118 protein-coding genes, 2 tRNA genes and 1 riboswitch (2 of these 121 running past the window's edge) are annotated in these 113341 nt (G+C 46.1%); of the genes, 63 read left to right on the top strand and 57 right to left on the bottom strand.

Annotation, left to right across the window (positions count from 1 at the left end):
• The 7 genes from gloB to QUE61_RS06325 all read left to right on the top strand — a co-directional run.
• Positions 1 to 375 carry the 3' end of a hydroxyacylglutathione hydrolase gene (gloB, locus tag QUE61_RS06355; protein WP_286306424.1) on the top strand. It extends 444 nt beyond the left edge of the window, so only the last 375 of its 819 coding nucleotides appear in the window; the start codon falls outside the window, past its left edge; it ends in the stop codon at positions 373 to 375.
• Position 376: 1 nt separating this feature from the next.
• Complete coding sequence (locus tag QUE61_RS06350) at positions 377 to 1771, top strand: transglycosylase SLT domain-containing protein (protein WP_286306423.1); 1395 nt, start codon at positions 377 to 379, stop codon at positions 1769 to 1771.
• A 40-nt stretch (positions 1772 to 1811) separates the two neighbouring features.
• Entirely contained in the window at positions 1812 to 3689 is a 1878-nt protein-coding gene (locus tag QUE61_RS06345) for a propionate--CoA ligase (RefSeq protein ID WP_286306422.1), read from the top strand.
• A 191-nt stretch (positions 3690 to 3880) separates the two neighbouring features.
• A complete protein-coding gene (gene carA / locus QUE61_RS06340) occupies positions 3881 to 5059 on the top strand; it encodes a glutamine-hydrolyzing carbamoyl-phosphate synthase small subunit (protein WP_286308314.1) in 1179 nt (392 codons plus the stop codon).
• Positions 5059 to 8307: a carbamoyl-phosphate synthase large subunit gene (carB, locus tag QUE61_RS06335; protein ID WP_286306421.1), complete on the top strand. Its 3249-nt coding sequence runs from the start codon at positions 5059 to 5061 to the stop codon at positions 8305 to 8307. Before carA ends, carB begins: the two co-directional genes overlap by 1 nt.
• A gap of 38 nt (positions 8308 to 8345) precedes the next feature.
• Positions 8346 to 8828, top strand: coding sequence for a transcription elongation factor GreA (gene greA / locus QUE61_RS06330; protein WP_286306420.1), 483 nt, complete (start codon positions 8346 to 8348; stop codon positions 8826 to 8828).
• Positions 8828 to 9331 (top strand): DUF4149 domain-containing protein, encoded by a 504-nt coding sequence (locus tag QUE61_RS06325; RefSeq protein WP_286306419.1) that lies wholly within the window; start codon positions 8828 to 8830, stop codon positions 9329 to 9331. The genes greA and QUE61_RS06325 overlap by 1 nt, the downstream gene beginning before the upstream one ends.
• Here the strand turns inward: QUE61_RS06325 and QUE61_RS06320 are convergent.
• Positions 9299 to 9754 carry a YhbY family RNA-binding protein gene (locus tag QUE61_RS06320; RefSeq protein WP_286306418.1) on the bottom strand — a complete coding sequence of 152 codons (456 nt, stop codon included), beginning with the start codon at positions 9752 to 9754 and terminating at the stop codon, positions 9299 to 9301. The two genes, QUE61_RS06325 and QUE61_RS06320, sit on opposite strands and share 33 nt — an antisense overlap.
• A gap of 55 nt (positions 9755 to 9809) precedes the next feature.
• On the opposite strand from QUE61_RS06320, the gene QUE61_RS06315 reads away from it, so the two are divergent.
• The 12 genes from QUE61_RS06315 (at position 9810) to phoR (ending at position 22187) form a co-directional block, all read left to right on the top strand.
• The gene (locus QUE61_RS06315) at positions 9810 to 10475 is read left to right on the top strand and encodes an RlmE family RNA methyltransferase (protein WP_286306417.1); all 666 of its coding nucleotides are present in this window, start codon (positions 9810 to 9812) and stop codon (positions 10473 to 10475) included.
• 162 nt (positions 10476 to 10637) lie between these two features.
• Positions 10638 to 12524 carry an ATP-dependent zinc metalloprotease FtsH gene (gene ftsH, locus QUE61_RS06310; RefSeq protein WP_286306416.1) on the top strand — a complete coding sequence of 629 codons (1887 nt, stop codon included), beginning with the start codon at positions 10638 to 10640 and terminating at the stop codon, positions 12522 to 12524.
• Positions 12525 to 12526: 2 nt separating this feature from the next.
• On the top strand, positions 12527 to 13402 hold the full coding sequence (gene folP, locus QUE61_RS06305) for a dihydropteroate synthase (RefSeq protein WP_286306415.1): 876 nt from the start codon (positions 12527 to 12529) through the stop codon (positions 13400 to 13402).
• 6 nt (positions 13403 to 13408) lie between these two features.
• On the top strand, positions 13409 to 14752 hold the full coding sequence (gene glmM, locus QUE61_RS06300) for a phosphoglucosamine mutase (RefSeq protein WP_286306414.1): 1344 nt from the start codon (positions 13409 to 13411) through the stop codon (positions 14750 to 14752).
• A 96-nt stretch (positions 14753 to 14848) separates the two neighbouring features.
• A complete protein-coding gene (locus tag QUE61_RS06295; protein WP_286306413.1) occupies positions 14849 to 15484 on the top strand; it encodes a hypothetical protein in 636 nt (211 codons plus the stop codon).
• 156 nt (positions 15485 to 15640) lie between these two features.
• Positions 15641 to 16678: a phosphate ABC transporter substrate-binding protein PstS gene (pstS, locus tag QUE61_RS06290; protein WP_286306412.1), complete on the top strand. Its 1038-nt coding sequence runs from the start codon at positions 15641 to 15643 to the stop codon at positions 16676 to 16678.
• A gap of 69 nt (positions 16679 to 16747) precedes the next feature.
• Positions 16748 to 17734, top strand: coding sequence for a phosphate ABC transporter permease subunit PstC (pstC, locus tag QUE61_RS06285; RefSeq protein WP_286306411.1), 987 nt, complete (start codon positions 16748 to 16750; stop codon positions 17732 to 17734).
• Positions 17734 to 18591 (top strand): phosphate ABC transporter permease PstA, encoded by an 858-nt coding sequence (pstA, locus tag QUE61_RS06280; protein ID WP_286306410.1) that lies wholly within the window; start codon positions 17734 to 17736, stop codon positions 18589 to 18591. The genes pstC and pstA overlap by 1 nt, the downstream gene beginning before the upstream one ends.
• A 5-nt stretch (positions 18592 to 18596) precedes the next feature.
• A complete protein-coding gene (gene pstB, locus QUE61_RS06275; RefSeq protein ID WP_458574733.1) occupies positions 18597 to 19412 on the top strand; it encodes a phosphate ABC transporter ATP-binding protein PstB in 816 nt (271 codons plus the stop codon).
• Between the two features lie 12 nt (positions 19413 to 19424).
• A complete protein-coding gene (gene phoU, locus QUE61_RS06270; RefSeq protein WP_286306409.1) occupies positions 19425 to 20129 on the top strand; it encodes a phosphate signaling complex protein PhoU in 705 nt (234 codons plus the stop codon).
• Positions 20130 to 20132: 3 nt separating this feature from the next.
• Positions 20133 to 20843, top strand: a complete 711-nt coding sequence (gene phoB, locus QUE61_RS06265) for a phosphate regulon transcriptional regulator PhoB (protein WP_286306408.1) — start codon at positions 20133 to 20135, stop codon at positions 20841 to 20843.
• A gap of 51 nt (positions 20844 to 20894) precedes the next feature.
• Positions 20895 to 22187 carry a phosphate regulon sensor histidine kinase PhoR gene (gene phoR / locus QUE61_RS06260; RefSeq protein ID WP_286306407.1) on the top strand — a complete coding sequence of 431 codons (1293 nt, stop codon included), beginning with the start codon at positions 20895 to 20897 and terminating at the stop codon, positions 22185 to 22187.
• On the opposite strand, the gene ppk1 is transcribed toward phoR, so the two are convergent.
• Positions 22153 to 24246, bottom strand: coding sequence for a polyphosphate kinase 1 (gene ppk1 / locus QUE61_RS06255; protein ID WP_286306406.1), 2094 nt, complete (start codon positions 24244 to 24246; stop codon positions 22153 to 22155). The two genes, phoR and ppk1, sit on opposite strands and share 35 nt — an antisense overlap.
• 77 nt (positions 24247 to 24323) lie before the next feature.
• Here ppk1 and QUE61_RS06250 point away from each other — a divergent pair, with 77 nt between their 5' ends.
• Positions 24324 to 25892: a Ppx/GppA phosphatase family protein gene (locus QUE61_RS06250; protein WP_286306405.1), complete on the top strand. Its 1569-nt coding sequence runs from the start codon at positions 24324 to 24326 to the stop codon at positions 25890 to 25892.
• Here the strand turns inward: QUE61_RS06250 and QUE61_RS06245 are convergent.
• From QUE61_RS06245 to QUE61_RS06230, 4 genes are all read right to left on the bottom strand, one after another.
• Positions 25889 to 26836, bottom strand: coding sequence for a GNAT family N-acetyltransferase (locus QUE61_RS06245; RefSeq protein ID WP_286306404.1), 948 nt, complete (start codon positions 26834 to 26836; stop codon positions 25889 to 25891). The genes QUE61_RS06250 and QUE61_RS06245 overlap by 4 nt on opposite strands.
• Positions 26837 to 26924: 88 nt before the next feature.
• Positions 26925 to 27323, bottom strand: coding sequence for a diacylglycerol kinase (locus QUE61_RS06240; RefSeq protein ID WP_286306403.1), 399 nt, complete (start codon positions 27321 to 27323; stop codon positions 26925 to 26927).
• Positions 27323 to 28351, bottom strand: a complete 1029-nt coding sequence (locus tag QUE61_RS06235) for a glycosyltransferase family 4 protein (RefSeq protein WP_286306402.1) — start codon at positions 28349 to 28351, stop codon at positions 27323 to 27325. Before QUE61_RS06235 ends, QUE61_RS06240 begins: the two co-directional genes overlap by 1 nt.
• A complete protein-coding gene (locus tag QUE61_RS06230) occupies positions 28348 to 29214 on the bottom strand; it encodes a UDP-2,3-diacylglucosamine diphosphatase (RefSeq protein WP_215368957.1) in 867 nt (288 codons plus the stop codon). Before QUE61_RS06230 ends, QUE61_RS06235 begins: the two co-directional genes overlap by 4 nt.
• A gap of 95 nt (positions 29215 to 29309) precedes the next feature.
• On the opposite strand from QUE61_RS06230, the gene QUE61_RS06225 reads away from it, so the two are divergent.
• Entirely contained in the window at positions 29310 to 30059 is a 750-nt protein-coding gene (locus QUE61_RS06225) for a lysophospholipid acyltransferase family protein (protein ID WP_286306401.1), read from the top strand.
• Here the strand turns inward: QUE61_RS06225 and QUE61_RS06220 are convergent.
• Entirely contained in the window at positions 30049 to 32124 is a 2076-nt protein-coding gene (locus QUE61_RS06220; protein ID WP_286306400.1) for a TonB-dependent receptor, read from the bottom strand. The two genes, QUE61_RS06225 and QUE61_RS06220, sit on opposite strands and share 11 nt — an antisense overlap.
• A gap of 88 nt (positions 32125 to 32212) precedes the next feature.
• Positions 32213 to 32617: a hypothetical protein gene (locus QUE61_RS06215; protein ID WP_286306399.1), complete on the bottom strand. Its 405-nt coding sequence runs from the start codon at positions 32615 to 32617 to the stop codon at positions 32213 to 32215.
• Positions 32618 to 32700: 83 nt separating this feature from the next.
• Here QUE61_RS06215 and QUE61_RS06210 point away from each other — a divergent pair.
• Positions 32701 to 32777 (top strand) — tRNA-Pro (locus QUE61_RS06210).
• A gap of 28 nt (positions 32778 to 32805) precedes the next feature.
• Here QUE61_RS06210 and QUE61_RS06205 read toward each other — a convergent pair.
• From QUE61_RS06205 to QUE61_RS06195, 3 genes are read right to left on the bottom strand one after another with little or no spacing between them, the layout of a single operon-like run.
• Positions 32806 to 33660, bottom strand: a complete 855-nt coding sequence (locus QUE61_RS06205; RefSeq protein ID WP_286306398.1) for a hypothetical protein — start codon at positions 33658 to 33660, stop codon at positions 32806 to 32808.
• 51 nt (positions 33661 to 33711) lie between these two features.
• On the bottom strand, positions 33712 to 35067 hold the full coding sequence (locus QUE61_RS06200; RefSeq protein ID WP_286306397.1) for an APC family permease: 1356 nt from the start codon (positions 35065 to 35067) through the stop codon (positions 33712 to 33714).
• Between the two features lie 10 nt (positions 35068 to 35077).
• Positions 35078 to 35920 (bottom strand): methyltransferase domain-containing protein, encoded by an 843-nt coding sequence (locus QUE61_RS06195; protein ID WP_286306396.1) that lies wholly within the window; start codon positions 35918 to 35920, stop codon positions 35078 to 35080.
• A 110-nt stretch (positions 35921 to 36030) separates the two neighbouring features.
• Here QUE61_RS06195 and QUE61_RS06190 point away from each other — a divergent pair.
• From QUE61_RS06190 to QUE61_RS06180, 3 genes are all read left to right on the top strand, one after another.
• Positions 36031 to 36107, top strand: a tRNA-Arg gene (locus QUE61_RS06190).
• Positions 36108 to 36593: 486 nt separating this feature from the next.
• Entirely contained in the window at positions 36594 to 37361 is a 768-nt protein-coding gene (locus QUE61_RS06185; protein ID WP_286306395.1) for a reverse transcriptase domain-containing protein, read from the top strand.
• Positions 37362 to 37398: 37 nt separating this feature from the next.
• On the top strand, positions 37399 to 38256 hold the full coding sequence (locus QUE61_RS06180) for a hypothetical protein (protein ID WP_286306393.1): 858 nt from the start codon (positions 37399 to 37401) through the stop codon (positions 38254 to 38256).
• A gap of 246 nt (positions 38257 to 38502) precedes the next feature.
• On the opposite strand, the gene QUE61_RS06175 is transcribed toward QUE61_RS06180, so the two are convergent.
• Positions 38503 to 39075, bottom strand: a complete 573-nt coding sequence (locus QUE61_RS06175; RefSeq protein WP_286306392.1) for a TMEM165/GDT1 family protein — start codon at positions 39073 to 39075, stop codon at positions 38503 to 38505.
• Positions 39076 to 39088: 13 nt separating this feature from the next.
• A riboswitch (yybP-ykoY riboswitch) is annotated at positions 39089 to 39263 on the bottom strand.
• A gap of 107 nt (positions 39264 to 39370) precedes the next feature.
• Between QUE61_RS06175 and QUE61_RS06170 the strand changes: the two genes are divergently transcribed.
• A complete protein-coding gene (locus QUE61_RS06170) occupies positions 39371 to 39769 on the top strand; it encodes a hypothetical protein (RefSeq protein ID WP_286306391.1) in 399 nt (132 codons plus the stop codon).
• A gap of 154 nt (positions 39770 to 39923) precedes the next feature.
• Positions 39924 to 40763, top strand: a complete 840-nt coding sequence (locus QUE61_RS06165) for a class I SAM-dependent methyltransferase (protein WP_286306390.1) — start codon at positions 39924 to 39926, stop codon at positions 40761 to 40763.
• Positions 40764 to 40896: 133 nt separating this feature from the next.
• Here QUE61_RS06165 and QUE61_RS06160 read toward each other — a convergent pair whose 3' ends face one another.
• Genes QUE61_RS06160 through QUE61_RS06150 form a run of 3 tightly spaced genes read right to left on the bottom strand, consistent with a single transcriptional unit; the run spans position 40897 to position 42346 of the window.
• Positions 40897 to 41406, bottom strand: a complete 510-nt coding sequence (locus tag QUE61_RS06160; RefSeq protein WP_286306389.1) for a cytochrome b/b6 domain-containing protein — start codon at positions 41404 to 41406, stop codon at positions 40897 to 40899.
• 9 nt (positions 41407 to 41415) lie between these two features.
• Positions 41416 to 41934 carry a diheme cytochrome c gene (locus QUE61_RS06155; protein ID WP_286306388.1) on the bottom strand — a complete coding sequence of 173 codons (519 nt, stop codon included), beginning with the start codon at positions 41932 to 41934 and terminating at the stop codon, positions 41416 to 41418.
• 13 nt (positions 41935 to 41947) lie between these two features.
• Positions 41948 to 42346 carry a DUF1924 domain-containing protein gene (locus tag QUE61_RS06150; RefSeq protein WP_286306387.1) on the bottom strand — a complete coding sequence of 133 codons (399 nt, stop codon included), beginning with the start codon at positions 42344 to 42346 and terminating at the stop codon, positions 41948 to 41950.
• 103 nt (positions 42347 to 42449) lie between these two features.
• Between QUE61_RS06150 and QUE61_RS06145 the strand changes: the two genes are divergently transcribed.
• The 4 genes from QUE61_RS06145 to QUE61_RS06130 all read left to right on the top strand — a co-directional run bounded on the left by QUE61_RS06145 (position 42450) and on the right by QUE61_RS06130 (position 46100).
• Entirely contained in the window at positions 42450 to 42755 is a 306-nt protein-coding gene (locus QUE61_RS06145) for a PepSY domain-containing protein (RefSeq protein WP_286306386.1), read from the top strand.
• Positions 42756 to 42766: 11 nt separating this feature from the next.
• Positions 42767 to 43429 carry a response regulator transcription factor gene (locus QUE61_RS06140; RefSeq protein ID WP_286306385.1) on the top strand — a complete coding sequence of 221 codons (663 nt, stop codon included), beginning with the start codon at positions 42767 to 42769 and terminating at the stop codon, positions 43427 to 43429.
• Positions 43430 to 43832: 403 nt separating this feature from the next.
• Entirely contained in the window at positions 43833 to 44777 is a 945-nt protein-coding gene (locus QUE61_RS06135) for an ATP-binding protein (protein ID WP_286306384.1), read from the top strand.
• Positions 44778 to 44876: 99 nt separating this feature from the next.
• Positions 44877 to 46100 carry a tyrosine-type recombinase/integrase gene (locus QUE61_RS06130; protein ID WP_286306383.1) on the top strand — a complete coding sequence of 408 codons (1224 nt, stop codon included), beginning with the start codon at positions 44877 to 44879 and terminating at the stop codon, positions 46098 to 46100.
• Positions 46101 to 46150: 50 nt separating this feature from the next.
• Here the strand turns inward: QUE61_RS06130 and QUE61_RS06125 are convergent, their stop codons facing one another.
• From QUE61_RS06125 to QUE61_RS06105, 5 genes are all read right to left on the bottom strand, one after another.
• Positions 46151 to 46732 carry a hypothetical protein gene (locus QUE61_RS06125; RefSeq protein ID WP_286306382.1) on the bottom strand — a complete coding sequence of 194 codons (582 nt, stop codon included), beginning with the start codon at positions 46730 to 46732 and terminating at the stop codon, positions 46151 to 46153.
• Positions 46713 to 46967 carry a hypothetical protein gene (locus tag QUE61_RS06120; RefSeq protein ID WP_286306381.1) on the bottom strand — a complete coding sequence of 85 codons (255 nt, stop codon included), beginning with the start codon at positions 46965 to 46967 and terminating at the stop codon, positions 46713 to 46715. Before QUE61_RS06120 ends, QUE61_RS06125 begins: the two co-directional genes overlap by 20 nt.
• Before the next feature lie 125 nt (positions 46968 to 47092).
• Entirely contained in the window at positions 47093 to 47539 is a 447-nt protein-coding gene (locus QUE61_RS06115; RefSeq protein WP_286306380.1) for a hypothetical protein, read from the bottom strand.
• Entirely contained in the window at positions 47532 to 48233 is a 702-nt protein-coding gene (locus QUE61_RS06110) for a hypothetical protein (protein ID WP_286306379.1), read from the bottom strand. The genes QUE61_RS06115 and QUE61_RS06110 overlap by 8 nt, the downstream gene beginning before the upstream one ends.
• Before the next feature lie 59 nt (positions 48234 to 48292).
• Positions 48293 to 49090, bottom strand: coding sequence for a hypothetical protein (locus tag QUE61_RS06105; RefSeq protein ID WP_286306378.1), 798 nt, complete (start codon positions 49088 to 49090; stop codon positions 48293 to 48295).
• A gap of 187 nt (positions 49091 to 49277) precedes the next feature.
• On the opposite strand from QUE61_RS06105, the gene QUE61_RS06100 reads away from it, so the two are divergent.
• A complete protein-coding gene (locus tag QUE61_RS06100) occupies positions 49278 to 50291 on the top strand; it encodes a hypothetical protein (protein WP_286306377.1) in 1014 nt (337 codons plus the stop codon).
• On the opposite strand, the gene QUE61_RS06095 is transcribed toward QUE61_RS06100, so the two are convergent.
• Positions 50283 to 50849 (bottom strand): tyrosine-type recombinase/integrase, encoded by a 567-nt coding sequence (locus QUE61_RS06095; RefSeq protein WP_286306376.1) that lies wholly within the window; start codon positions 50847 to 50849, stop codon positions 50283 to 50285. The genes QUE61_RS06100 and QUE61_RS06095 overlap by 9 nt on opposite strands.
• 253 nt (positions 50850 to 51102) lie before the next feature.
• Positions 51103 to 51636, bottom strand: coding sequence for a hypothetical protein (locus tag QUE61_RS06090; RefSeq protein WP_286306375.1), 534 nt, complete (start codon positions 51634 to 51636; stop codon positions 51103 to 51105).
• 349 nt (positions 51637 to 51985) lie between these two features.
• Between QUE61_RS06090 and QUE61_RS06085 the strand changes: the two genes are divergently transcribed.
• The 3 genes from QUE61_RS06085 to QUE61_RS06075 are packed head-to-tail and all read left to right on the top strand — an operon-like array spanning position 51986 to position 52789.
• Positions 51986 to 52426 carry a DUF6641 family protein gene (locus tag QUE61_RS06085; protein ID WP_286306374.1) on the top strand — a complete coding sequence of 147 codons (441 nt, stop codon included), beginning with the start codon at positions 51986 to 51988 and terminating at the stop codon, positions 52424 to 52426.
• Between the two features lie 49 nt (positions 52427 to 52475).
• Positions 52476 to 52625, top strand: a complete 150-nt coding sequence (locus QUE61_RS06080; protein WP_286306373.1) for a hypothetical protein — start codon at positions 52476 to 52478, stop codon at positions 52623 to 52625.
• Positions 52625 to 52789 carry a hypothetical protein gene (locus QUE61_RS06075; RefSeq protein ID WP_286306372.1) on the top strand — a complete coding sequence of 55 codons (165 nt, stop codon included), beginning with the start codon at positions 52625 to 52627 and terminating at the stop codon, positions 52787 to 52789. Before QUE61_RS06080 ends, QUE61_RS06075 begins: the two co-directional genes overlap by 1 nt.
• A gap of 159 nt (positions 52790 to 52948) precedes the next feature.
• Here QUE61_RS06075 and QUE61_RS06070 read toward each other — a convergent pair whose 3' ends face one another.
• Positions 52949 to 53188 carry a hypothetical protein gene (locus QUE61_RS06070; protein WP_286306371.1) on the bottom strand — a complete coding sequence of 80 codons (240 nt, stop codon included), beginning with the start codon at positions 53186 to 53188 and terminating at the stop codon, positions 52949 to 52951.
• Between the two features lie 202 nt (positions 53189 to 53390).
• Between QUE61_RS06070 and QUE61_RS06065 the strand changes: the two genes are divergently transcribed.
• From QUE61_RS06065 to senB, 5 genes are all read left to right on the top strand, one after another.
• The gene (locus QUE61_RS06065; protein WP_286306370.1) at positions 53391 to 54002 is read left to right on the top strand and encodes an alternative oxidase; all 612 of its coding nucleotides are present in this window, start codon (positions 53391 to 53393) and stop codon (positions 54000 to 54002) included.
• 22 nt (positions 54003 to 54024) lie between these two features.
• Positions 54025 to 54594 carry a DUF2076 domain-containing protein gene (locus QUE61_RS06060; protein WP_286306369.1) on the top strand — a complete coding sequence of 190 codons (570 nt, stop codon included), beginning with the start codon at positions 54025 to 54027 and terminating at the stop codon, positions 54592 to 54594.
• Positions 54595 to 54602: 8 nt separating this feature from the next.
• On the top strand, positions 54603 to 55160 hold the full coding sequence (locus QUE61_RS06055; RefSeq protein WP_286306368.1) for a demethoxyubiquinone hydroxylase family protein: 558 nt from the start codon (positions 54603 to 54605) through the stop codon (positions 55158 to 55160).
• 262 nt (positions 55161 to 55422) lie between these two features.
• Positions 55423 to 56817: a 3'-5' exonuclease family protein gene (locus tag QUE61_RS06050; protein WP_286306367.1), complete on the top strand. Its 1395-nt coding sequence runs from the start codon at positions 55423 to 55425 to the stop codon at positions 56815 to 56817.
• 64 nt (positions 56818 to 56881) lie between these two features.
• Entirely contained in the window at positions 56882 to 57850 is a 969-nt protein-coding gene (gene senB, locus QUE61_RS06045; protein ID WP_286306366.1) for a selenoneine biosynthesis selenosugar synthase SenB, read from the top strand.
• Here senB and egtD read toward each other — a convergent pair.
• From egtD to QUE61_RS05980, 13 genes are all read right to left on the bottom strand, one after another.
• Entirely contained in the window at positions 57824 to 58753 is a 930-nt protein-coding gene (gene egtD, locus QUE61_RS06040) for an L-histidine N(alpha)-methyltransferase (protein ID WP_286306365.1), read from the bottom strand. The genes senB and egtD overlap by 27 nt on opposite strands.
• A gap of 1 nt (position 58754) precedes the next feature.
• Positions 58755 to 59897 carry an SUMF1/EgtB/PvdO family nonheme iron enzyme gene (locus tag QUE61_RS06035; protein ID WP_286306364.1) on the bottom strand — a complete coding sequence of 381 codons (1143 nt, stop codon included), beginning with the start codon at positions 59895 to 59897 and terminating at the stop codon, positions 58755 to 58757.
• Positions 59894 to 61180 (bottom strand): ATP-grasp domain-containing protein, encoded by a 1287-nt coding sequence (locus QUE61_RS06030; protein WP_286306363.1) that lies wholly within the window; start codon positions 61178 to 61180, stop codon positions 59894 to 59896. Before QUE61_RS06030 ends, QUE61_RS06035 begins: the two co-directional genes overlap by 4 nt.
• The gene (locus tag QUE61_RS06025) at positions 61177 to 61758 is read right to left on the bottom strand and encodes an SRPBCC family protein (protein WP_286306361.1); all 582 of its coding nucleotides are present in this window, start codon (positions 61756 to 61758) and stop codon (positions 61177 to 61179) included. The genes QUE61_RS06030 and QUE61_RS06025 overlap by 4 nt, the downstream gene beginning before the upstream one ends.
• Before the next feature lie 10 nt (positions 61759 to 61768).
• Positions 61769 to 62497, bottom strand: a complete 729-nt coding sequence (locus QUE61_RS06020) for a cytochrome c biogenesis CcdA family protein (protein WP_286306360.1) — start codon at positions 62495 to 62497, stop codon at positions 61769 to 61771.
• Positions 62497 to 62877: a thioredoxin family protein gene (locus tag QUE61_RS06015; RefSeq protein WP_286306359.1), complete on the bottom strand. Its 381-nt coding sequence runs from the start codon at positions 62875 to 62877 to the stop codon at positions 62497 to 62499. The genes QUE61_RS06020 and QUE61_RS06015 overlap by 1 nt, the downstream gene beginning before the upstream one ends.
• Positions 62878 to 63158: 281 nt before the next feature.
• Positions 63159 to 63995 carry a peptidase gene (locus QUE61_RS06010; RefSeq protein WP_286306358.1) on the bottom strand — a complete coding sequence of 279 codons (837 nt, stop codon included), beginning with the start codon at positions 63993 to 63995 and terminating at the stop codon, positions 63159 to 63161.
• Position 63996: 1 nt separating this feature from the next.
• Positions 63997 to 64842 (bottom strand): transglutaminase family protein, encoded by an 846-nt coding sequence (locus tag QUE61_RS06005; RefSeq protein WP_286306357.1) that lies wholly within the window; start codon positions 64840 to 64842, stop codon positions 63997 to 63999.
• Positions 64811 to 65788 (bottom strand): alpha-E domain-containing protein, encoded by a 978-nt coding sequence (locus QUE61_RS06000; RefSeq protein WP_286306356.1) that lies wholly within the window; start codon positions 65786 to 65788, stop codon positions 64811 to 64813. Before QUE61_RS06000 ends, QUE61_RS06005 begins: the two co-directional genes overlap by 32 nt.
• Positions 65789 to 65800: 12 nt before the next feature.
• A complete protein-coding gene (locus tag QUE61_RS05995; RefSeq protein ID WP_286306355.1) occupies positions 65801 to 67213 on the bottom strand; it encodes a circularly permuted type 2 ATP-grasp protein in 1413 nt (470 codons plus the stop codon).
• A 375-nt stretch (positions 67214 to 67588) separates the two neighbouring features.
• Positions 67589 to 67993, bottom strand: a complete 405-nt coding sequence (locus QUE61_RS05990) for an aconitase X swivel domain-containing protein (RefSeq protein ID WP_286306339.1) — start codon at positions 67991 to 67993, stop codon at positions 67589 to 67591.
• Positions 67990 to 69222 (bottom strand): aconitase X catalytic domain-containing protein, encoded by a 1233-nt coding sequence (locus QUE61_RS05985; protein WP_286306354.1) that lies wholly within the window; start codon positions 69220 to 69222, stop codon positions 67990 to 67992. The genes QUE61_RS05990 and QUE61_RS05985 overlap by 4 nt, the downstream gene beginning before the upstream one ends.
• A gap of 9 nt (positions 69223 to 69231) precedes the next feature.
• Positions 69232 to 70200 (bottom strand): Bug family tripartite tricarboxylate transporter substrate binding protein, encoded by a 969-nt coding sequence (locus QUE61_RS05980; protein ID WP_286306353.1) that lies wholly within the window; start codon positions 70198 to 70200, stop codon positions 69232 to 69234.
• An 88-nt stretch (positions 70201 to 70288) separates the two neighbouring features.
• Here QUE61_RS05980 and QUE61_RS05975 point away from each other — a divergent pair, with 88 nt between their 5' ends.
• Positions 70289 to 71188, top strand: coding sequence for a LysR family transcriptional regulator (locus QUE61_RS05975; protein ID WP_286306352.1), 900 nt, complete (start codon positions 70289 to 70291; stop codon positions 71186 to 71188).
• A gap of 261 nt (positions 71189 to 71449) precedes the next feature.
• Here QUE61_RS05975 and QUE61_RS05970 read toward each other — a convergent pair whose 3' ends face one another.
• The 6 genes from QUE61_RS05970 to QUE61_RS05945 form a co-directional block, all read right to left on the bottom strand.
• Positions 71450 to 72718 carry a putative Na+/H+ antiporter gene (locus QUE61_RS05970; RefSeq protein ID WP_286306351.1) on the bottom strand — a complete coding sequence of 423 codons (1269 nt, stop codon included), beginning with the start codon at positions 72716 to 72718 and terminating at the stop codon, positions 71450 to 71452.
• A gap of 506 nt (positions 72719 to 73224) precedes the next feature.
• Positions 73225 to 74082 (bottom strand): EamA family transporter, encoded by an 858-nt coding sequence (locus tag QUE61_RS05965; protein WP_286306350.1) that lies wholly within the window; start codon positions 74080 to 74082, stop codon positions 73225 to 73227.
• Positions 74079 to 74435: a hypothetical protein gene (locus QUE61_RS05960; protein WP_286306349.1), complete on the bottom strand. Its 357-nt coding sequence runs from the start codon at positions 74433 to 74435 to the stop codon at positions 74079 to 74081. Before QUE61_RS05960 ends, QUE61_RS05965 begins: the two co-directional genes overlap by 4 nt.
• A 3-nt stretch (positions 74436 to 74438) precedes the next feature.
• The gene (locus QUE61_RS05955) at positions 74439 to 74819 is read right to left on the bottom strand and encodes a TSUP family transporter (protein WP_286306348.1); all 381 of its coding nucleotides are present in this window, start codon (positions 74817 to 74819) and stop codon (positions 74439 to 74441) included.
• A gap of 201 nt (positions 74820 to 75020) precedes the next feature.
• Positions 75021 to 75458: a CBS domain-containing protein gene (locus QUE61_RS05950; protein WP_286306347.1), complete on the bottom strand. Its 438-nt coding sequence runs from the start codon at positions 75456 to 75458 to the stop codon at positions 75021 to 75023.
• A 30-nt stretch (positions 75459 to 75488) separates the two neighbouring features.
• Complete coding sequence (locus QUE61_RS05945; protein WP_286306346.1) at positions 75489 to 75797, bottom strand: high-potential iron-sulfur protein; 309 nt, start codon at positions 75795 to 75797, stop codon at positions 75489 to 75491.
• 163 nt (positions 75798 to 75960) lie between these two features.
• Between QUE61_RS05945 and QUE61_RS05940 the strand changes: the two genes are divergently transcribed.
• From QUE61_RS05940 to QUE61_RS05925, 4 genes are all read left to right on the top strand, one after another.
• Positions 75961 to 76305 (top strand): hypothetical protein, encoded by a 345-nt coding sequence (locus tag QUE61_RS05940; RefSeq protein WP_286306345.1) that lies wholly within the window; start codon positions 75961 to 75963, stop codon positions 76303 to 76305.
• 57 nt (positions 76306 to 76362) lie between these two features.
• The gene (locus QUE61_RS05935) at positions 76363 to 76875 is read left to right on the top strand and encodes a hypothetical protein (protein WP_286306344.1); all 513 of its coding nucleotides are present in this window, start codon (positions 76363 to 76365) and stop codon (positions 76873 to 76875) included.
• A 320-nt stretch (positions 76876 to 77195) separates the two neighbouring features.
• A complete protein-coding gene (pal, locus tag QUE61_RS05930) occupies positions 77196 to 77681 on the top strand; it encodes a peptidoglycan-associated lipoprotein Pal (protein ID WP_286308310.1) in 486 nt (161 codons plus the stop codon).
• A gap of 55 nt (positions 77682 to 77736) precedes the next feature.
• The gene (locus QUE61_RS05925; RefSeq protein ID WP_286306343.1) at positions 77737 to 78114 is read left to right on the top strand and encodes a YidH family protein; all 378 of its coding nucleotides are present in this window, start codon (positions 77737 to 77739) and stop codon (positions 78112 to 78114) included.
• A 360-nt stretch (positions 78115 to 78474) separates the two neighbouring features.
• On the opposite strand, the gene QUE61_RS05920 is transcribed toward QUE61_RS05925, so the two are convergent.
• The 6 genes from QUE61_RS05920 to QUE61_RS05895 form a co-directional block, all read right to left on the bottom strand.
• Positions 78475 to 79977, bottom strand: coding sequence for a tripartite tricarboxylate transporter permease (locus QUE61_RS05920; RefSeq protein ID WP_286306342.1), 1503 nt, complete (start codon positions 79975 to 79977; stop codon positions 78475 to 78477).
• 7 nt (positions 79978 to 79984) lie between these two features.
• Positions 79985 to 80446 carry a tripartite tricarboxylate transporter TctB family protein gene (locus QUE61_RS05915; RefSeq protein WP_286306341.1) on the bottom strand — a complete coding sequence of 154 codons (462 nt, stop codon included), beginning with the start codon at positions 80444 to 80446 and terminating at the stop codon, positions 79985 to 79987.
• Positions 80443 to 81417: a Bug family tripartite tricarboxylate transporter substrate binding protein gene (locus tag QUE61_RS05910; protein ID WP_286306340.1), complete on the bottom strand. Its 975-nt coding sequence runs from the start codon at positions 81415 to 81417 to the stop codon at positions 80443 to 80445. Before QUE61_RS05910 ends, QUE61_RS05915 begins: the two co-directional genes overlap by 4 nt.
• 267 nt (positions 81418 to 81684) lie before the next feature.
• Positions 81685 to 82089, bottom strand: coding sequence for an aconitase X swivel domain-containing protein (locus QUE61_RS05905; RefSeq protein WP_286306339.1), 405 nt, complete (start codon positions 82087 to 82089; stop codon positions 81685 to 81687).
• Positions 82086 to 83318 carry an aconitase X catalytic domain-containing protein gene (locus tag QUE61_RS05900; protein ID WP_286306338.1) on the bottom strand — a complete coding sequence of 411 codons (1233 nt, stop codon included), beginning with the start codon at positions 83316 to 83318 and terminating at the stop codon, positions 82086 to 82088. Before QUE61_RS05900 ends, QUE61_RS05905 begins: the two co-directional genes overlap by 4 nt.
• A gap of 9 nt (positions 83319 to 83327) precedes the next feature.
• Positions 83328 to 84296: a Bug family tripartite tricarboxylate transporter substrate binding protein gene (locus QUE61_RS05895; RefSeq protein WP_286306337.1), complete on the bottom strand. Its 969-nt coding sequence runs from the start codon at positions 84294 to 84296 to the stop codon at positions 83328 to 83330.
• 88 nt (positions 84297 to 84384) lie between these two features.
• Here QUE61_RS05895 and QUE61_RS05890 point away from each other — a divergent pair, with 88 nt between their 5' ends.
• A complete protein-coding gene (locus QUE61_RS05890; protein ID WP_286306336.1) occupies positions 84385 to 85284 on the top strand; it encodes a LysR family transcriptional regulator in 900 nt (299 codons plus the stop codon).
• Positions 85285 to 85564: 280 nt separating this feature from the next.
• Here the strand turns inward: QUE61_RS05890 and QUE61_RS05885 are convergent, their stop codons facing one another.
• Genes QUE61_RS05885 through QUE61_RS05870 form a run of 4 tightly spaced genes read right to left on the bottom strand, consistent with a single transcriptional unit; the run spans position 85565 to position 89619 of the window.
• Entirely contained in the window at positions 85565 to 86401 is an 837-nt protein-coding gene (locus tag QUE61_RS05885; RefSeq protein ID WP_286306335.1) for a peptidase, read from the bottom strand.
• A gap of 1 nt (position 86402) precedes the next feature.
• Entirely contained in the window at positions 86403 to 87248 is an 846-nt protein-coding gene (locus QUE61_RS05880) for a transglutaminase family protein (protein WP_286306334.1), read from the bottom strand.
• Entirely contained in the window at positions 87217 to 88194 is a 978-nt protein-coding gene (locus tag QUE61_RS05875) for an alpha-E domain-containing protein (RefSeq protein ID WP_286280154.1), read from the bottom strand. The genes QUE61_RS05880 and QUE61_RS05875 overlap by 32 nt, the downstream gene beginning before the upstream one ends.
• Before the next feature lie 12 nt (positions 88195 to 88206).
• Positions 88207 to 89619 (bottom strand): circularly permuted type 2 ATP-grasp protein, encoded by a 1413-nt coding sequence (locus QUE61_RS05870; RefSeq protein ID WP_286306333.1) that lies wholly within the window; start codon positions 89617 to 89619, stop codon positions 88207 to 88209.
• A gap of 576 nt (positions 89620 to 90195) precedes the next feature.
• Here QUE61_RS05870 and QUE61_RS05865 point away from each other — a divergent pair.
• Together QUE61_RS05865 and QUE61_RS05860 are read left to right on the top strand one after the other, a co-directional pair.
• A complete protein-coding gene (locus QUE61_RS05865; protein ID WP_286306331.1) occupies positions 90196 to 90453 on the top strand; it encodes a type II toxin-antitoxin system Phd/YefM family antitoxin in 258 nt (85 codons plus the stop codon).
• A complete protein-coding gene (locus tag QUE61_RS05860; protein ID WP_286306330.1) occupies positions 90440 to 90751 on the top strand; it encodes a type II toxin-antitoxin system RelE family toxin in 312 nt (103 codons plus the stop codon). The genes QUE61_RS05865 and QUE61_RS05860 overlap by 14 nt, the downstream gene beginning before the upstream one ends.
• 213 nt (positions 90752 to 90964) lie before the next feature.
• Here QUE61_RS05860 and QUE61_RS05855 read toward each other — a convergent pair whose 3' ends face one another.
• Entirely contained in the window at positions 90965 to 92233 is a 1269-nt protein-coding gene (locus QUE61_RS05855) for a putative Na+/H+ antiporter (RefSeq protein ID WP_286306329.1), read from the bottom strand.
• A gap of 334 nt (positions 92234 to 92567) precedes the next feature.
• On the opposite strand from QUE61_RS05855, the gene QUE61_RS05850 reads away from it, so the two are divergent.
• A complete protein-coding gene (locus QUE61_RS05850; protein WP_286306328.1) occupies positions 92568 to 93443 on the top strand; it encodes a fumarylacetoacetate hydrolase family protein in 876 nt (291 codons plus the stop codon).
• Here the strand turns inward: QUE61_RS05850 and QUE61_RS05845 are convergent, their stop codons facing one another.
• Positions 93444 to 94280, bottom strand: coding sequence for a beta-keto acid cleavage family enzyme (locus QUE61_RS05845; RefSeq protein WP_286306327.1), 837 nt, complete (start codon positions 94278 to 94280; stop codon positions 93444 to 93446). It lies immediately after the preceding gene.
• A 219-nt stretch (positions 94281 to 94499) separates the two neighbouring features.
• On the opposite strand from QUE61_RS05845, the gene QUE61_RS05840 reads away from it, so the two are divergent.
• Entirely contained in the window at positions 94500 to 95537 is a 1038-nt protein-coding gene (locus tag QUE61_RS05840; RefSeq protein WP_286306326.1) for a tripartite tricarboxylate transporter substrate binding protein, read from the top strand.
• On the opposite strand, the gene QUE61_RS05835 is transcribed toward QUE61_RS05840, so the two are convergent.
• Positions 95534 to 97201: a thiamine pyrophosphate-binding protein gene (locus QUE61_RS05835; RefSeq protein WP_286306325.1), complete on the bottom strand. Its 1668-nt coding sequence runs from the start codon at positions 97199 to 97201 to the stop codon at positions 95534 to 95536. The genes QUE61_RS05840 and QUE61_RS05835 overlap by 4 nt on opposite strands.
• 199 nt (positions 97202 to 97400) lie before the next feature.
• Between QUE61_RS05835 and QUE61_RS05830 the strand changes: the two genes are divergently transcribed.
• From QUE61_RS05830 to QUE61_RS05815, 4 genes are all read left to right on the top strand, one after another.
• On the top strand, positions 97401 to 98210 hold the full coding sequence (locus QUE61_RS05830; protein ID WP_286306324.1) for a fumarylacetoacetate hydrolase family protein: 810 nt from the start codon (positions 97401 to 97403) through the stop codon (positions 98208 to 98210).
• A 42-nt stretch (positions 98211 to 98252) separates the two neighbouring features.
• Positions 98253 to 99329 (top strand): aldo/keto reductase, encoded by a 1077-nt coding sequence (locus QUE61_RS05825; protein ID WP_286306323.1) that lies wholly within the window; start codon positions 98253 to 98255, stop codon positions 99327 to 99329.
• Positions 99330 to 99652: 323 nt separating this feature from the next.
• The gene (locus QUE61_RS05820; RefSeq protein ID WP_286306322.1) at positions 99653 to 99946 is read left to right on the top strand and encodes a Rap1a/Tai family immunity protein; all 294 of its coding nucleotides are present in this window, start codon (positions 99653 to 99655) and stop codon (positions 99944 to 99946) included.
• Positions 99947 to 99972: 26 nt separating this feature from the next.
• Complete coding sequence (locus QUE61_RS05815) at positions 99973 to 100986, top strand: GNAT family N-acetyltransferase (protein WP_286306321.1); 1014 nt, start codon at positions 99973 to 99975, stop codon at positions 100984 to 100986.
• A gap of 276 nt (positions 100987 to 101262) precedes the next feature.
• Here the strand turns inward: QUE61_RS05815 and QUE61_RS05810 are convergent, their stop codons facing one another.
• Positions 101263 to 102378 (bottom strand): DSD1 family PLP-dependent enzyme, encoded by a 1116-nt coding sequence (locus QUE61_RS05810; protein WP_286306320.1) that lies wholly within the window; start codon positions 102376 to 102378, stop codon positions 101263 to 101265.
• 156 nt (positions 102379 to 102534) lie between these two features.
• Between QUE61_RS05810 and QUE61_RS05805 the strand changes: the two genes are divergently transcribed.
• The 9 genes from QUE61_RS05805 to QUE61_RS05765 all read left to right on the top strand — a co-directional run bounded on the left by QUE61_RS05805 (position 102535) and on the right by QUE61_RS05765 (position 112863).
• Positions 102535 to 103839 (top strand): alpha/beta fold hydrolase, encoded by a 1305-nt coding sequence (locus QUE61_RS05805; protein WP_286306319.1) that lies wholly within the window; start codon positions 102535 to 102537, stop codon positions 103837 to 103839.
• Positions 103840 to 103916: 77 nt separating this feature from the next.
• Complete coding sequence (locus tag QUE61_RS05800; RefSeq protein ID WP_286306318.1) at positions 103917 to 104990, top strand: patatin-like phospholipase family protein; 1074 nt, start codon at positions 103917 to 103919, stop codon at positions 104988 to 104990.
• A gap of 86 nt (positions 104991 to 105076) precedes the next feature.
• Complete coding sequence (locus QUE61_RS05795) at positions 105077 to 106783, top strand: amidohydrolase (protein WP_286306317.1); 1707 nt, start codon at positions 105077 to 105079, stop codon at positions 106781 to 106783.
• A gap of 19 nt (positions 106784 to 106802) precedes the next feature.
• A complete protein-coding gene (locus QUE61_RS05790; RefSeq protein WP_286306316.1) occupies positions 106803 to 107048 on the top strand; it encodes an EF-hand domain-containing protein in 246 nt (81 codons plus the stop codon).
• A 120-nt stretch (positions 107049 to 107168) separates the two neighbouring features.
• Positions 107169 to 108554: an APC family permease gene (locus tag QUE61_RS05785; protein ID WP_286306315.1), complete on the top strand. Its 1386-nt coding sequence runs from the start codon at positions 107169 to 107171 to the stop codon at positions 108552 to 108554.
• A gap of 112 nt (positions 108555 to 108666) precedes the next feature.
• Positions 108667 to 110184 carry a cryptochrome/deoxyribodipyrimidine photo-lyase family protein gene (locus QUE61_RS05780; RefSeq protein ID WP_286306314.1) on the top strand — a complete coding sequence of 506 codons (1518 nt, stop codon included), beginning with the start codon at positions 108667 to 108669 and terminating at the stop codon, positions 110182 to 110184.
• A 100-nt stretch (positions 110185 to 110284) separates the two neighbouring features.
• Complete coding sequence (locus QUE61_RS05775; RefSeq protein WP_286306313.1) at positions 110285 to 110626, top strand: hypothetical protein; 342 nt, start codon at positions 110285 to 110287, stop codon at positions 110624 to 110626.
• Positions 110627 to 110637: 11 nt separating this feature from the next.
• Positions 110638 to 111876, top strand: a complete 1239-nt coding sequence (locus QUE61_RS05770; RefSeq protein ID WP_286306312.1) for a DASH family cryptochrome — start codon at positions 110638 to 110640, stop codon at positions 111874 to 111876.
• On the top strand, positions 111877 to 112863 hold the full coding sequence (locus QUE61_RS05765) for an NAD(P)/FAD-dependent oxidoreductase (protein WP_286306311.1): 987 nt from the start codon (positions 111877 to 111879) through the stop codon (positions 112861 to 112863). It abuts the gene before it with no gap.
• Here the strand turns inward: QUE61_RS05765 and QUE61_RS05760 are convergent, their stop codons facing one another.
• Positions 112864 to 113341: the 3' portion of an SDR family NAD(P)-dependent oxidoreductase gene (locus QUE61_RS05760; RefSeq protein WP_286306310.1), read on the bottom strand. Its footprint extends 218 nt past the window's final position; the window shows 478 of its 696 coding nt (coding positions 219-696); its start codon lies beyond the right edge, outside the window; its stop codon occupies positions 112864 to 112866.

Raw genomic sequence — 113341 nt, 5'->3', positions numbered from 1 at the left:
TTTGCTTCAGGCTGCGGGCGGCTTTTTGAAGGCACCCCCACTCAAATGTCGAGCTCACTAGCAAAGTTCTTAGCTTTACCCCCTGACACTTTGGTGTATTGCACCCACGAGTACACCTTATCCAATATTCGGTTTGCGCTTGCTGTCGAGCCAGACAATTCAGCCTTAATCGAGTGGTCGCAAACGGCCAATGCCTTACGTCAGCGCAATCAACCCACGGTACCCACTACGATTGGTCATGAGAAGCGGGTCAATCCATTCATGCGCTGTGATCAAACCCCAGTCATTGCAGCTGCGCGTGCGCAAATTGGGCAAGACCTTAAAAGTCCTGCCGAGGTTTTAGCAGTTGTGCGGGCATGGAAGGATCGCTTCTAAGATGATGCGCCGCTCGCTCTTACTAATCGCCAGCGCAGTTGTTCTGGTCTTGAGTGGTTGTGCTAGTACTTCGCCCGAGTGGTCTTCAAGCACCGATGCGCGGCGTGATCCGCGGGCAGCCAAAGCGCCGCGTGTGGATCTTAGTAAGCAATCCGTTAGTAGCATCATGGCACCCTCAAACGATCTTTGGATCCAGATTCGTCAGGGCTTTGCGCTTCCTGAACTTGATAGCCCCTTGGTGGAGCAGCAAACGCAATGGCTTATGAAACGCCCGGATTACGTTGATCGCTCGATGGCACGCTCTTCGCGCTATCTTTTCTATATCGTCGAAGAGGTCAACCGTCGCAATATGCCCACCGAGATTGCGCTACTACCATTTGTTGAGAGCGCCTTCAATCCCGAGGCGAAGTCGACATCAAAGGCAATGGGGATCTGGCAGTTCATGCCGAGAACCGGCCAAGACTTTAAGTTAACGCAGAATGTATTTCGGGATGAGCGACGCGATGTCTTGCAATCAACAAACGCCGCTCTCGATTATCTTCAGCGCCTGTATAAACAATTTGGCGATTGGCAACTCGCTCTCGCTGCCTATAACTGGGGCGAGGGGAATGTGGCCCGTGCGATTAAACGCAATCAAGCACAGCGTAAGCCCACAGATTATCAAAGCCTCACGATGCCCCGCGAGACCCGTGAGTATGTACCCAAGTTGATGGCCTATAAAAACATTGTGCAAAATCCCGGGGCGTACAACATCGTCTTACCGGAGCTTGAGAACCACCCCTATTTTGTAGCGATTGATGTGACCCGCGATATTGATGTGGACGTTGCCGCCCAATTGGCCGAGATGTCCCTAGAGGATTTTCGTAATCTCAATCCGGCATTTAATAAACCCGTGATCTTGGCCGCAACCGATCAGCAAATGCTATTACCTTTTGCACGTGCAGAACTGTTTCAGATGAACCTGGCTGGCTACAACAAGCCTTTATCGTCATGGACTGCATTGAAGATTACTAAAAGCGAGACCCCTGAGCAATTAGCAAGCCGATTGGCTTTAAATCCTGAGACCATCCGGGATGTGAATAACATCCCCCGTGGCATGCGGATTCGGGCGGGATCAACCGTTTTAATCCCTAAACCCCCAGGAAAAGAGTCGGATATTTCCGAGTATCTGGCTGAGCATGGGCAATTGAAGCTCGACAAGGCGGCCCCACCCAAACCCAAGACTAGTAAGCCAGCGCGGGCAAGTGCTGCAAACAAATCGGCCCCCAAAAAGGTCGCTAACCCTAAGACCGCAAGCACTCAGCAAAAATCCCCATCGACAAACACCGCAAAATCAGCGAAAACTGGTACTACCTCCGGCTCTGGAGTAAGCGCCAGTGTAAAAACGGCTCCTTAATCCCTAGCCATTGATTATTTTGCTGTGAAGGGAATGCAGGATGAGTACGGGCTACAAATCATTTCATGAGAACTCCATTCGGGATCCAAAATCATTTTGGTCTGAGCAGGCTAAATTAGTTGATTGGCATCAGCCGTTTTCACAAGTCCTCGATTATTCCAATCCACCCTTTGCAAAGTGGTTTGTCGGCGGGCAAACCAATCTTTGCCACAATGCCGTTGATCGCCATTTAAAGGATCGTGCAAACCAGATCGCATTGGTTGCGGTCTCCACCGAAACCAATCAGGAGCATGCCTATACATTTGCAGAGCTGCATGATGAGGTCAATCGCATGGCTGCGATCTTGCAAGCCAACGGAGTGAAGAAGGGCGATCGTGTTCTGATTTACATGCCAATGATTGCGCAAGCCTGCTTTGCAATGCTCGCTTGTACTCGCATTGGCGCAATTCATTCAGTCGTGTTTGGTGGATTTGCATCGCATAGTTTGGCTTCCCGGATCGATGATGCGAAGCCCAAGATGATTATTACTGCCGAGGCCGGAATGCGCGGTGGCAAGGCAGTGCCTTACAAGCCACTCCTCGATGAGGCGATCACACTATCAACCGCCAAGCCTGAGAAGGTATTGATTGTGAACCGCGGTCTCTCGGAATACACCACCGTGGCCAATCGCGATTTGGATTACGCCTCTGAGCGTGAGAAGCATTTCAACACCAAGGTTCCCGTCGAGTGGGTCGATGCAACCCATCCCTCCTATATTTTGTATACCTCTGGCACCACTGGCAAACCCAAGGGGGTACAGCGTGATACGGGCGGTTATGCAGTTGCACTGGCAAGCTCGATGCGCCTCATCTTTGGTGGTAATCCAGGTGAGACCATGTTTACCACCTCCGACATTGGTTGGGTAGTCGGGCATAGCTACATCATCTATGGCCCACTCATTAATGGCATGGCCACCATCATGTACGAGGGCACACCCTTGCGCCCTGACGCAGGTATTTGGTGGAGCTTAGTTGAGAAATACAAGGTGTCGGTGATGTTCTCTGCTCCCACGGCGGTGCGAGTACTCAAGAAACAGGACCCCGCCTTCTTAAGTAAATACAACTTATCGACACTACGGACTCTGTTTTTAGCCGGTGAGCCGCTCGATGAACCAACGGCTTCATGGATTCATGATGCGCTTAAGAAGCCCGTGGTGGATAACTACTGGCAGACCGAGACCGGTTGGCCAATCTTGGCGATTCAGCGAGGCGTGGAGGTGATGCCACATAAATTTGGCTCACCTGGTGTGCCGGTCTATGGCTACAACATGAAACTACTCGATGAAGCAACCGGTGCTGAGTTGGGCCCAGATCAAAAGGGCGTGGTTGCCATTGAAGGGCCATTGCCACCCGGATGCATGCAGACCGTGTGGGGCGATGATCAACGCTTTATTAAGACCTATTGGGAGACCGTGCCTGGCAAGATGGTGTATTCCACCTTTGATTGGGCAATTAAAGATAAAGATGGTTACTTCTTCATCTTGGGCCGCACCGATGATGTGATTAACGTCGCTGGACACCGATTGGGGACACGCGAGATCGAGGAGAGCATTTCTAGTCACGCTAATGTTGCCGAAGTGGCAGTCGTTGGAGTGGAGGATCAACTCAAGGGTCAGGTAGCAATTGGCTTTGTGATCGCAAAGGATCCAAATAAAACCGAGAACATGGAAGCGGAGGTCATGAAGACCGTCGACTCTCAACTAGGTGCGGTGGCACGACCCGCCCGCGTGTATTTGGTGAGTGCATTACCAAAGACGCGTTCGGGCAAGATTGTGCGCCGGGCATTGCAAGCAGTTGCGGAAGGGCGCGATCCCGGGGATATCAGTACGATGGAAGATCAATCGGTTCTAGCGCAGATCAAACTGGTGATTGGAAAGTAGCCGGGCAAAGTAAACGGTTTTGCGTGAAGGTAGGGTGAGGGGCGGAGAACTGGTATCATTACGCCTATCAGTAACTAATAATTTGCCCTAGCGCTTAAAGACACTTACCTCCCCGCAATTTCGCCTCGGGTATGTCTTTTGGGGCAAAAAGTGTTGGACGGCAACAGGGTATTGGAGATTGTTTGTCGCCCTTGCTTCCTTCCTTTCCCCCCGCTGTTTTAGCTCTTGCTGATGGATCTATTTTCTCTGGTCAAAGTATCGGCGCTCCTGGTGAGACCAGCGGTGAAGTCGTTTTTAATACCGCATTAACGGGTTATCAAGAAATCATTACGGATCCGAGTTACGCACGCCAGCTTGTCACCTTAACCTATCCGCACATTGGCAATGTGGGTGTCAATGCCCAAGACGCGGAGTCAGCACAAATCTACGCTGCCGGCCTCATCATTAAAGATTTATCCGCACGCGTCTCAAACTTTCGAGCCGAAGACAGTCTCGATCATTATCTGCGCGCTGCCAAAGTTCCTGGTATCAGTGGCATTGATACTCGCAAGCTCACGCGTCTGTTACGTGATCGCGGTGCTCAATCAGGCGCGATTGTGGCTGGAAAGATTGGCGATGATGTGGATGCGCTTGCCAAGCGTGCTTTAAGCCTAGCCAAGGCATTTCCGGGAATGGCGGGCCTGGATCTCGCGCAAGTGGTTACCACCAATACTGCCTATGAGTGGCAAGAGGGTGAGTGGCAGTTGCATGGTGAGAATGGCAAGCCCGCATTCAGAATCATGAAGAACCCAAGTAAGCGGGTTGTGGCCTATGACTTTGGTGTCAAACGCAATATTTTGCGCATGCTGGCCGAGCGCGGTTGTGCATTGACGGTTGTACCCGCCAAAACTCCGGTGGCTGAAGTATTGGCATTAAAGCCCGATGGCGTATTTTTATCCAATGGCCCTGGCGACCCCGAGCCCTGTGATTATGCGATTAGTGCAGCGCAAACCATTATTAGTAAAAATATTCCAACGTTTGGTATTTGCTTGGGTCATCAGATCATGGGCTTGGCTGCGGGTGCGAAGACCTTGAAGATGAAGTTTGGGCACCATGGTGCAAACCATCCTGTAAAAGATTTAGACAGTGGTCGGGTAGCGATCACCTCACAGAACCATGGCTTTGCAGTTGATGCCAAGACCTTGCCGGATGAGTTGCGAGTGACACATATTTCCTTATTTGATGGATCCTTGCAGGGTCTCGCCTGGAAAGATAAGCCAGCCTTCTGTTTTCAGGGGCACCCAGAAGCCTCCCCAGGCCCTCATGACATTGCCTATTTATTTGATCGCTTCATGCACCTCATGAATGCCGCTGGCCAAGGAGCTCGCTAATGCCAAAGCGTACCGACATTCAGAGTATTTTGATTATTGGCGCTGGCCCCATTGTGATTGGACAGGCTTGCGAGTTTGATTACTCAGGTGCGCAAGCATGTAAAGCCTTGCGCGAAGAGGGCTATCGCGTCATTCTGGTGAACAGTAATCCAGCAACGATCATGACCGATCCAGAGATGGCCGATGTGACCTACATCGAACCGATCACTTGGGAAGTGGTAGAGCGCATCATTGCTACCGAGAGGCCCGATGCAATTTTGCCCACCATGGGTGGCCAGACTGCGCTGAACTGCGCTCTTGATTTGCATCGCCATGGCGTTCTCAAAAAATACAATTGCGAGCTCATTGGTGCATCCCCGGAAGCGATTGACAAAGCTGAGGATCGTCAGAAGTTTAAAGACGCGATGACCAAAATTGGTTTGGGCTCGGCAAAGTCTGGGATTGCGCATTCGATGGAAGAAGCGATTGCCGTACAGCAACGCATTCAAGCGGAGACCGGTAGCTCAGGATTTCCGGTGGTGATTCGGCCTTCGTTCACGATGGGTGGATCGGGCGGCGGTATTGCCTACAACCGCGAAGAGTTTGAAGAGATTTGCAAACGCGGCCTGGATCTATCGCCAACGCGTGAGCTATTAATTGAGGAGTCGCTCTTAGGTTGGAAAGAGTTTGAGATGGAGGTGGTGCGTGATCGTGCCGATAACTGCATCATCGTTTGCTCGATTGAGAACTTAGACCCAATGGGCGTGCATACCGGGGATTCGATCACGGTGGCTCCTGCACAAACACTCACCGATAAAGAGTATCAAATCATGCGGAACGCCTCGATCGCGGTCTTGCGTGAGATTGGCGTAGATACCGGTGGCTCGAATGTGCAGTTCTCGATTAATCCAGTTGATGGCCGCATGATCGTGATTGAAATGAACCCGCGCGTCTCACGCTCATCTGCTCTTGCATCCAAAGCTACTGGCTTTCCGATTGCCAAGGTCGCTGCCAAATTAGCGGTGGGCTATACCTTAGATGAGTTGCAAAACGATATTACGGGTGGTGCTACGCCGGCATCGTTTGAGCCCAGTATTGACTACGTCGTCACCAAGATTCCACGCTTTGCCTTTGAGAAGTTCCGTGAAGCAGATCCACGCTTAACCACCCAAATGAAATCCGTGGGTGAGGTGATGGCGATTGGCCGCACCTTCCAAGAGTCATTCCAAAAAGCCTTGCGCGGCCTTGAAGTGGGCGTTGATGGTCTGGATGAGAAATCCACCGACCTCGAGGACATCATTGCTGAGATTGGTGAGCCGGGACCGGATCGGATTTGGTATGTGGCCGATGCCTTCCGCATGGGTCTGGGGATTGATGAGGTATTCGAAGAGACCAAAATTGATCCATGGTTCCTCGAGCAAATTGAAGAACTGGTTGAGATTGAGAATGCAGTTAAAGAGCACACCTTGGCAAGTCTTAGCGCTGCGGAGATGCGGTTTTTAAAGCAAAAAGGATTTTCAGATCGGCGTCTCGCCAAATTACTGAAGACCGATGCGACGGCAGTGCGTCAAGCGCGTCATCAGCATGGGGTATTCCCAGTCTACAAGCGGGTCGATACCTGCGCGGCTGAGTTTGCAACCAATACGGCTTACATGTACTCGACTTACGAAGCAGAGCATGGCGAGTGCGAGTCACAGCCCACACAGCGTGAGAAGATCATGGTGCTTGGTGGTGGACCCAACCGGATTGGCCAGGGCATCGAGTTTGATTATTGCTGCGTGCATGCGGCACTTGCAATGCGCGACGATGGTTACGAAACCATCATGGTGAACTGCAACCCCGAGACTGTGTCGACCGACTACGATACTTCGGATCGTCTGTACTTTGAGCCCTTGACCTTAGAGGACGTACTGGAGATCGTCGCCAAGGAGAAGCCCAAGGGCGTGATTGTTCAGTATGGTGGACAAACGCCACTGAAGCTCGCCCTTGATCTTGAGGCCAATGGCGTACCGATTATTGGCACTTCGCCTGACATGATTGATGCTGCTGAGGATCGGGAGCGCTTCCAAAAACTCCTGCATGAACTCAAATTACGTCAACCGCCTAATCGAACCGCCCGTGCTGAAGATGAAGCACTCAAGCTGGCCGAAGAGATCGGTTATCCCTTAGTCGTTCGTCCCTCTTATGTGTTGGGTGGTCGAGCAATGGAGATCGTGCATGATGGACGTGATCTTGAGCGGTATATGCGCGAGGCTGTCAAGGTATCGAATGACTCACCTGTATTGTTAGATCGCTTCTTAAATGATGCGATTGAGTGTGATGTGGATTGTATTTCCGATGGAACTCGCGTGTTCATTGGTGGCGTGATGGAACACATCGAACAAGCGGGTGTTCATTCCGGTGACTCGGCCTGCTCATTGCCGCCATACTCCTTATCGAAAGAGACCGTTGCTGAGCTCAAGCGCCAGACTGCGGCGATGGCCAAGGGTCTGAATGTGGTTGGTTTAATGAACGTGCAATTTGCCATTCAGCAAAGCGACGGCAAAGACACCATCTTTGTTCTCGAGGTCAATCCTCGTGCATCACGCACAGTGCCCTATGTATCAAAAGCAACTGGCTTGCAACTCGCGAAGATTGCCGCGCGCTGCATGGTCGGTCAAAGTCTTGATCAGCAGGGCATTACGGAGGAAGTGATTCCTCCGTACTACTCGGTTAAAGAGGCGGTATTCCCATTTAATAAGTTCCCAGGCATTGATCCAATCTTAGGCCCTGAGATGCGTTCCACCGGTGAGGTGATGGGTGTTGGTAAAACCTTCGGGGAAGCCTTATTCAAATCGCAATTAGCAGCGGGGATCAAATTACCCAAGAGCGGTAATGTAGTGTTGACCGTGAAAGATGGCGATAAGCCACTCGCTGTCGTGGTGGCCAAGCTCTTGCACGAGATGGGCTTTCCGATGGTTGCTACTAAAGGCACTGCTGCAGCCATTGCCGCAGCGAATATTCCGGTATCGGTGGTGAACAAAGTGAAAGAAGGCCGTCCGCATATTGTGGATATGATTAAAAACGGTGAGATCACCTTAGTGTTTACAACCGTGGATGAAACCCGTAACGCGATTGCAGACTCTCGCTCGATTCGAACCACGGCGCAGGCGAATGGTGTGACTTACTACACTACGATCAGTGCGGCACGCGCCGTAATGGAAGGGATGCGGGCGAAGGACTTGCTCGAGGTCTATTCCTTACAGAATTTACACATTTCGCTTAGCTAGACTAAAATCGAGCTTCATCGATTTTAAGGTTGAGCAGTATGAGTACAAATACCATTCCCATTACCAAGCATGGCGCTGAGCTCTTGAAAGAAGAGCTCACGCGCTTAAAGCATGTCGATCGTCCTGCTGTGATTAATGCAATCTCTGAAGCACGCGCCCAAGGTGATCTTTCTGAGAATGCCGAGTACGATGCCGCTAAAGAGAAGCAGGCGTTTATTGAAGGCCGCATCAAAGAGCTTGAAACGAAATTATCGGCTGCACAAATTATTGACCCTGCATTGCTCGAAGCAGAGGGTCGTGTCGTCTTTGGGGCCACCGTTGAGCTTGAAGATCTCGATGACGGCAAAAATATGATTTACCAAATCGTGGGCGATGATGAAGCCGATATCGCTGCCAATAAGATTTCGATTAGCTCCCCCATTGCTCGCGCCTTAATTGGCAAAGAGGAGGGCGATGTGGTGACCGTTCAAGCCCCCGCAGGCGCTCGAGAGGTTGAGATCCTCTCGGTTCGTTACATCTAATGACTCAGGCTGGTACTGGGCAGCACCAAATTGCGCAACGCCTTTTTCTCTTCATCAGTAGTCTTTGGGTTGGTAGCCTAATTACCGTAGGCTATTTAGTTGCGCCGACGCTTTTTGCAACCCTCACCGACCGTCAGGTGGCCGGTATGGTGGCTGGCGCGATTTTTCAGGTGGAAGCCTATGTAAGTCTCGTGCTCTGTGTGGGGCTACTGGTCTTAGCAAACCTCTTGGTAAGTCGTGGATTACAAGCCTATCGTGCGATTCGATGGATTTTACTCACCATGCTTGTATGTGCGGCGCTTGGCAGTTTCGTGCTCATGCCCTGGATGGAGAACTTACGCGAGGATGCCTTGTTGCAAGGTATGCCAGTAATGTATTCACCATCGGCGAGTTTGTTTGCTACCTTGCACGGTATCTCAAGCAGTGTTTTTTTGGTACAAAGCCTCTTGGGTATTTACTTGGTTTGGCGACTAACCCAAAGCCGCTTTTTTGGGACTCGCTAAGCGAGTCTTGCGGCGCTTTGGTTTGCTGGTGTTAGCCACGGTTGCCTTTTTAAAGCCTGCACGCGAGCCACTGCCACGTTGATTGCTGCGGGCGGTTTGATAGGCGCGTGCCACTTTTTTAGTGGGAACTACTTTCTCAGGCTTTGATGCGACAGGGCGCCACACCACGAGCAGTTTGCCAATGTGCTGAATCGGGGCAGCATTCAGGTCATCGCAAATCGATTCATACATCGCAATGCGGGCATCGCGATCGTCACCCAGTACGCGGATCTTAATCAGGCCATGGCTCGACAGGGCACGATCAATTTCTTTGCGAACGGCAACAGTGAGTCCTTCGTTACCGATCATGACGACGGGGTTAAGAGCATGGGCTTGCGCGCGGTGCGCCTTGCGTTGCGCTGGTGTCAGAGAGAGAGTAGTCATCCCTGCATCATAGAGGATTTGCAGTGTGCAACCCAAAACAAGGACAATAGTGTTTGTGGCAAAGAACAAGTTCAATAAAAATTGGTTGCACGATCATGTCAATGATCCGTACGTTAAGCTCGCGCAGAAAGAGGGTTATCGTGCGCGGGCGGCCTATAAACTCTCTGAGATCGACGAACAAGATCATCTGATTAAGGCTGGGATGACCGTCGTTGACTTGGGTAGCGCCCCAGGTAGCTGGAGTCAGTACATTCGTAATCGCTTAGTGCAGCTTCGTAAACACTCCACACCCGAGACAGCGGGCAAGCCCGATGGTTGCATCATCGCAATTGATCTCTTGCCGATGGAGCCCGTAGCCGATGTCACCTTTATTCAAGGAGATTTTCGGGAGGAGGAAGGCTTGCGTGCACTTGAAGCTGCCTTACCCCCAGAGGCAAATGGCAAAGTTGATTTGGTGCTCTCTGATATGGCGCCCAACCTCTCTGGTGTCGGTGTAGCCGATGCAGCGCGGATGGCCAATCTCGCGGAGCTCGCTTTGGAGTTTGCCAAAGAGCATCTCAAGCCCGATGGGGCACTATTGATTAAGTGCTTTCATGGGAGTGGCTATAGCCAAATAGTTGAGGCCTTTAAGGGGGTATTTAAGACCGTTTCCCCCCGTAAACCCAAGGCTTCACGGGATAAATCCTCGGAAACCTTTCTGCTAGGGCGCTATTTGAAGTAGGGTAAATGGTAGAGATTGCCCAAAAACCATAGAAAACCCAGCATTTTTAGGATAAATTAGATCTCCAACCCTTGAATTTCAACGGGAGTAGAATCAAATACATAGGGTGAGGTTTGGTTCTAAACCCTGATAACTCCCGGATTGATCCGGCAAAGGTGTATTTTGAATAACAATATGTTCCAAAAAGTGGGTGTATGGCTCATCGTGGGCTTGGTTTTGTTTACTGTCTTTAAACAGTTTGATAAACCACGGACTCAAGATCAGGTCACGTATTCCCAATTTATGGATGACGCCAAGGCTGGCAAGATTAAGCGCGTGGATGTGCAAGGCCGTACCTTGCAAATCACCCCAGTCGACGGCAATAAATATTCGATCATTTCCCCAGGTGACATCTGGATGGTGGGTGATCTCATGAAATACGGCGTTCAGGTTACCGGCAAGACCGAAGATGAACCGAACCTGTTGGTCTCTGCACTGTATTACTTAGGGCCTACCTTATTAATCATCGGCTTTTGGTTCTTCATGATGCGCCAGATGCAAGGTGGCGGTAAGGGCGGTGCGTTCTCCTTTGGTAAATCCAAGGCACGCCTGATTGATGAGAATAGCAATTCAGTAACTTTTGCGGATGTCGCGGGTTGCGATGAGGCTAAAGAAGAAGTATTTGAGATTGTCGACTTCCTCAAGGATCCCCAAAAGTTCCAGAAGCTTGGTGGCCGCATTCCACATGGCGTACTCTTAGTTGGTCCTCCCGGAACCGGTAAGACCTTATTAGCCCGTGCCATTGCAGGCGAGGCTAAAGTACCATTTTTCTCCATCTCCGGCTCTGACTTCGTTGAGATGTTTGTGGGTGTGGGTGCTGCACGCGTGCGCGATATGTTTGAGAACGCTAAAAAGCATGCTCCCTGCATCATCTTTATTGATGAGATCGATGCAGTAGGTCGTCATCGCGGTGCCGGCATGGGTGGCGGTAATGATGAGCGCGAGCAAACCTTAAACCAAATGCTGGTTGAGATGGATGGCTTTGAGACCAATAGCGGTGTGATCGTGATTGCTGCGACCAACCGTTCGGATGTTTTGGATCGCGCCTTGCTGCGTCCTGGTCGTTTTGACCGCCAAGTGCATGTTGGTTTACCCGACATTCGGGGTCGTGAGCAAATTCTGCGTGTGCATATGCGCAAAGTGCCGATTAATGCTGACGTTGATCCTGCGGTCTTGGCTCGTGGTACTCCAGGGTTCTCGGGTGCCGATCTGGCTAACTTAGTCAATGAAGCCGCTTTGTTTGCAGCCCGTCGTAGTAAGCGTGCGGTGGATATGCAAGACTTCGAAGATGCCAAGGACAAGATCTATATGGGTCCTGAGCGCAAGTCGGCGGTGATGCGCGAGGAAGAGCGCCGCAATACGGCTTATCACGAGTCGGGTCATGCGGTGGTGGCGAAGATGCTGCCCAAGGCCGATCCCGTTCACAAGGTCACCATCATGCCTCGCGGTATGGCCCTCGGTGTGACCTGGCAGTTACCTGAGTTTGATCGGGTGAACTTATACAAAGATCGCATGCTCGAAGAGTTGGCCATCTTGTTTGGTGGTCGTGCCGCTGAAGAGGTGTTTTTAGGCTCGATGAGTACCGGCGCATCGAACGACTTTGAGCGCGCCACCAAAATGGCTCGCGATATGGTGACCCGCTACGGCATGAGCGATAGCTTGGGTACCATGGTCTACGTGGACACCGAGCAAGACAGCATGTTTGGTCGTATGAACAGTAAGACCGTATCGGAGCTTACCCAGCAAAAAGTGGATGCCGAGATTCGGACTCTGATTGATAGTCAATACGCACTCGCCAAGAAGATTTTGGAAGAGAACCGTGACAAGGTGGAGGCCATGGTTAACGCGCTTCTTGAGTGGGAGACGATTGATTCGGAGCAGATCAATGACATCATGGCGGGTCGCACACCGAAGCCACCCAAGCCAGTCACCGCAACCGCATTTGGTAACTCTGCGGGTGGCGGTGGTACGCAGGGTCCTGCAGCAGGTAGCGCACCCGCAACTGCGTAAGCATGTCGTATTCATCATCGCCCGTGGCATGGCGCTGCGGGCGTTTTCTTTTTGAGCTCCCCTCCGATCAGCACAAACGCCCATTGGTGATGGGCATCCTCAATGCCACACCAGATTCATTCTCGGATGGTGGGCGGTTTTATCAGCGCGACGCAGGCCTTGCTCAAGCAGAAAAAATGCTCGCTGCTGGCGTTGACATTATTGATATTGGTGGAGAGTCCACCCGACCTGGGGCCGAACCCGTTGGCTTACAAGAGGAGCTCGATCGCGTCTTACCGGTGATTGAAGTCCTTAAAGATTGCGGCGTTGCTCTCTCGATTGATACCTATAAGCCCCAAACCATGCAAGCTGCACTCGCCATGGGTGTTGATTGTGTCAATGATATTTGGGCCTTGCGACAAGCGGGAGCAGTCGATGCCATCAAATCAAGCCAATGTGGCATTGTGTTGATGCACATGCAGCGTGATCCTCAAACCATGCAATTTGATCCCAACTACCAACACGTGGTTCAAGAGGTGCAAGCATTCCTATTGGAGCGTGCTGCAGTGATCGAAGAAGCAGGGGTTGACTCGCAACGGATTGCCATTGATCCTGGATTTGGGTTTGGTAAGAGCTTGGAGCATAACTATCAGTTATTGGCTCACATGAACGCATTCACTGAGCATGGTTACCCGGTCTTAGCGGGCCTATCGCGTAAGTCCATGCTCGGTAAGGTCACCAATCTTGAGGTGGGTGAGCGTCTGATCCCGAGTATTACAGCAGCTATCATGGCAGTCGAGCGTGGCGCCATGATTGTGCGTACGCACGATGTACCTGAGACCGTGAACGCACTGCAGGTTTGGCAGGCTATGCGAGAGCAAAGTACCTCAGTTTTATAATGAAGTATGACTAAAAAATATTTTGGGACCGATGGCATTCGGGGTGAAGTTGGTATTCCACCCATCGTTCCGGAGTTTATGTTGCGCCTCGGTTACGCTACTGGTATGGTGCTTAAGCGCCATGGCAAACCCAATGAGCGTCAACGCATCCTAATTGGTAAAGACACGCGGGTCTCGGGCTATTTGCTCGAAGCTGCCTTAGAGTCCGGGTTCTCGGCTGCCGGGGTTGATGTCACCTTGTGTGGACCAATGCCCACTCCAGGAGTGGCCTACCTCACCAAAGCCCTGCGCTTATCTGCCGGCGTGGTGATCTCTGCGTCGCATAATCTCTATCAAGATAACGGCATCAAGTTTTTTAATGGCAAGGGGGATAAGTTCTCCGATGCCATCGAGCTTGAGATTGAAGCAGAGCTCGAGAAGCCAATGGGTTGTGTCAGCTCCGACAAAATTGGTAAGGCATTTCGTTTGGATGATGCCGCAGGGCGCTATATTGAGTTTTGCAAATCCACTTTTCCACAAGACCTTAATCTCAGAGGATTGAAGATTGTGGTCGATTGCGCCAATGGCGCTGCCTATCACACTGCACCGCCAGTGTTTCATGAGCTCGGCGCTGAGGTGATTGCGATTGGAGTAGAACCCAATGGCAAGAACATCAACGATCATTGTGGTGCCACCGCACCAGCTGCGCTGATTGCAAAGGTTAAGGAAGTGAATGCCGATATTGGGATTGCCCTCGATGGTGATGCCGATCGTCTACAAATGGTGGATCAAAACGGGCGCTTGTTTAATGGTGACGAGCTCCTCTATATCTTGGCTAAAGATCGTTTAGAGCAAGGTAAGGCAATTGGTGGAGTAGTAGGTACCTTAATGACGAACTTAGCGATTGAAGTTGCCATCAAGAACCTGGGCCTTGGATTTGAGCGAGCCAAGGTTGGAGATCGCTACGTACTCGAGCTTTTGCAAGCCAAGCAGTGGATCATTGGCGGAGAGGGCTCAGGGCATCTGCTGTGCCTAGATCAACACAGCACTGGCGATGGCACGATTGCAGCTCTGCAAGTACTCGCAGCGATGCAACAAAAGCAACAATCTCTCAACGAACTATTAGATGGCATCACCATCTATCCGCAAGTGCTCATCAATGTGAAGACCAATCCGAGCTATCAGTGGCAAGCCGATCAAAAGCTCGCCGCCATGGTGAGTAAGGTGGAGCAAAGTTTAATTGGTAAGGGCAGAGTCTTAATCCGGCCATCAGGAACTGAACCGGTCCTGCGCGTCATGGTTGAAGCCAATGAGAAAAGCCTGGCCCAAGCAAGTGCCGAGGCAATCGCAAGGGAAGTGAAGGTTTCCTGAAGTTAAATTAACTGATTGATAACTTGTGCGGCGCATCAAGCTATTGTCATATTCGTTTGTTAGACTGAATCATCTTCATTTAATACGAGGTGTCTCATGAAAAAGCCGTCAGCAGCCGCTAAGAAAGCAAAAGCACAGGAGTTATTTACCCTTTCTCACAAATTATTAGATGCTGCCAAACAGCTAAGTGAGCATCATGCAGCAGAGCTACGCTATAACATGCAGCAAGCGATGGAGGCTGCTAAGACTGCTGCTCAAAAAGATATGACTAAATTGCAGGCAATGCAGAAGAAGGCTGCAGCCGATGCAGCTAAGCGAATGGGTGTTTATCAGAAGAAGGTTAAGGCAATCCTAAAGGATATTGGTAATGAAGCGGCCGATGGTGCTGAAAAGCATTTCGATCGCGCTCGCGATGCAATTAGCGATTGGATTAAAGAGGCAGATAAGAAAATACCAATGGGTGGTGAAAAGCTTGCAAAGGTCGTGCGTGAGGTATCAGATGCAGGTGCCAAAGTATTTAAAGAAGGGCGCAAAGCAGTAGAGGATGCGATTGATTCGGCCGAAGAAAATTTACATGCAGTTGCTAAAAAAGCCAGTAAAGCGATTCAGCCAAAGGCGCCAACGAAAAGAAAGACCCCGGCAAAAAAGTTAGTTCCCAGAAAAACTTCTCAGCCTGCGACGAGGGCCCAATCAACCCCGTCCGGAAACGGCTCCAATCAGTCGCCTTTTTAATCGATTGAAGAGGGCGTGGGCTGGCGTAGCTTGCTAGCCCATTGATTTATTTGATTTTTTCAAGAAATTTCACTTAATTTTTTGTCATAAAAGCGTCACATTTCCTATTTAATGTCTAGGTATCGCAATGTGCGAGACCCATTTAAAGGAATATAAATGACGATTACCTTGAAAAAAGCCCTAGCCGTAGCGGCTCTTTCTATGACCACTGCTAGTTTTGCTCCGACAGCTTTTGCTGCGGACATTACGGGTGCTGGCGCAACATTCCCATATCCAATTTATGCCAAGTGGGCAGAGGCTTATAAAGCACGCACTGGCAATGGTTTGAACTATCAATCAATCGGCTCCTCAGGCGGTGTCAAACAAATTAAAGCCAAGACTGTAGACTTTGGTGCATCTGACAACCCAGTGAAGTTTGAGGATCTACAGGCCGATGGATTGGTTCAGTTCCCTGCAATCATCGGTGGTGTCGTACCGATCATTAATTTAGAAGGTATTAAGCCAGGACAAATTCGCTTGGATGGTCAAACCTTAGCTGATATTTTCCAAGGCAAAATTAAAAACTTCAATGACAAGCGTATTGCTGACTTGAACCCCGGCGTGAAGATTCCTGCTGGCGAAATTACCGTAGTTCACCGTGCAGACGGTTCGGGTACTACCGCGATTTTCACTGATTACTTGGCCAAAGTAAGCGCAGATTGGAAATCCGCTGTTGGTGCCGGTGCTGCTGTGAAGTGGCCAGCTGCTTCATCGGTTGGTGGTAAGGGTAACGAAGGTGTTGCGGCGAACGTATCACGTGTAAAAAACTCGATTGGCTATGTTGAGTATGCCTATGCCAAGAAGAACAATATGACCCACGTTCAGTTGCGTAATCAAGCTGGTCAATTTGTTCAACCTGATGACAGCACCTTCGCAGCTGCAGCCGCAGGTACGGATTGGAGCAAGATTCCTGGTATGGGAACTTTCATTACCAATGCGCCTGGTGCAAGCTCATGGCCAATCACTGGCGCATCATTCATCTTGATGTATAAAAACCCAACTAACAAGGCAAGTTCTGCTGAAGTGTTGAAGTTTTTTGATTTCGCCTTTAAAGAGGGTAAAAAGATGGCTGCCGAGTTGGACTATGTGCCAATGCCTGATGCTACTACCGACTTCATTCGCAAGAACGTTTGGAATCAAATTAATACGAAGTAATCTCTTTACTGACTGTTCTAAAATCAGCCCTAGTTCGTCTGGGGCTGTTTTTTCTAAAAAGGTCTATCTATGGAAGTGGCGTTAGTTAATCACACAGTCAATCAGGGAGTATTGAGTATTGCTAGACGTCAGCGTGTCTTAGACCGAGTTTTTAAATACTCCACCCAATTCTTTGCGCTCACCGTATTACTTGCATTACTTGGGATTATTGCTTCTTTAATTTTCAACGCAGCTCCTGCACTCAGTAAATTTGGTTTCGGATTCTTCACCACGGTAGAGTGGGACATTATTAATGGCGAGTTTGGTGGCTTGATTGCCATCTACGGAACCATGATGACCTCGCTGATTGCCCTGGTAATCGCAGTCCCCTTAAGCTTTGGAATCGCAGTCTTTTTAACCGAGATCTGTCCCACTGTCCTTAGACGTCCACTCGGAACGGCAATTGAGATCTTGGCTGCAGTGCCGTCCATTATTTACGGCATGTTCGGTCTGTTCATATTCGCCCCCCTATTTGCGGATTACATACAGCCAGCCCTTGCTGCAACATTGGGGCAAATCCCTGGGCTAGGTATTTTATTCTCTGGTGCATTTAATGGAATTGGCATTCTGTGTGCCGGCTTAATCTTGGCGATGATGGTTCTACCATTTATTGCTTCGGTCATGCGTGACGTATTTGAAATCGTTCCCCCGGTATTAAAAGAGTCTGCCTATGGCATTGGTTGTACTACCTGGGAGGTGGTTAAGAACGTTGTTTTGCCTTATACCAAGACCGGTGTCATTGGGGGCATTATGTTGGGCCTGGGGCGCGCCCTAGGGGAGACCATGGCCGTTACCTTTGTGATTGGTAATGCCCATAAGATTTCTGCATCATTGTTTGCACCTGGTAACTCGATTGCATCGACCTTAGCGAATGAGTTCGGCGAGGCGGAAGTTGGTTTGCATTACTCCTCATTGTTTGCCTTAGGTTTGGCATTATTTGTGATCACTTTCATCGTCTTATCGCTCGCAAAGATCATGTTGATGCGGATGGAAGCCAATCAAGGAGTAAAAACCTAATGAGCGCGCGCGATCCATCCTTATTTGCTAAACGAAAGCAGGCCAACGCCCTGGGCCTGACCTTTTCTATGATTGCTATGTCAATTGGTATGCTGTTTCTTTTCTGGATTTTGGCTATTTTGTTGTGGAAGGGTTTTGCTGCAATTAGTCCATCCTTATTCCTGGCCAGCACCCCAGCGCCTGGATCTGAAGGGGGCGGTTTGGCTAACCCAATTGTGGGTAGCTTAATGATAGTTTTTTTCTGTGCCTTCATCAGTACTCCGATCGGAATCTTGGCGGGTATTTATCTATCAGAGTATGGCCAAAATAATAAATTTTCAGAAGTGACGCGTTTTGTAACCGATATTATGTTGTCGGCTCCATCCATTGTGATCGGTCTCTTTGTCTATGCCATCATCGTCTACCAAGTAAAGCACTTTTCAGGATGGGCTGGAACCGTAGCGCTTTCCTTAATTGCAATCCCAGTCGTCGTACGTACCACTGAAAATATGCTGAAGTTGGTACCAACCACGCTGCGAGAGGCTGCTTTTGCGCTTGGGGCACCAAAATGGAAGGTGTCACTGAGCGTTGTTTTGAGAGCTGCGAAAAGTGGCGTAATCACCGGCGTATTGCTAGCAATTGCACGGGTGAGTGGCGAAACCGCGCCACTCCTCTTTACTGCTCTGAATAACCAGTTCTTCTCCACCAATATGAATGCCCCGATGGCTAATTTGCCGGTGGTGATCTTCCAGTTTGCCATGAGTCCCTATGACAATTGGGTCAATCTGGCCTGGGGTGGCGCACTCTTAATTACGTTTGCGGTTCTTGGTTTAAATATTTTGGCTCGCGTAGTATTACGTGAAAAGGTAAAAGTATGACAATGATGAAAACGATGTTCCATGCGGATATTAATCAGACGGTTGAACAGCACTCGGCAGAACAGGTGGCAATTGCCCTAAAGATTAAGGATCTAAACTTTTTCTATGGTAGTTTTCAGGGGCTCAAAAATATTAACTTAGATATTTTGGAGCGGAAGGTCACCGCCTTTATTGGCCCATCGGGCTGCGGTAAATCAACTTTATTACGAACCTTAAATCGGATGTATGACCTATACCCTGGTCAACGTGCTGAAGGTGAGATCACCTTCTATGGCGAGAACATTTTGGAGAAGGGTAAGGATGTCAATTTACTCCGCTCACGGATTGGGATGGTATTTCAAAAACCGACACCATTTCCAATGTCAATTTATGAGAATATTGCCTTTGGCGTTCGCCTTTATGAGCGCCTATCCAAGGCAGAGACGGATGAGCGGGTTGAGTGGGCATTGAATAAAGCCGCCTTGTGGAATGAGGTCAAAGACAAGCTTAATCAAAGTGGTTTATCGCTCTCCGGTGGTCAACAGCAACGGCTATGTATTGCTCGTGGCGTGGCCGTTAAGCCATCGGTTTTGTTATTGGATGAGCCAACCTCGGCTCTAGACCCAATTTCAACGGCTAAGGTGGAGGAGCTAATTAATGAGCTCAAAAAGGATTACACGATTGCGATTGTGACTCATAATATGCAACAAGCTGCGCGTGTTTCTGATTTCACCGCCTATATGTATTTGGGTGAACTGATTGAATACGGCAAAACCGATGAGATATTTATTAAACCAAAACGAAAAGAAACTGAAGATTACATTACTGGACGTTTTGGTTAGTGAGGAGAAGCAATGAACGATCGCCACCTATCATCCCAATTTGACGAGGACTTAAATTCCTTATGTAGCAAGCTGCTTAAAATGGGCGGCTTAGTAGAGTCTCAGGTCGAGGTCGCCATGCGCGGGTTTTCTGAAACTAATATTGATTTATGTAATCAGGTCATTGAGCGGGAGAAATCAATCAATACCTTAGAAGTCGAAATTGATTCTGCATGCACTGAACTAATTGCACGTCGCCAACCGACAGCGCGTGACTTGCGTTTAGTGATGGCGATTTCTAAGGCGATTACTAATCTTGAGCGAGCCGGCGATGAAGCAGAAATTGTTGCAAAGCGTGCCAAGCGAGTGATTGAGCAAGCCCCTAATTACAAAATTAATGCTGCTGAAATAAAGCTCTCTGGGCAAATGGCCATTGATCTATTGCGCCGCTCTCTGGATTGTTTTGCACGCCTTGATGCAGCATCTGCAGCTAAAGTCGTTGAGGATGATCGACAAATTGATGAAGAATTTAGGGGTTTTGTGCGTAAGCTGATTACGTATATGGCAGAAGACCCAAAGATGATCTCAACCGGCCTTGATCTTTTATCGATTGCAAAGGCGATAGAACGGATTGGTGATCACTCAAAAAATATTGCAGAGTTTGTGATTTATATCGTTAAGGGCGCTGATGTTCGTCATGTTCCGCATGACGACCTCGTCCGCGAAGCTACCAAATAGCCCATGTTGCATCGCATTCTGGTTATTGAAGACGAACCTTCGATTGCAGAACTCATTGCGATTAATTTAACGCACGCAGGATTTACTGTGGAGCGTGCTCTGCAGTCTGAGGAGGGACTTCAAAAAATAAAGTCCCAAAAGCCTGATTTGTTGATCCTTGATTGGATGATGCCCGGTAAGTCGGGAGTGCAATTTACCAAGGAACTGCGCTCAAGCCCTGAGACGCAAAATATTCCCATTCTGATGCTTACTGCGAAGGGTGCCGAGGCCGACAAGATCCAGGGTTTGGATTCTGGGGCGGATGATTATGTCACGAAGCCGTTTTCCCCTAAAGAGTTAATTGCTCGAGTAAAGGCACTGCTAAGGCGTAATAAGGTCTTGGGGATGAGTGATGATGTATTGAAACTTGGCCCTATTCACTTAGATCCAGTCACTCATCGCATTTCCGTAACCCATCCTGGAGAAGAAGAGCAAGCCATTAATTTGGGCCCAACGGAATTTCGTCTCTTACAGTTTTTTATGGGCAATCCAGAGCGTGTTCATACTCGTACTCAGCTGCTAGATCGAGTTTGGGGTGACCAAGTTTATATCGAGGAGCGGACCGTCGATGTTCATATTAAGCGCTTACGCGCTGCTCTTTCGGCAGCTAATTGCGACCAATACATCGAGACCGTGCGTGGTAGCGGTTACCGAATCACTAAAACCCCAGGTTAAGCAACTTGCTTAAATTTTGAGCATCTCTGCAAGATGCTCTAAGATGTCCTCATGTTTTCTGGATTTCTGCGCCTTATCCCAATCCTTATGCTCGCTGGAGTTGCTGGCTTGATTTGTGAGTCATTTGTGGGTGATGAGCTTGGTTGGCTTCTTGCGGTATTTATTATCGTTCTTTGTCTTTTCATCGCTTACGTCAATCAATCTCGTCTAGATGCCTTTGTGAAGGGCGCAGGGATTTCTCATTTGTCTGGATTTGGTGGCGCCTGGGCTGATATCTTCTTCAAACTCCAACGCATCATTACCAGCTTACGTAAAGACATCGAGCAGGTAGAGCGCCAACATAAACGCTTTATTGAGGCCTTTCAGGCATCCCCTAATGGCATTGTGATGCTCGATGATCAAGATCAAATCGAGTGGTGCAATGCGATTGCGGAACGCTTTTTGGGGATTGAGCTCAAACGTGATGTGTTACAACGCATTCATTACATCGTCCGCAAGCCTGAGTTTGTGCAATACATTACTGAGCGCAATTATGAAGAGCCGATTGTGTTGGAGAAGATGAGTAGCTCGAACCCGATTCTTCGTTTGCAAGCCTTCCCATTCTCTGAGAACCGGCGCTTAGTCTTGATTCAGGATATAACGGATTTAAGTAAGGCTGAGGCCATGCGACGTGACTTCGTGGCGAACGTGTCGCACGAGATGCGCACACCATTGACCGTCATGATGGGATTTTTGGAGACGGTTCAGACCTTGGATCTTCCCCCAGAGCAAAAAGCCCAATACCTTGAGATGATGATGGATCAGGGTAAGCGTATGAAAAACCTCGTTGAGGATCTCTTAACCCTGGCAAACCTCGAGGCCAATACGCAGCCAGCCCCTCTTAATAGCGTTTCCATGAGCTATCTGATGTCTCTCATTAAAAATGATGCTTATGCCTTATCGCAAGGTAAACACGCGCTCAACATGAATCTCAATACATCTTGTAATTTATTGGGTGAGGAACGTGAAGTTTTATCAGCCTTTAGTAATTTGGTGTCCAATGCGATCCGGTATACCCCCGAGGTTGGATCGGTCACGGTCTCATGGGGTATTAATGCCGCAGGCGAGGGCGAGTTCTCGGTCACTGATACTGGGCCGGGTATTTCATCGGAGCACATCCCGCGCTTAACGGAGCGTTTTTATCGGGTTGATCGAAGTCGCTCGCGTGAGACCGGTGGCACTGGCTTAGGATTGGCAATTGTGAAGCATGTGGCTAATCGCCATCAAGCCCAGTTATTGATTGAGAGTACGCTTGGCAAGGGCAGTACCTTTACTCTGCGCTTTCCCCCCGAACGAATTTCTTAAGTAGTTCGAGTTGACCCACGATCGGGGTTTGGTTGATGCGTGGTTTACTCTTGACATAACTACCATCTGCCTTCATGAGCCATGCTGAGGCATTGTCTTTGAGCAAAATCATCAAGCCTTCGTTAATCACCCGTTGCTTTAGTTTGGGATCCTTGACGGGGAAGGCGACCTCGACGCGGCGTAGGAGATTGCGCTCCATCCAATCTGCACTCGACAGATAGACCTGCTCAGAGCCACCATGGTAGAAGTAATAAATCCGATGATGCTCTAAGAAGCGACCCACGATCGAGCGTACCTTAATGTTCTCGGACAGGCCATTGACCCCGGGGCGTAGGGCGCAGACACCGCGTACAATCAAATCAATCTTCACTCCAGCTTGCGAGGCTTTATAGAGCTCCTCGATGATGGTTTTCTCTAAAAGCGCATTCATCTTGCCAATGATGCGCGCTTTCTTGCCTTGCTTCGCAGCCTTCGTCTCAGCGCGGATGTGATGTACGAGTTGCTCAAGCATTGTGAAGGGTGCTTCCCATAGCTCTCGGGTCTCGAGTTGCATGCCAGTCCCTGTGAGTTGCTGAAAAACCTGATGCACATCCTTAGTGATAAGCGGATCGCAGGTCATCAAACCAAAATCAGTGTAGATCTTGGCGGTACGAGGGTGGTAGTTACCGGTTCCTAGGTGTGCATAGCGCACCAGCGATGTCTTACCTGACTTATGGATTTTCTCTTTGCGAACGATCAGCAACAGTTTGGCATGGCATTTATGGCCGACCACCCCATACACCACGTGCGCGCCTACTTCCTCTAAGCGGGCTGCCCAATTGATATTGGTTTGCTCATCAAAACGGGCAAGAAGCTCAAGAACTACTGTGACCTCTTTACCATTTTGGGCTGCCTCAATCAGCGCCTCCATCACTGGTGATTTATCGCCAGTTCGGTATACCGTTTGCTTAATCGCCATTACGTCAGGGTCTCGACTGGCTTCGCGTAACAGGTCTAAGACAGGCTCAAAGCTCTCATAAGGATGATGCAAGAGTAGATCAGACTGTTTTATGCGCTCAAAGAATGAGATCACGCCACTACCTGAGCCGAGTTTGAATGGCATGGCAGGGATATGAGGCTTAAAGACCAGTTTGGGTTGATCGACCAAGTCAGGGAGTTGCGCAAGGCGGACTAAATTGACCGGGCCATTAACCCGATAGCAATCGCGCATGTCGAGATTGTTCTCTTTACATAGGCGTTGTAACAACGTTTCTGGAATATTGATGTTTGCTTCAAGTCGCACGGCATCGCCTAAATGGCGGGTGGGCAACTCACCTTGTAAGGCTTGGCGTAAGTCGGTGATCTCGTCATCGGATACAAAGAGATCGGAATTGCGCGTGACCCGAAATTGGTAACAGCCTAGGACGCTCATCCCTGGGAACAGTTGACCCACAAAGGCCTGAATAAACGATGATAAAAAGACAAATGCTTCTTGATGACCCGCAAGGCGCCTAGGCATTTTGACCAGGCGAGGAAGTGAACGCGGCGCCTGCACCACAGCGAGATTCGCTTTGCGCCCAAATGCATCCTTACCCTCGAGCTGAACAATAAAGTTCAGACTCTTATTGATGACGCGTGGAAAAGGATGAACGGGATCGAGGGCGATGGGGGTAAGAAGGGGAAAGAGCTCTTCTTTAAAGAAGTCTTCGGCCCAAACGCGTTGTTCGTGATTCCAGTGCTCAGGCAGTAAGAATTGAATATTGACTTTATAAAGTTGAGGAAGCAAAACTTGCTGATACAGGTGGTATTGGCGATCAACGAGCGCATGCGCGTGTTGAGAGACTAACTCATAGTTCTCAGCAATCGTACGACCGTCAGCACCCACTTTTAAGGGGTTGTCGATGAGTTGCTCTTTGATGCCCGACATCCGGATCTCAAAGAACTCATCGAGATTACTTGAAACAATACTGAGAAACCGAATACGCTCGAGGAGGGGGATCTTCGGATCTTCAGCTTGCGCCAGTACCCTTGAATTAAACTCCAGAATACCGATTTCACGGTTGAGTAATAAAAGTGACATATCTCTTTATATTTCACAAATGTGTCACTTTTATTTCATACGATAATAGTCTTTGATCCTAATAAATTCTAAATACCGTGTCTAAGACCAGCACCTCCAATAAGCCCGGACTAGACCTAGTGGCCGCTGTGGACCTTGGCTCCAATAGCTTTCGACTGCTCATCTGCCAGGCCTACATTACCCCCTCCGGGATGCAGTTGCGCACCATTGATACCCTGCGTGAACCGGTCCGCTTGGCGGCAGGCTTAACCCCTGGTAAGGTCCTGGATGATGAGGCAATGGAGCGGGGCTTAGGCGCCATTCGACGCTTTGGGGAGCGCTTGCGGGGCTTTAGACCCAAACAGGTGAGAGCCGTTGCCACCAATACCTTACGGGTAGCACGCAATGCGCAAAAGTTTGTGCAAGAGGCTCAGGTTGCCTTGGGATTTCCGATTGAGGTGATTGCGGGAGTTGAAGAGGCCCGCTTGATTTACATCGGCACCTCGCATGAGGCTCCCGCTGTTTCTGGTAACCGCTTGGTCATCGATGTAGGTGGTGGCTCGAGCGAGTTCATCATCGGTAAGGGCTATGAGCCAAAGCTCTTGGAGAGTCTATATATTGGCTGCGTATCGCACAGCATCCGTTTTTTCCCGAACGGCACGATCGATCCCCACGCATTCAAAGAGGCAGAGCTAGCGGCGCGCCGAGAAGTGCAAGTAATTAAGGGCCGATTTAGTAAATCGGGCTGGAATCAGGTGATTGGTTCATCGGGAACGGCACGCGCTTTAGCTGACTTGATTGCAGACAACAAACTCAATGGTTCTGGGGAGAAGTCAACCCTTGACCCCTTAGACAATAGTGGTGCGGGGGTGATTACCTTGCAGGGTCTCAAGGGGTTGAAGAAGCGCCTTTTGGACTTTGATCACATCGATCGCGTCAATCTGATTAACCTTAAGGATGATCGTCGTCCCGTATTACCCGGAGGACTATCGATTATGCTCGCCATCTTTGATGAGTTAGGCATTGAGCGCATGGAGGTCAGCGATGCAGCCCTCCGAGTGGGCGTGCTCTATGATCTATTGGGTCGTACGCAACATGACGATATGCGTTTCGTAACCGTTGAGCAGTTTATGCAACGTTATGCAGTTGATCGTGAGCAGGCGCATCGCTTAGGAATGCTGGCCGCGGATTTCTTGGCCCAATTACCAAAGCCACATCATGAGAGCCGCACCGATAATCTTGCCTTACTTGGCTGGTCAGCAAACCTGCATGAGGTGGGATTATCGATCTCGCATAACGGCTATCACAAGCACTCGGCTTATATCGCAGCAAATGCCGATATGCCAGGGTTCTCCAAGAATGATCAAGCCCGATTGGCAGCGCTGCTTCTGGGGCATACGGGCAAACTGGGCAAACTCTCAAACAATGCTAACTTCACCGACTGGCGCATGTTGTTCTGCATCCGTCTAGCGCATGTCTTGTGCCGCTCACGCATGGATGAGCACTTGCCTAAGGTGAAGGTGAAGAATCCCAACAGTGAGACCTTTGAGGTCTTGCTTGATCGACAGTGGGCAAGTGCCCACCCCTTAACCGAGTTCAGCCTGCGTAAAGAAGCCGCAGAGTGGGAACGAATTGGGTACCGCTATACCCTAAAGTTAATCGACTAGTCCGCTTTTTCTAGAAAATGCTTCGCGTAGCGCGGATTCATTTCGGAGAGGCGCAACATCGTGAGCAGGTCAGCGGTGTTGAAGTCGGGATCCCAAGCGGGTGCGCTACAAATCTTAGCTCCGAGTTTCAGGTAGCCCTTGATGAGTGGTGGTGCTTCAACATGAAGACCGCCATTGAGACGATCTAAGGGGAGAGGTAGCTTCGGGAACGCATGATTCTCAACCGGTGCCATTTGCTCTGGCCCGAGCGAGTTATAGAGACTCGCTGCATAGTGACCACCATCAGCCATCGGAATACTGGCGCAACCTAGCATGATCTCATATTGATGCTGTTTCATATACTGGCCAAGACCACTCCATAGTGCCATGATCACTGCGCCCGAGCGATAGTCTTCATGCACACACGAGCGACCTACTTCGACCATTTTGGGGCGTAAGTGATTAATGCGGGAGAGATCAAATTCGGAGTCCGAGTAAAGGCGACCGATTTGACTGGCTTTATGGGGTGGCAGGACCCGGTAGGTACCAATGACACGCAAGGTCTCAGGGTCACGAATGAGCAAGTGATCGCAATAGGCATCAAACTCGTCGATATCAAGACCTTCTTCATTGGCTGGTAAATGAGCACCCATCTCTTCAGCAAATACTTTGTAACGCAGGCGCTGCGCTTCTTTGATCTCTTCGTCATTGATGGCCCATGAAATCTTGAATGGGGCACGCTTGGCTTTGCCTAAAAGCTGTGGAACATTTTCTAATCCAGTCTTGGATGAGGGCGTCTCAGATTTGGGATCGATCCCTGAGGTCTCAGCCTTTTTGCCAAAGAATTTTTTGAGGGGATTCAATTTATCCGCCCAGGGTTTTGTAGAAATTGATGCGTTCGCATGACGTTTTGTTGTAATGAATAAGTTGTCCAGGGGCGAAAAGGGATTTGGGATATCAGGCATCGCAGTTCCTTAGTTGATAGCCTGATCCTATAGGGCATATATTACAGGAATAAGGCATGGGTAACAAAATCATAAATAATTGATTTTATTAAATAAATTCTTGATAAAGGACGGCAGCCCAGATCACAAAGGCGATTAATAGGGCTAACATCACGGCGGCCGAGCCAAAATCCTTGGCCCGTTTAGAGAGGTCGTGGTGTTCAAAAGAGATCCGGTCAATAGCGGCTTCTACGCTCGAGTTGAGTAGTTCAATGACCAGCACCATGATTAAGGAGCAGATCATGAGTGCCCTCTCAAATAGACCCACTGGTAAGAGAATGGCAATTGGACTTAAGACAAGTAATAAAACCAACTCCTGCCGAAAGGCACTCTCCTCTTTAAATGCAAAGATCAAACCATGCCAGGAGTTCTTAGCGGCATGGATTGCCCGGGTGAGACCGCGATTCCCCTTATGGGGATTTTGTTTAATGTCGTACGGCTGGCTCATCAAGCAGGAACCGTTTGCGTGCTCACATGCACACGAACCGGCTTTAAATGATTGGCAAATTGCTCACTTGCGGCCTTCCATGAGAACTTCTCGGCATGAGCACGCGCTACCTCACGCGGAATGCGCAGCGCCTCCATGCATGCAGTCTTTAAATCCTCATGCATGACCCCAGCTTTGGAGTCACCCAGTACATCAATCGGACCCGTCACAGGGTAAGCAGCCACAGGGAGACCACACGCCATGGCTTCAAGCAAAACGAGACCAAAGGTATCAGTCTTGCTTGGGAACACAAACACATCAGCGGCAGCATAGACCTCGGCCAATTGATATTGATTGAGAACGCCAAGGTAGTTCACTAAGGGGTATTTCTCCTTAATTTCTTTTAAGGCTGGACCGTCACCGACCACCCACTTTGATCCAGGCAGATCAATCTCCAAAAAGGCATTGATATTCTTTTCAACTGCAACCCGACCTACGTATAAAAAGATGGGATGGGCAGAGTTCAATACTTTGGAGGGTTGGGTTTTAAAGATCTCAAGGTCAACACCGCGTGACCAGATCACGACATTGTCAAAACCATATTTCTCGAGATCGTCTTTGACCACTTGGGTGGGCGCCATCACTGCCATCGATGGACCATGAAACCATTTCAGGAAGCGATAGGTCCACGCCAGTGGAATGCGGGTGCGTGCATAGACGTATTCCGGAAAACGGGTATGGTAAGCGGTTGAAAATGGTAAGTTGTAGCGCAGTGCGTAGGAGCGTGCCGCCAACCCAAGTGGCCCCTCGGTCGCAATGTGAATCGCATCGGGCGAGAACGCCTTCATCCGCTTGGCGACACCTTTACCAGGCAGGATCGACAAGGAGATGTCTGGATAAGTAGGGCAGGGGATGGTCTTAAATTCAGCAGGAGTAATCATTTCTACCTGATGCCCCATCTTCTGCAGCTCATACGTAGTTTGCTTGAGGGTTCTTACAACGCCATTGACTTGGGGTTCCCAAGCGTCAGTCACGATCATGATTCTCATGTAATGGTCTCCATTGAATGGGTAATAGTGGATTGCGCCATCAACCCAGGTGATGACACGCGGCTTGGAAAAGAAATCGATAAGCTCATTTGTTCAACCGTTACTTCCTCGATGACGGGTTTGTCGTCCAAGATGCGAGGCCAATGCACAATCTTGAGCTCGCCCTCGTGGGTTTCAACTAAGGCGGTCAAGCTCTCGACCCAATCGCCATCATTGCAATAGAGGAGGTTATCGATCATACGGATCTCGGCTTTGTGGATATGCCCACAGACCACGCCTTGGCAGCCCCGTAATCGTGCCTCACGCGCCATGATCATTTCAAAGTCAGCGATGTAACTCACTGCATTCTTCACCTGGTGCTTTAAGTATTGAGAGAGTGACCAATACTGCATGCCCATCCGAACGCGTAGCAGATTGAGGTAGCGATTGAAGTACAGGATCAGGGAGTAGAGGTTGTCACCCACATAGGCCAGCCACTTGGCGTATTGCATCACGCCATCAAATAAATCGCCATGGGTAATCCAGAGTTTGCGACCATCAGCCGTTGTATGAATGGCTTCGGGTACCACTTTGATTTCTCCAAAGGAGAGACCTAAGAACTGACGAATCGATTCATCATGATTGCCGGGCACATACACAACCTCAGTACCTTTGCGAGCTTTACGTAAGATCTTTTGGACCACATCGTTATGGGACTGTGGCCAGTAGATACTTTTCTTTAAGCGCCAACCATCAATGATGTCACCCACTAAATAAAGGGTGTCGGATTCGTTATGCTTTAAGAAATCGAGGAGGAATTTAGCCTGGCATCCAGGTGTCCCGAGATGCACGTCTGAGATCCAAATGGCTCTATAGTGCTCCATGGACCTCTACGATGCCACCGCATCATGAAATCATCATGACACTTTAGTGTCAGTTTGATGACAAGCGCCAATACATCCCCTTTATCATCTGAACTATGGCAGACTCCTCCCGACTCTTATTCTGGCCCGCCTTGCACATCATTTTTCATGTGATCAAAGGCGCGTTGATCCTGATCGTGATCTTTCCCTTTGCGCAAGAATCGACTAAAAAACGCCATATTCAATCTTGGTCGAAGCAACTGCTTAGCATCTTTGGTCTCAAACTCAAGGTCATCCATTCCGAGTATTTACCCAAGAGCGGAGGCTATCTCATTGCAGCTAACCACATTTCGTGGATTGATATTGCCAGCATTCATTCCTTCTTGCCTTGCCGCTTTGTGGCCAAGTCAGAAGTCGCTGGCTGGCCCGTGTTTGGATGGATGGCCAGACAAACTGGAACCCTCTTTATTCGTCGAGACAACAAACGGCACGGCAAAGAGATTGCCAAACAACTGGAAGATCTACTCCCCAAAGAGCCGATTTGTATCTTCCCAGAAGGGACCTCAACGGCAGGGGATCGGGTTTTGCCGTTCAAGACCAATCTTTTTGAGTCAGCCGCCCAAACCCAGGTGCAAACCTTCCCAATGGCCATTCGGTATCGCAATGCGCATCAGGAATATAGCGATGCGACGGCCTTTATTGGCGATATGACCCTGATTGATTCCATTGCGAAGATACTCAGGGCCAAAGCCATTACCGTCGAGTTGATTTTTGCTCCAAGTCCAGCAACCGATCTGGATCGCAAGGATCTCGCGCTGTATTGCGAGACCCAAGTGCGATCCATGATTGAGGCTTCTAGAAGTTAGCTCGAACGCCCACCATCAAGCTGCGGCCCGGTTGGGGTGCGTATAAACGAACCGCCATCGGCGTAGTGGCATACCGAATATCGTCATTCAGAATATTCTTGAGCATCATATAGCCCGTCCAACTCACCTTATTGATCTTCTCGGTATAGGACAAACCGGCATTTAAGAGGTTATAGCTTGGCGTGGGCCCAACTTCCCAAGTGGCTAAACGATTTTGCTGAAAGCTATAGGTGTAACTGGCGTTTGCCAACCAACCATTCTTCTGATGCGCCACCTGCACACCAATCCGAGGAGCAGGTTGCAAGGGCAAATTACCACCCGCATCAAAGGTTCCCTGTGAGGCATCGGCAAACAAGCGTGCACCACTACCTACATTGCCCCAGTTATAGGTCAGTTCACCCTCAGCCCCCTTGATGGTAGCAGCGGCTTGTTGGGCTTGAACAACAGAGAAATCTTCGGCATTGGTAGCGGTTTGCCCAGTGTAGTAACCATAAATGTAATTACTAAATTTGTTGAGATAAACATTGACCTTACCGCGAACCTTACCGATGGTTTTCTGGATATTGACCTCTAAATTATGCGAGGTCTCTTTACTTAAATTTGAGTTACCCACTGCAAACGTTGCAGTTGACTCATGAACACCATAGGAGTAGAGCTCCTGGGCACTTGGTGCGCGCTGTGAAACCGTATACGACAACCCTGTGCCATACCCATTAGTAAAGTTCCATAAACCACCTGCAGAATACGAAATTAAATTGAAATTACGATTTTGCAATCCTGGTGCAGAAGGAGCAACGCCGCTATTCACAGTCAGTGGTTCAAACTCGGTGGATTGGTTTGGGTTTTGACCAACTAGGTCATACCGCAAACCCAAGTTCCCCTGTAGGACGCCCCAACGTCCTTCCTCAATCCAGAAGAGTGCATTCGAGTTGGTCTTAGTGGATGGCAAGATGGCGTAACTACCAGTTGCAATATCAGTCGCCTCTACCGAGGAGCTTGTTACCTGTGCGCCAAATGTCCCTTTCCAACCCATCACCGCTTTGTGGGCCAACTCAAGTCTTGCCTCATTAGCAATATTTTTCCAGAGTGCAGCTGGACTGTATGCACCATTCAAGATAGAAAACTCCGTATGGTTGTAATTACTATTAGCGGCGCTGAACTTAATCGAAGAGAACCCTGCAAATGGATCGCGAGTTTGATGCTGGAAGTCATATCTATTTTGAGATTGGGCAATCATGCCACCTTCAGGCGTCGGAATACCGTAGTTATTGTTCATTCGCTCTACGGAAATCCCGGTATATCCAGATTTGCCAATGTAGGAAGCGCCAACCCCCAAGTTATTTTGGTTGTTAAAGGAGTTGGGTAGTTTGCCCGTATAGTTCTCAAAAGGACCGCCTGGCGGAACTCCCCAGACCTGGTTTGGGCCGCCCTGCGTTGAGTTGCCAGGAATTCGGTAGTTTTGGTTATTGTTGATTGCTGTATCAACATGGATTGCGATTGACTCAAAGGAGGTATCCACATGCCCCGAAGCAGCGCGACCATTGCTGACAGAGTCATAGCTCGTATTTGCTGAGCCTGTTGCCTCGCCAGGTAAGGTCGTCAGAATTCGGTCGTTGACGATATTCACCAACCCACCGCTGGAGCCTGACCCGTAGAGTAGGGCGGCAGCTCCTCGCAGGATCTCAATCTGTCGGGCGTTTACTACGGGGCTGGCTACTGCATGGTCGGCTGAGATTGACGAGACATCGCCGACCGATAGACCGTTCTGAAGAATCTGCACCCGCGCTCCCTCAAGACCGCGCATGACCGGGCGCGATGCACCAAGACCGTAACCCGTTTGCGATACACCAAGTTCATTTCCAATCGTGGCACCTAAGGTGGTGCCCAACTTATCTTGCAGCTCATTCCCTTGCAAGATTTTGGTGGGCGTTAAGATGCCTGTTGCTGATTCCGCTGATCCACTGACATCAATTTGTAAGGCTGGATTTTCATGCGCTACCGACCAACTAACAGCAGCTAATAGTTTTACTAAAAGATAACTCTTGATTAAATCAATCTGCTTCATGACCTCAACACCTCTAAATAACCCTTCGTCTTTAACGAGGGATTAATACACTCGGATTGGCTTGTGAAAGCCAATCACCCAAAGAAAATTACAGGGTATTGAGCGGAGGTGCCCGTGATTGATAGGGCTCGTGAGTGCGAGATGCACTAACTTGAGTGACAAAGCCAAAAACGAATTGGCTAAAACCGTTTGGAACAACATACTGAATTGGACTACTGGTAATGAGACCCGCGAGGGTGATTGCATCAAAAAGTTGGCACTCGACCGAGCTTTCTTCATGACCTAGAAATGCAAAGAGTGAATGATTATGCTTCTCGCAACTGGTGCGGGCTTCATGGGTTACCGAGGGTTTAAATTCTTGATGTTCTATCTGGTGAGCCAACCCAAGCCATTGAGTGGTTAAGAGGCTTAGCATTACCAAGCCAAGCATCACCCAGCGCTTGATGGGCGCGGTCTCTTGGCGAGCGAGGTGAGGGCGTAATAAGGAAGGCATATCATTAATATTACCTGAGCTGTCAAGCCCCCCTTAACGTAGGAGGGCGCTTAGAGCCCAGTCAGGCTATAATGGAGATCTGTCGGAGTGTAGCGCAGCCTGGTAGCGCACCTGCTTTGGGAGCAGGGGGTCCAAGGTTCGAATCCTTGTACTCCGACCACTTTTCTCTTGTTACTCTCTTAACTCCGTCAAAAACGCCAAGTTACGCCAACCTCGGTACGGTCAGACGCGATGCTTTTGCTAGTCCAGGCATTATTGGGCGTTGTACTACTTTGCAAATAGGACAAACCAATATCCACATTCCTATTGACCGAGAATATCGCTGCGACCATTCCATAGTCATTGACCGCAGCGGCATTTGGGGAGGTATCAATTGAGCTGCCAATGTCTAAGGCAAGCTTGAGCCACGAGTTCACAATCCAAACAGGTGCAATGGAGCCTGATACTAAATTAATTTGATACGGGCTGTATGTGCCGCTGATGGGATAGTTGGTGTTGTAGGGATTACGGGCGTAACTAATATTGGTATGCACCTGAATGCGATCCCAATAGTAGGAGATGATGTAATTGAACTCATAGTTGGTCTTTGCGAGACCCAAGCCTTGCACCTGTTGCGAGGTGCTGGCTGGTAGGGTAATCGCTGGCTTAATGGCCATTCCAAGACCGGTCTGACCATCGCCCCAGAAGCGCCATTTGAACGAGACAATATTGTTTGAGAACGGCGAGTACGATCCCCGCGGGGTTGCGTAATACGTTGTTGAGAATGCAATCTCGGTCGTATCGGAAACACCATGGGTGTAGGTAAATGGGAAGGCCTTGGCATTACCAAGCCCCCGGAACTCTTCGCCAGGCGTGGCGACGCTGCCAGGGTTACCTGGCGCATTGTTGTGCAGAACATAAAAGTATTGTTCGATCTGGTTAACGCTTTTGCCAATCGTGCCCGCATCATCGGTATTCAAAGGCTCAAATGCATAGACTGGTCTTGGCAATCCAGTCAAGACCAGAATCAGCAAAGCATATTGAATGAACCAGGACAAACGCATGAACCACACCCAAAAGCTCTAGTTTACAGAGCCAGATGTCAATTTAATGACCTAAGAGATCTTACGTAGACGCAGAATCAATAATGCAACTAAACCTGCCAACATCACATAGAACGAGATCTGAACTGCTCCTTTGCTATGCGCATACATGATGCTGGAGTAAGCTAAGTAAGCACACGAGGCGCAGAAGATCAGTGGTGTGATGGGGTAGAGGGGAACGCTAAAAGGGCGCGGGGAGCGATCCTTAAACCGCAATACAAATAAACCAATACCAACCAGCAGTAAAAAGGTCCAAAAGACCGGGGCAGTAAATTCCACCATGGCTTCAAAGCCATCGCTTTGTAAGGCACCAAAGCCAACCAAGGCCAGACTGATGACACCCTGAACCAGATACGCAAATGTGGGGGTGCCGCGAGAGGATTCCCATTTACCCATTTTGCTAAGACCGTCCCAGTCCTCACCCATTGCGTAGTTGGTGCGGGCTCCCACAATCATGGTGGCATTAATACTTGTAAGTGCGGCAACCGCTACAAATAAACCTAGTAATTTTTCACCGACAGGGCCAAAGACTAGGCCCAACAAATCCGCAGGCGCCGCCTTACTACTGGCTAGTGCTTTGAGACCCAGACCATTGATGAGGGCAATATTAACTAGTAGATAAATGATGGTGATGACCACCATGCTAATCACAATCACGCTCACGATCGTTTTGCTGGTTCCCTTGAGTTCGGCTGAGATGTAAGCGGATTCATTCCAACCACCAAAGGTCAGTAAGACAAAGACCATTCCCAGGCCAAGCATGCCCAGTTGTGGGGTATTGCTAAACAACGGTGGGTTATTAACTGGGGGAGGGGCGTTTCCGAATAAACCAAAGCCAGCAATGATGATGGCCACTAAACCAGCAACCTCTAAAACAGTCAGTACTGTTTGCACATTCGCTGATGCATGAATACCAATCAAATTAATGACTGTCAAGGCAATCACAATCAAGCATGCCCAATAGAGCGAAGAGTAGACCCCAAGAGGTAACACCTTGGTCATGTAGTCACCAAACACAAAGGCTAGCAATGCAATCGAGCCAGTATTGATGACCATCGCCTTAGCCCAACCATATAAAAAGGAGACATTCTTGCCATACGCACGTGTCAAGAAATGATAATCACCGCCTGCGTGGGGATAGAGGGTGGCAAGCTCAGCATAGCAAAGGGCGCCCATCAAAGAGATGAGTGCCCCAGCGATCCAAATGGTAATGGACCAACCAACGTCACCGGTGATGCCAGCCACCATCGATGGGGTTTTGAAGATGCCGGCACCAATGACGATGCCGACAATAATGGCAACAGCCCCAAGGGGGCTGAGTAAACGAAGAGGTGAGGCGCTAGGGTTAGCGCCTTGAGAACTTCCCATCTACAAAGACTTAGCGACGCTTGCCGGTTACTTCCGTAAACGTCGTACTACCTTTGTCTTCACCCTTTAACTGGGAGCCATTGACAGTAACTTTCACTGAATGCAAGTTGTTCTTACGATCAAGATAGCCAAAACTCAGTTTGTCGCCCTCAAGGGTTGGATTAAGGATCGGTTGTGATTTGCCACTGATGGTGAGGTTGCCACCAATGCGTTGGTAACGTTGCGACAAACTGAGAGTGCCTTTGCCATTTACATCAACACCGTCGAGTTGCCACTCACCAGCTACATTGGCAGGAACGACCCAGTAATATCCCTTTGAGCCCACATCAATTTCTTTATCGGCTTCCCAATCACCCATTGTGAATGCGTGTGAGACCACCCGAGTACCAGGTTTCATGGCCAAGATCGTGGGGCGCAGACGCAAATTAAGGTCAGGTAACAGATAGAGCGTAACCACCGTTGCTTTACTAAAGTCTTCTTTGAAGATATCGCCATTAATGATCTTGACACGATCACCAACACCAGCACGATTAGCATTGCGTTGAGCAAAGGCTGCCATATCGGGATTGAACTCAATACCCACAGCACGGGCACCGAATTCTTTAGCTGCAGCAATTGCGATCTTGCCGTCACCAGCACCGAGGTCATAGACCAAATCATTGGGCCCCACCTTGGCAGTCTTGAGCATTTGAATAACCAGCTCATTACCAGTTGGCATCCAAATCACATCCTTGCCTTCTTGACCCAGACGTGGTTGATACTTGTCATCGCCCACATCGGCGGGAAACTGAGCAAATGAAGAAATGGACAGGCTTAAACCAATCAATAGAAGCCAAGATTTGAGGAATTTCATGAAATCTCCAACGCAGTTTTGTTATCAAAAGTCCATTTATAACAGGAGTTTAATAAATTAACCAAAAGGTCCCAAGGCAGGGGATAGTCCATTAAAATTAGCTATCCCAACTGCCCATAGCTCAGCTGGATAGAGCAACGGCCTTCTAAGCCGTAGGTCGCAGGTTCGACTCCTGCTGGGCAGGCCAAATCTGGATGGAAATTTTTACTGGATCCATTGAATCGATTGTGGGAGAGATTGGTCACCCATGAGACCGATGGCGGTGGGGCTGTAGAACCGGGTGGGATCCGTGTGGTTATTGGCATCTACTGGTGGATCATGGAATTTGTCGGGAAACCCGACATCAGAAGCGATCAATCACATGCGACCTTGCGAAATCCTTTGATTTGGTATTAAATGAAGTTGTCTGACGGTAGGTTAATCCCTAGCATTTCATCTTGATGTCACTTAGTGATCACTAGTGTGTGTAATTTATTACTCATATCTGTTTGGTTATAAACACGGCGTTCACGCTAAGCATGTCAGGCGCAAGATGGAGATTAAATTATGAAAAAAAATTCTAATTTAAGCTTAGTCCGTAAATGCCTCAAGGGGCTGTTTCCTTTTTTACAAAAGGTAAAACTGCTGCTTGACCTTTACGGCGTGTTCTTTAACTATTCTTTACCACCAGTAAATGCAAATAGATACTAGGTGGAAAAGTAGGTTTCCTCTGAAATCGGGTAAATGGGTCTTTGTTCCGACCCAATCTTCAAAGGTATTTGGGAGGCAAGTTTCAAAGCTGATTAAATCTAAGTGGGATATACCAGAGTATTTTTATCATCTAAAGCCAGGAGGACATGTTAAGGCAATACGCTTACATGCCAATCATCAATTCTTTTCAAGGCTTGATATAGACAATTTTTTCGGCTCCATTTCTAGATCAAGGATAGCAAGATCACTCAAGGAATTTTTGGGCTATAAAAAGTCTTGGGAAATTGCATTGAATTCAGCCGTAAAGATACCAAACAGCTACCCCATCCAATTTATGTTGCCCTTTGGGTTTGTTCAGTCGCCAATTCTTGCATCCGTCTGCTTAGATAGGTCGAATTTAGGCAAAACCCTTTTTCGACTATCGAAAATTGCGGGGATCTCTTTGTCTGTGTATATGGACGATATATTGATATCGTCAAATGACAATGCTTTATTGAGACGTTTAACTATAGAGGTGAAAGATCAAATGCTGAGATCTCACTGGTTGTCAAATTCATCTAAAGAGGTAATATGCGCCCCTTCTGTAACTGCTTTTAATATCGACCTTAAAAGGGCGCATTATGAGATAACAAATGCAAGACTTCAAAAGCTGCTGTATGAGTACATGGGGACCATTAATGCCAACAAAAAGAGTGGTATCAGAAAATACGTTAGATCAGTAAATCCTATGCAGCTAAATCAATTCCCCTAGCAATTTTTTGTCAGACTAATAATCAAGAAAGAATTTAGTGGACGATAACACTTATATAAATCTTGCAGAGCTAATATGTGGCGATTTGCCAGGTGCTCCTGTTTATAGATCTGGAGATAGATTAACGAAATTTTTTGCAGGGGCGGATGTGGGTAGATTTGTTCACGATGGCTCAACAAGGCGATTTTGGGTTGCAGAATGTTTAAGAAATTGCAGCAAGCAGGAGTTGGCAAAAATACTAAAGCGATTTGTCTCTCCTTATGAGTATGGAGGGGACAAACAAAAAGTTAAAGAAGCACTGACTTCCTTGAATGCAGTTGTTTATGTAGAAGGTTTCAAGGTTGTTTTGAAAGGGACAAGCCCAGTCTTTGAGATGATTGAAGTTAATTTTAATTTAGATCAAGAGCTGGGCAATGAAGCGTTTTTAGAAATTCCAAATTTAGATTTTTTAAAGTTTGATAGTTCTTTGCATAAGATTCTGGAAGGGCGTCTAGAGGAGATTAAGAAATGCGTGGAGATGCAAACTCACCTCGCCTCCACAATCTTGATGGGAAGCTTTCTTGAAGGTTTGTTGTTGGGAGTTTTCCAACGCTATCCAGAGGATGTCGCCAGGTGTCAATCTTCTCCTAAAGACTCAAAGACTGGCAAGGTGAAGCCATTCTCTGGCTGGACATTATCCGAAATGATCGATGTTGCTCACAAGTTGGGTTGGATTAGAACAAGTATGTCTAAGTTTTCTCATGCACTAAGGGATTTTAGAAATTTGATTCATCCAAATGTTCAAATAACATCAAATACGTATCCAGACCTGGATTCAGTAAAAATTTCTTGGATCATTATTCAGGCATCAATCAGGGATTTATCTATCGTTTTTAACAAAAGAGATTCTATTTAAATCGTTCACGGTCTCTTAAGCTTTCACCCAGCGCCCTCTACCCTGACCCGCAATGCTCTAATAAGTTCAGCATTGTTCGAACAGCGACTACATTTACTTCAACCAAAAAGCCCCTAGATTTCACTAGAGGCCTTTTTGGTATCTAGAGCGTTGATTTGGCGTTCTAATTTTTCCAATTACGTTTTTTATTATGTCAAATTTCTTGGGACCAAGCTCAAAAATATCAAAACGTTGCTGCTCGCCTAATTAAAAGAGCTTATCGATACCAAAAAGCGTTAAGACACCCATTACGGCAAATATTCCAGCAGCGATGGAGTGAACCAATTTCATTGGGATCTTTGCGGCAAATTTATTGCCGACAAACACCGCAGGCACATCGGCAATCATCATGCCCAAGGTTGTGCCAACCACAACTGCTAATGGAGCGGCATAGTGAGCCGCAAGTGCGATGGTTGCCAATTGAGTTTTGTCGCCCATTTCTGCAAAAAAGAAGGTGATAAAGGTGGCGCCAAAGACCCCAAGATGTTTGGCAATCTGAGTTTCCTCCTCCTCAATTTTGTCTGGCTTTAGAGTCCAAATCGCCATGCCAATAAAGGAGGCGCCTAAAATCCACCGCAACACATCGGGGTTCACCATGGAGGTAATCCAAGCGCCCAACGCACCGGCTAATCCATGATTAATAGTGGTAGCGGCCAAAATCCCCAAAATAATAGGAACAGGTTTTTTAAAGCGAGCGGCTAAGATAAAAGCCAAAAGCTGAGTTTTATCGCCCATTTCAGCAAGTGCCACCACGCCAGTGGAAATTAAGAGTGAATCCATATGAACGTCCCCTAGGCTGTGTCATAAACAAATGACTACAAGACACCCACAGCCTAAGTAAGTGTTTGTAGTCAAAAGTCTTGCCAAGTATCTAAACCGCTTACACCATAAGCTAAAAGCCCAAGTATGTTGATGTAAGCCATCTTCTATAAAGAAGGGCGGCTACTCCCTAGTGACGTCACAATTGTAACAAACGAATTGGTCCCTCATAAAACTGATCCTTAGCTTGCATGCGATAAAGGCCCAGCATGGATGATGGTTATCAAAATATTCAAGTTGCCCTTAGAATACGATCATGCGCTTTAAATTCACCCGCTCATCTTTGGCGGTTTTTTTGTTCTTGGGAGTTTTCCTCAAGTGCATGTCTCCATTCTTACATGCGCATATCGCTGGAGATAACGATTCTGGATTTCATATGTCGGGTTTGAGCGCATTTGATAATGCGCGACTCTTAGATGATGGCAGTCCTGAGCCAACCCCGGATTCATATGCAGTGACTGTTCCAGATGCGCGTAAGCATTTTCTCGACACCACTTTTGCGGTTGCTTTTGTTGCAGTCGTCCTTTTAGTCTTAAAAGATCGACCCTTTATTCGGCGCGTTTCGTTTGCCAAGACCTTATTGGTCCCGTTTTCATTTCTTAACCCCAAGTTTCCACCCCCGGCTTTAGCGCCACCCCAACGCCACTTCATCTAAGCGCTTACCGCTTCAGGTAAGCCAATGGTTGGTGGCAACCTCTAAAAAATACATTTCATTGCTTTAAACCCTTAGCGGGTTGTTCACCTCCATTCTGGGCGGTTTCTCACGAAACCAAGTGCTGTAGCCAATCGGCTACGAAATCGGTATGGGGATGTTTATGTATTACCAAGATAGCGATGGCATTTATGTGCCAAAAAAACCAGTCACGCATCGAAATGATGAATTTGTTGAAGATCAGTTTGCTCATTTATTTGAAATGCAATCCAAGCATTTTTGGTATCTAGGGCGCCATCGTTTTTTATTAGAGTCATTAAAGCGTCATCAAGCATCAGAAAAATTCTCAGCAATTGATTTGGGTGGGGGATGTGGCGGCTGGGTGCAATACCTTACTCAAACCATTCCCGATCGATTAACCGATTTGGCGCTGGCGGATTCCTCCCGGGTAGCACTCCTCAATGCCAAAGGGGTATTAGATGAGGATGTGGACCTGTATCACGTTGACCTCATGGATTTACAAATGCAGGAGCAGTGGGATACGGCTTATTTATTAGATGTAATTGAGCATTGTCCCGATGATGTCACCGTGATGCGGGAGGCAGCTAAAGCTGTGAAGCCGGGTGGTAAGCTATTTGTGGCAACCCCAGCGCTTGACTTCTTTTGGTCCTATAACGATGAGTTCGTAAAGCACGTACGTCGCTACGACAAACCAAAGTATCAGGAGCTGGCAAAGAATAGTGGATTAATCCTTAAAGATGCGCGCTACTTTATGTTCTTGCTTAGTCCGCTGTACTGGCTATCCCGTAAAACTCGTCCCAAAGAACTTAATGCGGAGCAAATGGCAAAGCTCTATAAAGAGGAGTACAAGACGCCTCATCCTATCATCAACAATGCGCTCAAGGCTCTGTTCTATGCTGAAACTCCATTAGGTCATCACCTTTCCTTTCCGTGGGGGACATCCATATTGGGGGTGTTTGAAAAGCCAAAAAATTAATATCTGACAATAAAACCGAATGAGAATGCCTGAAGTGTCGTTTTAAACGACAAACTTCAGGCCCTTGCCTTAAATTTTGTTGACCTAACCCACACCAGTTTCCTGATAGATTAACCCTAAAAAGGCAGCCTATTTAATTAGCATGCCTTAGGAATTGATTTTTTGTTTTTAACAAAAGATATTTTCCAAAAACAAGTACCAAGTGAATCAAAACAATCGAAAGATAAAACTCACCAATAAATTCGTGGGTATTTTCAGCAAATTTAATAAACCATTTTCCACCGAATTCCTCAAAAATCACGATTCCGAACAAAACCAGCGGGATGGATAAAAAGTACATGAGAAATACCAAAATCCCCATACCGGATCCATACCAAATTTGCCATTTGAAAAGACGCTCAAGTTTTAGATCCTTGAGATCTTGCACAATTGTTTTAAATAGATTGGCACGCATCCAAATTGTTTGAAATGCCATCGATGTTCTTGGAACTAGGCCAATCAAGAGTCGAAGGGAAAAGATAATCCCAAAACCATAACCTAAATACACATGAATCAATCGCCAAGATTCACTATCGGCGGTAAGGTATGCCCCTATAAACGTGATGGCGCCTGCTAGGTGAAGAATTTGCTTGAGTGTTTTCATCGAATGGCCTTATTCTGGGATCCGAACATCATCATCGTCAAATTGACCTTGCTCTGCCCGCTGATGGCAGGCTGCACAATTGGCAGGGCTTTTCACGGATGGCTTCGTAAAGTCGCTGGATTTCACTTTGCGGTGTTTACGTTCAAACCATACCGATTTAGTAATGCGATTCTCAGGTGGCGATTCTTTGACTCGCTTATAGCTTCCTCCATACTGGGATAGCCACTGATTGATTTGATGGCTGGATTTGGCATCGATTGAGGCATCGGTCCCATAGTGTTTGGAAAGAGTGGACATCAATTGCTCCCATGAGGTTTTTGGTAAGAATCCGGGAGGGTAGGCTAAGTGGCACGAGCCGCATTCAGTTTGATATATGGGCAGAGACTGTACCGGCGACATACTCTTGCTGCCGGCATTGGCATGCTTGCTGGTCAAAGCAATCACCGCCAATAGAACCAAGGTCAATAAAATTAATCCAAAAAACTCTTTCATGTTGATCTCCTGATGGTGTTTATTTTTTTGAGCCATTTCACTCATCCACTTATTTGGTTAACGAAATCAAATAAGCCAGCACGTTGGCTTTCTCTAAAGGAGTGCATTCCCTAGCAAGGACATCATTGCAGTTACGCCGAAACCACTTTTCAATCTTTGTGGTTTCCGTAAATGCTTCTGGATTACTGCTAGGTGCTAAGGGTGGAATAGCTTTATTCGTACTTGCATGTTTGCCGGTGTTAAGAGGTGAATTGCCATGGCATGAGGCACAAGACCATTCTTTGCCATGCGTTTGGGTAAAAAAAAGCTTTCCAGCAATCGGGTTTGCCTCCGCACCGGTTTGATCTGTCCAGTATTTCAGCTGTGCAGTGGGGCTGGTATCACCGGCAACGGCGGCATTTACCATGCCTATGCCAATAATCAAGATAAGACTGAAGGAGTATTTCATTGGAGTCCTTTATTGTTTGGACCCCAGTATTAAATAATGTTCCTAGACCCAGGCTGAAGGCATTATTCAGATTCCATTCATCTTGCCGATTTACAATTTCCCCATGCGAAAACTCCCACAGTTTCTTCTGGTATTAGCACTCATTGTGATGCCGATGACTAGTTTTGCCGATTCAGATCATGAGCGAGCTAGAAAAGCTGTTCAATCTGGTCAGATCCTTCCTCTGCAAGAAATATTACAAAAGGTTTCTAAAGATTATCCCGGTCAAGTGCTCGAAGTGGAGCTTGATCAGGAGAAGGGTGTCTGGGTTTATGAAATTAAGCAACTGACTTCGACAGGTTCAATCGTGAAGTTAGAGATAGACGCTAAAACCGGTCAGGTTTTAAAGCAAAAGACCAAGAAAAACTAAAAGGCCAATTGATGCGTTTACTCGTGGTTGAGGATGAACCAACTCTATGTGAGCAATTAAAACTAGCGCTCCAAGAGCAAGGTTATGTGGTCGATATAGCCAGTAATGGGGAGGATGCACTTCATTTTGGAAAAGAAGAGGCGATTGATGCGGCCATTTTGGACTTGGGCCTTCCCAAGCTTGATGGGATTTCGGTCTTAAAGGGATGGCGAGCTGCTCAGAAAACATTTCCAGTCATTATTTTGACTGCACGGGATAACTGGAGCGAGAAAGTAGCTGGGATTGATTCTGGAGCGGATGACTACATCACGAAGCCATTTCATATGGAGGAGCTTTTAGCAAGGGTGCGAAGCGTTATTCGTCGCTCAACCGGTCACTCTTCTTCAGTAATTAGTATCCAAGGATTGACTTTAGATCTTGCTAGTAATCGAGTGAGTCTTGACGGCAATACCATCAATTTAACGAGTTATGAGTTGCGCTTGCTAAGTTACCTAATGCATCACCCCAATAAAGTGATTGATAAAACAACCCTGAGTGAACATCTTTACGCCTATGATGAAGACAAGGACTCCAATACGATTGAGGTCTTTATCGCGCGTTTGCGAAAAAAACTACCCGAAGGTTTGATCGAGACAGTCCGTGGCCTTGGGTATCGACTCAACGATCATGCTTAAGTCCCTGCGATTTCGGATCGCAGTCACCTCAATTTTAGCAATTCTTATCGCATTATTTGTTGCTAATCGGGTCATTGCGGACTTGTTTGCCCAATATGCCAGCAAGCAGTTTGAACTCAACATACAAACTCAATTTAATCAGTTGGCGAGTCTTGTCTCGATTGATTTGCGGTCTCAGCAGCCCCAGTTAGTATCGCCAGTGGGAGAGCCCAGATGGGCTAAGCCCCTATCTGGACTCTATTGGCAGATCAATGCATCAGATGGGACCGTGTTACGCTCGCGTTCCCTTTGGGACCAAACACTCGCCATCCGCGGCTCCAAAAATCAGTCTGATCAACCTCTTTTTTACGAAATTAGTAGCATTGGTCAGCATTCATTACTGGCTTACTCCAAAACCGTTTCCTTGGAGGATGCTCAGTCAACTCCATTTACGCTAACAGTAGCTGTCGATCGCTCACCGCTTGACGCTGAAATTACATTATTTTCAAGTGAAATTAGGCGTTACTTATTCATTCTTGCGCTTGCGCTCCTCATGATATTAATCATGCAAATTACGATTGGATTACAGCCTCTTGAAGCATTAAAAAAAGCAATGATTCGATTAAAGAGTGGCAAAAGCTCAATGATTGAGGGTGAGTATCCTACCGAGTTCAATATTTTGGTGAAAGACTTCAATACAGTTTTGGGGCAAAACCAACAGATCATTGTTAGGGCAAGAGCACAAGTTGGCAATTTAGCACATGCTATTAAAACCCCGTTAGCGGTGATTCAAAACGCTGTCCATGACAGCAGTCTATCCAAAGAGGCTTTTAAGGAATTGGTTCTTCAGCAGACACAATCGGCTAAAGAGCAGGTTGACTGGAGTCTAGCAAAGGCAAAATCTATAGCGCTTAATCGAATCGTAACACCTGGCACACCAATTTTAGAAACAATTCAATCGGTTGTTCGGGTGATGGATAAACTGCATAGTGATAAGAGCTTACAAATAAAGATTACCTGTAATGAGCCAGCCCCAATCTTTAATGGTGAAGGCCATGATTTACAGGAAATGATTGGTAATGTATTGGATAACGCTTGTAAATGGGCTAAATCAATCGTTCATATCAAAATTACAAGTAGAGAAAATTTCCTTCTCATTTGTTTTGAGGATGACGGGATTGGTTTAGATCCTATCAAGTATGATGAGGCACTTAAAAGAGGGATAAAGCTTGATGAAGTGACCCCGGGTTCTGGGTTGGGGCTATCAATCGTCTCTGAATTGGTTGAAATTTATGGTGGCAGAGTGGTTTTGAATCAGTCTAATCTTGGGGGATTATCTGTAACACTCGAACTGCCGAATGTTCAGTAAATGAGGGTTTGAAATGTCGGTTTTCCCGACAAAAAGCCCGGTCGCCCAAACCTCAATCTGAAGTTAAGCTAACGAGCGTCTATTTCGAGGACGCTGCCCGTGAACAATCTGCAATACCTATTTAATCAAGCTGCTACCACCCAATCCAGAACCATCCCGCTGCTTGATGGTGCCATCGTCTTATACAAAAGATCTGGTAGTTCACAATGGCAATGCCGTTTTCGACTGGACAACGGCTCATGGTTTTCTGGTACCACCGCCAGTGATCAAGTGGCTGAAGCCAGCACCCGAGCAATTGAGCTGCATCACCGAATCCATGAAAGCTATGCCAGTGAAGAGGCTTACAGAGCACGAACTTTTGCCTGGATAGCCACGCAAGAACTTGAATCCTTGAAGTCTCAACTTGAAACGGCCAAGAATCGCCAAAGCATTCGGGATCATATCTATGTGCTAGAGTACTATTTGATCCCATTCTTTGGCAGGTTGGCGGTAGCTGATATCCAGCAAACACAAGTGGATGAGTTTGATAGTTGGCGCATTGCCCAGATGGGTCGTGAACCCCGATTTAGTACCCAGCGCCACCACGCCACGACCTTTAATCGGGTCATGGCACGAGCCGGTAACAATGGCTTACTCAATCGCTTTGCCAAACCCGTAACCTTGAATGTGGCAGGTGATCGATCTCAAGCAAGACCCAGTTTCAGTGCCGAGGAAGTGGATCGCTTGTTGGCCTTTATGCCCAGGTGGGAAGTGCAACGACGAGCCGGACGTACCCAACGCTTCCATGACATGGCCAGATTATGTCGCTGTTATGTGGAGTTCTTGCTGTATACCGGCATCCGGCAAGGCACCGAATCCATGCCCGTCCGCTGGAAAGACATCCAATGGCACCGAGCAGGTGGCGAACAATACTTGAAGATCTGGGTATCGGGCAAAACTGGCCCACGTCACTTGATTGCCCGAGCGTCCTTAATTGGGACGCTGGAAAGGCTCATGCACTGGCAACAACTGCCCTATGAATCCCTAGATCAGCTAATTGTGGCAGGCTTGGATCGCAAGGTGTTTGTGTTCCCTGCGGGAGACCAGCCTTATAGCCTGCATGGGGTGTTTCGACGCCTATTAGAAGATGCTGAATTACTGCGTGATCCCCAGACTAATCAAATCCGAACCTTGTATAGCCTACGCCATACCTATGCCACCCAAGCCTTGGCCACTGGTGTGGATATTCACACCGTGGCTAGGCAGATGGGTACTTCGGTTGTGATGCTGGAAAAGCATTACTCAAAGTTAACTCCGATGATTTGTGCAGAGCGATTATCTTAACTATCTTATAAAATTTCAAAAACGTAATCTTTTAAATTAACCTTTGAAGGTCACAACCAAGTCACTTTTTTATCCCAATCGACAATTTGTTGATAGAGGTGATCTAACGCAATGGCTCCATAATCATCAAAGAGAGAGGCTATGAAGGCCTCATTTGGGTTTTCCATTTTTGGGTCGGCTAGCATCAATTCAAGATTGATTTGCTTTCCTCTCTCAAATATATCTTTCCAGTTTTTAAAATCTTCATTTGCCTCCTTTATAAAATTAACAGCCCCAATCATTTTAACAATCGACTTCAAAGTAGATTGGTCGAGTCGATATTGCTTAACAATTTCAGGATGCTGAATATTAAAAAAAATGTTTGCTTTGCAAGTTGCGTTCAATCGAGCAACAAAATTAAATTCATCAACATAGGCATATTTTTTGGCATATTCCTTTATATTATTTTTTAATATAAAAAAGGCAGTATTGATTGCCGAAAGTTCATAACTAAAGTAGCCTTTAGCTTTATAAATTTTCATTTGATGATTTGAAAATGCATTTGAAAATTCATCATTACTGGGTAAAGCATGACCACGAGGAATATGGAAAAAGATAAAATTTGCGGAGTCGCTATTTCCCAGTACGGACATGATGCCTCCTCAATAGCTCACAACTTGGAAATGCAATAACATTTGTGCTAGCAGAAGTTTTTCTATCTGCAGCAATTTTTTTATCAGTGAAATCAGGCCAAGGTTTAGTGGTCGTTGAAGATAAAAAATTGAATCCACTTTTTGGCGAATAAGTAGTTGGATTGCCGGCTAAGCTATTGGGCTTGTTAGGCTCGTCATCAAAAGTAATATTGATTATTACTGCCACGGTTTTCATGTTGATTCCTTTCAATTAGTATTCATCGATTGCGGTTTATATCCGGACTCATTTCGCTTGGATTTGAAATCAACCCAAACCACATTTTTTTTACTTTCTTTGACATAAAAAATCCTTTCATAAAATTAACGACTTGAATGAGTGACATACCCATCAAGAATTTGTAGAGCACCGGATTCAGTAAAAGTTTCTTTGTTCTTGGACAAAATGTGCACAGAACCCAAAAGGAGATAGTCCACGGTGTTCGCAGGGATGATTTCAGTTTTGAGATCATGAATAATGGGTAATACAAAAGCCCAGCTAAACTGATTAAAGTCGCCCTCATATCCCAGGTAATGATTTAATGCGGCTGGGGAGAATTTAAATTGAATAAAAATATGAGGGGTTTGATTCTCTGGCAAATGGCTTTGCCATATTTCCTCAAATTGAAATGGCCCCGCAATATCGCGCATTTTGCATGCGATTTCAACTAAATTTAAAAATTCTGAAATTTTGTCAGAGCCATAGCAAAGATCCCCAAAAATTTTGATGGCAAAAAATTTCAACCGGGTTTTTAGATCTTGGTCAACCATTTGGCAAGGTCTCCAAGCGTCCAGCCTCGGCTATTTGAATATCAGTCAAGATATTGCGGGCAGAGCCATTCCCTGCGCTCACAATGCCTTCCAGGGCATGATCTGGTGGCGCGATGACTCCGGAATCCGAGTAAATCTTTCGTAACTTGGCGACCCAAGCAGTGGGTGGTGGAGCATTCATATCAATCAAGATGGATCGGTCTTGCACACCGCGATCCACTTTATTGAGATGATTGGTGGTGAGAATGTAAACCACATCTTCGCGATTCATAATTGCTTTAAACGAGGCGATCGCTAAATCGGTCAGTAAATCAAATTCATCCAAGATCACGTAATGCAAGTTACTGGTGTTAAAGCTCATGTAGCTGGTTTGCGTTTGAATGCGGTTGATTAAGCTCACGCCATTTTGACCAGAAGCACATGGATGAATCTCATAATTTGGGTTAGTGGTATCCATGAGCTTTTCAACGGGCTGGTTTTGCCAGCCGGTGGTGGTCTTAGAGGTTTCGATCCAGCCAGGCAGTAATTTGGCCATGGTGGTTTTACCCGTACCATAGACACCATAGAGCAAGATACTTTTCTTTTGGCCAGGAAATGCGATTTGCCCATTGAGGATCATCTTCAGCTTTTGCTGCGATTGCGGCATGAGTGGAAAGTCATCTAGGGTTTGGGGTGGATTAATAACGAGTGTCATGTGGACTCCTAAAGTGGTTGAATTTGCCTATTTGTTGACGGGTTAGTAGCGCCTGGGGGTTATGCGGCTTGCGCCTCTTGAATGGCTGCAGCGCGAATCGCCTCATCATTGGCTGCCTTTTGCTCTTCTGCCTTTAAGGCCTCTTTGTCTTTTAAGAGGGTGGGCAAATGGGCTAGGGCGCTGGTAATGAGTACGCCGTTTTGCAGTACGTACTTGATGTGAAAGCTGCCATCGACTTCACGGGTTGACATTAATAACGCCGCGCCATCGTAGGCCGCTTCATCAAATTCTGCATTGAGGGCATCGCCTTGTACTTGAGCGAGCGTTTTACCTTGCATCAATGTCAAACCAACTTTGGCTTTTTCCTTGATGTTGACCTTGACGGTTTTGCCCTCGCGCCGAACTTCTTCAATGCCACCGGCATCGCTTAAGAATTTAGGAATATCCATACTGCCGATATTCTTTTCTGCGGCGATGCGTAAGGCTTTGGCATAGCTGGAGACTCGACGGCGGTCTTGATTGCCAAATACAGCAGTTACTACCCGAACCATTAGGTGGGTACTATCTTTGAACTCGAACCCAAGCTCTTCGCAGTGCTTGTTAAAGGCACGTTTAAGAGCAAGTTTTTCCACAGTAATACCTACCATGTCTTTGTACAGCACATAGCAGCTTTGCAGAATTTGATACTTGCGCTTATTACTACTGGCAAATTCATTGGTTTCCCAATGCTTACGCTCAGCAATGAGGTTGGCAATCACCTCACTGATTTCCTTGCGGCCATAGAGACTTACTCGGTCTGCTAGGCCAGTGGTAGAGGATTGATCTACCGCTCTTGTTTCTACTACTAATTGGGTCATACGACCTCCTTGTATTCAGAATTACTAAAACTTTCCTTAGCCTGCTGCCTGGGAAAGGCTTTGTCGGGAATCCCGACTTTTTGTCTTCAAATAGGCAAATATTTGAAGAGGGCGCTACGTTTAAGGAGTTTCTTGGAGGTAAGGCCTCTTGTCGATCAAAAGAATTTTGATCAAAATTCAATTAACTATGAATGATCAAAAACTAATATCAGATGAGTTTGAGCAACACGATAAAGTGTTGAATGAGGTGTGCCAGAAATTTAATTTTGCTGTTAGACCAGACTGGCGCCATAAATGGTTTTTTAGGTTCTTACAAATTAGTGCAAGTTATCGATATGTAAGAGACTGTCAGGCAGAAATTAAATCAGGAGGAAAAAATCCAGATAACTACAAAGATTATTTGCCAGACTATGATTTGGTCAACATGACGTATCAAGGCTTATATGATGTTTGGCATTTTGATTTTGTTCGCTGGTGGGCTACCTTTGGGCAACTACAATTCAACAAATTAGAAGATATAAAGTTTAAGGAGTTAGCCCTAATCCAGTTTGGCAAAAAATATGACCAAAACAAACGCCAGTTATTCAATATTAGGTTTCAAAATTACCTTGATCATGTAATTGATAGCCCATCATTTCCAGATACCTTAATTCTTGGTGTGACTATGGATAAATCAAAAAATGTTCTTATCAGGGAATTTATTGAAATAATGGATCGATATAACGTGTATCCCCAAGAAAATACCGCCCATGGAAATTTTTTCATTAAACAGTCAAAGTTAAAGGAAGGTGCCTTAAGAGATTGTTATAGAACCTTTGAATTACGAATTCGATTCCCAGAAATTTCTCTTATTGAGCTTGCAAAAATGGCTAATACTCTTAAGACATCTTTAGCTGGTATTAAAGATGACTCAAATTCAGAGGCTGCTAAAAGCGTTAGGTCGGGAATAAAAAACCAATTAACTATGGCTATTAATCTAGCCGAAGCCGCGGCAAGAAGTTCGTTTCCGCATACTAAAAAGGGCCCAGGCATTCATAGTAAGTATCTTCAGATGCCTGATTATTTTATGAATCTATTTAATATCATTCAGGAGATAACACCATACAAGACGCAAGATGTAAATCAGATAGTAAATGAATTGCCCAGCCTGATTGAGAGGGCAAAATCTTATAATCTTGATAGTCTTGAACGTCTATATTAACTCTACCGCATTACGTTTCTGCTCATCGTTGACATCAATGTATCTCTGAGTAACCGAGATATTCTTATGACCCGCCAGGCTGGCTAAGATTCGTACACCGATGCCCTTGTTTGCCAAGGTTGTAATAAAAAATTTTCTTCCTGAATGGCTGCTCCCGCCACTGATTCCCGCGTTCTTGTACAGCTGGAAGAACCAGACACAAAGACCATTTGGGGTAAATCCCAAGCGATTCTCGGTATGGAAGAAGGGCACATCAGCGTTCTTGACATGGCGAGTAGTAATGTAGCGCTCTAGTTCTGCCCGTAAGCGCTGCGATACAAATACAGTTCTCGGATGTTTGCCTTTGGTCTGCGCTGCACTTAGGCGAATCTCACTCTTGATTGTGCCGTCGGAGTTTAAGACATCGCCCATTCGTAGGCTGGCGATTTCGGCCACACGCAGCCCCGCGTAAAAGCTCATGGCCAAAATCGCGCGATTGCGTTCTGCGTATCGGTTTTTATCCACATACGCAAATACTTGCTCGAGTTCTTGGGTTGTTAGGGTTTTGGCTTGTGCCATTTTGGTAGTCCTTTCATAAATAAAAAGTGTGTTTACAGTATGTTTTCTTATCAACAAAAGGTCGACCGGAATTTGCGGGTAACAGCCAAATCGCCCGACAAAAAAGTCCTTCCAAGAATCAATGACTTACAAAGCAGGTTAAGAAAAGTTACATTTTCTTAACCTGTATTTGTCTATCAGTATTTAGCCCAAAACCCCGTTTTTCGTGGCGAAAAGACGACGATTTTGGGCGTTTGTGCAGCAACGCTTCAAATCAGCGTTGTGCGCGGTGCGCTAGCTCCTCTAGTGCTCGCATATTCGCTCCGGTAAAAGCACCGTTTGTAGACGGATTTTGAGGCGAATCTAACAAAGTAGCGTTGGTAGCGATCAGCGTGGGAGTGGGTTTTCCAGGTGTTCGCGCAATGCAAGCTCGTACGGCCAAGTTCCACGATTCATGGATTTGGGTATCCGCATCTTCGATCTCAATGATCAAGCGATGGTGATTGAGATCCAAGGCTGCATAGCCTCGTACCGGAATCTTATTAGATAGTTCATAGCGATAGATCCAGCTCATGAGCACACCGGATTCATTGACAGGTAATTCTTCCAAGCGTTGTGTCATGCTCACATGCACAGGTGCTTTGGCTGTGTGAAACCAGGCTTCGATCTCCTCAAAATCCACTAAATACTTGCTGCGGGGTTGGCTGACCTCCAAAGTGCCGTTGTAGATGGCTCGGCGATATTGGCCCTTGCCATAGGTGGTTCCAAATTTGGGGTTATCCCATAAACGGGCGGTAATTTCTTTCATTTTTAATCTCCTTTAAGTTTGAAAGAAGTCGCAGTGTTGCCTGAGTCACTAAGAGAGGCAGATCCAAGAACTGGTTGCTGTTGCACTGGATGCGGGTATTGAGTTCAGAGCTACTCATTTGTCCCCAATTGCATCCAACCGCCGCATCTAGCAACCATTTCACATACGCCTCTCTTAGCAACTCGTATAGCAACTCACTTTGCGACTCGTAAATATTTATCTCTTGCTAATAAAAACCGTATTTTTCCCATCCAAAATGAGCCAAATCAGCCCATCGACCAAAAAAAGGTCGTCCAAAACGCCAAACGATTACACACTTAGTGCTAGCAATTCAATTAAGGAGAGTGTGATGGGTGCAATTAGTGAACTTAAACTCGTAGCGGATAAAAAGCCACGCAATATGCCGGTGATCGTAGTTCGCAGGCACAAGCTCGCGGCCAAGCTCTGGGAGCAGATCCAGTTGGCCAAAAGCCAGATCGATGGCACACCGTTCGTAATCCATAAATTTAGAAGTGTTCGAGATCCTGAAACCGGTGTGAAGAAACAGGTGGAAGTGCCCAAAAGGATCAAACCGTGGTGGTTTCAAAGCGAGGCCGGCAAAGTATGCATCGCTATTCGCTATGGTAGCTACACCTTAGAACTGGCCAAAGGCAAACCCAGCATTGAGGTCGCCAGCGCTGCCGATCTCATCAAAACCTTGGAGGTCATCAAAACCGCGGTTGAGGCAGGGGAGTTGGACTCACAGATTGAATTGGCCAGCCAAAGTCTGCGTAGTGGCTTTCGACGCTGACCAGCGTCCTTAATCGGGACGGTTTTCTTAGTCAGCGCTAAATACTCATATGAAACAGTTTCAATGCCTAGTGCGAGCATCGGGCATGGTGGTGCAAACCATGATCATGGCCCGAACCAGCCTCGAAGCCACCAAAATTCTGCAAGCGCAATTTGGTGCTGCGAATGTATTGCAAGTTCCGCAGCAGGTGGGGCACTGATGCGGATTGCGGAAATCAAACCTCAGCGTCCGCTCTCGCCTGATCAACAGCGCATTAAAAGTATGCAATCGCGAGTCAAGCAAGCCCAACAAGCGGTGAAAGCTGAGCGAGCTAGACAGCAGATTCGGCGGGCACAGGCTAGTTTGAGATCAACGTCCAGTTAAAAGACGGTTGATAAGGGTTCTAATTACTGCTGGGCAGGCCAAAAACTGTAAAGTATGTGTCCGGTATAAAGTGTTAACTATGTGTCGAGTCGTACAAAACAAATAGAGGGATATCATCCCCCTATTCGATAAGTTACCTAGAAGTTACTTATTATTAGTTTATTGAATTCCCATGATTTTCTTCGCATCAGCCAAGGACTTCATCGATTCAGTATGTTGACCTGCTTTGTGCTGTTCTTCACCCTTAGCACGAAGTTCTTTTACCTTGGTTGCGTCTTGAGCACTTAGTTTAGTAGTGGGCATAGCGGCATCAATTTTTTTCATCTCACCAGGACAGCCATGAGCTAGGGCAAGACCAGAGGCAGCGAGTAGGATAGTTGATACGAGCAGTTTTTTCATTGAAACCTCCATAAGTTTGAGTTTTTAATATAGCGCTTAACAAGCATTCTTGCATTTGTAAGTCTTATAAATGACTTGTTGAAGTCATTGGTATAAGAGCTGTCAATCAAATGTGACACTGAACTATTGGTGCTCAAAGGCTAAAGAGCCTCTCCCGGATTGGCGGCACACACAAAAAGGTACATCTCTATATAGTCTATTCATGCACTATCAACCTATTACTATTTCTGATCGCGTTGCCTTGATCTTTACCAAAAGCATGCGGTTCTTTGCCGATACCTTTTTCAAAACACGGTATGGACATCGCGCCGTTGTACTAGAGACAGTAGCCGGTGTGCCAGGGATGGTTGCAGGAATGTGGACCCACTTGACTAGCCTGCGACGCATGCGAGTCGGCTACGGCCCCAAGATCCGTACCTTACTGGCTGAAGCCGAAAATGAACGTATGCACTTAATGACATTTATTGAGATTGCAAAGCCGAACTTATTTGAGCGGTATTTAGTTTTAATTGCCCAAGCCGTCTTTTGGAATCTATTCTTTGTGATTTATGTGTTCTTTCCAAGAACAGCTCATCGTATCGTTGGGTATTTTGAAGAAGAGGCAGTGTACTCCTACACTGAGTATCTCAAAGAGATTGATTCTGGAAGAACGCCTAATATTCCAGCGCCAAAAATAGCAATTGATTATTGGAAATTAGCCCCAGATGCCACACTGCGTGATGTAGTAATTGCTGTTCGTGAGGATGAGGCACACCATCGTGATACCAATCATCAATTTGCTAAAGAATACGATGAGCAGCGTAAAACATCCTAGTTAATGGAAGGAATAATAGGCAATGAACCCCAATGAAAAAGTAATGCTTGAGAAGTTTCTTCAGCAATTAAAAAATTCTCAGGCAAATCCAAAAGATCTTGATGCGGACAAATTGATTGCGGACAGTACCAGAAATAATCCCGATGCAACCTACTTGTTGGTTCAGCGCGCCCTTGGGCTGGAGTTAGCCCTGCAGGCTACTCAAAAACAACTTACTGAGCTACAGGCTGTAAACCCTCAGACTAAGCCGTCAAGTTTTATCAATGACCATAATTCTTGGGGTAGAGCCCCAGGTTCACCCCCGACTAATGCGCCACTTCAAACAACCAAGACAAATGCAATATCACCAAATCAACCGAGTGCCTGGGGTGCTGGCTTATTAGGAACCATTGCAACTACTGCTGCTGGTGTGGTGGTTGGATCGATGCTCTACCAAGGTATTCAGAGTATGTTGGGACACGATCAAAACCAGCCCAATTTAGGCCCGTTGGGCTCTGGTGGGACGAATGATGATTTACAAACGGTCCAATATGACCAACATGATTTCCAAGATCAAATCGATAGTGATTTTGGCGGCGATGACTTTGTATAAGGATTGATATGGAGTTGGCCATCAATCCAGTCCATGCGGAGCTTTCTCCGTATTTAATTCGTGAGCTACGCTCCGATCACGCGGGAGAGACTGGGGCGGTTTACATTTATCAAGGCATTATTACGATTGCCCAAATTTATCACAATCAAGAACTAGTCACTTTTGCTAAGCATCATTTAAAGACCGAAGTAGAGCACCTTCAATTGGTTGAAGAGTGGTTAGAGCCGAGCAACCGAAGTCGTTTACTAGGTCCATGGAAATTGGCCGGCTGGTTAACTGGCGCTATTCCAGCACTTTTTGGATCTAAATCAGTCTATGCCACGATAGCAGCCGTAGAGACATTTGTGGATCAGCATTATCAGGAGCAAATTGATCACATTCAGTCTTTTGGCGGGCCCACAGAGCTACTATCCCTATTACAACGTTGCCAGGCTGATGAACAGCATCATCGCGATGAGGCCAAAGACCTGATTCAATCAGATCCTCCAGGGCTTGTTTTGGCGGCTTGGTGCAAAGTTGTTGGAATTGGCTCAAAACTCGCAGTATCTCTAGCTCGCAAAATTTAACCGAAACACCATAAGTTGATAGTTAAATTGAATGGGGCTCCTGTAAAACTAGGCTAACATTTAAGTTGTTTTTCTTCCTCAATTCGGTCGCTTTGGCGACCATTTTTTTATTACCCACCCAGAGAAATGTCGGTTTAAACGACAACTATAAGTAAGTATCAGTGTAGTAAAAACTATCTATCGCTTATTAATTGTTAAGTGAGCAAAGATCAACTGGTTCATTGATAATCAAATGACTCAAAACCCTGATCGTTTTTAAGTAATGCCCACAAAAAATCCCATTTACGCCTTTGTTGATATTGAAACCACAGGTTCGCGGGCAAACTTAGATCGTATTACCGAAGTTGGCATCGTGACCCTTGAGAATCAAGAGGTATCGGAGTGGTCGGGATTAATTAATCCAGGCGTATCGATTCCAGCTAATATTCAGCAGCTCACGGGGATTACTCCAGCCATGGTCAGTTCAAAACCCAGTTTTGCAGAGATTGCAGAGGAGTTGTATTTGGAGCTCAAAGACAAGATCTTTGTGGCCCACAATGCCCGCTTTGATTACAGCTTTCTCAAAGCCGAATTCAAGCGCTTGGGGATTGATTTCTCCCCCAAGGTCATCTGTACGGTTAAGCTCTCCCGACGTCTCTTTCCGAATCAGGCCAGGCACAATCTTGATACCCTAATCGCGGTTCATGGTCTCCAAGTCGAAAATCGCCACCGAGCCCTTGACGATGCCAAGTTACTGCATCAGTTTTGGCAGCGCTGTGAAGCGACCTTTGATCAAGAGCATTTCCATGCCCAAATTGATTATCTATTAGGAAGACCCAGCCTTCCACCGCATATTGACCGTGAGTTGATTGATGAGATCCCCAATCGACCTGGTGTGTATCTCTTTTACGCAGAAAATAAGCAACCCCTCTACATTGGGAAAAGTAATGACCTGCGAGCGCGGGTCATGAGTCATTTTCAGGCCTCATTAACCAACCGCAAAGAAATGAAGCTTTCTTTGCAGGTGCGAGACATTGACTGGATTGAAACCAGTGGAGAATTAGGCGCCTTACTCTTGGAATCGCGCTTAATTAAAGAGAAGCTACCGAGCTTAAACATTAAATTACGTCGCTCGCAGGATTTATGCGCTTGGCAGTTGACCAAAGGATCTAATCACCTAGAACTGCGCCTTGTGAATCACCATGAACTGCAACCAGGTAAGCAAGATCATTTATATGGACTCTTTTACAGTAAGCGTGAAGCCACCCAAACCCTCCAGTCAATTGCCAAACGCAATCAACTCTGTGAAGGGTTATTAGGCTTTGAAAAGTTAAGTCCCGGAAGCCCTTGCTTTGGTTTTCATGTAAAGCAATGTAAAGGAGCATGCATTGGGGTAGAGCCTCGAGCGATTCATGATTTGCGCCTACAAACTGCTTTACTCAAATTAAAGGTAGCGATTTGGCCCTACCCAGGAGCCATTGGGATTCAGGAAGGGGAGGATTTGCATCTTTTTGATCATTGGTGCTACCTAGGTAATGCCATCAGTGAGCAAGAAATCGAAGAGCTTCTTCAGAGCGGGGAACCTGAATTTGATCTCGACATCTATAAGATAATCAAAAAAGCATTGAAAACCATTCCTACCCCAAATATATTGGCATTGAATCTCCATCACGCATGATTAACTATTAATTTCAAAAATGAGATGTAGTTCTTTTAATAAATAATTATTTTTTAAAAAAGATATGCGTCGCATCGAAATCGTCACTCCAGCTCCTCCTGGGAGCCTACATGGTAATCGTGTGACCGCCAAACGATGGCAAGGTTTTTTAAGACAGCTTGGCTATCGCGTCCCCATCACTGAATCTTGGTCCGGAAAAGATGCTGACCTTCTGATTGCCTTGCATGCCTATCGAAGTCATGCGTCAATTGATGCGTTTAAACTCGCATACCCTAATCGTCCCTTAATTCTGATTCTCACAGGCACTGACCTGTACCGGGATATGGCAAACCAGCCAGAGGTTCATGAATCAATGGCACTAGCTGATGCATTAGTAGTTTTACAAAAACAGGCATTGCGACTCATCCCCGCAAAATGGCGTCATAAGGCAACAGTTATTCATCAGTCGGTACCGCGGATACCAAAACAGCAAAAGCCTAAAGGGCAATTCAGCGTGAGTGTGATTGGGCATCTTCGCCCTGAAAAAGATCCTTTTTGTATCATCCGCGCCTTACCCTATTTGCGCAGCGACAGTCAAATCACTATTCAACACTTAGGTATGGCGATGAGTGCGGAGATGGAAAAAATTGCATTGCAAGCGACCAAGCAACATGCTCGCTATACCTGGCTGGGCATGGTGAGTCACCAGACAACACTACGAACCCTGGCGCGCAGTCACGTTATGGTTATCTCCAGTCGCATGGAGGGTGGTGCTCATGTAGTTTCTGAGGCAATTGCAGCAGGTGTTCCAGTACTTGCCTCCAAGATAGCAGGCAATTTTGGGTTACTCGGAAAAGATTATTTGGGATATTTTCCGGTTGGTAATGAAAAAGCCCTAGCCAGACTTCTGCTCCGTGCAGAAACCGATCAATTGTTCTATAAGAAACTTCAAGAACAAGTGAAGAAATTACAGAAGCTTGTCCAACCCAGCCATGAGCGGTCTTCTCTAGAAAAACTCGTGACCCGCTTACTTAAATTCAGCAAAACACACTAAGAAATTAGACTCTGGATCAGTCCAAGCAGTCACCTGAGTAAAACCAGCCTCCTGGAGCATTTTTAGAAATGTGGCTTTGGGATATTTATAGCTATTTTCGGTATGAATCATTTCTCCGGCAAAGAATTGACGATGACCACCGGGCCAGCTTACCAACTGATCCGATTTGGCTCGAAGATGCATTTCAATGCGATCGAGGGTTTGATTAAAGAACGCGTAATGCTCCCAACCTCGAATAGCAAAATTACTTCCAATCAGGTAATTAAGGTGTCGCAACGCATTCAAATTAAATGCTGCAGTCACGCCCAGAATATCGTTGTAAGCTCGCTCTAATACATGAATGTCTTTAACTAAATCAACCCCAATCAGTAAGCCGCCGCTTCCATGACACTCCCTGGCTAGATTTGAGAACAGACGGGAGGCCTCTGGGGGGTTAAAGTTACCAATCGATGAACCAGAATAAAAGAATAATATTCGCTGATCTTGTAAATCTGGAAATGAAAGTTCTTGGGTAATATCCGCAGCGATCGCCCGCATATCGATCGCTGGATAATCGTGATGTAAATTAGCTAAGGCAGTCTCTAGAAAATCGGCTGAAATATCTAAAGCTCGATATTGCTTAGGCGCGATAGTTTCCAATAACGGTCTGACCTTTTCGCAATTACCAGCCCCGAGCTCCACAATGACATCAACCGAGGCAATGGCCTGTGTAATCTGGGAAAGCTTGGACTGCATAATCTCCCGCTCTACACGGGTTGGGTAATACTCCTCAAGATGAGTAATTGCCTGAAAAAGACTGGATCCCAGTTCGTCATAAAAAAACTTTGGGGAAATTGAAGCCGGATTAGCTTGTAAGCCATCAATAATTTCATGGAAAAGTTTGTCTTGAATTGATAATGTCATATCACTCGATTGAACAGGTTCGAAATCCACAAAATATGTCTGCGCGCTGGGTCTCGTAAAAATTACGAAATGCCGAACGGCGCAGACGCTCTGGCGTAAAAGTACTCCAACCCTTTAAGACTTGATGGCGACCATCAAACCATGGCCTCGAATAATCTCGGTATGGGTCTTCAGAAAAGCCTGGAAAGGGTTGAAAAATAGTGCCGCTCCATTCCCATAGCCATGAGGATTGATACGTATTCATATCGCTAGAATACAAAATCGCTAACTCGTGCTCCGTTGGTAGTCGTCGGTGACGCCACTCACAATACCTCTGAGCCTGATCATACCGTATATGTCGCACAGGCTCATTCTCTTGTAAGATTTGCCATTGATCAAAATGGCGCTCATACCATTGGCTACCATCCTGATTCCAATAGAGAGGGATCCAAGTCTCTAACTGATCAGCTTGTGATTGTAAAAACTCAAGGTACTCGCCATTTGTCACCGGATGGGATGCGATTGAAAAAGGCTCAAGTTGAATTGGGTGAGCCCACTTTTCGTTATCAAAGATAAAGCCCTCTCCTAACTGGGATCCAAATTGTCGTGTTTGACCAGAAAACGCAAGATCACGTGCTGGAATTTGGGGGTGAGTGCTTTGATGGTTTGGTATAAAGGGCTGGGGATAACCGAGGGTTTGCCACATATAGGCAAAGGACTCATTATGCATATCCTGATGAAAAATCGATAGCGTAATGAAGTACAGCTGTTCATTGCTTAAAGGGCGACCTAATAGATCAGCGGTTCGCTCAAATGTCGCTTGGTTATAGGCAAAAAGTTTGTCGAGATCAGGAATCTGAAGCTCCCAGCGCGTACGATGCGATACCAGTGATGAATTAAATAATCCATCCGCGTTATAAAGCCAAGATTGATTAGCCTCTAATCCGGATCGATGAACCCAAAACTCATGAAACCAGCTAATATGGCCGAACTCCCAATGAGGGGGATTCAGAATTTCTTGCCGAGGAACGGATTCTTGCCCGGCTTGCAGATTTTGGAGGATCTGCCTGGTCAAGGAGTTTGAATCCTCAAGCCAAGTCAGTAGCGTCGCTTGACTTGGGTATGAGGTGTATCGCAAATAATCAGGAATCACGGATTGCATCATCTACCGCTTAGTTCAAATGGATAATCAAACTGCAGTGTATGGGAGATTGACTGACATCGCTCGAAAAGATCACTACGATTTATTCCGCCAAGATTGAGAACAGCATACCGATAACTTCCTAGCCATTTCAACTCACGCTTTAATTGAGATCCCTTTTTGAAGTAAAGCATCAGATTGGCATCCGGGTAAGGTGCCAGGGCTTGTTGGATCTGGTCTGCGGTTGGAATACTTTGGGCTATGGGTTCGCTAAACTTCCGAAAAATAAAGCTGGCAGCCGATTGAAATTGAGATGTTTCTTGCCTTACTTTTGGTTCTTCGCCAACCGCGAGTTTAAAAAGAATATCGTATGGTCTATACCCATCTACCCGCTGATACAAATTAACCAGCTGAGATGCCATCCGAGGATTAATTTCGATGATTTTTAGTTGATCATTACTTTTGTTATAAATGAATTCAATATTAAAAAATCCATGCTGATAATGAATGGCCTCAAGCACTTTTTTGGTGATGATCTTGGCGCGCTCTAAAATGGATGGTGATAACTGCGATGGATACTCAAAACGCATGAAGGCATCGGTGCCTGGATACATCACCTCATCAATCGTGCCCAGAAAATATAGTTGACCCTGATAGCAATAGCCATCTATATTGATTTGATCCCCGGTCATGATTTCTTCGGCAAGCATGCCACTGGGATCAACAGTATGGTCACTATAGAGGGGCATCATATCGGCAAAGGGTTTTACAAGTCGGCGAATAATCCTTTCCTCAAAATAGCCAAAATGAAGAAGATCGACCAATTCTGATCGCTGCTGAATGGCCTTTGCTAGCACTGAATACGTTGCTTTAATCGGCTTCACAAAAAATGGGTAAGGCAAATCGATGATTTGATCATTTTTAAGAGGAAATGGAATTAAGGCATAACGCGGAACAGCCTCCGGAACAACCCTTTCTTGAATCATACGGCTGTAATACTTGTGCTGACTAGCGATAATGGCTCGTGGATCATTCCCGGGTAGGCCCAAGCGCTCTGCTAGAACCGCGGCAATTAAGGCGCCATACTGCTCGTGATTGCTGACAATACCATCGAGTCCAATTTTGCGGTACTTCTGTTCCAGATGACTAATGTAATTAAGAACCCGAAAATGAAGTAATCGAGCATTTTGCGGGAACTGAAATAAATCAAAGCCTTCAAAATAGAACTGGTATCGACCACTCTCTTGATATGCTTGAATTGCGAGCTGATCCCAGTCCTTCATAAATAGCACTAGGATTTTTTTCATTGGCAGCGCTCTGGTATGAAATCTTTTTTTCGATTGGCGCGATTTGCCATTTTCTCAAAGCGCTGCTGGACTCGATTGTTCATGAAATGCTCAATTAGAAACATTGGAATTGATGATTCAGGGAAGACAAATGCTTGATAGGTAAATAAGGTGCCGCCCTCCTTAGGAACTAAACGCCAACTACCACGATATTCTTTGAAGTAGCCTTTAACCTGACGAAGATCCATACCAAGCATTGGATACTCGGTGTAATCAATGATGGATTCAAATTTAGTAGTGAAGAAGAGAAATCGATCTTCTACCAATTGCTCTACCCGAATAGTCTGATCCGACAAACGAGTCATTTTTGAGGATTTAATCCCCTCGGATGGCTCATCAGAGGAAAAATCAGTTAACAAAACATAAGCCTGACATTGCGTTAGGGGTGACATATAACTCCCCTGAATATCAAATCCGCCCCCAGTTTGACGAATCTCAACTGAAATCGCAGCAGCCGAGGCTAACCCAGTCCATGCAATTACGATTAAGCCTAGGCAATGGCGAATCGTTTTATTACTCATCGCAGAACCAGCATCCATTAATCTGGGTTTAGAACATCGTGGTTAAGTCTGTGAGCCATGCGGGCGAGTGCTTGAGTAGGAAGGCTTCTACAGGTTTATCAAATCCGGTCAAAACTAATCCACTAATGAGGATCAAAAATCCTCCCAAAAATTGTTTACCAAATTTACCTGCATGGCCAAGCGTTCCCTTGGCTTTCATCAGAGTTTTTCTTGATAAAACACCTAGCAATGCCAGTGGTAATCCCGCTCCGAGACCAAAGACCAGCATAACAAATACGATTTTCTCAAGGTCCTTACCTTGACTGGCCAAGGTAATGGCTGCCCCGAGGGTAGGCCCAACGCATGGAGTCCAAACTAAGCCGAGCAAGATGCCAATCAGAAACTGCCCAAATAGGCCATCAATGCTCACTTTGGATAGCAAGGTATTACCTGCACCACTAATACCCGACATGGCAACCGCAAACCGCTCTTGCAAGTGGGTAGAAATCAAGACGACGCCAATCAGACCCATGATGATCGCTGCAAACAAACGAAATCCATCCTGAGCGATTCCAATCGATGCCCCGAGACCAGCCAAGGCAGTACCAATCACAGCAAACGACAATGTCAGGCCGCCAGCCAACGCAAGCGGTCCAAGTCGATGTTGATTAGTAGCTGCCCCAATAATGATGGGAATTAGAGGCAAAACACAAGGGGATAGAGTCGATAAAACACCCGCTAGAAATGCAAAGAGGAATGACCCAACCCCAAAATCCATTAAATCGCCTGCTTCGTTAACTTAGCAAGTGCCGACTCTTTTGTATCCCCTGTCGCGCGTGCGACTTCTTTACCATTCTTGAAAACAATAATTGTGCTTTGCGAGCGCACCTTGAGTGTTTTTAAAAGATCTTTCTGAGTATCGTATTCAAGCTGATAGAAAGTAACGTTTTTGTACTCTGGATTTTTCATGAACTCTGACAGAACTTTATCTTGCGTTTTGCATGTGGAACACCAATCCGCATGGACAGAAATCACTGCTGACTTACCTTGTTTTTCAATTTCAGCTAGCTGAGTCGCTGTAATTGGCTGACCGGCAGCAAATACGCTAAAGGGTGTTAGCATAGAGATGGTAATCAAAAGACGACTTAAAAAATTCATGATGAAAGTTCTTTCTTTACTTAATTTACTTAAATTACTATTAATTAATTTTATAGTGAATTCGTTAATGTCGGTTTTCCCGACAAACGCCTGCAGACGCCATGACCACCTACACTAGACCCCACCCAACGCCATGACCACACCTGTTTTGACGAGCACTCAAATCAGGGCGCTGTAATCCATTGTTGCACATTGTTATTCGCAGATTAGCCAGCCCTTCTAAGCCGTAGGTCGCAGGTTCGACTCCTGCTGGGCAGGCCAAATCTGGATGGTAAATCTTATTATTTGGACTTAATCGATTTGCTTGCCTTGATTCGCTTTGTTTTGGGTGTTTGAATAGGCACTGGACCTAGTTTTTTTGATGTTGACACAATCGAAATACTTTCTTTAGATCCATTCCAACTCGGCTCTGGAATACTCAGGGCAACCTCTTTAAGCTTTTCACCCCAAATACCCCGCATCATTTCAAAGTAAGGGTTATCTTCATCAATAGTGATTAGCTTCTCAAGCGCAAAGGAGTTATTTTCATAAACCAAAAGATCAAGAGGAAGACCAACCGAAATATTACTTTTGATGGTTGAGTCCATGGATATCAAGACGCATTTAGTTGCTAGGTTTAAAGGCGTATTAAAGCGGATAACTCGGTCTAAGATTGGTTTGCCGTATTTAGATTCTCCAATTTGGAAGTAGGGGGTCTCTGGAGTAGTTTCGATGAAGTTACCAGCAGCGTAGATATTAAATAGGCGCGGCTTCTCTCCCTTAACCTGGCCTCCAAAAATTAGATTGCAGTTAAATTCGATACCCGATTTTTGCAAGGATTGAAAATCGCGCTCCCGTACTTTCTTGATAGCAGCCCCGACAACTGTGGCAGCTTCGTAACTATTTTTAGCCGTCCAGAGATTGATCTCACCGAAAGTTTCCCCCTGGAGCAATATTTCTTTAACGGCTTGGGTAATCGCTAAGTTACCAGAACTCATCAGGGCAAAGAAGCGCTCTTTGTCCTTTTGGAATATGGTCATTTTCCGAAAGGTGCCAATCTGGTCAACCCCTGCGTTTGTCCGCGTATCTGCTAGCAACACGAGGCCTTGGTCAAGGCATAAGCCAATGCAATAAGTCATATTAGAGTACTTTAATTTGATGAATTGAAATTCGGGCGCTAAGTTCCTCTTGACCACCGCCAGAACGAATTCCTTTGATGGGCGCAGCTGAATAATAATCCCTTCCCACAGCAAGACGAATATGACGATTATCCGTGGTGCAAGCATGGGTGACATCAATACTGAGCCACTTGGATTTATCAATATCGGTGCAGATATCAATCCAGGCATGGCTAGCTAGATTAGGAGAGTCCTCGGCAAAAAAATAACCACTGACATAGCGCGCTGGGATATTTGCCGCTCGGCAAAGACTGAGCATAATGTGACTATGGTCTTGGCAAACACCGGTTTTCATGGCAAACGATTGCATCGCCGTAGTCGCAAAATTCGTAATTCCAGATTGATAGGTGATGGTGTTTCGGATTGCGCTGGCTAACTCTAAAACAGAATCCAGGTCTGCCTTTTTGGGAAGGGTTTTCTCAAAATAGGCCATCATTTCTGGCGAGGGAATGGTAAGCCTAGTTTGTTGCAGTAAGTAATAGGGTGAGACAGCGGATTCGAGGTCAGTGTATTCATAGCCGCCAGTACTAATGACTTCTCCTTTTGCTGAAATACTCATGGATTTATAGGGCGCATCTTGGACAAATGTTTGATATTCATTGCCAAACGTATCCTGGTTTGTTTTTGTCTTGATCGGCGTCAGAATCTTCCAGTTTTTTATTGACTGTCCATGGGAATTCGGTGGTTTGAGTCGAAGTTCCTGAATGGAGTAACGCACAGCAGTTTCATAGTGATACTGAGTGTGATGTTCAATCTCTAGGTGCAAGGTTGTCATATCAAGCAACGGCGAGAGGTATGAGATAGGCATTACTTAGTTCATCACCAATATGATTGATGCGCTCCAGAAACTGTTTTATAAATTCTTCTAACCCCATAGCAAATACTTCATCAATATTAGAGTAGTCTAAGTCTGCCTGTAATTTACCGATTAAGCGTTCTATCTCCTTAGAATTCTGATTACGGATTTCACCCAAGAGGGTAATTAAATCGTTAACACAGTACGTTAAAGAACGCGGCATCTGTCGATTAAAGATTAAAAGCTCAGCAGCCTGTTGGGGAGCAATTTGATCTGAATAGATTTGTCGATAGATCTCAAACGCAGAGACCGAACGCAGTAACGCAGCCCAGTGATAGAAGTCAAAGAAGGCTGAATCAGATTCTTCGCCCATGTTATTTTTGGGATTTAACTGCATCAGACTATCTGGGTCTTGATATTTCGTCTCCAAGATACGAGCAGTATTATCAGCGCGCTCTAATAAAGTACCAATGCGCATAAAGTAGTACGCTTCATTCTTGAGCATCGTGCCATGCATCACCCCCCGAAATAAGTGGCAGCGGTACTTGACCCAGTCCAATAGACCACTAGGGTCGGCATAATCCTGTTTTGCTAAGAGCTGCTGGAACTCAAGCCATGTGGTGTTTTGGGTTTCCCAAAGTTCAGAGGTAATTCTGCCCCGAATAGCTCTGGCATTTTCTCTCGCAGCGCGCAAGCACGATACGATACTCGATGGATTATTTAAATCCTCAATCATGAACCGTAATATATTTTCACGATTCATCCTGGAGGAACGTTCCAAGAACATCGGCTCTAATTTTGAGATCGTAAGTAACTTGCGCCAGCTTTGATCACGGTATTCGGACGGTTGTGGCAAAAGGGATGTTTGATAATTCACATCCAGCATGCGTGCAGTATTCTCAGCACGCTCGGTATAGCGGGCCATCCAATAAAGACAATCTGCGGTTCGACTTAGCATGGCGTCTCCGTTTTAATCCTCTAGCACCCAAGTGTCCTTGGTACCGCCGCCCTGAGAAGAGTTCACCACCAAAGAACCTTCTTTGAGAGCTACCCGCGTGAGTCCGCCCGGCACCATTTTGATGGTCTTGCCTGACAGTACGAATGGGCGCAAATCAATATGACGGGGGGCTATTCCAGACTCCACAAAAGTAGGGCAGGTTGATAATGAAAGAGTCGGTTGAGCAATATATTGTTCGGGGTACTTGATGAGATTTTCCTTAAAACGTGCAATCTGATCTTTGGTGGAAGCTGGGCCAACGAGCATGCCATAGCCCCCGGCACCATGGGTTTCTTTCACAACAAGCTGCTCGATATTGGCGAGGGTATAGGCGAGGTCTTCGGCTTTACGACACTGATAGGTTGGTACATTGTTTAGGATGGGCTTTTCACCTAAATAAAATTCAATCATGTCGGGTACGTAGGGATAAATAGACTTATCGTCTGCAATCCCAGTGCCAATGGCATTAGCCAAGGTAATGTTGCCAGCTCGGTAAGCGTTCAGTAAACCAGCAACACCTAATGCGGAGTCAGACCGAAATGCTAAAGGATCAAGGAAGTCATCATCAATCCGACGATAGATCACGTCCACTCGCTCGGGGCCTTGTGTGGTACGCATAAAAACCTCTTCGTCTTTCACAAAGAGATCCTTACCTTCGACTAACTCCACCCCCATTTGTTGGGCTAGGTAGGTATGTTCAAAATAAGCAGAGTTAAACATGCCTGGGGTCAGCACAACTACATTGGGTTTTTTAATGCCTTCGGGTTTGACGGACTTGAGGCATTCCAGTAGAAGATCGGGATAGTGCTCCACGGGTGCAACCCGATAGCGCTGAAACAGATCAGGAAATAGCCGCATCATCATTTTGCGGTCTTCAACCATATAAGAAACACCCGAAGGCACCCGCAGGTTATCTTCTAAGACATAAAACTCACCTTCACCAGCTCGCACAATATCAATCCCTGCAATTTGGGCATAAATATTGCGTGGAACTTCGACATGACGCATCTCCGGTCGATATTGCGCATTGTTAAAAATCTGTTCGGCCGGTATGATTCCAGCTTTAATGATTGCTTCATCATGATAGACATCATGAATAAAGTGATTAAGTGCGGTAACCCGTTGCCGCAATCCGGACTCAAGGTCGGACCATTCTTTAGCGGTAAAGATACGCGGAACCTCATCGAAGGGAATGGTGCGCTCTGCACCAAGATCATCACCATACACAGCAAAGGTAATGCCAACACGACGAAAAATTAGATCGGCCTCTGCCCGTTTAAGACTCATGAGTGCTTGGCTCTGGTTACCAAGCCAGGTATGAAAAGTCCCATAGTGCGGACGTGGAGCACCATACTCATCAAACATCTCGTTATACGGACTTTTCATTCAGTCAGACTATTACGATTGAGATCTAATATCGGCTTAGTCTGATAAATGGTGGTGCATATATGCACATTATTAGTGCATATAAGCCACACAGTTCTATCTTGAGGTGCAATCGCCTTGATTGAGTCGTTAAAGATCAGTATCAAATAATTCAAGCGTCCCTATAAAGGACGCTTGCATTTGTCGGTTTTCCCCACAATCACCTGCAGACACCAATCCCTAAAAATCAGACCCTACTGAATGCCATGCCAACCCTTGTTTTGATGAACAGCTCGAACCTGGCAACTGTATGTCATTGTCAAACATTGTGTTCTGCAGATTAGCCAGCCCTTCTAAGCCGTAGGTCGCAGGTTCGACTCCTGCTGGGCAGGCCACTTATAGAATTTCTACGGTTTGGTTTTTGGGATCAATCCTTAGTTTTGAGCCACTTGGTATTGCTGAAGTGATATCGCAATCAAAGCCACTTAACATGGCGATGCCACCATGAGCAGCTCCTTGGGCCAAGATTGGATTGACGGTATTAAAAATGATGGCAGAAGGACAAAGCCCCCGTTTTTTCATTTCATAGATCATCCAGGCACTAGCCACGCCACCTTTAGCGGTATCTAAAACCAAGATTTTATTGTTGTAGGTCTCGCCAAATAATTTATGAGTTGGTCTTGAAAAAACCCCATTGATTCGGTCTAGGTCATAGCGAGCTGAAAAGCCGTCATTCGCTGTCAGGCAAACTCCTTCTACGACATCACCTTGAGCATGCTTTGCTTTAAATACTTTATTCATGCGAGACTCCCAGTTTCAGCTGCGCGCACACAATCTTCCATCGAGGCTAAGATCGGTGTGTATCCATAGCCACCTAAGATGTTGACCATCTTGGCGCTATTAGTTGCTAAGCGTTTCCAGCCATTCGCCTCAGCAATTTCTCTGGCATAGGACTGGTAAAAACACATGCCAGCAAAGACTGAGCCTCCCGCCGATTCAATGAGTTCGGTATATCCCATTCGATCCGAGTCTGGCTTTACTTGGGGGCTGGTAACCGCTAGTAAGGGTTTCCTAAATTTCTTACCAGCGCAGAGTTCGGCAACCGATTTCATCTCCAAAAGACTCAGTTGGGGCGCTGAGAACACAACAACGTCAATTTCATCGCTTACACGATAGGATTTTTGTAAAGCCATGACATCCGCTTGTGTAACGTCGATCACAGGTAAATGATCAAACTTTAAATCCCTCGCATGGATTGCTTCAGGAGTAATCCCTAAAATATGAAATAGGGCGGATGATCCAAAGCTAGCCATTGCTGCACCGAAATGCTTAAGTGAATCTGACCCAGGGTGACCTTCAATACCCTCAATCACGGGGACAGACCAATAATTTCCAGATTTGCGTCCGATGAGCCCGCCCAAGGCGCCCCATTCATTGAGTGAAGTGGGTGTCCAAGAAACTCGAAAACGGTGGGTTGGCTGTCGGTGTGTATCTAAGTGATACCCATAGCGCGGTGTTCGACCGGTTAAGCCGGCCGATAGGGCAGATGGGCCGCCCTCAAAATTCGAGCGGGCCCCACAGATACTATTGGAGTAGATCACAACACCAGTGTCACCAAAAGCGACATGTTCACCAAAAACTGGAGCCATGATGGTTTGGTAGTTGATGCAGGTATCAGTCATAGAGATACCCATTTTGACGAAAGCCGCAATCGCCCGGCGCTCTAAAGAAAGCATCGTTTCGGTTTGACCTAATTCCTTAGCTTTATTAAAGTCTGTGCCCCGAGGATCGGTAATCGTAGGAATACGTACTACCCGCTCTTTTGAAGAGTGTTTGGCTAACATCTCAAGCCAAGCAACACCCGCTTCCCCAAGGCTTTCCGTGTCAGCCATGATGTGTGCTTGTGAGACCGGTACAAGATCTTCGGCGCCAAAAAATTCGCCAACTTTAATTTGATGTTCGATGGCGATCTTGCGAACTGGCCCCAATTCGCCAGCAAGCATGGCTTTTTCTTCAGCATTAAGTTTCATAATTTTTCTTTAATCGAGTGATGCCCCAGAATCACGTACAGCAATTGCCCACTTCGCGATTTCTCTGGTTTGGAAATTGCTAAGTGATTCTTTAAAGTTTGTATTGGGTTGAACACCTACGTTGCCAAGTTTTTCTTTGTATGCTGCAGACGAGGCAATTTTCTGAACTTGAGTAGTTAATGTATTTGTTACATTTTCAGGTAGTTTTGCTGGACCAAAAACTGCCCACCATGCTGTGGATTCAAAATTAGGATACCCAGATTCAGCAACTGTAGGTACATTAGGCAAAAGTGGTGAGCGAGTTTTGCTCGTGACTGCTAATGCTATTAGCTTACCTGATTGGATGTGGGGAAGGACCGACTGGATGGGGTCAAACATGAGCGGAATTTGCCCACCAAGTAAATCAGTGACTGCAGGTGCGCTACCTTTATAGGGAATATGCTTAAGCTTTGTTTTGGTGGCTGTTTCAAATAAAGCACCTGTCAGATGACCAGGGGTTCCATTGCCGGCAGTTCCAAATGCGATAAAGTCAGGTTTTGCCTTAGCTTCTTTAATAAGGTCTGCTAGGGTCTTAATATTGCTGTTAGCTGGAACCGCTATCACTAAAGGGGCGCTTGCTACCAATGCAATCGGCGTGAAGTCTTTGGTCATATCGTAGGGAAGCTGTCGATATAGGCTCCCGTTAATTGCATGAGTCCCCACGGTTCCGACCATGATGGTATATCCATCAGGTGGTGATTTAGCTACAAAATCAGCTGCAACAGAGCCACCAGCACCGCCTTTATTCTCGACAATAATTGATTGCTTCATAGACTCACCCAACATCTGCGCCAAAGGTCTGGCGACAATATCGGTTGGACCCCCAGCCGGGAAGGGCACAATTAATTTAATGGGCTTATTTGGGTAATTCTGAGCAATTGCTAATCCACAAACCCAAGACAAGACGAAGGAAAGTATCAATTTTGAAAAATTTTTCATGGCCACCCCCTTAGTTAAGAGAACAGAACCAATGTAACTGTAACAAAATATAATGTAAATTAATATTTTTTAATATTTAATATAAGAAATGCTTATAAATAACCGTATCGATCTTCGTCTTCTTCGCAGTTTTATTGTGCTTGCTAAATCAACTGGTTATGTCAAAGCAGCTGAGATTCTCAACCTTTCTCAATCTGCTTTGTCACAGCAGATGAGCGATTTAACTGATGCCCTTGGGCAGAATATTTTTGAGAAGATAGGGAGGAAATCAGTTTTAACGTCCTTTGGCAAAAATCTACTAAGTCAAGTTGAGCCAATTGTTGGTAATCTAGATGAAGTACTTCTGACATTGAGAAATAACTCAAATAAGGCTGCTGGAGTACTAAGTATTGGTGCAACCAATACCTACTTAAAAGCCCTTGTAATTCCTGCATGTATTGATTTGTTTTTAACAAATCCTGAGATAAAAATAACTCTTAAGGCGGGGTCAGCCAAAAACTTAATAGACGACCTTAATGAAGGTGGAATTGATATTGGAATTTTGCCAGATGACTATAAGACACAGAATTTGCAACATCAGTTTTTATTTAGAGAGCATTTTTCAGTTATTGGAAAAATCGAAAATTTAAAAAAATTTCCAAACAAAATTAATTTAAAGATGATTGAGGAAGTGGAGTTGGCCTTACTCAATAAAAATTTTTTAATGAGACAAAAAATTGATTTTCAATGTAAAAGTGATGGGGTATCTCTTAATGCCAGGCTCGAAGTATCATCAATGGACGATTTAATTCAAATCGCAAAAACGGGCAAAGTAATCGTTATTGGAAGCCCAGTAGCTTGTTATGGCGAGCAAGATTTAGTTAGCCTAGAAATCGAGGGAAATCACTTATCTCGTGACGCCACAATTTATTGGCGTCAGGGAGCTCATCAAACCATTGCAATGAAAAACTTTATTCAATTAGTAATAGAAAAAGCCAATCATTTTTAGTTCTCTTAGTTGAAATTTTGAACATTTTTTAGCTACCTTACGATTCTTTTTCACGAGTACTCAAAAATGTCGGTTTTCCCGACAAACGCCTGCCGACACCACAAACCCAATATCTGGCCCCACCCAACGCCACGACGACCCCTGTTTTGACCTACACTTCAAGCCTACCCACTGTATGTCAGTGTCTGATATTGTCTAAAGCAGATCAGCCAGCCCTTCTAAGCCGTAGGTCGCAGGTTCGACTCCTGCTGGGCAGGCCACTCAAAGAACTTGAAAAGCAAGTATCGCGATAGCAGTTGGTGGCAGAGCGGCTAACAGTAATTTAAGAGCGGATACCGCCTTTTGTGGAAAGTAATCTTTTAGGATTGCCAAACCCGCAGGATTTGGGGCATTTGCGATCACTGTTAAGCCGCCACCTGCAAGCGCACCAGCCACCAAAGCATAACGAAACTCTTCGGTCGTTCCTTCCACCAAGGATCCTAAATAAGTCAAAGCGGCATTATCAGTAATTGCTGTCAGAGCAGTTGCTCCATAAAACACAGCCGTATTACTCATGCCACTTAATAGCGGTTGTAGCCACCATTGTTGGAGTCCGCCAAGTACCACAAGACCAGCTAAGAAAAATGCCACCATGAGCGCTTCTTTGAGAATCAGTCGGGATTGATAGGCGCTGTAAGCGTGGGTATAGCCCAAGAAAAAGAGCAAAAAGCCCATGAAGACCACCGGATGATGGGCAAAAACAACCACTGCTAACAGAAATAGTAGGTGAGTGAAGGCCACCCATAAGGGCATACGATCCTCTTGATGGGCTGAGGCAGTCTTTGGTAGGTCCTTATGAACAACCAGTGTAATGAGTAGGGCATTGACTAGAACCGCAATGGTTGCTTTGATTCCGAAGGTCTGAAATACATACGTCGTATCCCAATTCCAAGTAGAAGTAACCATCAAAATGGGAGGTGCGGCAAAACTTGTTAAAGCTCCACCAATTGAAATGTTGACAAATAAGACCCCAATCGTGAGGTACATCAATTTCGTTGAATTGGTTTTTGAGAAGATGGTATCGCGCAGCAAAAAGGCAGCCAAGGTCATCGCAGCCGGCTCTGTGATAAACGAGCCTAAGATGGGAACTGCGCTCAGGGTCACAAAGTAGTTGGCAGTAGCTGCCGGTAATCTGAACGACTTTTCAAGCAGTTTTGAAATTGCGAGAACAATAGTTTTGGCAACGTACAAAATCGGTTTACTGGCCGCTATCACCATAATGGCAAACACAAACAATGGCTCGGTATAGTTGCGAGACTCTAAGTAGGTGATGGCCGGCTTAGTGCTGCCATGAATAAAAGCCATGAAAACAACGAGCACCATCGCCCAAAAGCCAAATACAGCCTCAACTTCACCCAAGAGATGAAATAAACCCGCGTGGTGCCGTGAACGATGGGCTAGCCGTTCAAAATAAAAAGCTAAAAAGGTATGTAATACCGCAATACCAAATAGCGTAGTGGCAATTAATTGAATGGTAGTTGGGTTGCTCATGGATTTATCTATTTTCAGGAATGATGAACGAATTCCAATCTTTGCACAGCGAGAGCAAAAGTATCCGTACAAAACCTAAGGACTTGGATAAAAAAAGACCACCCAGTTGGGTGGTTCAAAGTGGAAGCACATGAAAAGATGTTGCTATTTAATGCAATTAGGAATGTAGCATAATTTTTTCAACCAAGTTCTTCGTAGTTTAATTACCTTGTAATTTTTATGGGTAATTCTTACTACTTGTTTGAAAGACGAATGCCTATAAAAGCAGAAGTTCAAAGTATGTCGGTTTTCCCGACACCCATCTGCAGACACCTCGAATCCAACTTCAGGTTCCATTCAACTCCAGCCAATCCGGTGTTTTGATGAACACCTCGAACCAGCCCACTGCAAGCCATTGTTGATCATTGTATTCCGCAGATTAGTTTGCCCTTCTCGGCCGTGGGTGGCAACTTCTAATCAAATAAAAAATCAGTAATAGTTGATTTTCTTATGCTCTGAACTAAGAGTTAGTAAATTCGTATCAAGATTAAACCTAGACATATTCCCAGCGCACCAATAATTCGCTGAGTGTATGGCGACTCTTTTAAATAGAGAGTTCCAAATAGAAACGCAAATAAAACGGATGTTTCGCGGACTGCCGCAACTAAGGAGATGGGTGCTTGCGTCATTGCCCAAAGAGCAACCGAATAAGAACCAATAATACAAGTTCCACCGATTAAGGGGTATATGAGACGGGATTTGATATAGCTAAAGCTCTCCGGTAGCAATTGCTGACGACGTCGTTGCCAAAGAACTAGCGACAGAAAGACGCAGCCATGCGAAAACATTAATAGGCTCACATAAGACCATGCATTATTACTAAGCCGCACCCCATGCCCATCAACAATGGTATAGAGGGCGATGACCAGGGCATTGGTTAGAGCAAAGAGTAGGGCTTTTAAATGATGGGCTGATGTCGATGTTTTACGCAAACCTAAGAGGATGACTCCGGCTGATACTAGAAAAATACCAGCAATTACTCCATCGGATACCTGTTCACGTAAAAACATATATCCAAACAAGAGAGTCAGAAGTGGGGCCGCACCGCGCATGATGGGGTAAGCGAGATTCAAGTCCCCGAAGCGATATGCGGATGCAACCAAATAAAAATAAATTAAATGAAGGGCAATTGATAATGCTATATAGGGAAAGGTTTGGGGATCAGGAAGTCCATATATCACCAGCAAGGGAAGGGCGAGGATTGCAGTGGCAAAGTTTGCTACCGCGGTTTCTAAGTTTTTATCCGATGCCGACTTGAGTAATATATTCCATAGAGCGTGCATGAGCGCAGCGCCTAAGATGCAGGTAAAGACAAAACTACTCATTGGTGAATAATACTCATCATCAAAATAGCAATCCCCGAAATGGCAATCACCCATTCCATCATCTGGATAAATTGCTCCTCGCGCATTTTTAGAACAATCCGTTTGGATAGTAGTGATCCCATAAAGACACAGACCCCAAGAAAGAGCCCCTCCAGGATGGCCACACGATCAATTACTCCCAGTTCATGAAACACCACGCCTTTGGTAATGAAGATGGAAAGCGAGCTGGCTGCCTCGGTACCGAGATAGGCGCCTTTGGTTAATCCATAAGCCAAAAAGAAGGGGGTATTAATCGCCCCTGTTGTTGCAACGATGCCCGTTAAATAGCCAATCCCAGCACCAACCAAAGCCATGTGTCACAGGCTAACCACGATCTCTTGGCGGCGCATCCAACGACGGATTGGAATGAGGAAGAGTAAAAATAGGCCCAGCACAATCTCAATCGCCCGGGGATTGAGCAAGATCAACGTATTGGCGCCCAAAATAACGGCAGGAATTGCGCTAGCAGCATAGGCGGCGCATACTTTCCAATCAATACTGCGCCACCAAATGAAAACCCTAGCAAGATTAGCAATGGTTGCCGTAATTGCAATGATGGGAATGGTTAGTAGCGATCCATGCAAATAGACTAAGGGTGGCATGAGCATAATGGTGGTGCCAAAGCCAATCACGCCCCCTAACAAACCAGCACCAATTCCTAAAAGACCAAGGATTAGATGGATTGCGCTAAGTTCCATCTTAAGATCTTAGTCTATGAGAACCTGTAGACACCACGAATCCAACACGAGACCCCGCCCAACGCCAGGACCGCCGATGTTTTGACGGACACCGCAAACCTACCCGCTGTAAGCCATTGTTGAGCATTGTCTTCTATAGATTCGCCAGCCCTTCTAAGCCGTAGGTCGCAGGTTCGACTCCTGCTGGGCAGGCCAGATTGATTAACCGCTATGCCCTTTTATAAAAGTCTCCAAGAACGAAGCATTTTGACTAAGCTGACTCATGGTCTCTTTCACCACATCACCCACAGAAACAATACCGATTACTTGGTTTCGATCCACCACGGGTATGTGACGAATTCCCCTCGAGGAGATGATCGCCATGCAGTGATCCATGGAATCCGAAGGTTTTACGGTTAAAGGCTCTTTGGTCATGATGTCAGTAACCGGAGTGGTATTGATGTTAAGCCCTCGCAAGTAGGCGCGAATTGCGCAGTCGCCTTGCGACACAATGCCTACTAACTGTTCTTCATCTATCACTAGGATGGCGCGAACCCGATTGGATTTCATGAGTTCAAGAGCTTTGAATACAGAATCCGTCGATGAAACCGAAATAATTCGTTTTGGTTTCTGATCCAGACACTCTTGAACAGTTGACATTACTGGCCTTTTTACTTTTTAGATGAACAATTAGGCTTTCTTCGCCCAGGCGGAGCACCAGCCATTTGCGGCTACTTGTTTGCCAGCAAAGATACCGCAGCCACCCGAGGCGCTTCCGGCTTTACCTTGGTAGAGAGCGCAATTACTGCATTTTTGCTCATTTGCGTGCTTTGGAAACTTTTTGGCATCGACTTTAGTGGTATCGGCTTTGTATCCAAGTGCTTGAGCCTGCGGATCAGTCTCCACCACCATGGCTTGCGCTTGAACTAAGTTTGATAGCGATAAGGTGGCTGCACCGGCAGCAGACAATAGGAGAAATTGGCGGCGGTTGTTTTTCATGGTTATTCCTTTCGAGTACTGAGGCGACCATCTTAAAACATAAAACTATGTTAGCAAAGTGGTTTTTATAACTTGCTGAATTAATTAATATTTTTGATATTCATAGAATTAAAGCAACAAAAAAATAAGTGCCAAATACAGCATTGTTCGTTAGAATCAGATGGTGAAAATTCATTCCAGATACATTGTTGTTCTGTGCTGCTTGTTTGTATTTGCCTTTAAGGTAATGGCCGCAAATACCTACATCACGAATGGCATCAAGCTCGCCCACTTTGAGCAACAATTAAGTAAGGCGGCGCTTGAAAAGTCGGCCCACCAAAAAAACAAATCACTTGGAGAATTGACTAAAAGCCTGCATCTGATGGCGCATGTTCTTGGTTATCCAGTGGAGGAGACAGCCTTTCAATTAGGCCCCATTCATAACCGCGACTTCAATACATCCCCCAGCTATTTTGTTGCGCAACGTTTAATTCACTCAATCGATAAACCTCCGAAAACAACAATCTAACCATCGATTGTGTTTTTAATCGACGCCGTCTTAGCGCGTCTTTCATTCGGAGTGTTTATGAAAAATTCGATTCAAACTATTGCTTTATGGGTTTTCGCCTTCATCACCTTGATGACTGGTGCACAGGCTGCACCATACACACCTAAAGAGGTAGGGGAGCAAACAACGTGGACTCGGCAACAAATTTTGCACTGTACGCAAAAAGAAACCGATGCGCGGGATCAGGAACTGATTGATCAAGAGGTTTTATTTTTACGTTTTGAGCATGAAAACCGTGATCAGCTAATCAAATCAACCGCCATGCTCAATGATGAGCAAGCAAAAACATTAAAAAATTTCCGACGCTCTTTATTGCGATGTCGGGCGCTCTCAAAGCAATTCCCGCTACCCAGTATGGTTGATGTTTACCAAAACTACTACGAGCAAATTGATCAAATCTACGACGGGCTAATTGAGAAAAAAATGACGATTGGAGAAGCCAATCGGAGAAAAGTGAAATTGCTTGAGGAGACTCAGACCAGGTGGAGCGCTATTGAGGATTCCATCAGGAAAAATAATGCCACACAATGACCGCTTTCTTTGCACTAGGTGCAATTACACAGCGACTTGTTGCGTCACGCATGAGATCACAACACGATTTAGTGTGAGTCCGATGATTTGCTCTGCATGTCAAAACCTATCGAACTACATCGATACAAAATTTGACGAGAATGGCTATCCCACAAAGCAGTCATTGGTTTGTAATCATTGCTCCAAGGCAGGGTATTTATCGTCCTGGAAACGATACTCGTGCCCAAAGTGTGGCTCAAAAATGCGGGCATACGGTAAATCATTTTTCTGGCAAAACCAATCCGAATGCAACGCTTACCACTCAATTGAAAGGAGTTTATATGTCAATCGTTAAAAAAACTTTTTTAATTTTTGTTAGTTTGTATTTGGCAGCATGTAGTTCAACAAAATTAGAAGATAAAAAAACCGATGTAATACCTCTGACGGTTGGTTCACAGTTAGCAAAATATGATCCAATTAGTGACCCCAAATCACCGTTGTATCAAAAAGGGTCTATTTATTTTGATTTTGATGAATACACGGTAAAGGGCTCATACCAGCCTCTTCTGAGATCTCATGCTGACTATTTGAAATTTAGCCAATCCCGAATTGTGATTGAGGGCAATACGGATGATCGAGGTACTTCCGAGTACAACCTCGCATTGGGGCAACGTCGCTCAGAAGCTGTAAAAAAAGCACTTGTCTTGCTTGGAGTAAATACCAATCAGATCGAAGCGGTAAGTTTTGGGGAGGAAAAGCCCAAAAATACTGGAACGGGAGAAAAAGCTTGGCAGGAAAACAGGAGAGCCGATATCGTTTACCGGTAGTATTTTGCCCCCCCAGTTATGGGGGGCTTTTTTAACAGTTTCATATGGATAACTTATGTCGTATTTAGATGATCCGCGTGTTTATTTTGCAGCAGAGCGAACGCTATTGGCATGGCAACGCACAGCCCTGACTTTAATTACTTTAGGGTTTGTGATTGAGCGATTTGGTCTTTTTATTCGTTTTATGAATTTAGGGAATCAAATACAACCCATTCATTTAGTCATAGCAGGATTTGTAGGTCTCGTTCTTGTTTTATTTGGAACGGTGATTGCGCTATTAACGAATATTCAGCATCGACAGTTTATTAAAAGCCTTTCGCCGAAGGAGATTCCGCGCGGGTATTTTTTATTTTTAGCACCCCTTATGGGATACATTTTGTTTGCGGGTGGTTTGTTAATGATGCTTTGGATTGTGTCTGGTTTTTTAATTTAAATCTTCAGACATTGCTTATATGTAGCGCTTACTTACATGGTTACCAATCAAAATAAGCGTTAATTAAATAGCATCAGGCGACAGATTGATTATCCGTAGGTCGCAGGTTCGACTCCTGCTGGGCAGGCCAGATCATGGCGGTTTCAACTGAGGTTGATTGAAGCGAATGTGGCCCAGATTGGCGACCCATTAGACCCGTGGAAGTGGGGCTGAGTCACCGGGTGGGATCCCCGTGACTATTGGCATCTGTTGGAGGGCGATGGAATTTGTCGGGAAACCTGACACAAAATCATCAACATACCTAAATTGCTTTAATAAAGCTCAAAGAAGATTTCAGTTAGTCGCTGTGCCAACAGTATCCTATTTCTTCGTTGTTTGACGGTTTTTCCATTGCTTATAGATAGGCTGAGAAAGTAAAAGTATTAATGCGATGGCCAGTAATATGGTCGATATCGGCCGAGTGACAAATGTACTCCACTGACCTTGACTGATGGTTAGCGCTTGCCGCATGGATTGCTCCAAAAGTGGTGATAAGATCAGTCCAACTAAAACTGGTGCAGCAGGAAAGTCGAACCGACGCATGATGAAGCCGGCTATACCAAAAACAAACAAAAGCCCGATATTAAATAGTGACTGCCCAGCTCCATAGACACCAATTATCGAAACGATAATGATTCCTGTATAAAGCCACGGAGGGGGAATTCTTAGTAATTTCACCCAGAGCCCTACGAGTGGAAGATTTAGTACTAACAAAATAAAATTACCGATATACAAACTTGCAATTAGAGTCCACACTAAGCTGCCATTAGTTGAAAATAATTGTGGGCCCGTTTGAATACCGTAGCTTTCAAAAGCTGACAGCATGACGGCAGCTGTGGCCGATGTCGGAATTCCTAATGTAAGTAATGGCATAAGCACTCCGGCAGCCGAGGCGTTATTGGCTGCCTCTGGGCCCGCAACGCCCTCAATGGCGCCATGACCAAATTCTTCGGGATGTTTAGAGAGTTTCTTTTCTGTAAAGTATGACAGTAGAGTGGGGATTTCGGCCCCACCAGCGGGCATAGCACCGATTGGAAAGCCAAAAAGTGCCCCACGAATCCAGGGCTTCCAAGATCGAGCCCAGTCTTGTTTGCTCATTCTAAGAGTTCCTGAAAGTTTTGTAAGACTTCCAGGTCGATTATTTCGACCTTGCCATGCTAGATAAAGTGCCTCACCTACTGCAAACAGTCCAACTGCTGCGACCGTAATTTCAATACCATCTAATAATTGAGGATGGCCGAAAGTGAATCGCATTTGCCCAGTCTGTAGATCAATACCGACCATACCAATTAAAAGACCGAGTCCAAGTGAAATTAGGCCGCGAAGTAGAGAGTTTCCCAGTACTGATGAAACCGCTACCAATGAGAGAACCATTAAACTGAAATATTCAGCCGGCCCAAAAGCAAGCGCGATCTCGACCACCCAGGGGGCAATAAACGTAAGGGCTAGGATACCAATAGTTCCAGCTACAAAGCTACCTATGGCTGCTGTAGCAAGAGCCTGACCTGCTCGGCCATTGCGGGCCATCTTATTACCTTCTAGTGCCGTTACTAAAGAAGAAGTTTCACCTGGCGTATTTAAGAGAATTGAGGTAGTGGACCCACCATAAGCAGCGCCATAATAAATCCCCGCAAACATCACGAACATGCTAGTAGCAGGAATGTGATAGGTTAGTGGTAACAAAAGCGCAATAGTTAGGGCAGGTCCAAGCCCTGGCAGGACACCTACCATAGTGCCGACAAAGCATCCGATGAAGCCCCACATGAGAGTGGTGGGTGTTAGGGCAGTGCTAAATCCCCCAATAAGCGCTTCAAAGGCTTCCATATTGATCTTAGGGCAGCGTGAGAGCCGGACCGAGACCAATTCCGAGAATTTTTGAAAATAGGAACCAAAAGAAAATAACAATTGCTCCACAAATTAAAAAAGACTTTAAGTTAATTCGTGCCTCAAAGGCGCGAGCAATGGAGACCCCGCAAAGAGTCGCGCTGGGAATAAATCCGACTAGGTTTACAAGTCCAATAAAAATAATAGCGGCGCCTAATAGAAATAAAAATCGTGATGTACTGCCGGGGAGGGCGACCCGCTCTAGATCTGAGGCATCATCAGCCTGTAGCCCCCGATAGGCGCTAACGCCATAAAGTAGGCTTACTATTGAAAGGCCGGCTACGATCAAAGCTGGCATAAGAGAGGGCCCCACCGCCATTTCAATCGCAGACTTGGGAATACGGATGACCTGCCAGCCAGCCACCAGACATACCAATCCCAGTAGCAGGCTGACATGGGTTGGTGTCATGCGAGCCCCAGATCTTTCATGATCGCTGTTGTGCGCTCAATATCCGAATTTAGTTCACGCACAAAAGGTTGTTCGGTTAAAAAGGCATCTGACCACTTTCGCGTCGACAGCTCATTTTTCCATGCGCTAGTAGCCACCGTAAGTGTTATCAAATTTATGAGCGAATTACGTTGGGACTCATTGATGCCAGGTGGTGCAAAGACACCTCTCCAATTAGCCAGAACCACATTAAGTCCAAGCTCCATCATAGTAGGAACATTCAATCCAGGAATTCGAGTACTTCCGGAGGTAGCAAGAGGAATCATGCGGCCAGCCTTAATTTGCTCTTCAAACTCAGAGTACCCTGAGATGCCCGCTGTAACCTGACCACCAATAATTGCCGCATTAGCAGGTCCGCCGCCTGGGTAAGCTACATAGGCACCTTCTTTTGGGTTGCGACCAAGGGCCTTGATCATGAGTCCAAGAACCAGGTGGTCGGTTCCACCTGCGCTACCCCCAGCAACGGAAACTGCTTTAGGGTTATTTTTGAGCGCAGAAATTAACTCATTCCAAGTTTTTATTTTTCCAGAGGACGGCACAACAATGACGCAAGCTTCTTCAGTTAGTCGTGCGACCGGTGTTACATCGCGAATAGTGAGGGAGCTTTTGTTGGCAATGGCCGCCCCGATCATTACTGACCCGCAAACCATCAAGCTATTGCCTTGCCCTTTTCGCTGGTTTATGAACCTAGGCAGACCTACCATACCTCCTGCACCACCCACATTTTCAAATTGCATATTACCTATTAGTCCCCCAGCCTTAGCAGCTCGCTCTAGGGCCCGAGCAGTGCTGTCCCAGCCACCGCCTGGGGCGGCTGGGACAAACATATTGATGATTTCAAATAGTGGTTTAGCTTGCGCCCAAGTGGGAAGGAAGGTAGTTCCAAATGCTGCAGCACTATATTTAACAAAATCTCTTTTTGTGATGAACATTCACAGCCTCCTCAAAGGATTTTTTTGATGTAATCGGGGAAAGTATTTTATAGATGGTAAAAAATATAAATTTAATGACATTTAGTTCATCGTATTTGATTGAAACAAATGCTATTAACATCTGAGAATATTCATAAATCATACATCTAGCCTGCCTACTGGCAAATAATTTACCATCGATTGCGTACTGAGACAACTATCCGAGCCCACGCTTGAGATTCCGTAAACGTCTTAAGTAGCAGGTTCGACTCCTGCTGGGCAGGCCAATTACAGAATTTCTACGGTTTGGTTTTTGGGATCAATCCTTAGTTTTGAGCCACTTGGTATTGCTGAAGTGATATCGCAATCAAAGCCACTTAACATGGCGATGCCACCATGAGCAGCTCCTTGAGCCAAGATTGGATTGACGGTATTAAAAATGATGGCAGAAGGACAAAGCCCCCGTTTTTTCATTTCATAGATCATCCAGGCACTAGCCACGCCACCTTTGGCTGTATCTAAAACCAAGATTTTATTGTTGTAGGTCTCGCCAAATAATTTATGAGTTGGTCTTGAAAAAACCCCATTGATTCGGTCTAGGTCATAGCGAGCTGAAAAGCCGTCATTCGCTGTCAGGCAAACTCCTTCTACGACATCACCTTGAGCATGCTTTGCTTTAAATACTTTATTCATGCGAGACTCCCAGTTTCAGCTGCGCGGACGCAGTCCTCCATCGAGGCTAAGATCGGTGTGTATCCATAGCCACCTAAGATGTTGACCATCTTGGCGCTATTAGTTGCTAAGCGTTTCCAGCCATTCGCCTCAGCAATTTCTCTGGCATAGGACTGGTAAAAACACATGCCAGCAAAGACTGTGCCTCCCGCCGATTCAATGAGTTCGGTATATCCCATTCGATCCGAGTCTGGCTTTACTTGGGGGCTGGTAACCGCTAGTAAGGGTTTCCTAAATTTCTTACCAGCGCAGAGTTCGGCAACCGATTTCATCTCCAAAAGACTCAGTTGGGGCGCTGAGAACACAACAACGTCAATTTCATCGCTTACACGATAGGATTTTTGTAAAGCCATGACATCCGCTTGTGTAACGTCGATCACAGGTAAATGATCAAACTTTAAATCCCTCGCATGGATTGCTTCAGGAGTAATCCCTAAAATATGAAATAGGGCGGATGATCCAAAGCTAGCCATTGCTGCACCGAAATGCTTGAGTGAATCTGACCCAGGGTGACCTTCAATACCCTCAATCACGGGGACAGACCAATAATTTCCAGATTTGCGTCCGATGAGCCCGCCCAAGGCGCCCCATTCATTGAGTGAAGTGGGTGTCCAAGAAACTCGAAAACGGTGGGTTGGCTGTCGGTGTGTATCTAAGTGATACCCATAGCGCGGTGTTCGACCGGTTAAGCCGGCCGATAGGGCAGATGGGCCGCCCTCAAAATTCGAGCGGGCCCCACAGATACTATTGGAGTAGATCACAACACCAGTGTCACCAAAAGCGACATGTTCACCAAAAACTGGAGCCATGATGGTTTGGTAGTTGATGCAGGTATCAGTCATAGAGATGCCCATTTTGACGAAAGCCGCAATCGCCCGGCGCTCTAAAGAAAGCATCGTTTCGGTTTGACCCAATTGCTTGGCTTTATTAAAGTCTGTGCCCCGAGGATCGGTAATCGTAGGAATACGTACTACCCGCTCTTTTGAAGAGTGTTTGGCTAACATCTCAAGCCAAGCAACACCCGCTTCCCCAAGGCTTTCCGTGTCAGCCATGATGTGTGCTTGTGAGACCGGTACAAGATCTTCGGCGCCAAAAAATTCGCCAACTTTAATTTGATGTTCGATGGCGATCTTGCGAACTGGCCCCAATTCGCCAGCAAGCATGGCTTTTTCTTCAGCATTAAGTTTCATAATTTTTCTTTAATCGAGTGATGCCCCAGAATCACGTACAGCAATTGCCCACTTCGCGATTTCTCTGGTTTGGAAATTGCTAAGTGATTCTTTAAAGTTTGTATTGGGTTGAACACCTACGTTGCCAAGTTTTTCTTTGTATGCTGCAGACGAGGCAATTTTCTGAACTTGAGTAGTTAATGTATTTGTTACATTTTCAGGTAATTTTGCTGGACCAAATACTGCCCACCATGCTGTGGATTCAAAATTAGGATACCCAGATTCAGCAACTGTAGGTACATTAGGCAAAAGTGGTGAGCGAGTTTTGCTCGTGACTGCTAATGCTATTAGCTTACCTGATTGGATGTGGGGAAGGACCGACTGGATGGGGTCAAACATGAGCGGAATTTGCCCACCAAGTAAATCAGTGACTGCAGGTGCGCTACCTTTATAGGGAATATGCTTAAGCTTTGTTTTGGTGGCTGTTTCAAATAAAGCACCTGTCAGATGACCAGGGGTTCCATTGCCGGCAGTTCCAAATGCGATAAAGTCAGGTTTTGCCTTAGCTTCTTTAATAAGGTCTGCTAGGGTCTTAATATTGCTGTTAGCTGGAACCGCTATCACTAAAGGGGCGCTTGCTACCAATGCAATCGGCGTGAAGTCTTTGGTCATATCGTAGGGAAGTTGTCGATACAGGCTCCCGTTAATTGCATGAGTCCCCACGGTTCCGACCATGATGGTATATCCATCAGGTGGTGATTTAGCTACAAAATCAGCTGCAACAGAGCCACCAGCACCGCCTTTATTCTCGACAATAATTGATTGCTTCATAGACTCACCCAACATCTGCGCTAAAGGTCTGGCAACAATATCCGTTGGACCCCCAGGCGGGAAAGGAACAATTAGTTTGATAGGTTTGTTTGGGTAATTCTGAGCGATTGCTAATCCACAAATCCAAGACAAGACGAAGGAAAGTATTAATTTTGAAAAATTTTTCATGGCCACCCCCTTAGTTAAGAGAACAGAACCAATGTAATCGTAAAAAAATATAATGTAAATTAATATTTTTTAATATTTAATATAAGAAATGCTTATAAATAACCATATAGATCTTCGTCTTCTTCGCAGTTTTATTGTGCTTGCTAAATCAACGGGTTATGTCAAAGCAGCTGAGATTCTCAATCTTTCCCAATCTGCGTTGTCACAGCAGATGAGGGATTTAACTAATGTTCTTGGGCAGAATATTTTTGAAAAGATAGGAAGAAAATCAGTTTTAACGTCCTTTGGCAAAGATCTACTAAGTCAAGTCGAGCCAATTGTTGGCAATCTAGATGAAGTACTTCTGACATTGAGAAACAACTCAAATAAGGCTGCTGGAGTAATAAATATTGGTGCAACCAATACCTACTTAAAAGCCCTTGTAATACCTGCATGTATTGATTTGTTTATAACAAATCCTGAAATAAAAATAACTCTTAAGGCGGGGTCAGCCAAAAACTTAATAGACGACCTTAATGAAGGCGGAATTGATATTGGAATTTTGCCAGATGACTATAAGACACAAAATTTGCAACATCAGTTTTTATTTAGAGAGCATTTTTCGCTCATTGGTAAAAAAATAAAGCTAAGGAAATTTCCAAACAAAATTAATTTAAAGATGATTGAGGAAGAGGAGTTGGCCTTACTCAATAAAAATTTTTTAATGAGACAAAAAATTGATTTTCAATGTAAAAGTGATGGGGTATCTCTTAATGCCAGGCTCGAAGTATCATCAATGGACGATTTAATTCAAATCGCAAAAACGGGCAAAGTAATCGTTATTGGAAGCCCAGTAGCTTGTTATGGCGAGCAAGATTTAGTTAGCCTAGAAATCGAGGGAAATCACTTATCTCGTGACGCCACAATTTATTGGCGTCAGGGAGCTCATCAAACCATTGCAATGAAAAACTTTATTCAATTAGTAATAGAAAAAGCCAATCATTTTTAGTTCTCTTAGTTGAAATTTTGAACATTCTTTAGCTACCTTACGATTCTTTTTCACGAGTACTCAAAAATGTCGGTTTTCCCGACAAACGCCTGCCGACACCACAAACCCAATATCTGGCCCCACCCAACGCCACGACGACCCTTGTTTTGGCCTACACCTCAAGCCTACCCACTGTATGTCAGTGTCTGATATTGTCTAAAGCAGATCAGCCAGCCCTTCTAAGCCGTAGGTCGCAGGTTCGACTCCTGCTGGGCAGGCCAATTCTGGATGGTAAATCTTATTATTTGGACTTAATCGATTTGCTTGCCTTGATTCGCTTTGTTTTGGGTGTTTGAATAGGCACTGGACCTAGTTTTTTTGATGTTGACACAATCGAAATACTTTTTTTAGATCCATTCCAACTCGGCTCTGGAATACTCAGGGCAACCTCTTTAAGCTTTTCACCCCAAATACCCCGCATCATTTCAAAGTAAGGGTTATCTTCATCAATAGTGATTAGCTTCTCAAGCGCAAAGGAGTTATTTTCATAAACCAAAAGATCAAGAGGAAGACCAACCGAAATATTACTTTTGATGGTTGAGTCCATGGATATCAAGACGCATTTAGTTGCTAGGTTTAAAGGCGTATTAAAGCGGATAACTCGGTCTAAGATTGGTTTGCCGTATTTAGATTCTCCAATTTGGAAGTAGGGGGTCTCTGGAGTAGTTTCGATGAAGTTACCAGCAGCGTAGATATTAAATAGGCGCGGCTTCTCTCCCTTAACCTGGCCTCCAAAAATTAGATTGCAGTTAAATTCGATACCCGATTTTTGCAAGGATTGAAAATCGCGCTCCCGTACTTTCTTGATAGCAGCCCCGACAACTGTGGCAGCTTCGTAACTATTTTTAGCCGTCCAGAGATTGATCTCACCGAAAGTCTCCCCCTGGAGCAATATTTCTTTAACGGCTTGGGTAATCGCTAAGTTACCAGAACTCATCAGGGCAAAGAAGCGCTCTTTGTCCTTTTGGAATATGGTCATTTTCCGAAAGGTGCCAATCTGGTCAACCCCTGCGTTTGTCCGCGTATCTGCTAGCAACACGAGGCCTTGGTCAAGGCATAAGCCAATGCAATAAGTCATATTAGAGTACTTTAATTTGATGAATTGAAATTCGGGCACTAAGCTCCTCTTGACCACCGCCAGAACGAATTCCTTTGATGGGCGCAGCTGAATAATAATCCCTTCCCACAGCAAGACGAATATGCCGATTATCCGTGATGCAAGCATGGGTGACATCAATACTAAGCCACTTGGATTTATCAATATCGGTGCAGATATCAACCCAGGCATGGCTAGCTAGATTAGGAGAGTCCTCGGCAAAAAAATAACCACTGACATAGCGCGCTGGGATATTTGCCGCTCGGCAAAGACTGAGCATAATGTGACTATGGTCTTGGCAAACACCGGTTTTCATGGCAAACGATTGCATCGCCGCAGTCGCAAAATTCGTAATTCCAGATTGATAGGTGATGGTGTTTCGGATTGCGCTGGCTAACTCTAAAACAGAATCCAGGTCTGCCTTTTTGGGAAGGGTTTTCTCAAAATAGGCCATCATTTCTGGCGAGGGAATGGTAAGCCTAGTTTGTTGCAGTAAGTAATAGGGTGAGACAGCGGATTCGAGGTCAGTGTATTCATAGCCGCCAGTACTAATGACTTCTCCTTTTGCTGAAATACTCATGGATTTATAGGGCGCATCTTGGACAAATGTTTGATATTCATTGCCAAACGCATCCTGGTTTGTTTTTGTCTTGATCGGCGTCAGAATCTTCCAGTTTTTTATTGACTGTCCATGGGAATTCGGTGGTTTGAGTCGAAGTTCCTGAATGGAGTAACGCACAGCAGTTTCATAGTGATACTGAGTGTGATGTTCAATCTCTAGGTGCAAGGTTGTCATATCAAGCAACGGCGAGAGGTATGAGATAGGCATTACTTAGTTCATCACCAATATGATTGATGCGCTCCAGAAACTGTTTTGTAAATTCTTCTAACCCCATAGCAAATACTTCATCAATATTAGAGTAGTCTAAGTCTGCCTGTAATTTACCGATTAAGCGTTCTATCTCCTTAGAATTCTGATTACGGATTTCACCCAAGAGGGTAATTAAATCGTTAACACAGTACGTTAAAGAACGCGGCATCTGTCGATTAAAGATTAAAAGCTCAGCAGCCTGTTGGGGAGCAATTTGATCTGAATAGATTTGTCGATAGATCTCAAACGCAGAGACCGAACGCAGTAACGCAGCCCAGTGATAGAAGTCAAAGAAGGCTGAATCAGATTCTTCGCCCATGTTATTTTTGGGATTTAACTGCATCAGACTATCTGGGTCTTGATATTTCGTCTCCAAGATACGAGCAGTATTATCAGCGCGCTCTAATAAAGTACCAATGCGCATAAAGTAGTACGCTTCATTCTTGAGCATCGTGCCATGCATCACCCCCCGAAATAAGTGGCAGCGGTACTTGACCCAGTCCAATAGACCACTAGGGTCGGCATAATCCTGTTTTGCTAAGAGCTGCTGGAACTCAAGCCATGTGGTGTTTTGGGTTTCCCAAAGTTCAGAGGTAATTCTGCCCCGAATAGCTCTGGCATTTTCTCTCGCAGCGCGCAAGCACGATACGATACTCGATGGATTATTTAAATCCTCAATCATGAACCGTAATATATTTTCACGATTCATCGTGGAGGAACGTTCCAAGAACATCGGCTCTAATTTTGAGATCGTAAGTAACTTGCGCCAGCTTTGATCACGGTATTCGGACGGTTGTGGCAAAAGGGATGTTTGATAATTCACATCCAGCATGCGTGCAGTATTCTCAGCACGCTCGGTATAGCGGGCCATCCAATAAAGACAATCTGCGGTTCGACTTAGCATGGCGTCTCCGTTTTAATCCTCTAGCACCCAAGTGTCCTTGGTACCGCCGCCCTGAGAAGAGTTCACCACCAAAGAACCTTCTTTGAGAGCTACCCGCGTGAGTCCGCCCGGCACCATTTTGATGGTCTTGCCTGACAGTACGAATGGGCGCAAATCAATATGACGGGGGGCTATTCCAGACTCCACAAAAGTAGGGCAGGTTGATAATGAAAGAGTCGGTTGAGCAATATATTGTTCGGGGTGCTTGATGAGATTTTCCTTAAAACGTGCAATCTGATCTTTGGTGGAAGCTGGGCCAACGAGCATGCCATAGCCCCCGGCACCATGGGTTTCTTTCACAACAAGCTGCTCGATATTGGCGAGGGTATAGGCGAGGTCTTCGGCTTTACGACACTGATAGGTTGGTACATTGTTTAGGATGGGCTTTTCACCTAAATAAAATTCAATCATGTCGGGTACGTAGGGATAAATAGACTTATCGTCTGCAATCCCAGTGCCAATGGCATTAGCCAAGGTAATGTTGCCAGCTCGGTAAGCGTTCAGTAAACCAGCAACACCTAATGCGGAGTCAGACCGAAATGCTAAAGGATCAAGGAAGTCATCATCAATCCGACGATAGATCACGTCCACTCGCTCGGGGCCTTGTGTGGTACGCATAAAAACCTCTTCGTCTTTCACAAAGAGATCCTTACCTTCGACTAACTCCACCCCCATTTGTTGGGCTAGGTAGGTATGTTCAAAATAAGCAGAGTTAAACATGCCTGGGGTCAGCACAACTACATTGGGTTTTTTAATGCCTTCGGGTTTGACGGACTTGAGGCATTCCAGTAGAAGATCGGGATAGTGCTCCACGGGTGCAACCCGATAGCGCTGAAACAGATCAGGAAATAGCCGCATCATCATTTTGCGGTCTTCAACCATATAAGAAACACCCGAAGGCACCCGCAGGTTATCTTCTAAGACATAAAACTCACCTTCACCAGCTCGCACAATATCAATCCCTGCAATTTGGGCATAAATATTGCGTGGAACTTCGACATGACGCATCTCCGGTCGATATTGCGCATTGTTAAAAATCTGTTCGGCCGGTATGATTCCAGCTTTAATGATTGCTTCATCATGATAGACATCATGAATAAAGTGATTAAGTGCGGTAACCCGTTGCCGCAATCCAGACTCAAGGTCGGACCATTCTTTAGCGGTAAAGATACGCGGAACCTCATCGAAGGGAATGGTGCGCTCTGCACCAAGATCATCACCATACACAGCAAAGGTAATGCCAACACGACGAAAAATTAGATCGGCCTCTGCCCGTTTAAGACTCATGAGTGCTTGGCTCTGGTTACCAAGCCAGGTATGAAAAGTCCCATAGTGCGGACGTGGAGCACCATACTCATCAAACATCTCGTTATACGGATTTTTCATTCAGTCAGACTATTACGATTGAGATCTAATATCGGCTTAGTCTGATAAATGGTGGTGCATATATGCACATTATTAGTGCATATAAGCCACACAGTTCTATCTTGAGGTGCAATCGCCTTGATTGAGTCGTTAAAGATCAGTATCAAATAATTCAAGCGTCCCTATAAAGGACGCTTGAATTTGTCGGTTTTCCCCACAATCACCTGCAGACACCAATCCCTAAACATCAGACCCCACTGAATGCCATGCCAACCCTTGTTTTGATGAACAGCTCGAACCTGGCAACTGTATGTCATTGTCAAACATTGTGTTCTGCAGATTAGCCAGCCCTTCTAAGCCGTAGGTCGCAGGTTCGAACACGAAGTATCGGCGGAGCCACTCCTGCTGGGCAGGCCAGATCATGGCGGTAAGTACCGATCACATCCTTTACAGTTTGTACCGAGCACATGGTTTACACTTTTTTTACCACTCATACGCCAAGTAAAATTAACCTCAAGGTTAATTTATTGGGCGATTGCACATTTAAATTCACTATATTACAATGTACATAATTATGTACAAAATAATGGTGAAAAAATGAATACACTTACACCGATTCATGCAGGGACAACAATCAGTGTGACTGATTTAAGAAAGTTAACGCCGAGCAAAATCATTGAGCAAGCAGGGGGTAATCCTGTTGCTATCCTTAGTCACAACAAGCCTGAGGCATATTTGTTATCTGCAAAAGTATATGAAAAAATTTTGGATGCTTTGGATGACCTTGAATTAATTAAAATTGTTGAAAAGAGACGTGGTGGTAAAACTATTAGGGTAAACCTTGAGGATCTATAAGCTAGAGTTCCATGTTTTAGCCAAAAAAGAGTGGGATAAGTTGGATGGTTCTTTAAAAGAACAGTTCAAGAAGCAATTAGAAAAACGTCTGGTGACACCTCATATTCCATCGTCACTGTTAAGCCGGGAGTTAGAAGGTTGCTACAAAATTAAATTACGAACTAGTGGCTATCGTCTTGTCTATGAAGTAGCAGATAAGCGAGTAACAGTGATTGTGATAGCGGTTGGTAAGCGAGATAAAGATGAGGCTTACCAAAAAGCAGTAAAACGATATATCCATAAAGTGTCGGGTAAATAACTTGGTTAGTAAGTATTTAAGGTCGGTTTTCTCGATAACCTCCTGCAGACATCTCGTACTTAAAATCTGACCCCACCGAATGACATGACAACGGGTGTTTTGATGAACACTCAAATCAGGGCACTGCAAGCTATTGTTTGACATTGTGTTTCGCAGATTTGTCAGCCCTTCTAAGCCGTAGGTCGCAGGCTTGTCTCCTGCCGGGCAGGCCACTTAAAGAACTTGAAAAGCAAGTATCGCGATGGTAGTTGGTGGAAGGGCAGCCAACAGCAATTTGAGTGCTGACACTGCTTTTTGTGGAAAGTAATCTTTAAGGATGGCTAAACCCGCAGGATTCGGGGCATTTGCGATTACGGTTAAGCCGCCACCTGCAAGCGCACCGGCCACCAAAGCATAACGAAACTCTTCGGTTGTTCCCTCCACCAAAGATCCCAAATACGTCAAAGCAGCATTATCAGTAATTGCAGTAAGAGCAGTCGCTCCATAAAACACTGCCATATTACTCATGCCACTTAGTAATGGTTGTAGCCACCATTGTTGGAGTCCGCCAAGTACCACAAGACCAGCTAAGAAAAATGCCACCATGAGTGCTTCTTTGAGAATCAGTCGGGATTGATAGGTACTGTAAGCGTGGGTATAGCCCAAGAAAAAGAGCAAAAAGCCCATGAAGACTACCGGATGGTGGGCAAAAACAACCACTGCTAACAGAAATAGTAAGTGAGTGAGGACAACCCATAGGGGCATACGATCGTCCTGATGGGCTGATGCGGCCTTTGGTAGGTCCTTATGAACAACCAGTGTAATTAATAGGGCATTGACTAAAACCGCAATGGTTGCTTTGATTCCAAAAGTCTGAAATACATACGCCGTATCCCAATTCCAAGCAGAAGTAACCATCAAAATGGGAGGGGCAGCAAAACTTGTTAAAGCCCCACCAATTGAAATGTTGACAAATAAGACCCCAATCGTGAGGTACATCAATTTCGTTGAATTGGTTTTCGAGAAGATGGTGTCACGAAGCAAAAAGGCTGCCAAGGTCATCGCAGCTGGCTCTGTAATAAACGAGCCTAAAATGGGGACGGCGCTCAGGGTCACAAAATAGTTGGCATTAGCTGCCGGTAACTTGAGCGACTTTTCAAGCAGTTTTGAAATTGCAAGAACAATGGTTTTGGCAACGTACAAAATCGGTTTACTAGCTGCAATCACCATAATGGCAAAGACAAACAATGGCTCGGTATAGTTGCGAGATTCTAGGTAAGTGATGGCCGGCTTAGCACTACCATGAATAAAAGCCATGAAAATAACGAGGACCATCGCCCAAAAGCCAAATACAGCTTCAACTTCACCTAAGAGATGAAACAAACCAGCGTGGTGCCGTGAACGATGGGCTAGCCGCTCAAAATAAAAAGCTAAAAAGGTATGCAATACCGCAATACCAAATAGCGAAGTGGCAATGAGTTGAATGGTAGTTGGGTTGCTCATAGGTTCATCTATTTTAGGGAATGATGACCGAATTTCAGTTGTGCCACAGTATGAGCAAAAGTATCCGTACAAAATCTAAGGAATTAGATAAAAAACGCCCAGTTGCGTAGAACAAAGCGTGTGTATATCGGTCACATGGTTGATATATCCACAATAAGTTCATTCTGTGGCGTACGGCGACCACTGGTGACAAAACCTGTAAAGTATGTATCTGGTATTGAGTGTTAATGATGTTTTAGGTCGTACACTTTTTAATATTCAAAATCGTATTGGTGGTTAATTAGTATCCAAGTATTTAATTTGCCTGGCTAAAAAAATAATTTAGAGTGTCAATATGAGACTATTTAGTTACCGTAACCAGAGCATGCAACCCAAAATTGGCTTATTACGTGATAAATCATCACAAGAATTTATTGATTTATGCGCCACAGACCCAAGCATTCCAAGTAAGTTGAGGGAGTTCATTGAAATCGACCCCACTTTTTCAAAGGCCAAGCAAGCTTTATCCAATCCTAATGTAATCAATAAGAAGCTTTCTGAAATTAAGTTCGATGTTTTAATTGATCAGCCTGGAAAAATTGTTTGTATGGGGCTTAATTACGCCGATCATGCTAAAGAGGGTGGTAATGCTCGGCCTGAGTACCCCAGTTTTTTTATGCGCGGCCCATCCTCACTAACCGCACATTTAGCGCCAATCATTCGGCCTAGCGTTTCTGACAAATTAGACTATGAAGCGGAGCTCGTTTTTATTGTAGGAAAGAAAGCGCGTAATTTAACCAAGGAAAACGCTCTTGATTGTGTCGCTGGCTATAGTATTTTCAATGACGGTAGTCTCAGAGACTACCAGCGAAAAACGAGTCAATGGACGATTGGGAAGAACTTTGATCAAACAGGGGCTTTTGGTCCATGGCTTGTGACCCCAGATGAGTTACCTAGCGGCGCACATGGTTTGCAGATTCAGTCGCGCTTAAACGGTAATCTTATGCAAAATGCCAATACTAAAGATTTTTTATGGGGTGTTGCCGAGACGATTCAACTAATTACGGAGTGCATGACCTTGGAGCCTGGGGATGTGGTGATTACAGGAACCCCTGCTGGAGTTGGTTATGCCAGAACGCCACCGGTTTTTATGAAGCCGGGTGATGTTTGTGAAATCGAGATTGAGGGGATAGGGGTTTTACAAAACTCGATCACAGATCAGGGGTTGTGATCATTCTTTAACTTGGCGCAACCCCAATATTTCTCTGGCTTCTTTCGCTGTAGCAACTGGCCGGTTGTATTCGCTACATAGTTTGGCTACCCGAGCAACTAATTGCGCATTATCTTTAGCAATTTGGTCTTTATCAAAGCGAATATTATCTTCAAGGCCAGTTCGTACGTGACCCCCAAGTTCTAAGGCCCACTCATTGAGAACAAGTTGATGCTTGGCGATCCCAGCAGCTGTCCAAGTCGCTTGTGGCAATACCTCATGAAGTTCTTTGATTAAAAACTCTAGGATACTACGCTTAGCAGGCATGGCATTGGGGATGCCCATCACAAATTGCACATGGGCCGGCGCTCGGATGAGGCCTTTCGTAACTAAATTGGCAGCGTTATAGAGCATTGCCAAGTCAAATATCTCAATTTCTGGCTTCACATCGTATTTGAGCATTTCAGTTGCTAGGTGTTCAATGAAATCGGGGGGATTTTCATAGATCGCGGTTGGAAAATTGACTGAACCGGTCGCCAAAGAAGCCATATCAGGTCTGTGAGTAAGCATGGCGCCACGCTCTTGCTGATTGCGGCCCCGACCGCCAGTTGAAAACTGAACAATCATTTGGGGGCAGTATTTACGAATTCCTTCCTGCACTGCAAAAAATTGATCGGGATTCGATCCAGGGCTTTCATCTGGATTGCGAACATGGATATGAACCAAACTAGCCCCAGCGTCATACGCCTTATGCGTTTCCTCAATCTGTTCGCTAACCGTCACTGGCAGGCCGGCACAATCTTTCTTTCTGGGGACTGAGCCGGTAATAGCCACAGAGATAATCGCTGGGTTTGTCATGATTGTTGCTAATTAGCCTACTTAAACAGTCATTGTAGGTAATTATGCTGAGCTAAACCATGAATTTAGCTGTTTTATTGGAGGCTATTAGGATTTATCCTGATCATTATTTTGATGCTTGTCTTTAATATGGGCATTAAAGCTAATGTGGGCGGTTTGAGCCATTGACTCTAAAAATAATGCGTTGATTGATAACGAGGTTTTTAAAAGGGGAATACTATGCAAAAGGCAACATTTACTAATTTTCGTTCGCCTAGCCAATTATTACGATTAGTCTTGCCATTTATTTTTCTTGCAAGCTTTGGTCTCGGCGGTGTTCATGCACAAAGTCAGTTTCCAAATAAACCGATTCGTTATGTGATCCCATTCCCCCCCGGCGGTGCAACGGATAATATTGCTCGACCTTTGGCTGCAGAGTTAGGGGTTTTAGTTAAATGGAATATTGTGATTGACAATAAACCAGGGGCTGGAGCAAATATTGGCGCTGAACTGGTTGCCAAAGCTCCGGCTGATGGCTACACCTGGTTGATGGGCTCGGTGGGTACCCACGGAATTAACCAGCCCTTGTACACTCAAGGTGGCGGCAAGCTACCATTTGATCCGATTAAAGATTTTGCACCGGTTACATTGGTGGCAGAGTTTGGGAACGTCTTGGTGGTCAATCCAGATTGGGCCAAGCGTAATAATATAAATAGTGTGAATGATTTGATTCGTTACGCGCGTGCCAATCCCGGTAAGGTGAATATGGCATCCAGCGGAAATGGGACCTCGATTCATATGGCTGGGGAACTATTTAAGTCAATGACCAAAACCTATATGGTTCATTTACCGTATCGGGGTAGTCCCCCAGCAGTTGCTGATTTGATTGCAGGTAATGTGGATATCATGTTCGATAACATTCCGTCGGCTATTAATTTCATCAAAGCCGGACGCTTAAAGGCTTTGGCTGTGACAAGTGCCAAACGCTCGCCAGCATTACCCGATTTACCCACCGTGGCTGAAGCTGCCAACCTTCCAGGTTATGAGGCTACTTCATGGTTTGGAATTTTGGTGCCTGCGAATACGCCCCCCGATTTAGTACGATTGATCAACACCGAGGCGGTGCGCGCGATAAACAGCCCAGCAGTACGTGAGAAATACGCGGCCATGGGTGCTGAACCCGTCGGCAACACCCCTGAGCAATTTGCTAATTTCATTAAGAGTGAGATTGCAAAGTGGACCCGAGTAGTTAAAGAGTCTGGAGCAAAAGTCGATTAAGAGGGGCGCCCGAGTTCAGAAAGGCGCTTACTCGGACTAATTGCTTCTGGGTCTATGACGATTTCAATAATGGCACCCCTCGAACTTTTGAGGGCTGCCTGTAGTACAGAGGCAAACTGCTCAGTTCGTTCAACCCGATAACCGGGCATTGAAAAACTCTCCGCAAAACGCACAAAGTCAGGATTTGTTAATTCAGTGCCGGACACTCGACTCTTAAACTCTCGTTCTTGGTGCATTCGAATGGTGCCGTACATCCCATTGTTGATAATTAAGACAATCGGTTGGGCTTGATAGCGAAGCGCTGTTGCCAGCTCTTGGCAATTCATCATGAAGTCGCCGTCACCACAAAAAGCCACGACCACCCGCTGAGGATCGACCAATTTTGCTGTAATTGCAGCTGGCAAGCCATAGCCCATGGATCCATTGGCTGGAGCTAATTGTGTTTTAAAACCACCATAGGGGTAAAAGCGATGGAGCCAGGCGGCAAAATTACCCGCTCCATTCGTAAGTATCGCGTTACGGGGTAATTCATTTGCTAAGTTAGCAACGATCTCAGATAGTTGGACACCCCCTGGAATGGAGTTGGGTTGACTAAAAGCAAGGTAGTCCTTGTGCGCTGCATGCATGCGCTCGGGCTTATGCTGCTTACCCATGGTTACGTTTGTTAATGCTAAACAAAACGTCTCTGGCGAACATGCTAGGGCGTAGTCGGCCGCATAAACCCGACCCAGTTCGTCGGGACTAGGTAAAACATGAATGAGTGTTAATGCCGGTTTTGGAACGCTAAGAATAGTGTAGCCGCCAGTGGTCATTTCGCCTAAACGCTCACCAATAACAAGTAGAACATCCGCCTCTTGGACTCGTTTTATTAAGGCTGGATTAGCAGCAATACCAAGATCTCCTGCAAAGCAAGGATCGTGATTATCAATCAGATCTTGAGAACGAAAACTCGTAGCTACGGGTATGCCTTCCCGATTTGCCCAATGTTTTAATGCATCGCACGCATCTTTGGTCCATGAGCCGCCGCCCGCAAGGATCATGCTTCGTTTGGCCTTGGCTAGAGCCTGCATGGCTTCGCTAAATAAGGCTTGGTCTAATCCGGGACTAATGATTTGGGCTTTAGGGGTAGGGTGTTCATGGGCTTGGGCAAACAAAACATCCTCTGGTAGAGCCAACACCACGGGACCCTTGCGTCCGGATTGAGCAAGATGAAATGCATGGGAGATATATTCATCGATACGATCCGCACGATCAATGCTGCCCACCCACTTGGCACACTCAGAGTACACCTTGCGGTAGTCCATTTCTTGAAAGGCTTCCCGACCTACCATGTCCGTACCCACTTGTCCGATCAGTAATACCATGGGAGTTGAATCTTGATAAGCTGTATGCACTCCGATCAAGGCATTTGCAGCACCAGGGCCACGTGTAACCATCAAAACACCTGGCTTTCCAGTCAGTTTGGCATAGGCTTCGGCCATATAGCTGGCACCACCTTCTTGGCGGCAGGTAATAAAGCGTAATTTGGAATCGTGATCAACCAGGCCGTCCAGAAGAGGCAAAAAGCTTTCGCCAGGAACACCAAAAGCGAATTCAACACCTTGACGGACCAGGGCATTGGCTAAGATCTGGCCACCATGCATTAAGGTTGACGAATGACTCATGCCCATCCCTTTATAAATCAATACACTGAAAGCAATAGTTTACTGATAAGCACTTCAGTAAGAACAAAACTAGGAACATTAATACAAATCCCAGGTATTGATGTTCACCATTAGGGAAATTCAGGAATAGCAGTCCATTGAAATTCAAAAGGATGAGGCGCACAATGGTTGTATTCGATCAATCAACCAAGGATGAACAATGACAACTAAAAAAGAGACCTCTTACGAAAATCGTCGACAATGGATGAAGCTTGGACTGGGGGCTGCCTCCATCGTGACCCTAGGGGCCACATCTTCGGTAGAAGCAGCAAAGCCAAAAACGCCGTTTCAAGTAGAGCCAACGTATATTCCGATAGCGAATAGTAGTGAGCAATTTCCCGTTCGGCGTATTTATTGCATTGGACGAAATTATGCAGCGCATGCTCGGGAGATGGGCTCTGACCCGACACGCGAACCGCCATTCTTTTTTCAAAAGCCCACGGATGCGATTCAATTTGTTGCCCCCAATAAAATTGTGGATCACCCGTATCCAACCCTAACTAAGAATTATCACTACGAGGTGGAGTTAGTAGCTGCCCTAAAAACCGGTGGCAAAAACATTACCATTGATAAAGCCTTAGACCATGTGTATGGATATGCCCTTGGTTTAGATATGACGCGGCGTGATTTGCAGCGATTCATGGGGGATCAAAAGAAACCCTGGGAAATCGGTAAATCGTTTGATCATTCGGCACCCATTGGCCCCATTTTTCCAGTCAGCAAAATTGGGCATCAAAAGAGCGGATCCATTGCTTTATCGGTTAATGGTGAAGTTCGTCAAAAGGCAAACTTAAACCAGATGATTTGGTCAGTTGCAGAGCAAATTGTGAAGTTATCCGAAGCCAATGAACTGTTCCCTGGTGACATCATTTATTCAGGAACCCCAGAAAACGTGGGTCCTGTGGTGCGTGGCGATATTGTGCGTTGTATGCTCGACGGTTTTCCTGATTTAGTCATTAAGATTGTTTAATGATGATTTTCATTCCATTGCTTGATCACATCGGAGACTTTTATGACCCAATCTTCGCAACCCACCCAACCTGAGCGTCGTGATTTTTTTAAGACCATAGGGCTGACCGCCGCGGCGAGTGCACTCCCAGCTTCGTTATTGCCCACAGGTAGTGCGTTTGCACAATCATCTTCGGGCTTAATTACTCGAAAAATTCCCAAAACCGGTGAAATTCTGCCAGCAATTGGATTGGGAACGTATCTCACGTTTGATTTATTACCGGGTGCCCCGCGTACTAATATTCGTGAGGTGATTAAGCGTTTCTGGGATGGCGGAGGCCGGGTGTTTGATACCTCACCACTTTATGGTACCGGTGAGATTAGTGTGGGTGACTTTGCGACCTGCATGGGAATTAATGAGCAAATGTTTATTGCTAATAAGATTTGGTCTACCGGTGAGTTCCTGGCCGATGATAGCCATGCTCGTAAAAGTTTTGAACAAAGCCAGCAACGGCTCTGGCGAGACAAGATTGATCTCATGCAAGTTCATAGTTTGGTCAATGTGGATCAAATTGTTCCAGTACTTAAGAACTGGAAGCGGGAAGGAAAGATTCGGTATGTTGGCGTCACCCATCATGAGATTCCATATTTCAATATTTTGGCTTCACAAGTTGAGCGCAACGATCTGGATTTCGTCCAAGTGCATTATTCCATTCAGATGCGCCTAGCCGAAGAGCGTATTCTTCCTGCTGCCCTCGATAAGGGAACGGCAGTTCTGGTTAATATGCCATTTGAGAAGGCGCGTTTATTTAAGATTGTTGAGGGCAGACCATTGCCCGACTTTGCTAAAGAGTTTGATTGCAAGAACTGGGCAGAATTTTTCTTAAAGTGGGTTATTTCTAATCCTGCAATTACGTGTGCAATTCCGGCTACTAGTAACCCTGCCCATCAGACAGAGAACATTCGTGCCATGCGCGGTAAGTTGCCTGATCCGGATATGCGTATTCGTATGGTCAAGTTTATGGAAACCATTCCTGGCTTTGACAAACTACAAGAGATGCCAGCCTATCCAGGCAAAGCCTATAACGGAACCATTCGGCGAGCAATAGGGGCAAGGGCAGCTGCTGCAACCGCTAAATAGCATTCGGCTGACTTATATCAAGCGTCTCCAGTAAGGACGCTTGATAATTTTTGGTTTTCCCGACAAGTACCTGCATACGCGACGAGCCTGACATCGGACCCCAACAAATGTCATGCCCATTTGAGGTGTCACAGACAGTGACATCGGGGTACTGCGAGCCCTCAAGGCAGTGCGAAGTGTTTCTAAATACTAACGGGGTGAAGCAGATTTATCTTTGAGTGGATTTTTGTTAATCTAGCGTAATGCATCGACAGACAATCTTCTCTATTTTATTGCTGACCTCACTTTTTCTTCCTGTAAGCGCACACTCTCAATCTTCGCCTATGCCAATTCCAAATCTAACATCGGTGAGATTAAATTCAATCTGTAATCAATTGTTAAAAGACGGCCAACAGGCTGTAAGTTTTAATCAGGGCTTGTGCATTGGTATTATTTTAGGGGTTGAGGATAACGCTCATTACGACAAGAAAATTTGTGTACCGAAAGATATCGACATTAAAGAACGCATTCGAGTCGTGAACAACTATATTGCTAATCAACCAAATAGGGCAGGTGAGGCTTTTGCTTCATTAACTTTTGATGCGATGGCTCAAAAATGGCCATGCCGCAGCAAGTAAAGTATTTCATTGAATAAAAGATCTAAATGAATTCAAATTCAACCGATGATTTTTTAATCAGACCTGCGGAACCCAGTGATGCAAAAGCTATTATTGAGGCACTCAAACGTTGCTACGGTAATAGTTATCCTAATCCCCAGATGTATCTGGTGGATGAGGTAAAAAATTTAATCCAATCTGAGCTGATGCACTCGGTCATTGCAATCTCTCCCCAAGGTACGGTTGCTGGGCATTGCGCTCTTAGTTATGAGCATCCCCTAGATCAAGTTCCAGAGGCCGGAAAGTTATTTGTTGATCCCGAGTATCGAGGAAAACATCTCTCTGATATGTTGGCAAAGGAGCGAAAAAAACATGCCCAATTCATTGGGTTACAGGGCTTTTGGGCAGCTTGTGTTACCAATCACCCCTATAGCCAATTAGAAATTATCGCCCTGGGTGGGGCAGAAACTGGATTATTAATCAACGGACAACCCAAGTCTGTCCACATGGATGGATTGCAAAATGTTGATGATGCACGGCATTCCCTGATTCCATGCTATGTCAATATTCAAGATAAGGGCAATTTTTTGGTACATCTTGCACCACACCATGCACCTTTTTTTGAGGACTTACTAAGGCACACAGGAATTCAAAGAAAACTGATCAATCAAAGCACCTTGAATACATTTGCTGAACTGTCAAACTTAAGTATGCATCACTCCCCAGAAGGAAAGCCGTCATTTATCAAAGTAAGGGAAATCGGCCGGGATTTTTTGAGAAGGATTGAGAGCTTTATGGAAGTACTTCGAAATGAAAATCACCCAGTGATTTATATTGACATACCATTGAGTGATCCCTTGGCAAGCCAATCAACAATTGATTTAGAGTCTCTTGGATTTTTTTGGGGGGCTTGGCTACCAAATTATGAACAAAATGGGGATGTATTACGACTGCAGTGTTTGTTGGATCCATCTGTAAATGAAACAAGTATTGTTTGCGCAAGAAAAGAAAGTGAATTTATTCGAGATTACGTTTTATCCGAATGGCGCAGAACACGATAATTTTTTTCTAGATAGAGACCTTCGGATACCAATACCTCGATACAAGACCCCACACAAGGCCACTACCCCAGTGTTTTAATCGCCAGCTCGACGGAAGTACTGTATACCAATGTTAGACATGGTGGTTCGGAGATTATCTAGCTCTTCTGGGTAGTAGGTTGCTGATACAGAGTTTGTCTTAGTTAATACAATTGTTAGGCACCATCTGCTACGATCGTAATATGCAAGATCTTTCAGAGCTGAAAAAGTTCTAGGCCTGATAAACGATTACCAGCATTAAAGTAGTGCACCTCGCGCCGCTACGGGCCAGATGGCCTCGACTCGATCTCCACGAATAGCAATGAACTCATCGTAGAGATTAACGGTCGGGTCACAGTGCCCTGGTACAAGCATCACATAGTCCCCGAGTTTAAGAGTGCTATCTGGCGTGAGCTCCAGAACCCCATGTTCATCTGAGGCCTTCAGGTATTTGGCATCAGTGCGCTGCCAAACCACCGGCATTCCAGAGTCAACACTTGATGCTTTCAAGCCAGCATCGACCACCGTACGATTGACGGTCGGATGACTGAGAACAGCAGTTTTAACAAATAAGGCATGTTCAAAGGGTAGGTCGCTAGGATCGCGTTGATTAGTAGCGTAATCGCGGTCCATCAAAATGTAAGACCCCGCCTGCACTTCATTAAATAGCTTGGAGTGGCTCTCGAGCATGACCGAGCCAGTACCCGCACCCGATATTCTTTCCACCCGAATTCCCACTTCCTCAATCGCCGCTTTGGCAGCCGCCGCTTTGGCACAGACCGCCGCAATCGCTTGTTGGCGCTCCTCAGGTAGCCGGTAGTGCTGAGCACTACCGTGATAACACTGCAGACCCATAAAGTTTAAGTAGGGCGCGGTATCAATTTGTACAGCCATTGCGACCGCACGCTCAATCGATACTACGCCGCAGCGACCCATACCCACATCAATCTCAAGATAGACATCAATCGAGACTTGGCGCTCTGCGCTAGCACGTGCAAAAGCACTAATTTGATCTTCGTGGTCAACCAGCACACCAATGCGTGCGCGGGCGGCTAAGTCAAGTGCATGCGCTATTTTTTTATCACCCACCACTTGATTGGTAATTAAGATATCCGATACACCAGCATCAACAAAGACGGCTGCCTCACTGACTTTCTGGCAGCAAATGCCCACTGCACCCAATTCAATCTGACGCAAGGCAATCTCAGGGCATTTATGGCTCTTGGCATGAGGGCGTAAGCGCACCCCAGCACTCGAGACTGCATCTTGTAGGCGCTTCATATTGCGCTCAAATGCATCAAGATCCAGAATTAAAGCTGGAGTATCAACATCATTAATGTGATCGCCAACGCGTGCCGCTTTCCAAGGTGCCATGTCTATCTATTCTGTATCAAATTACATTCACTGAATCTTGTGATGCCCTCTGAGCTATTCTAGAGCAGATTAAATTGTGTAATTAAAGTAATAAATACGGTATTTGTGCCTAATATAATTTATATCTTTAATCCACTGTTAAAAAACATTAGTCTTATGAGATCAATCGCTTTAGTTTCAGTTCTAACAGTTAGCACCTTGCTGAGCATTCCCTTTTGGGAGGCGCATGCCAATCCACCCATACCCGCGTTTTATGCCGATGTCATTAAAATGAAACCCGAAGGCAAATTAGGGCAAGTCATCAAGCAAGAAAAGATTGACACCTCGATCAAAGGCACGCAGGCTTGGAAGATTGCATACATTTCATCGGATGTTGCTGGTCGTAAGACCATTTCTACTGGCATGATTGTGGCACCTGTTGGGCCCGCCGCAAAAGAAGGAAGACCCATTTTGGCATGGGCACATGGCACGACCGGCACTGCGCAAAATTGCGGACCCTCACAGGTAATCAACCCCGCAGCCCCGCTTAATCAGTATTTTTTAGTAGGCGGTAATTCGTGGACGGACTACGGTATTCCCAATCTTGAGGAGTTCATCAAAGAGGGCTATGTGGTTGTGGCAACGGATTATCAGGGTCTTGGCGGAGGTGGTAAACATCAATACGCAGTGGCCGGGACGAATGGACGTGATTTAATCAACTCCGCACGCGCTGCCATTTCCATGAAAGACACGGGTGCCAGTAAGCGCACTATTTTCTATGGCTGGTCTCAAGGAGGAGGCGCCACGATTGCAGCTGCAAGCTTGGGCGCTTACTTAAACCAAAATGGAAGTGTGGCTGACGATTTGCAGGTGCTTGGCTTTGTTGCCATGGCACCCGATGATGCTGCGGTGATGCTCCCAAATGCCAATAAAGATCAAGCGACTGCTGATAAAGCCCTAAATGGACTTATTAAGCTCTTCTCTGACAACGTATTTAATTTCTCCCATTTTGCGATGACCATTTGGGGCACACAAGCGGCTTACCCCAATCTTAAGCTGACCGACTTGTTTACTGATCAGGGTGCAAAAGTGGTTGATCAAGTGTTGTCAAATAAGTGCATGCATGTCGTTTCGGATACGTTTAATTACGCCTACGGTACTGAGTTCAAAACGCTTCTCAGGGATAAACCCAACAATACAATCGCCTGGATAAAAGCACTGATTGATGGAAGTGTTCCTCCGGTGAAGCCGATTGCACCGGTTGTGATCTATTGGGGAACAAAAGATACCGCGGTGCCACCGATCATGCATGAGCTTTATCAGAAACAAATGTGTGCCATGGGGGCAAACATCGAGCGGATTCAACTACCAGGCCAACAAACCCATTTCTCAACTCCTGGAGTATCTGCTCCGATGTACTTGCAGTGGGTGAAAGACCGGATTGCGGACAAGCCCTTAGCCAATGCCTGCCCCAAAAGCTAACGGATCGCTCATGATGTCATCGAAACCGTCGCTTATCATGATGAAGTTATAGTTTTTCAATTTGCTCATTTATTTCTATGCAACGTCGAACCTTTCTAAAAACATCTGCCTTGGTTGGACCCGCAGTCATCGGCGCCTCGTATCTATCGCCCACCCATGCCCAGGGTTTGACTCAAAAAGCTCAGCAGATCTCAGAGAAGATCTTTGCCAGCGACGGCCTATCGATTCCCATTGCGACAACCCCAACGGTTTCTCCTCTAGCTAAAGGCCTGGACCGTACGATGGTATTGGGTGGCGGCGGGGAGTATTACATCGCTTGGTACTGCGGATTCTTTCATGGCTTGTTAGAAGCCGGTCTTGATATGGCTGGTTTGCCACATATGGTGGTGGGAACCTCAGCTGGTTCCTATATGGGTTCATCGCTGTTATCGGGACACTTCAAACGCCTACGTACCGAAATGGATTTCTTTGGCGAGTTCCCCAAGATCTTTGCCAAGCTCGCACCAACGACGAATCCCAATGCAAGTCAGCTCAGAGCCATGGAAATTAATATGAGTGCGACCGACGGCAGTATTGAAACAAGGCAAGTGATTGGCCGAGCTGCACTAGCAGCGGATAACCGCTTGAATGGCTCGAGAGTTGAAGCTCTCGCAGCATTACTTACGGGCGATAGTAAAACGGATTGGCCAACACCCAAAATGTTCACATCCTCCATTGATTGCTATACCGGTGAACGTTTAATCGTAGGCCAAGCCAGTGCGCGAAAGAATAAGATTGCCTTGGCTCATGCCGTAGCAGCGAGTAGTTCGCTCCCAGGAATCGTGGGACCCACCTTACTGGGTCAGCGCTACGGCATGGATGGCGGGATGTGCTCTAATCCAGCCCATGTTGATGTAGTGGCCGGATCAAAGCGTGCTCTAGTAATTACTCTCACTGATGGGGTGACCGGTCCTATTTTGACGAAGATTCCGCATCCGATGGCACAAAACATTAAGGATATTGAACGTGTGGGTACGAAAGTGAAATGGATAGTGGCCGGAGCGCCAGACGGAATTAATCTAACAGACCCCCGTCAAATCCAACCTGCTCTCACAGCAGGGTATGAGCGTGCTAAGAAAGAAGCAGCTCAAATTAAGGTTTTCTGGGCTTAGTTGGTTTTGTCAACGAAGTGTCGCTTGTATTTTGTATGGTTTGATTTCAACTTGTTGTTTTGTATGTCCTTGATTAGAAAGATCCAATGACCTTACTTAGAAAAATACTCACCATTGTGCTAATGGGCTCTACTTCTTTGACCTTTGCCAAAGGCAATGCCGATACCATTTTTTATGGTGGCCCAATTGTGACCGTCAACCAGAAAAACGATGAAGTCCAAGCGCTAGCAGTTCAGGGTGGCAAGATTGTGGCGGTGGGTAGTAAGGATTCCGTCATGAAAGACTGGCAATCCAAAACCACACAGTTGATGGATCTCAAGGGTCAAACCTTAATGCCAGGATTTGTGGAGCCCCACGTTCATATCATGATTACCTCCGTCTTTGAGGGCTTGGGACTCAATCTCAGTAATTTCACATTACCGTATGACACCAAAGAGACCTTGATTGCCAAGATGAGGGCGCATCTAAAGAATATTCCCAAGGGCGGCTGGCTATTCGGCTTTGGTGTGGATCCATCGCGAACTTCACCATTTATGGCGGAACTCAATGCCGATGATCTTGATAAGGTATCAAAAGATGTACCAATCTTTATCATCAATCAATCTGGCCATATTGGCTATGTGAACCGCAAAGCCTTCGAGCTCGCTGGCGTGACCGAGAGGACCCCTAATCCCATGGGTGGCGGTATTTATGTGAAAGATGCCAATGGCAAGCTGACTGGCAAGTTGGTTGAGCCACCTTCCTATTTACCATTTATGTCCAAAATGCCCAACCCCACAGAAGCGGAGTTGACAGCGGCAATCTTGGGCACCATGCGCAAAATGGCCTCGGTTGGTGTGACCACGGCCTCAGAGATGAGTGTGGGCGGTAATTTTGGGGTTGATCAAGAAATCGCCATCTATAAAGGTCTTTTTGCCAAGAATCTGTCACCGATCCGAGTTCGGGGATATTTGTTCAGTGAGGCAATGCCGCCTGGATATAAAACCATTAAGCCGAATGAAGGCGATGATCGTTTGCGCTTCATCGGTATTAAATACATCTCGGACGGCTCAACCCAAGGCTTAACCGCCGCACTGCGCGAGCCTTATAGCTATCCCAAGGGAAGTTCTTGGAGTGGGGCACTCAATTACAAGGACGATGAGATCTATCAATCGATGAAGTTGTACTTCGATCAAGGTTGGCAGATCTCTACCCACTCTAATGGTGACAAGGCGATTGATCAAACCCTCAAAAGTTATACCAAGCTCTTAGCCGGCAACTCGAAGCCGCAAGAGCGGCGTTTACGGATTGAGCATTTCACGGTGAACCATCCTGAACAGGTTAGGCAAACCGTCAAACTCGGAGTGATTCCAAGTTTTACGATTGGCCACGTCGACTATTGGGGGTCAGCTTTTCATAACCACATCATCGGTGAGAGGCGTGCCAACCGTATTGATCCCGCTGCGGAGATTAAGCGTGCTGGTGGCAAGTTCACCCTGCATAGTGATACCCCAGTCTCTAACGTTGGGCCACTCAACTACATTACCGAGTCGGTTACTCGGATGTGGCAGTTACCACCAACTAAAGTTTTGGGTCCAGACCAGACAATCTCGGTCGATGATGCCATTCGCGCGGTCACGATCGATGCCGCTTATCAGATCTTTGCCGATCAATTGGTTGGTAGTTTAGAAGTTGGTAAGCAAGCTGATTTGGTGATTCTGGAAAAGAACCCCCGTAAGACTAAGCCAGAAGAGATCCGCAATATAAAGGTCCTGTCGACCTGGATCGATGGTAAGCAGGTCAGTTTGAAGTAATCACTGGATGACTTAGTTGATGAAGAAATCTGTATTTACTCTATTTATGCTTGCAGCTGTTGCTACAGCCTACGCTCAAGAGTCAAGAACTGATCGTGAGATTGATGAGCGTTTTGCAGCTGCCGATAAAAATAAGGATGGCAAGCTGACCTTGGAGGAAGCAAAAGCCGGGATGCCAAGAGTCGCAGCAAACTTTCAGCGCATTGATACCCAGAAGAAGGGGTATGTAACTGCTGCTGAAATCAAAGCGATGGCTGATCGATAATTCATTAGGGGTGTAATCAAGCCTCTATTTAATTACTCAGCTCAAGCGGCTTGCCAATCGGAGTCGCTCTTCCTAGCACCCTTACAATATTGACTTTCCCTAAGGCCTTGAAAGTCCAATATGTCAGCGCCCGATGAACTATCCAAAAACACCTTAGGTAGCTCTGAGTCCATCATTATGGGGGTCGCTGGAACGGCTCCTGCTTTTAGTGTGGCAGTGACCACCGCAGCAATTGTTTCATCGGTTGGTGAACTTTCTGTAGGCAGCGTTCTCTTTTGCGGCCTCATCATGTTTGGCATTGTTCTCGCATTCATGAACTTGAGCAAAATTACGGCCAATGCGGGTGCAGCTTATGCATGGGTGGGCCACGTATTTGGACCCAATTGGGGATTTTTTACCGGCTGGGGCCTACTGGTCGCTTCAGTATGCTTTATGGTATCTGCAACGATTCCAGCCGCTAGCTCCACTTTATTATTGATTGCTCCAAGTTATGTTGAGAATACCCACGCGATTGCTGCTGTTGCAGCAATTTGGTTAACGCTAATTACGCTTCTAGTAGCGAGGGGGATCAAACATTCTAGCTATGTGCAAATCAGCTTCACAATCATTGAGGCAACTATTTTGATTGCCATTATTGTTGGAGCCTTTATTCAATATTGGGGTACCCCAGTCCGTATCCCCACTTTTCAATGGATTTCACCGTTGTCCTTTTCTCCGGGGTTATTTGCAACTGGTGCATTGATCGCAATTTTCTTTTTCTGGGGCTGGGATGTCACCATGAACTTGAGCGAGGAGAGTAAATCAAGTCAGGGACATGCATCCAGTGCGGCGAGTACCGGTGCTTTTTGGTCGGTGATTAACATGATTCTATTTTTCTCGATCATGATGGTAGTGGTCTTGATTGTTCTGACCGATGATGAAATCTCAAGTGCCAATACCAACGTTTTATTTGCGGTTGCAACTAAGCTATTTCCAGAGCCATGGAATTATCTTGCTGTCTTTTGTACGATTTTGAGTACAGTCGGAACCATCGAAACCCAAATTCTGCAATTTAGTCGGAGCTTATTCTCGATGTCTCGGGATGGCATGATGCATCCATCCTATTCAAAAATTCATCCAGAGTGGCAAACGCCGTGGGTTGCAACTTTAGCAATCTGGGTCTTAGGACTTTTATTATTATTTACCTCATCGTATATGCCGACTGTGAAATCGATTCTTTCGAGCTCCATTATGGCGATTGGTTTCCAAATTTGTTTCTATATGAGTCTTGCAGGATTTGCGTGTGCTTGGTACTACCGTTCTAAATTAGCCAATGGGCCAAGCCATGCCATTGGCTATGTCATTTGGCCATTTCTATCAGCATTATTCATGGTCTTTATTGCGATCTACAGTGCCCAAACTTTTGATTTTCTGACTAATCTCATTGGCTTAGGCGGTCTTGCTCTTGGTTTTATCCCCTTGTACCTAAACCGAATTCGTCATCATCGACGCTCAGTCTCAAACTAAAAATACTTTTCAGTCGTTTGATGTCGATGGTCTCGGGTCTCTCCGATTACATCCCAACATAATCTTTACTTCGGTGCTATCGTTATCACTCTGCCTATAAGAGTGATTTGTCATGAGTTATCAGCTTGTTTGGTTTAAACGTGATCTGCGTTGGGAGGATCATGCCGCCTTAGCTCACGCTGCAAAACGCGGACCAATACGCTGTATCTATATTGTTGAGCCAGGCCTCTGGCAGCAAGCTGATATGGCCCTTAGTCATTTTAAGTTTATTGCCGAGTCGTTGATTGATCTTGATGCTGAACTCAGAAAGCAGGGCGGAGGTCTTGAGGTGTTCACCGGCGAGGTGGTTGAGATCCTTGAGCGCTTGTGGCAAGTCCAACCATTCGCTGGGCTGCATTCGCATGAGGAGACCGGTAATCAATGGACCTATGATCGTGATCGACGTGTTGGGCGTTGGTGCCGCGATCATCACATTCTGTGGCATGAGTATCCACAATTTGGAGTGGTACGACGTTTGAAGAGCCGTAATGCCTGGCAGTCGGCATGGGAGCGTCATATGGCAAGTCCACCAGCAACGGTTTCACCCCTCTCATTCTGGAATCACTCGATACCGCCGTTGCCAGTAATCAATCCTCCAGCGCATCTTCAACACGATCCACCACAGCGTCAGCGAGGTGGGCGAAATCTTGCCGTCAAAACCCTGAATGATTTTTTGACGCATCGCAGTCAACGTTATCGAGGTGGTATTTCATCGCCTTTAATCTCTCCACAAGCATGTTCTCGTATCTCGACCTATCTTGCCTATGGTTGCCTGAGTATGCGTGAGGTGGTGAATCGCACGCGTGCACAAATTGCTAAGGCGGAGGGGATTTCAGCAAGGCAAAAGGCGGGCTTGCGGGCATTTCTGAGCCGTTTGTATTGGCACTGCCATTTCATTCAAAAGCTAGAGAGCGAGCCTGAGATTGAATGGCGCAATATGCACCGTGGTTACGATGGTCTGCGGGAGAATGACTTTCATCATCAACACTTTGAGGCCTTGAAAGCAGCACAAACGGGTTGGCCAATGGTTGATGCGTGTGTGGTGATGTTGCGCGAGACCGGTTGGCTCAATTTTCGGATGCGTGCGATGTTAGTCTCGGTCGCTGCTTACCCGCTATGGCTGCATTGGCGCCCCGTGGGCGAATGGTTGGCCACCCAGTTTTTGGATTACGAACCGGGGATTCATTGGAGCCAACTGCAAATGCAATCCGGTACTACCGGAATCAACACCACCCGGGTCTATAACCCGATTAAGCAAGCCATGGATCATGATCCTACCGGTGAGTTTGTGCGTACCTGGTTACCCATCATGAGAAAAGTGCCCGATACCTACCTTTTTGAGCCCTGGAATATGCCCCAAGCCCTGCAAGAGCAACTTGGTATTCGGGTAGGGGTTGAGATCCCATTACCGATAGTGGATTTAGCAATTGCAACCAAAGAGGCCAAGTCACGCTTGTATGGACGCCGCCAGCTCGCTGAAGTCCGTATCGCCAAACAGGCTGTTTTGGAAAAGCACGGCTCTCGCAAGACGATGCATCGGACTAGGGTAAAGGTTGCACTAGATAAGGCACAACTGGGCTTTGATTTTTAACGAGCTCCACAAAATAGCATGGCTATGAGTGAGGGCGATGAACCTTCTGCATAAATACCTGGATTTTGGTATGCTGAATTCATCTCTTTGAAAGCTTCCCATGAAACCCATTCCTATCCTGACCATCGTTTTGAGTAGTGTGTTACTAATATCATCTGGCCCATCCTTGGCTTCGGTTAGCGGCGACCCGATTGCTAAAAATTGCATTAATCAGCAATTGCGCAATCATCAAAATGTGAAGAACAAAAGTATTGAGGCGAGTGACTTTAATCATTACTGTATATGTGTGGCACGCGTGGTGCGTAATTTGGCCAATGATCAACAATTAAGTGAGCTCAATGCAATGACGAATCAAGCCAAGCCGGAGTGGCTCAAAGCGATTGAGCGCAACGCTCAAAAGCAATGCATGGTGGACCCCAACGCTAAGTTGCAGTCAACCTAAAGTAACTCATCGTGGGCTGTTCAATCTATTGGTTTAGAGCAGACCTGCGTCTTCTAGATAATCCCCAATTTGTAAACGCCTGCCAACACTCAGATAGTCTCTTACCCGTTTTTGTACTTCCCCCGCAAGAGCAAACACCATGGGGCTTTCAGCGAGCAAGTAAGCAACGCTCTCTATGGCTGCACCAGAACCTTCGTGACTTAAGAAACTCACTAGAAGAGAAGGGCTCAACCCTATTTGTTGTGGAGGGTGATCCTAAAAATGTCTTGCCAGCACTTTGCGCACAGGTCGGTACCGATGTCATTTATTGCGAGGCAATCGTCGCTCCCGAGGAACAATCCGATATTTTGGAGCTCCAGAAAGCGGGACTGATCATCAATACCCAGTGGCAATCGACCATGCTCGATCCTCAAACCCTGGATATGGAGATTAGCGATTTACCGGATGTCTTTACCAACTTCCGACAGTGGGTTGAAAAGCGTCGACTGCGATACGCCAAGCCTGTTGCTAGACCCCAATCAATTCCGCCGTTACCATCCAAGCTAGCAAAGCAAGACCCGATTTCAGAGCTTACAACCTCGCTCTTCGTAAACGGCGGTGAGTCCAAAGCGCTTACCCACCTTGAGCAATACTGTGAGCGACGCTTGCCCGATACCTATAAAGAGACACGGAATGCCTTAAGTCAATTTAATGCATCGAGTAAGTTCTCACCCTGGTTAGCGGTCGGATCGATCTCCGCGCGCACGCTTGCAAAGCGGATTCATCAATATGAAGAGCAATACGGGGCTAATGATGGTACGTATTGGCTTTGGTTTGAGCTCCTCTGGCGTGATTACTTTCGCTTTCTGATGCTCAAATACGGCAAGCGCTTATTTAGTCCAAAGGGACTGAGCCAACGCACACCCAACACCTTTGATTCTGAACGCTTTACCCGATGGTCTACTGGGACGACAGGAGTTGATCTCATCGACGCGGGGATGCGTGAGTTGACAACGACGGGTTTTCTATCGAATCGGATGCGCCAGATTGTGGCAAGTCACTGGGTCTATGCCATGAACGGGAACTGGCAGGTGGGCGCAGCTTGGTTTGAGTCCTGCTTAATTGACTATGATGTCTATAGCAATCAAGGCAACTGGCTATATGTGGCAGGTCATGGCACCGATCCACGGGGTGGTAGAGCCTTTAATGTCGCCAAACAAATTGCGCAATATGATGCAGACGGTTCTTATCGAAAACGCTGGTTGGATTAAATGATTTCTACAAAAAAACGGGTTGCCATCATCGGTGCGGGTATTGCCGGACTATCCTGCGCCCAAAACCTAGAAGCCCATGGGTTTGCAGTGACCCTCTTTGATAAGAGCAAAGGGGTAGGCGGTCGTATGAGCCATCGCTATTTTGGCGATTGGGAAGCTGATCATGGTGCCCAGTACTTTACGGCGCGCGATCCCTTATTCAAAGAAGAAGTTGCCCAGTGGGTACAAGCCGATGTCGCCAAACCATGGTCAGGTCGAATCGTGACCTTCAATCATGGCAATACCATTGATAAACCATCGGATGCAACGCGCTATGTCGGCATTCCAGCAATGACCTCGCCAGCGAAGTATTTAGCAAACCGCCTACACGTACACACTCAACATATGGTGGTGGATGTGCATCGCATCAATGATCTCTGGAAAATCACCACCAAAGAACACGGTCAAATCCCTGAGGCATTTGAATACCTCGTACTCGCGATTCCGTCGGTGCAGGCTGAACGCTTAATTGGCAAATACTCAGCTGAACTAAAAGCGATTTGTCAGGAAGTGGTGATGCTGCCCTGTTGGACACTGCTTGCCTATCTGAAAGAGCCTCTTCATCTAGCATTCGATGGCGCGTTTGTGGAAGGCAGTGTGTTCTCTTGGTTAGCTCGCGATAACTCCAAACCCAATCGTCCCGTGTATGAGACCTGGGTGGCGCAAGCCAGTCACGCATGGTCTGCAGCGCACATTGATCACACCCAGTTTGAGATTGAACCAATCTTGATTCAAGGATTTCAGGAACTCACTGGAGTGGAGCCTGATTTACACCAAAGCCATTTGTGGCGCTATGCCAAACTTGAGCAAGCCAATGAACGGGAGTTTGCTCTTGATCTATCCATTGCGGTGGGGTTATGTGGCGATTGGTTAAAGAACTCCACCGTTGAGGGCGCTTGGTTAAGCGGTTATCGCTTGGCACAGCAACTAAAGCAGTCCCTCTAATTACCAAGGAATCACTTCGCCACTGTAGGACCGAAACGTTCCAGAGTCCTCGGTATTGACTTTCAATAGAACAGTTAGGATTTCATTAGCGGCTTGCTGAGGGTCACGGCCAATTTCCTCACCCCGAAAGGGTTTCGATAAATTGGAGTTGACTGTACCTGGATGGATAGCAATTAAAGCAACTTTAGGCATGGTTCGTTTCAGCTCGATCGCAGCGGTTTTAATCAGCATATTAAGAGCCGCTTTAGAAGATCGGTAGCTATACCAACCCCCCAACCGGTTATCACTAATACTACCCACCTTGGCTGATAGGGTGGCATAAATACCACCCGCAGGATTTAAAAGCTTCGTGAACTGGCTGATGGTCAGCGCTGGCCCAATTGCATTCACTAAAAACTGCTCTTGGAGTTGTGTGGCTCGGAGATCCGCTAAGCGCTTTTCGGGGGAGACGTTCTCATTGTGCAAAACCCCGATAGTA

Origin of the sequence: Polynucleobacter sp. HIN5, from assembly GCF_030297555.1 — a bacterium.
Classification (GTDB): domain Bacteria; phylum Pseudomonadota; class Gammaproteobacteria; order Burkholderiales; family Burkholderiaceae; genus Polynucleobacter.
The sequence above is the reverse complement of the archived record's forward strand: the minus strand, read 5'-3'. Positions and strand labels throughout refer to the sequence as shown.

What these genes read in the sequence shown, in the direction of transcription:
- QUE61_RS05865 (WP_286306331.1), top strand. Translation starts at nt 90,196, where the DNA reads ATGAATACACTTACACCGATTCATGCAGGGACAACAATCAGTGTGACT.
- QUE61_RS05805 (WP_286306319.1), top strand. Translation starts at nt 102,535, where the DNA reads ATGAGATCAATCGCTTTAGTTTCAGTTCTAACAGTTAGCACCTTGCTG.
- QUE61_RS06350 (WP_286306423.1), top strand. Translation starts at nt 377, where the DNA reads ATGATGCGCCGCTCGCTCTTACTAATCGCCAGCGCAGTTGTTCTGGTC.
- glmM (WP_286306414.1), top strand. Translation starts at nt 13,409, where the DNA reads ATGACTAAAAAATATTTTGGGACCGATGGCATTCGGGGTGAAGTTGGT.
- QUE61_RS05925 (WP_286306343.1), top strand. Translation starts at nt 77,737, where the DNA reads ATGTCGTATTTAGATGATCCGCGTGTTTATTTTGCAGCAGAGCGAACG.
- QUE61_RS05890 (WP_286306336.1), top strand. Translation starts at nt 84,385, where the DNA reads ATGCTTATAAATAACCATATAGATCTTCGTCTTCTTCGCAGTTTTATT.
- QUE61_RS06070 (WP_286306371.1), bottom strand. Translation starts at nt 53,188, where the DNA reads ATGAAAAAACTGCTCGTATCAACTATCCTACTCGCTGCCTCTGGTCTT.
- QUE61_RS05775 (WP_286306313.1), top strand. Translation starts at nt 110,285, where the DNA reads ATGAAACCCATTCCTATCCTGACCATCGTTTTGAGTAGTGTGTTACTA.
- QUE61_RS05840 (WP_286306326.1), top strand. Translation starts at nt 94,500, where the DNA reads ATGCAAAAGGCAACATTTACTAATTTTCGTTCGCCTAGCCAATTATTA.
- QUE61_RS05845 (WP_286306327.1), bottom strand. Translation starts at nt 94,280, where the DNA reads ATGACAAACCCAGCGATTATCTCTGTGGCTATTACCGGCTCAGTCCCC.
- QUE61_RS06200 (WP_286306397.1), bottom strand. Translation starts at nt 35,067, where the DNA reads ATGGGAAGTTCTCAAGGCGCTAACCCTAGCGCCTCACCTCTTCGTTTA.
- QUE61_RS05795 (WP_286306317.1), top strand. Translation starts at nt 105,077, where the DNA reads ATGACCTTACTTAGAAAAATACTCACCATTGTGCTAATGGGCTCTACT.
- QUE61_RS05885 (WP_286306335.1), bottom strand. Translation starts at nt 86,401, where the DNA reads ATGACTTATTGCATTGGCTTATGCCTTGACCAAGGCCTCGTGTTGCTA.
- QUE61_RS06030 (WP_286306363.1), bottom strand. Translation starts at nt 61,180, where the DNA reads ATGAAAAAAATCCTAGTGCTATTTATGAAGGACTGGGATCAGCTCGCA.
- carB (WP_286306421.1), top strand. Translation starts at nt 5,059, where the DNA reads ATGCCAAAGCGTACCGACATTCAGAGTATTTTGATTATTGGCGCTGGC.
- QUE61_RS06225 (WP_286306401.1), top strand. Translation starts at nt 29,310, where the DNA reads ATGGCAGACTCCTCCCGACTCTTATTCTGGCCCGCCTTGCACATCATT.
- QUE61_RS06025 (WP_286306361.1), bottom strand. Translation starts at nt 61,758, where the DNA reads ATGGATGCTGGTTCTGCGATGAGTAATAAAACGATTCGCCATTGCCTA.
- QUE61_RS06015 (WP_286306359.1), bottom strand. Translation starts at nt 62,877, where the DNA reads ATGAATTTTTTAAGTCGTCTTTTGATTACCATCTCTATGCTAACACCC.
- QUE61_RS05810 (WP_286306320.1), bottom strand. Translation starts at nt 102,378, where the DNA reads ATGGCACCTTGGAAAGCGGCACGCGTTGGCGATCACATTAATGATGTT.
- QUE61_RS05815 (WP_286306321.1), top strand. Translation starts at nt 99,973, where the DNA reads ATGAATTCAAATTCAACCGATGATTTTTTAATCAGACCTGCGGAACCC.
- QUE61_RS05920 (WP_286306342.1), bottom strand. Translation starts at nt 79,977, where the DNA reads ATGGAAGCCTTTGAAGCGCTTATTGGGGGATTTAGCACTGCCCTAACA.
- QUE61_RS05935 (WP_286306344.1), top strand. Translation starts at nt 76,363, where the DNA reads ATGAAAAATTCGATTCAAACTATTGCTTTATGGGTTTTCGCCTTCATC.
- QUE61_RS05960 (WP_286306349.1), bottom strand. Translation starts at nt 74,435, where the DNA reads ATGGCTTTGGTTGGTGCTGGGATTGGCTATTTAACGGGCATCGTTGCA.
- QUE61_RS06230 (WP_215368957.1), bottom strand. Translation starts at nt 29,214, where the DNA reads ATGGAGCACTATAGAGCCATTTGGATCTCAGACGTGCATCTCGGGACA.
- QUE61_RS05950 (WP_286306347.1), bottom strand. Translation starts at nt 75,458, where the DNA reads ATGTCAACTGTTCAAGAGTGTCTGGATCAGAAACCAAAACGAATTATT.
- QUE61_RS06110 (WP_286306379.1), bottom strand. Translation starts at nt 48,233, where the DNA reads ATGACACTCGTTATTAATCCACCCCAAACCCTAGATGACTTTCCACTC.
- senB (WP_286306366.1), top strand. Translation starts at nt 56,882, where the DNA reads ATGCGTCGCATCGAAATCGTCACTCCAGCTCCTCCTGGGAGCCTACAT.
- QUE61_RS06100 (WP_286306377.1), top strand. Translation starts at nt 49,278, where the DNA reads ATGAATGATCAAAAACTAATATCAGATGAGTTTGAGCAACACGATAAA.
- QUE61_RS06095 (WP_286306376.1), bottom strand. Translation starts at nt 50,849, where the DNA reads ATGGCACAAGCCAAAACCCTAACAACCCAAGAACTCGAGCAAGTATTT.
- QUE61_RS05980 (WP_286306353.1), bottom strand. Translation starts at nt 70,200, where the DNA reads ATGAAAAATTTTTCAAAATTGATACTTTCCTTCGTCTTGTCTTGGGTT.
- phoU (WP_286306409.1), top strand. Translation starts at nt 19,425, where the DNA reads ATGAACGATCGCCACCTATCATCCCAATTTGACGAGGACTTAAATTCC.
- QUE61_RS06155 (WP_286306388.1), bottom strand. Translation starts at nt 41,934, where the DNA reads ATGGCTCAAAAAAATAAACACCATCAGGAGATCAACATGAAAGAGTTT.
- QUE61_RS06005 (WP_286306357.1), bottom strand. Translation starts at nt 64,842, where the DNA reads ATGCCTATCTCATACCTCTCGCCGTTGCTTGATATGACAACCTTGCAC.
- QUE61_RS06195 (WP_286306396.1), bottom strand. Translation starts at nt 35,920, where the DNA reads ATGAAATTCCTCAAATCTTGGCTTCTATTGATTGGTTTAAGCCTGTCC.
- QUE61_RS06170 (WP_286306391.1), top strand. Translation starts at nt 39,371, where the DNA reads ATGCGCTTTAAATTCACCCGCTCATCTTTGGCGGTTTTTTTGTTCTTG.
- QUE61_RS05990 (WP_286306339.1), bottom strand. Translation starts at nt 67,993, where the DNA reads ATGAATAAAGTATTTAAAGCAAAGCATGCTCAAGGTGATGTCGTAGAA.
- QUE61_RS06215 (WP_286306399.1), bottom strand. Translation starts at nt 32,617, where the DNA reads ATGCCTTCCTTATTACGCCCTCACCTCGCTCGCCAAGAGACCGCGCCC.
- QUE61_RS06090 (WP_286306375.1), bottom strand. Translation starts at nt 51,636, where the DNA reads ATGAAAGAAATTACCGCCCGTTTATGGGATAACCCCAAATTTGGAACC.
- QUE61_RS06320 (WP_286306418.1), bottom strand. Translation starts at nt 9,754, where the DNA reads ATGACTACTCTCTCTCTGACACCAGCGCAACGCAAGGCGCACCGCGCG.
- QUE61_RS06120 (WP_286306381.1), bottom strand. Translation starts at nt 46,967, where the DNA reads ATGAAAACCGTGGCAGTAATAATCAATATTACTTTTGATGACGAGCCT.
- pstS (WP_286306412.1), top strand. Translation starts at nt 15,641, where the DNA reads ATGACGATTACCTTGAAAAAAGCCCTAGCCGTAGCGGCTCTTTCTATG.
- phoR (WP_286306407.1), top strand. Translation starts at nt 20,895, where the DNA reads ATGTTTTCTGGATTTCTGCGCCTTATCCCAATCCTTATGCTCGCTGGA.
- QUE61_RS06165 (WP_286306390.1), top strand. Translation starts at nt 39,924, where the DNA reads ATGTTTATGTATTACCAAGATAGCGATGGCATTTATGTGCCAAAAAAA.
- QUE61_RS06085 (WP_286306374.1), top strand. Translation starts at nt 51,986, where the DNA reads ATGGGTGCAATTAGTGAACTTAAACTCGTAGCGGATAAAAAGCCACGC.
- greA (WP_286306420.1), top strand. Translation starts at nt 8,346, where the DNA reads ATGAGTACAAATACCATTCCCATTACCAAGCATGGCGCTGAGCTCTTG.
- QUE61_RS05965 (WP_286306350.1), bottom strand. Translation starts at nt 74,082, where the DNA reads ATGAGTAGTTTTGTCTTTACCTGCATCTTAGGCGCTGCGCTCATGCAC.
- QUE61_RS06185 (WP_286306395.1), top strand. Translation starts at nt 36,594, where the DNA reads ATGCAAATAGATACTAGGTGGAAAAGTAGGTTTCCTCTGAAATCGGGT.
- folP (WP_286306415.1), top strand. Translation starts at nt 12,527, where the DNA reads ATGTCGTATTCATCATCGCCCGTGGCATGGCGCTGCGGGCGTTTTCTT.
- pstA (WP_286306410.1), top strand. Translation starts at nt 17,734, where the DNA reads ATGAGCGCGCGCGATCCATCCTTATTTGCTAAACGAAAGCAGGCCAAC.
- QUE61_RS05765 (WP_286306311.1), top strand. Translation starts at nt 111,877, where the DNA reads ATGATTTCTACAAAAAAACGGGTTGCCATCATCGGTGCGGGTATTGCC.
- QUE61_RS05850 (WP_286306328.1), top strand. Translation starts at nt 92,568, where the DNA reads ATGAGACTATTTAGTTACCGTAACCAGAGCATGCAACCCAAAATTGGC.
- QUE61_RS06150 (WP_286306387.1), bottom strand. Translation starts at nt 42,346, where the DNA reads ATGAAATACTCCTTCAGTCTTATCTTGATTATTGGCATAGGCATGGTA.
- QUE61_RS05915 (WP_286306341.1), bottom strand. Translation starts at nt 80,446, where the DNA reads ATGACACCAACCCATGTCAGCCTGCTACTGGGATTGGTATGTCTGGTG.
- QUE61_RS06125 (WP_286306382.1), bottom strand. Translation starts at nt 46,732, where the DNA reads ATGTCCGTACTGGGAAATAGCGACTCCGCAAATTTTATCTTTTTCCAT.
- QUE61_RS05820 (WP_286306322.1), top strand. Translation starts at nt 99,653, where the DNA reads ATGCCAATTCCAAATCTAACATCGGTGAGATTAAATTCAATCTGTAAT.
- QUE61_RS05790 (WP_286306316.1), top strand. Translation starts at nt 106,803, where the DNA reads ATGAAGAAATCTGTATTTACTCTATTTATGCTTGCAGCTGTTGCTACA.
- QUE61_RS06345 (WP_286306422.1), top strand. Translation starts at nt 1,812, where the DNA reads ATGAGTACGGGCTACAAATCATTTCATGAGAACTCCATTCGGGATCCA.
- pstB (WP_458574733.1), top strand. Translation starts at nt 18,597, where the DNA reads ATGAAAACGATGTTCCATGCGGATATTAATCAGACGGTTGAACAGCAC.
- QUE61_RS06080 (WP_286306373.1), top strand. Translation starts at nt 52,476, where the DNA reads ATGAAACAGTTTCAATGCCTAGTGCGAGCATCGGGCATGGTGGTGCAA.
- QUE61_RS05910 (WP_286306340.1), bottom strand. Translation starts at nt 81,417, where the DNA reads ATGTTCATCACAAAAAGAGATTTTGTTAAATATAGTGCTGCAGCATTT.
- QUE61_RS06055 (WP_286306368.1), top strand. Translation starts at nt 54,603, where the DNA reads ATGGAGTTGGCCATCAATCCAGTCCATGCGGAGCTTTCTCCGTATTTA.
- QUE61_RS06235 (WP_286306402.1), bottom strand. Translation starts at nt 28,351, where the DNA reads ATGAGAATCATGATCGTGACTGACGCTTGGGAACCCCAAGTCAATGGC.
- QUE61_RS05825 (WP_286306323.1), top strand. Translation starts at nt 98,253, where the DNA reads ATGACCCAATCTTCGCAACCCACCCAACCTGAGCGTCGTGATTTTTTT.
- QUE61_RS05830 (WP_286306324.1), top strand. Translation starts at nt 97,401, where the DNA reads ATGACAACTAAAAAAGAGACCTCTTACGAAAATCGTCGACAATGGATG.
- QUE61_RS05995 (WP_286306355.1), bottom strand. Translation starts at nt 67,213, where the DNA reads ATGAAAAGTCCGTATAACGAGATGTTTGATGAGTATGGTGCTCCACGT.
- QUE61_RS06140 (WP_286306385.1), top strand. Translation starts at nt 42,767, where the DNA reads ATGCGTTTACTCGTGGTTGAGGATGAACCAACTCTATGTGAGCAATTA.
- QUE61_RS05955 (WP_286306348.1), bottom strand. Translation starts at nt 74,819, where the DNA reads ATGGAACTTAGCGCAATCCATCTAATCCTTGGTCTTTTAGGAATTGGT.
- QUE61_RS06050 (WP_286306367.1), top strand. Translation starts at nt 55,423, where the DNA reads ATGCCCACAAAAAATCCCATTTACGCCTTTGTTGATATTGAAACCACA.
- QUE61_RS06205 (WP_286306398.1), bottom strand. Translation starts at nt 33,660, where the DNA reads ATGCGTTTGTCCTGGTTCATTCAATATGCTTTGCTGATTCTGGTCTTG.
- QUE61_RS05835 (WP_286306325.1), bottom strand. Translation starts at nt 97,201, where the DNA reads ATGAGTCATTCGTCAACCTTAATGCATGGTGGCCAGATCTTAGCCAAT.
- QUE61_RS05975 (WP_286306352.1), top strand. Translation starts at nt 70,289, where the DNA reads ATGCTTATAAATAACCGTATCGATCTTCGTCTTCTTCGCAGTTTTATT.
- QUE61_RS06295 (WP_286306413.1), top strand. Translation starts at nt 14,849, where the DNA reads ATGAAAAAGCCGTCAGCAGCCGCTAAGAAAGCAAAAGCACAGGAGTTA.
- QUE61_RS06075 (WP_286306372.1), top strand. Translation starts at nt 52,625, where the DNA reads ATGCGGATTGCGGAAATCAAACCTCAGCGTCCGCTCTCGCCTGATCAA.
- egtD (WP_286306365.1), bottom strand. Translation starts at nt 58,753, where the DNA reads ATGACATTATCAATTCAAGACAAACTTTTCCATGAAATTATTGATGGC.
- QUE61_RS06220 (WP_286306400.1), bottom strand. Translation starts at nt 32,124, where the DNA reads ATGAAGCAGATTGATTTAATCAAGAGTTATCTTTTAGTAAAACTATTA.
- QUE61_RS05900 (WP_286306338.1), bottom strand. Translation starts at nt 83,318, where the DNA reads ATGAAACTTAATGCTGAAGAAAAAGCCATGCTTGCTGGCGAATTGGGG.
- QUE61_RS06065 (WP_286306370.1), top strand. Translation starts at nt 53,391, where the DNA reads ATGCACTATCAACCTATTACTATTTCTGATCGCGTTGCCTTGATCTTT.
- QUE61_RS06145 (WP_286306386.1), top strand. Translation starts at nt 42,450, where the DNA reads ATGCGAAAACTCCCACAGTTTCTTCTGGTATTAGCACTCATTGTGATG.
- QUE61_RS05970 (WP_286306351.1), bottom strand. Translation starts at nt 72,718, where the DNA reads ATGAGCAACCCAACTACCATTCAATTAATTGCCACTACGCTATTTGGT.
- phoB (WP_286306408.1), top strand. Translation starts at nt 20,133, where the DNA reads ATGTTGCATCGCATTCTGGTTATTGAAGACGAACCTTCGATTGCAGAA.
- QUE61_RS06115 (WP_286306380.1), bottom strand. Translation starts at nt 47,539, where the DNA reads ATGGTTGACCAAGATCTAAAAACCCGGTTGAAATTTTTTGCCATCAAA.
- QUE61_RS06175 (WP_286306392.1), bottom strand. Translation starts at nt 39,075, where the DNA reads ATGGATTCACTCTTAATTTCCACTGGCGTGGTGGCACTTGCTGAAATG.
- QUE61_RS05875 (WP_286280154.1), bottom strand. Translation starts at nt 88,194, where the DNA reads ATGCTAAGTCGAACCGCAGATTGTCTTTATTGGATGGCCCGCTATACC.
- QUE61_RS06035 (WP_286306364.1), bottom strand. Translation starts at nt 59,897, where the DNA reads ATGATGCAATCCGTGATTCCTGATTATTTGCGATACACCTCATACCCA.
- QUE61_RS06325 (WP_286306419.1), top strand. Translation starts at nt 8,828, where the DNA reads ATGACTCAGGCTGGTACTGGGCAGCACCAAATTGCGCAACGCCTTTTT.
- QUE61_RS06020 (WP_286306360.1), bottom strand. Translation starts at nt 62,497, where the DNA reads ATGGATTTTGGGGTTGGGTCATTCCTCTTTGCATTTCTAGCGGGTGTT.
- QUE61_RS06245 (WP_286306404.1), bottom strand. Translation starts at nt 26,836, where the DNA reads ATGCCTGATATCCCAAATCCCTTTTCGCCCCTGGACAACTTATTCATT.
- QUE61_RS05855 (WP_286306329.1), bottom strand. Translation starts at nt 92,233, where the DNA reads ATGAGCAACCCAACTACCATTCAACTCATTGCCACTTCGCTATTTGGT.
- ppk1 (WP_286306406.1), bottom strand. Translation starts at nt 24,246, where the DNA reads ATGTCACTTTTATTACTCAACCGTGAAATCGGTATTCTGGAGTTTAAT.
- QUE61_RS05785 (WP_286306315.1), top strand. Translation starts at nt 107,169, where the DNA reads ATGTCAGCGCCCGATGAACTATCCAAAAACACCTTAGGTAGCTCTGAG.
- QUE61_RS06060 (WP_286306369.1), top strand. Translation starts at nt 54,025, where the DNA reads ATGAACCCCAATGAAAAAGTAATGCTTGAGAAGTTTCTTCAGCAATTA.
- QUE61_RS05870 (WP_286306333.1), bottom strand. Translation starts at nt 89,619, where the DNA reads ATGAAAAATCCGTATAACGAGATGTTTGATGAGTATGGTGCTCCACGT.
- pal (WP_286308310.1), top strand. Translation starts at nt 77,196, where the DNA reads ATGTCAATCGTTAAAAAAACTTTTTTAATTTTTGTTAGTTTGTATTTG.
- QUE61_RS05880 (WP_286306334.1), bottom strand. Translation starts at nt 87,248, where the DNA reads ATGCCTATCTCATACCTCTCGCCGTTGCTTGATATGACAACCTTGCAC.
- QUE61_RS06010 (WP_286306358.1), bottom strand. Translation starts at nt 63,995, where the DNA reads ATGACTTATTGCATTGGCTTATGCCTTGACCAAGGCCTCGTGTTGCTA.
- QUE61_RS06160 (WP_286306389.1), bottom strand. Translation starts at nt 41,406, where the DNA reads ATGAAAACACTCAAGCAAATTCTTCACCTAGCAGGCGCCATCACGTTT.
- QUE61_RS05780 (WP_286306314.1), top strand. Translation starts at nt 108,667, where the DNA reads ATGAGTTATCAGCTTGTTTGGTTTAAACGTGATCTGCGTTGGGAGGAT.
- QUE61_RS06105 (WP_286306378.1), bottom strand. Translation starts at nt 49,090, where the DNA reads ATGACCCAATTAGTAGTAGAAACAAGAGCGGTAGATCAATCCTCTACC.
- QUE61_RS05800 (WP_286306318.1), top strand. Translation starts at nt 103,917, where the DNA reads ATGCAACGTCGAACCTTTCTAAAAACATCTGCCTTGGTTGGACCCGCA.
- QUE61_RS05905 (WP_286306339.1), bottom strand. Translation starts at nt 82,089, where the DNA reads ATGAATAAAGTATTTAAAGCAAAGCATGCTCAAGGTGATGTCGTAGAA.
- QUE61_RS05895 (WP_286306337.1), bottom strand. Translation starts at nt 84,296, where the DNA reads ATGAAAAATTTTTCAAAATTAATACTTTCCTTCGTCTTGTCTTGGATT.
- QUE61_RS05945 (WP_286306346.1), bottom strand. Translation starts at nt 75,797, where the DNA reads ATGAAAAACAACCGCCGCCAATTTCTCCTATTGTCTGCTGCCGGTGCA.
- pstC (WP_286306411.1), top strand. Translation starts at nt 16,748, where the DNA reads ATGGAAGTGGCGTTAGTTAATCACACAGTCAATCAGGGAGTATTGAGT.
- QUE61_RS06240 (WP_286306403.1), bottom strand. Translation starts at nt 27,323, where the DNA reads ATGAGCCAGCCGTACGACATTAAACAAAATCCCCATAAGGGGAATCGC.
- QUE61_RS06000 (WP_286306356.1), bottom strand. Translation starts at nt 65,788, where the DNA reads ATGCTAAGTCGAACCGCAGATTGTCTTTATTGGATGGCCCGCTATACC.
- QUE61_RS05985 (WP_286306354.1), bottom strand. Translation starts at nt 69,222, where the DNA reads ATGAAACTTAATGCTGAAGAAAAAGCCATGCTTGCTGGCGAATTGGGG.